General features: G+C 68.3%; 111 protein-coding genes, 1 tRNA gene and 1 pseudogene. 46 read left to right on the forward strand and 67 right to left on the reverse strand.

Features of this window, described 5'->3' with window-relative positions; translation table 11 throughout:
- Positions 1-44: 44 nt before the first annotated feature.
- The 8 genes from ACZ3HL_RS35815 to ACZ3HL_RS35850 all read right to left on the reverse strand — a co-directional run bounded on the left by ACZ3HL_RS35815 (position 45) and on the right by ACZ3HL_RS35850 (position 4,425).
- Positions 45-695, reverse strand: a complete 651-nt coding sequence (locus ACZ3HL_RS35815; RefSeq protein WP_465535749.1) for a phage tail tube protein — start codon at positions 693-695, stop codon at positions 45-47.
- An 11-nt stretch (positions 696-706) separates the two neighbouring features.
- Positions 707-1,129, reverse strand: coding sequence for a hypothetical protein (locus ACZ3HL_RS35820; protein WP_465535751.1), 423 nt, complete (start codon positions 1,127-1,129; stop codon positions 707-709).
- Positions 1,126-1,437, reverse strand: coding sequence for a hypothetical protein (locus ACZ3HL_RS35825; protein ID WP_465535752.1), 312 nt, complete (start codon positions 1,435-1,437; stop codon positions 1,126-1,128). Before ACZ3HL_RS35825 ends, ACZ3HL_RS35820 begins: the two co-directional genes overlap by 4 nt.
- 4 nt (positions 1,438-1,441) lie before the next feature.
- Positions 1,442-1,771, reverse strand: coding sequence for a head-tail adaptor protein (locus ACZ3HL_RS35830; protein ID WP_465535754.1), 330 nt, complete (start codon positions 1,769-1,771; stop codon positions 1,442-1,444).
- Positions 1,772-1,793: 22 nt separating this feature from the next.
- The gene (locus tag ACZ3HL_RS35835) at positions 1,794-2,153 is read right to left on the reverse strand and encodes a hypothetical protein (RefSeq protein WP_465535755.1); all 360 of its coding nucleotides are present in this window, start codon (positions 2,151-2,153) and stop codon (positions 1,794-1,796) included.
- A gap of 394 nt (positions 2,154-2,547) precedes the next feature.
- Positions 2,548-2,736: a hypothetical protein gene (locus ACZ3HL_RS35840; protein WP_465535756.1), complete on the reverse strand. Its 189-nt coding sequence runs from the start codon at positions 2,734-2,736 to the stop codon at positions 2,548-2,550.
- Positions 2,736-3,719 carry an SU10 major capsid protein gene (locus tag ACZ3HL_RS35845; protein WP_465535758.1) on the reverse strand — a complete coding sequence of 328 codons (984 nt, stop codon included), beginning with the start codon at positions 3,717-3,719 and terminating at the stop codon, positions 2,736-2,738. The genes ACZ3HL_RS35840 and ACZ3HL_RS35845 overlap by 1 nt, the downstream gene beginning before the upstream one ends.
- Positions 3,720-3,780: 61 nt before the next feature.
- Complete coding sequence (locus tag ACZ3HL_RS35850) at positions 3,781-4,425, reverse strand: hypothetical protein (protein WP_465535759.1); 645 nt, start codon at positions 4,423-4,425, stop codon at positions 3,781-3,783.
- 60 nt (positions 4,426-4,485) lie between these two features.
- On the opposite strand from ACZ3HL_RS35850, the gene ACZ3HL_RS35855 reads away from it, so the two are divergent.
- Entirely contained in the window at positions 4,486-4,677 is a 192-nt protein-coding gene (locus ACZ3HL_RS35855; protein ID WP_465535760.1) for a hypothetical protein, read from the forward strand.
- Positions 4,678-5,075: 398 nt separating this feature from the next.
- Here ACZ3HL_RS35855 and ACZ3HL_RS35860 read toward each other — a convergent pair whose 3' ends face one another.
- Positions 5,076-6,653, reverse strand: coding sequence for a phage portal protein (locus tag ACZ3HL_RS35860; protein ID WP_465535762.1), 1,578 nt, complete (start codon positions 6,651-6,653; stop codon positions 5,076-5,078).
- 170 nt (positions 6,654-6,823) lie between these two features.
- Here ACZ3HL_RS35860 and ACZ3HL_RS35865 point away from each other — a divergent pair, with 170 nt between their 5' ends.
- The gene (locus tag ACZ3HL_RS35865) at positions 6,824-7,444 is read left to right on the forward strand and encodes a hypothetical protein (RefSeq protein ID WP_465535763.1); all 621 of its coding nucleotides are present in this window, start codon (positions 6,824-6,826) and stop codon (positions 7,442-7,444) included.
- A gap of 42 nt (positions 7,445-7,486) precedes the next feature.
- Positions 7,487-7,870 carry a hypothetical protein gene (locus ACZ3HL_RS35870; protein WP_465535765.1) on the forward strand — a complete coding sequence of 128 codons (384 nt, stop codon included), beginning with the start codon at positions 7,487-7,489 and terminating at the stop codon, positions 7,868-7,870.
- Between the two features lie 14 nt (positions 7,871-7,884).
- On the opposite strand, the gene ACZ3HL_RS35875 is transcribed toward ACZ3HL_RS35870, so the two are convergent.
- The 5 genes from ACZ3HL_RS35875 to ACZ3HL_RS35895 all read right to left on the reverse strand — a co-directional run bounded on the left by ACZ3HL_RS35875 (position 7,885) and on the right by ACZ3HL_RS35895 (position 12,169).
- Positions 7,885-9,420, reverse strand: a complete 1,536-nt coding sequence (locus ACZ3HL_RS35875) for a terminase large subunit (protein ID WP_465535767.1) — start codon at positions 9,418-9,420, stop codon at positions 7,885-7,887.
- Positions 9,421-9,586: 166 nt separating this feature from the next.
- A complete protein-coding gene (locus tag ACZ3HL_RS35880) occupies positions 9,587-10,048 on the reverse strand; it encodes a phage terminase small subunit P27 family (RefSeq protein ID WP_465535769.1) in 462 nt (153 codons plus the stop codon).
- Positions 10,049-10,765: 717 nt separating this feature from the next.
- Entirely contained in the window at positions 10,766-11,179 is a 414-nt protein-coding gene (locus tag ACZ3HL_RS35885) for a hypothetical protein (RefSeq protein ID WP_465535771.1), read from the reverse strand.
- Positions 11,163-11,867, reverse strand: coding sequence for a hypothetical protein (locus ACZ3HL_RS35890; RefSeq protein ID WP_465535773.1), 705 nt, complete (start codon positions 11,865-11,867; stop codon positions 11,163-11,165). The genes ACZ3HL_RS35885 and ACZ3HL_RS35890 overlap by 17 nt, the downstream gene beginning before the upstream one ends.
- 68 nt (positions 11,868-11,935) lie before the next feature.
- On the reverse strand, positions 11,936-12,169 hold the full coding sequence (locus ACZ3HL_RS35895; RefSeq protein WP_465535774.1) for a hypothetical protein: 234 nt from the start codon (positions 12,167-12,169) through the stop codon (positions 11,936-11,938).
- Between the two features lie 689 nt (positions 12,170-12,858).
- On the opposite strand from ACZ3HL_RS35895, the gene ACZ3HL_RS35900 reads away from it, so the two are divergent.
- From ACZ3HL_RS35900 to ACZ3HL_RS35925, 6 genes are all read left to right on the forward strand, one after another.
- Complete coding sequence (locus ACZ3HL_RS35900; protein ID WP_465535776.1) at positions 12,859-13,308, forward strand: hypothetical protein; 450 nt, start codon at positions 12,859-12,861, stop codon at positions 13,306-13,308.
- A 59-nt stretch (positions 13,309-13,367) separates the two neighbouring features.
- Positions 13,368-13,862, forward strand: coding sequence for a hypothetical protein (locus ACZ3HL_RS35905; RefSeq protein ID WP_465535778.1), 495 nt, complete (start codon positions 13,368-13,370; stop codon positions 13,860-13,862).
- Positions 13,863-13,950: 88 nt separating this feature from the next.
- Positions 13,951-14,358 (forward strand): hypothetical protein, encoded by a 408-nt coding sequence (locus ACZ3HL_RS35910; RefSeq protein WP_465535779.1) that lies wholly within the window; start codon positions 13,951-13,953, stop codon positions 14,356-14,358.
- A 119-nt stretch (positions 14,359-14,477) separates the two neighbouring features.
- Positions 14,478-14,747 (forward strand): hypothetical protein, encoded by a 270-nt coding sequence (locus ACZ3HL_RS35915; RefSeq protein WP_465535781.1) that lies wholly within the window; start codon positions 14,478-14,480, stop codon positions 14,745-14,747.
- Positions 14,748-14,962: 215 nt separating this feature from the next.
- Positions 14,963-16,021: a DUF932 domain-containing protein gene (locus tag ACZ3HL_RS35920; RefSeq protein ID WP_465535782.1), complete on the forward strand. Its 1,059-nt coding sequence runs from the start codon at positions 14,963-14,965 to the stop codon at positions 16,019-16,021.
- A 1-nt stretch (position 16,022) separates the two neighbouring features.
- On the forward strand, positions 16,023-16,406 hold the full coding sequence (locus tag ACZ3HL_RS35925) for a hypothetical protein (protein ID WP_465535784.1): 384 nt from the start codon (positions 16,023-16,025) through the stop codon (positions 16,404-16,406).
- A gap of 311 nt (positions 16,407-16,717) precedes the next feature.
- Here the strand turns inward: ACZ3HL_RS35925 and ACZ3HL_RS35930 are convergent, their stop codons facing one another.
- From ACZ3HL_RS35930 to ACZ3HL_RS35950, 5 genes are all read right to left on the reverse strand, one after another.
- A complete protein-coding gene (locus ACZ3HL_RS35930) occupies positions 16,718-17,425 on the reverse strand; it encodes a DUF7341 domain-containing protein (RefSeq protein ID WP_465535786.1) in 708 nt (235 codons plus the stop codon).
- The gene (locus tag ACZ3HL_RS35935) at positions 17,422-17,973 is read right to left on the reverse strand and encodes a hypothetical protein (protein WP_192742113.1); all 552 of its coding nucleotides are present in this window, start codon (positions 17,971-17,973) and stop codon (positions 17,422-17,424) included. Before ACZ3HL_RS35935 ends, ACZ3HL_RS35930 begins: the two co-directional genes overlap by 4 nt.
- Positions 17,970-19,220: a hypothetical protein gene (locus ACZ3HL_RS35940; RefSeq protein WP_465535787.1), complete on the reverse strand. Its 1,251-nt coding sequence runs from the start codon at positions 19,218-19,220 to the stop codon at positions 17,970-17,972. The genes ACZ3HL_RS35935 and ACZ3HL_RS35940 overlap by 4 nt, the downstream gene beginning before the upstream one ends.
- 77 nt (positions 19,221-19,297) lie before the next feature.
- Positions 19,298-19,732 (reverse strand): hypothetical protein, encoded by a 435-nt coding sequence (locus ACZ3HL_RS35945; RefSeq protein WP_192742115.1) that lies wholly within the window; start codon positions 19,730-19,732, stop codon positions 19,298-19,300.
- Complete coding sequence (locus ACZ3HL_RS35950) at positions 19,729-20,064, reverse strand: hypothetical protein (RefSeq protein WP_192742116.1); 336 nt, start codon at positions 20,062-20,064, stop codon at positions 19,729-19,731. Before ACZ3HL_RS35950 ends, ACZ3HL_RS35945 begins: the two co-directional genes overlap by 4 nt.
- A 220-nt stretch (positions 20,065-20,284) precedes the next feature.
- Here ACZ3HL_RS35950 and ACZ3HL_RS35955 point away from each other — a divergent pair, with 220 nt between their 5' ends.
- From ACZ3HL_RS35955 to ACZ3HL_RS35970, 4 genes are read left to right on the forward strand one after another with little or no spacing between them, the layout of a single operon-like run.
- The gene (locus tag ACZ3HL_RS35955) at positions 20,285-20,779 is read left to right on the forward strand and encodes a hypothetical protein (protein WP_465535789.1); all 495 of its coding nucleotides are present in this window, start codon (positions 20,285-20,287) and stop codon (positions 20,777-20,779) included.
- Positions 20,776-21,360: a hypothetical protein gene (locus ACZ3HL_RS35960; protein WP_465535791.1), complete on the forward strand. Its 585-nt coding sequence runs from the start codon at positions 20,776-20,778 to the stop codon at positions 21,358-21,360. Before ACZ3HL_RS35955 ends, ACZ3HL_RS35960 begins: the two co-directional genes overlap by 4 nt.
- A complete protein-coding gene (locus tag ACZ3HL_RS35965) occupies positions 21,361-22,566 on the forward strand; it encodes an MAB_1171c family putative transporter (RefSeq protein ID WP_465535792.1) in 1,206 nt (401 codons plus the stop codon). It abuts the gene before it with no gap.
- The gene (locus ACZ3HL_RS35970; protein ID WP_465535793.1) at positions 22,544-23,182 is read left to right on the forward strand and encodes a hypothetical protein; all 639 of its coding nucleotides are present in this window, start codon (positions 22,544-22,546) and stop codon (positions 23,180-23,182) included. The genes ACZ3HL_RS35965 and ACZ3HL_RS35970 overlap by 23 nt, the downstream gene beginning before the upstream one ends.
- 40 nt (positions 23,183-23,222) lie before the next feature.
- Here the strand turns inward: ACZ3HL_RS35970 and ACZ3HL_RS35975 are convergent, their stop codons facing one another.
- The 4 genes from ACZ3HL_RS35975 to ACZ3HL_RS35990 form a co-directional block, all read right to left on the reverse strand.
- Complete coding sequence (locus ACZ3HL_RS35975) at positions 23,223-23,432, reverse strand: hypothetical protein (protein ID WP_465535794.1); 210 nt, start codon at positions 23,430-23,432, stop codon at positions 23,223-23,225.
- 381 nt (positions 23,433-23,813) lie between these two features.
- Entirely contained in the window at positions 23,814-24,671 is an 858-nt protein-coding gene (locus ACZ3HL_RS35980; RefSeq protein ID WP_465535796.1) for a phosphotransferase family protein, read from the reverse strand.
- A 21-nt stretch (positions 24,672-24,692) separates the two neighbouring features.
- The gene (locus ACZ3HL_RS35985) at positions 24,693-25,169 is read right to left on the reverse strand and encodes a glycine-rich domain-containing protein (protein WP_465535797.1); all 477 of its coding nucleotides are present in this window, start codon (positions 25,167-25,169) and stop codon (positions 24,693-24,695) included.
- Positions 25,170-25,606: 437 nt separating this feature from the next.
- Positions 25,607-25,789: a hypothetical protein gene (locus ACZ3HL_RS35990; protein WP_465535799.1), complete on the reverse strand. Its 183-nt coding sequence runs from the start codon at positions 25,787-25,789 to the stop codon at positions 25,607-25,609.
- A 161-nt stretch (positions 25,790-25,950) separates the two neighbouring features.
- On the opposite strand from ACZ3HL_RS35990, the gene ACZ3HL_RS35995 reads away from it, so the two are divergent.
- The 7 genes from ACZ3HL_RS35995 (at position 25,951) to ACZ3HL_RS36025 (ending at position 35,600) form a co-directional block, all read left to right on the forward strand.
- Positions 25,951-27,063 (forward strand): helix-turn-helix domain-containing protein, encoded by a 1,113-nt coding sequence (locus ACZ3HL_RS35995; RefSeq protein WP_465535801.1) that lies wholly within the window; start codon positions 25,951-25,953, stop codon positions 27,061-27,063.
- Between the two features lie 207 nt (positions 27,064-27,270).
- Complete coding sequence (locus tag ACZ3HL_RS36000) at positions 27,271-28,902, forward strand: thiamine pyrophosphate-binding protein (protein ID WP_465420314.1); 1,632 nt, start codon at positions 27,271-27,273, stop codon at positions 28,900-28,902.
- On the forward strand, positions 28,899-30,959 hold the full coding sequence (locus ACZ3HL_RS36005) for a hydantoinase/oxoprolinase family protein (protein WP_465535802.1): 2,061 nt from the start codon (positions 28,899-28,901) through the stop codon (positions 30,957-30,959). The genes ACZ3HL_RS36000 and ACZ3HL_RS36005 overlap by 4 nt, the downstream gene beginning before the upstream one ends.
- On the forward strand, positions 30,956-32,653 hold the full coding sequence (locus ACZ3HL_RS36010; protein ID WP_465535804.1) for a hydantoinase B/oxoprolinase family protein: 1,698 nt from the start codon (positions 30,956-30,958) through the stop codon (positions 32,651-32,653). Before ACZ3HL_RS36005 ends, ACZ3HL_RS36010 begins: the two co-directional genes overlap by 4 nt.
- Before the next feature lie 2 nt (positions 32,654-32,655).
- Positions 32,656-33,441, forward strand: coding sequence for an SDR family NAD(P)-dependent oxidoreductase (locus tag ACZ3HL_RS36015; RefSeq protein ID WP_465420308.1), 786 nt, complete (start codon positions 32,656-32,658; stop codon positions 33,439-33,441).
- Between the two features lie 4 nt (positions 33,442-33,445).
- The gene (locus ACZ3HL_RS36020) at positions 33,446-34,141 is read left to right on the forward strand and encodes a GntR family transcriptional regulator (protein WP_465535806.1); all 696 of its coding nucleotides are present in this window, start codon (positions 33,446-33,448) and stop codon (positions 34,139-34,141) included.
- A gap of 187 nt (positions 34,142-34,328) precedes the next feature.
- A complete protein-coding gene (locus tag ACZ3HL_RS36025; RefSeq protein ID WP_465535808.1) occupies positions 34,329-35,600 on the forward strand; it encodes an aminotransferase family protein in 1,272 nt (423 codons plus the stop codon).
- 8 nt (positions 35,601-35,608) lie between these two features.
- Here the strand turns inward: ACZ3HL_RS36025 and ACZ3HL_RS36030 are convergent, their stop codons facing one another.
- Entirely contained in the window at positions 35,609-36,613 is a 1,005-nt protein-coding gene (locus tag ACZ3HL_RS36030) for a GlxA family transcriptional regulator (protein WP_465535810.1), read from the reverse strand.
- An 83-nt stretch (positions 36,614-36,696) separates the two neighbouring features.
- On the opposite strand from ACZ3HL_RS36030, the gene ACZ3HL_RS36035 reads away from it, so the two are divergent.
- On the forward strand, positions 36,697-37,572 hold the full coding sequence (locus ACZ3HL_RS36035; protein WP_465535811.1) for an NAD(P)-dependent oxidoreductase: 876 nt from the start codon (positions 36,697-36,699) through the stop codon (positions 37,570-37,572).
- Entirely contained in the window at positions 37,569-38,051 is a 483-nt protein-coding gene (locus ACZ3HL_RS36040; protein WP_465535813.1) for a pyridoxamine 5'-phosphate oxidase family protein, read from the forward strand. The genes ACZ3HL_RS36035 and ACZ3HL_RS36040 overlap by 4 nt, the downstream gene beginning before the upstream one ends.
- A 118-nt stretch (positions 38,052-38,169) precedes the next feature.
- Here the strand turns inward: ACZ3HL_RS36040 and ACZ3HL_RS36045 are convergent.
- From ACZ3HL_RS36045 to ACZ3HL_RS36070, 6 genes and pseudogenes are all read right to left on the reverse strand, one after another.
- Positions 38,170-38,619, reverse strand: a pseudogene (locus tag ACZ3HL_RS36045) (GntR family transcriptional regulator); the annotation flags it as partial.
- Between the two features lie 65 nt (positions 38,620-38,684).
- A complete protein-coding gene (locus ACZ3HL_RS36050; protein ID WP_465535815.1) occupies positions 38,685-39,113 on the reverse strand; it encodes an MmcQ/YjbR family DNA-binding protein in 429 nt (142 codons plus the stop codon).
- 241 nt (positions 39,114-39,354) lie between these two features.
- Positions 39,355-39,777, reverse strand: a complete 423-nt coding sequence (locus ACZ3HL_RS36055; protein ID WP_465420294.1) for a VOC family protein — start codon at positions 39,775-39,777, stop codon at positions 39,355-39,357.
- A complete protein-coding gene (locus ACZ3HL_RS36060) occupies positions 39,756-39,950 on the reverse strand; it encodes a hypothetical protein (protein WP_007028443.1) in 195 nt (64 codons plus the stop codon). The genes ACZ3HL_RS36055 and ACZ3HL_RS36060 overlap by 22 nt, the downstream gene beginning before the upstream one ends.
- Positions 39,951-40,060: 110 nt before the next feature.
- Positions 40,061-40,555, reverse strand: coding sequence for a GNAT family N-acetyltransferase (locus tag ACZ3HL_RS36065; RefSeq protein ID WP_465535816.1), 495 nt, complete (start codon positions 40,553-40,555; stop codon positions 40,061-40,063).
- Positions 40,556-40,649: 94 nt separating this feature from the next.
- Complete coding sequence (locus tag ACZ3HL_RS36070; RefSeq protein ID WP_465420289.1) at positions 40,650-41,429, reverse strand: IclR family transcriptional regulator; 780 nt, start codon at positions 41,427-41,429, stop codon at positions 40,650-40,652.
- Positions 41,430-41,540: 111 nt separating this feature from the next.
- On the opposite strand from ACZ3HL_RS36070, the gene ACZ3HL_RS36075 reads away from it, so the two are divergent.
- Positions 41,541-42,449 (forward strand): SDR family oxidoreductase, encoded by a 909-nt coding sequence (locus tag ACZ3HL_RS36075; protein ID WP_465420287.1) that lies wholly within the window; start codon positions 41,541-41,543, stop codon positions 42,447-42,449.
- Here ACZ3HL_RS36075 and ACZ3HL_RS36080 read toward each other — a convergent pair.
- Together ACZ3HL_RS36080 and ACZ3HL_RS36085 are read right to left on the reverse strand one after the other, a co-directional pair.
- On the reverse strand, positions 42,440-43,957 hold the full coding sequence (locus tag ACZ3HL_RS36080; protein ID WP_465535818.1) for a PH domain-containing protein: 1,518 nt from the start codon (positions 43,955-43,957) through the stop codon (positions 42,440-42,442). The genes ACZ3HL_RS36075 and ACZ3HL_RS36080 overlap by 10 nt on opposite strands.
- Positions 43,954-44,451 carry a PH domain-containing protein gene (locus ACZ3HL_RS36085; protein WP_465420283.1) on the reverse strand — a complete coding sequence of 166 codons (498 nt, stop codon included), beginning with the start codon at positions 44,449-44,451 and terminating at the stop codon, positions 43,954-43,956. The genes ACZ3HL_RS36080 and ACZ3HL_RS36085 overlap by 4 nt, the downstream gene beginning before the upstream one ends.
- Positions 44,452-44,598: 147 nt before the next feature.
- On the opposite strand from ACZ3HL_RS36085, the gene ACZ3HL_RS36090 reads away from it, so the two are divergent.
- A complete protein-coding gene (locus ACZ3HL_RS36090; RefSeq protein ID WP_465420500.1) occupies positions 44,599-45,519 on the forward strand; it encodes a proteasome assembly chaperone family protein in 921 nt (306 codons plus the stop codon).
- 167 nt (positions 45,520-45,686) lie between these two features.
- On the opposite strand, the gene ACZ3HL_RS36095 is transcribed toward ACZ3HL_RS36090, so the two are convergent.
- Positions 45,687-46,340 carry an NAD(P)-dependent oxidoreductase gene (locus tag ACZ3HL_RS36095; protein WP_465535820.1) on the reverse strand — a complete coding sequence of 218 codons (654 nt, stop codon included), beginning with the start codon at positions 46,338-46,340 and terminating at the stop codon, positions 45,687-45,689.
- Between the two features lie 141 nt (positions 46,341-46,481).
- Between ACZ3HL_RS36095 and ACZ3HL_RS36100 the strand changes: the two genes are divergently transcribed.
- The gene (locus ACZ3HL_RS36100; protein WP_465535822.1) at positions 46,482-47,306 is read left to right on the forward strand and encodes a class I SAM-dependent methyltransferase; all 825 of its coding nucleotides are present in this window, start codon (positions 46,482-46,484) and stop codon (positions 47,304-47,306) included.
- Here ACZ3HL_RS36100 and ACZ3HL_RS36105 read toward each other — a convergent pair.
- Entirely contained in the window at positions 47,303-47,629 is a 327-nt protein-coding gene (locus ACZ3HL_RS36105) for a YciI family protein (protein ID WP_465535823.1), read from the reverse strand. The genes ACZ3HL_RS36100 and ACZ3HL_RS36105 overlap by 4 nt on opposite strands.
- An 8-nt stretch (positions 47,630-47,637) precedes the next feature.
- Positions 47,638-48,072: a MarR family transcriptional regulator gene (locus ACZ3HL_RS36110; RefSeq protein ID WP_465535892.1), complete on the reverse strand. Its 435-nt coding sequence runs from the start codon at positions 48,070-48,072 to the stop codon at positions 47,638-47,640.
- A 103-nt stretch (positions 48,073-48,175) separates the two neighbouring features.
- On the opposite strand from ACZ3HL_RS36110, the gene ACZ3HL_RS36115 reads away from it, so the two are divergent.
- Together ACZ3HL_RS36115 and ACZ3HL_RS36120 are read left to right on the forward strand one after the other, a co-directional pair.
- Positions 48,176-48,847: a nitroreductase/quinone reductase family protein gene (locus ACZ3HL_RS36115; RefSeq protein ID WP_465535825.1), complete on the forward strand. Its 672-nt coding sequence runs from the start codon at positions 48,176-48,178 to the stop codon at positions 48,845-48,847.
- Between the two features lie 201 nt (positions 48,848-49,048).
- On the forward strand, positions 49,049-49,906 hold the full coding sequence (locus tag ACZ3HL_RS36120; protein WP_465535827.1) for a hypothetical protein: 858 nt from the start codon (positions 49,049-49,051) through the stop codon (positions 49,904-49,906).
- Between the two features lie 51 nt (positions 49,907-49,957).
- Here the strand turns inward: ACZ3HL_RS36120 and ACZ3HL_RS36125 are convergent, their stop codons facing one another.
- From ACZ3HL_RS36125 to ACZ3HL_RS36160, 8 genes are all read right to left on the reverse strand, one after another.
- On the reverse strand, positions 49,958-51,184 hold the full coding sequence (locus ACZ3HL_RS36125; protein WP_465535829.1) for an RNA polymerase sigma factor: 1,227 nt from the start codon (positions 51,182-51,184) through the stop codon (positions 49,958-49,960).
- Complete coding sequence (locus tag ACZ3HL_RS36130; protein WP_465420496.1) at positions 51,185-51,580, reverse strand: YciI family protein; 396 nt, start codon at positions 51,578-51,580, stop codon at positions 51,185-51,187.
- Positions 51,581-51,684: 104 nt separating this feature from the next.
- Positions 51,685-52,677 (reverse strand): isopenicillin N synthase family dioxygenase, encoded by a 993-nt coding sequence (locus ACZ3HL_RS36135; protein ID WP_465420269.1) that lies wholly within the window; start codon positions 52,675-52,677, stop codon positions 51,685-51,687.
- A complete protein-coding gene (locus ACZ3HL_RS36140) occupies positions 52,631-54,244 on the reverse strand; it encodes a DHA2 family efflux MFS transporter permease subunit (RefSeq protein ID WP_465535830.1) in 1,614 nt (537 codons plus the stop codon). The genes ACZ3HL_RS36135 and ACZ3HL_RS36140 overlap by 47 nt, the downstream gene beginning before the upstream one ends.
- Before the next feature lie 68 nt (positions 54,245-54,312).
- Positions 54,313-55,659 (reverse strand): UDP-glucose dehydrogenase family protein, encoded by a 1,347-nt coding sequence (locus ACZ3HL_RS36145; protein WP_465420264.1) that lies wholly within the window; start codon positions 55,657-55,659, stop codon positions 54,313-54,315.
- Between the two features lie 110 nt (positions 55,660-55,769).
- The gene (locus tag ACZ3HL_RS36150; protein ID WP_465420262.1) at positions 55,770-56,960 is read right to left on the reverse strand and encodes a hypothetical protein; all 1,191 of its coding nucleotides are present in this window, start codon (positions 56,958-56,960) and stop codon (positions 55,770-55,772) included.
- Positions 56,957-58,057: a Gfo/Idh/MocA family oxidoreductase gene (locus ACZ3HL_RS36155; protein WP_465535832.1), complete on the reverse strand. Its 1,101-nt coding sequence runs from the start codon at positions 58,055-58,057 to the stop codon at positions 56,957-56,959. Before ACZ3HL_RS36155 ends, ACZ3HL_RS36150 begins: the two co-directional genes overlap by 4 nt.
- Positions 58,035-59,477 carry an FAD-binding protein gene (locus ACZ3HL_RS36160; protein ID WP_465535834.1) on the reverse strand — a complete coding sequence of 481 codons (1,443 nt, stop codon included), beginning with the start codon at positions 59,475-59,477 and terminating at the stop codon, positions 58,035-58,037. Before ACZ3HL_RS36160 ends, ACZ3HL_RS36155 begins: the two co-directional genes overlap by 23 nt.
- A gap of 555 nt (positions 59,478-60,032) precedes the next feature.
- Between ACZ3HL_RS36160 and ACZ3HL_RS36165 the strand changes: the two genes are divergently transcribed.
- The 7 genes from ACZ3HL_RS36165 to ACZ3HL_RS36195 all read left to right on the forward strand — a co-directional run bounded on the left by ACZ3HL_RS36165 (position 60,033) and on the right by ACZ3HL_RS36195 (position 67,000).
- Positions 60,033-61,034 (forward strand): helix-turn-helix domain-containing protein, encoded by a 1,002-nt coding sequence (locus ACZ3HL_RS36165; RefSeq protein WP_465535835.1) that lies wholly within the window; start codon positions 60,033-60,035, stop codon positions 61,032-61,034.
- Between the two features lie 143 nt (positions 61,035-61,177).
- The gene (locus ACZ3HL_RS36170; protein WP_465535836.1) at positions 61,178-61,918 is read left to right on the forward strand and encodes a class I SAM-dependent methyltransferase; all 741 of its coding nucleotides are present in this window, start codon (positions 61,178-61,180) and stop codon (positions 61,916-61,918) included.
- Positions 61,899-62,993 (forward strand): FecCD family ABC transporter permease, encoded by a 1,095-nt coding sequence (locus ACZ3HL_RS36175; protein WP_465535838.1) that lies wholly within the window; start codon positions 61,899-61,901, stop codon positions 62,991-62,993. The genes ACZ3HL_RS36170 and ACZ3HL_RS36175 overlap by 20 nt, the downstream gene beginning before the upstream one ends.
- Positions 62,993-63,781 (forward strand): ABC transporter ATP-binding protein, encoded by a 789-nt coding sequence (locus ACZ3HL_RS36180; RefSeq protein WP_465535840.1) that lies wholly within the window; start codon positions 62,993-62,995, stop codon positions 63,779-63,781. The genes ACZ3HL_RS36175 and ACZ3HL_RS36180 overlap by 1 nt, the downstream gene beginning before the upstream one ends.
- Positions 63,778-64,761, forward strand: coding sequence for an ABC transporter substrate-binding protein (locus tag ACZ3HL_RS36185; RefSeq protein WP_465420247.1), 984 nt, complete (start codon positions 63,778-63,780; stop codon positions 64,759-64,761). Before ACZ3HL_RS36180 ends, ACZ3HL_RS36185 begins: the two co-directional genes overlap by 4 nt.
- Positions 64,758-65,813 (forward strand): cysteine synthase family protein, encoded by a 1,056-nt coding sequence (locus tag ACZ3HL_RS36190; RefSeq protein WP_465535841.1) that lies wholly within the window; start codon positions 64,758-64,760, stop codon positions 65,811-65,813. Before ACZ3HL_RS36185 ends, ACZ3HL_RS36190 begins: the two co-directional genes overlap by 4 nt.
- Positions 65,810-67,000 (forward strand): ATP-grasp domain-containing protein, encoded by a 1,191-nt coding sequence (locus ACZ3HL_RS36195; RefSeq protein ID WP_465535843.1) that lies wholly within the window; start codon positions 65,810-65,812, stop codon positions 66,998-67,000. The genes ACZ3HL_RS36190 and ACZ3HL_RS36195 overlap by 4 nt, the downstream gene beginning before the upstream one ends.
- Positions 67,001-67,154: 154 nt before the next feature.
- Here the strand turns inward: ACZ3HL_RS36195 and ACZ3HL_RS36200 are convergent, their stop codons facing one another.
- The gene (locus ACZ3HL_RS36200) at positions 67,155-67,727 is read right to left on the reverse strand and encodes a hypothetical protein (protein WP_465535845.1); all 573 of its coding nucleotides are present in this window, start codon (positions 67,725-67,727) and stop codon (positions 67,155-67,157) included.
- Between the two features lie 47 nt (positions 67,728-67,774).
- Positions 67,775-68,392, reverse strand: a complete 618-nt coding sequence (locus ACZ3HL_RS36205; RefSeq protein WP_465420236.1) for a TetR/AcrR family transcriptional regulator — start codon at positions 68,390-68,392, stop codon at positions 67,775-67,777.
- A gap of 84 nt (positions 68,393-68,476) precedes the next feature.
- Between ACZ3HL_RS36205 and ACZ3HL_RS36210 the strand changes: the two genes are divergently transcribed.
- The gene (locus tag ACZ3HL_RS36210; RefSeq protein ID WP_465535847.1) at positions 68,477-69,181 is read left to right on the forward strand and encodes an SDR family NAD(P)-dependent oxidoreductase; all 705 of its coding nucleotides are present in this window, start codon (positions 68,477-68,479) and stop codon (positions 69,179-69,181) included.
- A gap of 99 nt (positions 69,182-69,280) precedes the next feature.
- Positions 69,281-69,856 (forward strand): dihydrofolate reductase family protein, encoded by a 576-nt coding sequence (locus ACZ3HL_RS36215; RefSeq protein ID WP_465535849.1) that lies wholly within the window; start codon positions 69,281-69,283, stop codon positions 69,854-69,856.
- Between the two features lie 164 nt (positions 69,857-70,020).
- Here the strand turns inward: ACZ3HL_RS36215 and ACZ3HL_RS36220 are convergent, their stop codons facing one another.
- The 3 genes from ACZ3HL_RS36220 to ACZ3HL_RS36230 are packed head-to-tail and all read right to left on the reverse strand — an operon-like array spanning position 70,021 to position 72,660.
- Positions 70,021-70,692 carry a response regulator gene (locus tag ACZ3HL_RS36220; RefSeq protein ID WP_465535850.1) on the reverse strand — a complete coding sequence of 224 codons (672 nt, stop codon included), beginning with the start codon at positions 70,690-70,692 and terminating at the stop codon, positions 70,021-70,023.
- Positions 70,692-71,822, reverse strand: coding sequence for a sensor histidine kinase (locus ACZ3HL_RS36225; protein ID WP_465535852.1), 1,131 nt, complete (start codon positions 71,820-71,822; stop codon positions 70,692-70,694). Before ACZ3HL_RS36225 ends, ACZ3HL_RS36220 begins: the two co-directional genes overlap by 1 nt.
- 16 nt (positions 71,823-71,838) lie before the next feature.
- Complete coding sequence (locus tag ACZ3HL_RS36230) at positions 71,839-72,660, reverse strand: hypothetical protein (protein WP_465535854.1); 822 nt, start codon at positions 72,658-72,660, stop codon at positions 71,839-71,841.
- A gap of 153 nt (positions 72,661-72,813) precedes the next feature.
- On the opposite strand from ACZ3HL_RS36230, the gene ACZ3HL_RS36235 reads away from it, so the two are divergent.
- The gene (locus ACZ3HL_RS36235; RefSeq protein WP_465535855.1) at positions 72,814-74,286 is read left to right on the forward strand and encodes a multicopper oxidase family protein; all 1,473 of its coding nucleotides are present in this window, start codon (positions 72,814-72,816) and stop codon (positions 74,284-74,286) included.
- A gap of 1 nt (position 74,287) precedes the next feature.
- On the opposite strand, the gene ACZ3HL_RS36240 is transcribed toward ACZ3HL_RS36235, so the two are convergent.
- The 4 genes from ACZ3HL_RS36240 to ACZ3HL_RS36255 all read right to left on the reverse strand — a co-directional run bounded on the left by ACZ3HL_RS36240 (position 74,288) and on the right by ACZ3HL_RS36255 (position 76,909).
- On the reverse strand, positions 74,288-74,665 hold the full coding sequence (locus ACZ3HL_RS36240) for a RidA family protein (RefSeq protein ID WP_465420222.1): 378 nt from the start codon (positions 74,663-74,665) through the stop codon (positions 74,288-74,290).
- Positions 74,666-74,751: 86 nt separating this feature from the next.
- Positions 74,752-76,011 carry a proline-rich domain-containing protein gene (locus ACZ3HL_RS36245; protein ID WP_465535857.1) on the reverse strand — a complete coding sequence of 420 codons (1,260 nt, stop codon included), beginning with the start codon at positions 76,009-76,011 and terminating at the stop codon, positions 74,752-74,754.
- Positions 76,008-76,340, reverse strand: a complete 333-nt coding sequence (locus ACZ3HL_RS36250; protein ID WP_465535859.1) for a hypothetical protein — start codon at positions 76,338-76,340, stop codon at positions 76,008-76,010. The genes ACZ3HL_RS36245 and ACZ3HL_RS36250 overlap by 4 nt, the downstream gene beginning before the upstream one ends.
- On the reverse strand, positions 76,337-76,909 hold the full coding sequence (locus tag ACZ3HL_RS36255) for a YbaB/EbfC family nucleoid-associated protein (RefSeq protein WP_465535861.1): 573 nt from the start codon (positions 76,907-76,909) through the stop codon (positions 76,337-76,339). The genes ACZ3HL_RS36250 and ACZ3HL_RS36255 overlap by 4 nt, the downstream gene beginning before the upstream one ends.
- Positions 76,910-77,146: 237 nt before the next feature.
- On the opposite strand from ACZ3HL_RS36255, the gene ACZ3HL_RS36260 reads away from it, so the two are divergent.
- On the forward strand, positions 77,147-77,602 hold the full coding sequence (locus tag ACZ3HL_RS36260; RefSeq protein WP_465535863.1) for a GNAT family N-acetyltransferase: 456 nt from the start codon (positions 77,147-77,149) through the stop codon (positions 77,600-77,602).
- Here the strand turns inward: ACZ3HL_RS36260 and ACZ3HL_RS36265 are convergent.
- The 13 genes from ACZ3HL_RS36265 to ACZ3HL_RS36325 all read right to left on the reverse strand — a co-directional run bounded on the left by ACZ3HL_RS36265 (position 77,599) and on the right by ACZ3HL_RS36325 (position 92,964).
- Complete coding sequence (locus ACZ3HL_RS36265; protein WP_465535865.1) at positions 77,599-78,180, reverse strand: P-loop NTPase family protein; 582 nt, start codon at positions 78,178-78,180, stop codon at positions 77,599-77,601. The genes ACZ3HL_RS36260 and ACZ3HL_RS36265 overlap by 4 nt on opposite strands.
- Before the next feature lie 20 nt (positions 78,181-78,200).
- Positions 78,201-78,839: an SRPBCC family protein gene (locus tag ACZ3HL_RS36270; protein ID WP_465420210.1), complete on the reverse strand. Its 639-nt coding sequence runs from the start codon at positions 78,837-78,839 to the stop codon at positions 78,201-78,203.
- 213 nt (positions 78,840-79,052) lie between these two features.
- Positions 79,053-79,631, reverse strand: a complete 579-nt coding sequence (locus tag ACZ3HL_RS36275) for a TIGR03086 family metal-binding protein (protein WP_465535866.1) — start codon at positions 79,629-79,631, stop codon at positions 79,053-79,055.
- 8 nt (positions 79,632-79,639) lie between these two features.
- Positions 79,640-80,623 carry an alpha-ketoacid dehydrogenase subunit beta gene (locus ACZ3HL_RS36280; protein WP_465535868.1) on the reverse strand — a complete coding sequence of 328 codons (984 nt, stop codon included), beginning with the start codon at positions 80,621-80,623 and terminating at the stop codon, positions 79,640-79,642.
- Positions 80,620-81,594 carry a thiamine pyrophosphate-dependent dehydrogenase E1 component subunit alpha gene (locus tag ACZ3HL_RS36285; RefSeq protein WP_465535870.1) on the reverse strand — a complete coding sequence of 325 codons (975 nt, stop codon included), beginning with the start codon at positions 81,592-81,594 and terminating at the stop codon, positions 80,620-80,622. Before ACZ3HL_RS36285 ends, ACZ3HL_RS36280 begins: the two co-directional genes overlap by 4 nt.
- The gene (locus ACZ3HL_RS36290; protein WP_465535872.1) at positions 81,591-85,835 is read right to left on the reverse strand and encodes a non-ribosomal peptide synthetase family protein; all 4,245 of its coding nucleotides are present in this window, start codon (positions 85,833-85,835) and stop codon (positions 81,591-81,593) included. The genes ACZ3HL_RS36285 and ACZ3HL_RS36290 overlap by 4 nt, the downstream gene beginning before the upstream one ends.
- The gene (locus ACZ3HL_RS36295) at positions 85,804-86,352 is read right to left on the reverse strand and encodes a condensation domain-containing protein (protein WP_465535874.1); all 549 of its coding nucleotides are present in this window, start codon (positions 86,350-86,352) and stop codon (positions 85,804-85,806) included. The genes ACZ3HL_RS36290 and ACZ3HL_RS36295 overlap by 32 nt, the downstream gene beginning before the upstream one ends.
- 11 nt (positions 86,353-86,363) lie before the next feature.
- Positions 86,364-88,310 carry an amino acid adenylation domain-containing protein gene (locus ACZ3HL_RS36300; protein WP_465535876.1) on the reverse strand — a complete coding sequence of 649 codons (1,947 nt, stop codon included), beginning with the start codon at positions 88,308-88,310 and terminating at the stop codon, positions 86,364-86,366.
- Positions 88,303-89,514, reverse strand: coding sequence for a cytochrome P450 (locus ACZ3HL_RS36305; protein ID WP_465535878.1), 1,212 nt, complete (start codon positions 89,512-89,514; stop codon positions 88,303-88,305). The genes ACZ3HL_RS36300 and ACZ3HL_RS36305 overlap by 8 nt, the downstream gene beginning before the upstream one ends.
- A complete protein-coding gene (locus ACZ3HL_RS36310) occupies positions 89,511-90,659 on the reverse strand; it encodes an LLM class flavin-dependent oxidoreductase (protein WP_465420193.1) in 1,149 nt (382 codons plus the stop codon). Before ACZ3HL_RS36310 ends, ACZ3HL_RS36305 begins: the two co-directional genes overlap by 4 nt.
- Positions 90,660-90,696: 37 nt before the next feature.
- The gene (locus ACZ3HL_RS36315; protein ID WP_034309004.1) at positions 90,697-90,960 is read right to left on the reverse strand and encodes an acyl carrier protein; all 264 of its coding nucleotides are present in this window, start codon (positions 90,958-90,960) and stop codon (positions 90,697-90,699) included.
- A gap of 319 nt (positions 90,961-91,279) precedes the next feature.
- Positions 91,280-92,266 carry a ParB/RepB/Spo0J family partition protein gene (locus ACZ3HL_RS36320; RefSeq protein WP_465535880.1) on the reverse strand — a complete coding sequence of 329 codons (987 nt, stop codon included), beginning with the start codon at positions 92,264-92,266 and terminating at the stop codon, positions 91,280-91,282.
- A 625-nt stretch (positions 92,267-92,891) separates the two neighbouring features.
- Positions 92,892-92,964, reverse strand: a tRNA-Arg gene (locus ACZ3HL_RS36325).
- A 198-nt stretch (positions 92,965-93,162) separates the two neighbouring features.
- Between ACZ3HL_RS36325 and ACZ3HL_RS36330 the strand changes: the two genes are divergently transcribed.
- Both ACZ3HL_RS36330 and ACZ3HL_RS36335 read left to right on the forward strand, forming a co-directional pair.
- A complete protein-coding gene (locus ACZ3HL_RS36330) occupies positions 93,163-94,287 on the forward strand; it encodes an epoxide hydrolase family protein (protein WP_465535882.1) in 1,125 nt (374 codons plus the stop codon).
- Between the two features lie 151 nt (positions 94,288-94,438).
- Complete coding sequence (locus ACZ3HL_RS36335) at positions 94,439-95,356, forward strand: cation diffusion facilitator family transporter (protein ID WP_465418090.1); 918 nt, start codon at positions 94,439-94,441, stop codon at positions 95,354-95,356.
- Between the two features lie 248 nt (positions 95,357-95,604).
- On the opposite strand, the gene ACZ3HL_RS36340 is transcribed toward ACZ3HL_RS36335, so the two are convergent.
- Positions 95,605-96,297, reverse strand: a complete 693-nt coding sequence (locus ACZ3HL_RS36340) for a DUF305 domain-containing protein (RefSeq protein WP_465418092.1) — start codon at positions 96,295-96,297, stop codon at positions 95,605-95,607.
- 8 nt (positions 96,298-96,305) lie between these two features.
- Positions 96,306-97,106 (reverse strand): DUF3105 domain-containing protein, encoded by an 801-nt coding sequence (locus ACZ3HL_RS36345; protein ID WP_465418581.1) that lies wholly within the window; start codon positions 97,104-97,106, stop codon positions 96,306-96,308.
- 203 nt (positions 97,107-97,309) lie between these two features.
- Between ACZ3HL_RS36345 and argS the strand changes: the two genes are divergently transcribed.
- The 6 genes from argS (at position 97,310) to rho (ending at position 106,033) form a co-directional block, all read left to right on the forward strand.
- Positions 97,310-98,965 carry an arginine--tRNA ligase gene (gene argS / locus ACZ3HL_RS36350; protein WP_465535884.1) on the forward strand — a complete coding sequence of 552 codons (1,656 nt, stop codon included), beginning with the start codon at positions 97,310-97,312 and terminating at the stop codon, positions 98,963-98,965.
- Positions 98,966-98,971: 6 nt separating this feature from the next.
- A complete protein-coding gene (gene lysA, locus ACZ3HL_RS36355; protein ID WP_465418096.1) occupies positions 98,972-100,405 on the forward strand; it encodes a diaminopimelate decarboxylase in 1,434 nt (477 codons plus the stop codon).
- Between the two features lie 3 nt (positions 100,406-100,408).
- Positions 100,409-101,719 carry a homoserine dehydrogenase gene (locus ACZ3HL_RS36360; protein ID WP_378438368.1) on the forward strand — a complete coding sequence of 437 codons (1,311 nt, stop codon included), beginning with the start codon at positions 100,409-100,411 and terminating at the stop codon, positions 101,717-101,719.
- Positions 101,716-102,777: a threonine synthase gene (gene thrC, locus ACZ3HL_RS36365; RefSeq protein ID WP_126732636.1), complete on the forward strand. Its 1,062-nt coding sequence runs from the start codon at positions 101,716-101,718 to the stop codon at positions 102,775-102,777. Before ACZ3HL_RS36360 ends, thrC begins: the two co-directional genes overlap by 4 nt.
- Entirely contained in the window at positions 102,774-103,655 is an 882-nt protein-coding gene (gene thrB, locus ACZ3HL_RS36370) for a homoserine kinase (RefSeq protein ID WP_465535886.1), read from the forward strand. The genes thrC and thrB overlap by 4 nt, the downstream gene beginning before the upstream one ends.
- 419 nt (positions 103,656-104,074) lie before the next feature.
- On the forward strand, positions 104,075-106,033 hold the full coding sequence (gene rho, locus ACZ3HL_RS36375) for a transcription termination factor Rho (RefSeq protein ID WP_465535888.1): 1,959 nt from the start codon (positions 104,075-104,077) through the stop codon (positions 106,031-106,033).
- Positions 106,034-106,184: the final 151 nt, after the last annotated feature.

The following is a 106,184-nucleotide window of genomic DNA, read 5'->3' on the forward strand; positions in this document are numbered from 1 at the left end:
AACTGTCGTTGCAGTGGCTACTGATTAGCCGAGTTGGCGTGGCGTCACTTCACGCGCGGCTGGTCCTCGGTGTTCACGTCGAGCGCTCCCGAGGTGACCGCAGGTGCTCCGAACAGCACAGCGGGATCGTCGGTGAGCCACACGGCGATGTAGGTCTTGCCCTTCGGCGGCGCCAGGGCGGAGAACTTCATGCCCCAGCGCGCTTCCTGGGTGCGACCCCACTGGGCGTCCTCGGTCTCGGACACCTCGGCGCGCGGCAGGTAGAGGCGGTGGTGATAGACCTCGGTGTCGGAGATGTTGTCGATCCAGTCGACGCAGAGCGCGCGGACGTCACCCTTCGGAATGGAGCTGATCTCGGCCCGGTAGACCTTGGGGGTTCCGGTGCCGACGGCGGCGAATTTCATGCCACCGAAGTACGCGCTGAGCACTTCGCCCTTGGTTTCCTGGAACACCGACGCGACGGTGAGTTCCTGGGACTTGTAGATGTAGCGGGCGGGGGTGAGCTGCTGCCAGTGCTCGGTGCCTTCTTTTTCGACTTTGCGGGCCAGGGTGGTGCCGTCCGGGGTGGACAGCCCGAGGCCGACCCACGGGGCGGCGAGTGGTGCGATGGGGTCGGCGGGTTCGGGGGTGTCCGCTGGCGCGAGTGACACCTCACCGGTGCCGGGGACGCGGACGAGCGCGGAATTCATTGCCATGTAGGGAAACCTCAAATGGTGGGGGTGCGCGCGAAGACAGCGGCGGCGCAGGTGGCCAGCGGTGCGGCCGTGTGTGGATCGATCCCCGCGAGCGGCGCGGCGATTGGTTCAGCCCGGATGATCGGACTCGGTGGTGCGGGTGTGCAGAGCAGGCCGAGTGCGAGCGCGGCGAGGGCTTTCGAGGTGTGCGGGCTGTGGTGCCAGACGGTCAGCCGGATGACGGCACGTTGCACGGCGGGCCAGGTCCAGGTGTGGCCGTCCTCGGCTATGAGCAGCCACGGCAGCGATGGCGGTCCGCCGTCCGGCCCCGCGCCGGTCTCGGTCGAGACCTGGACTCGTTCGGCGACCGCGAGGCCCTGGCCGGCGAGCAGACCGCGCAGGCGCCGCACGACCAGCCCGGCGACGTCGACCGGTACCGGTACAGGACCTGTCACGTTCCGCCGTCCTGTTCGCTCTCGACCGACAGGCCCGCGGTTTCCGCCGCGCGTTTGAGCAGCCCGTAGCGTGCTTCCATCCCGACTCCGGCGGGGTGGCGGATGGCGACCGACCAGCCCACACGGTCGGTGTCGGGGTCGGCGTAGACCTCGATCGGCAGCGGCTCACCCGAGGTCACCACGTGCCCGGAGGCGCGGGCGGCTTCGCCGACCTTTTCAGCAACGGCGCGGATCTCGTGCTCGAATTCTGGCGAATGCAGGAGTTCCGCGACGGCGGCGTAGTCGATCGTGACGCGTTCCAGGGCCATCTGTTCAGCCCTCCACGTGGGTCAGGGTGAGTTCGTAGTGGACGTAGCCGAACCGCGGTGACCATCGTGCCGGTTCTCCGGACACCTCGAACGTGCGCCCGTCCCACTCGATTCGCTCCCGTGCGGTGACTGGTGCGGCGGTGAACGCCCGCCAGCCGGTGACCACCACCTGACGGCCAGGCGCGGCCGGTTCGGTCGAACTCCCCGGCTGCATGAATCCGGCCACGGTCCGCCGAAGCGCGTCCGGGCCGTAGGTGAGCTGAGGAACTGGGTTCTCGTACTCGTCGGGCACCGGCACCGGGGTGACGACGATCAGGCGGTGAGGCAGCTGCATGGTGGCTCACCGCCCCATCTTGTTAGACGGTCCAGATGGTGAACGCCGCACGCGGGGCGGGCACGGGCGGGCGAAGCAGGTCTAGTTCGTCGTCGGTGAAGTAGAGCCCGCCCCCGGCGTGGGCGGCGGTGCGGGAATGTCCGCCTACGGTCTCGGAGGCGTTGCCGTCCGGAGGCGACGCCAACGCCCGGAGGACTGCTGTGCAGATGACTCCGGGCGTGGTGTCGGGCGGCGGGTCCGGCAGGTCAGGAACCTGCTGCCGGACCCGCGCCGACGCGTCGGCCAGCAGAACCGCCGCACGGGCTTGCTGAACCGTGGTCAGTTCGTTCTCGGCACGTGCCTGGACGTCAGCAACGGTCGCAAGTGGTGATGGAGCGGTCATGGGCACCAGCTCCTGGTCTCCGGCCCGCTATACTGAGCGGCGAAGGCTGGGTCGGCTGAGCGAGTCGAGCCAGCTTCGGCTGATGTTCGTTCAATTATGGAACAAAATAGTGAAAGCGGCCCGGAATCCGCTCGAACATCAGACATGAAGGTAATTCACAACTGAACAGCACTGACAACCCACAACCCGCCGATACCGGGACCGGCGGGCGGCGATTGGTGAGTTGTTGTGGAGCTGTGGATGTTGTGGCTACTTCTGGTCGGGGCTGGCTGCCGCCTTGTGTTCTGCGTGTGCGTGCTCGCCTTCGCTGGTTTCATCGTCTATTGGACCGGAGAAACCAAAGGGCTTCGAGACCTTGCGATCTTGATCCGTGCGGTTCGCCCATCGTGGCCGGTCAGGTGGTCTCGCCGACGCTGACGTCCTTGGCCGGTCTCCCTCCGGCCGCGCGGACCCCGAGCTCAGGGGGCAGTTTCTTGAGCGCGTCGGCGGTGGCCTTGTCGGTGACTTCGGCCTCGCCGTCGACGAAGGTCACGCCGAGGTCGTGCACGGTCAGCGCCGGGTAGCGGGTGCTGGTGAACTTCATCAGGCACCAGCCACCGTGAGGCCGGTGATCTTGCCGTGGGCGTTCTCCGGCCCGTACTCCAGCCCGATCTCGCCGTAGATCTGGGCCTTGTCCACCGAGCCGGTCTTGGCCAGGGGTTCGGAGAACAGGAAGCCCTTGCCGGGCGTCTCGAGCAGCACCGGCGCGCACTGGTCCAGAGACACCACTTCGACAGCATCGGCGGGCATGTAGCGGTTGAGCATCACGTTCAGCGTGCCGAAGTCGGTTTCGATGGTCGTCAGGGACACTCCGGCGACGTTGCGGGTCTGTTCGCGATAGTTCTTCTTCGTGATGAACTCGTTCGTCAGCTGCCGTTTCTGCCACGCCCCACACATCAGGGTCGCGGTCTCCGACACCTGGATACCGCCGCTCGTCCAGACCTTTTGCAGCAGGTCCAGCACCATCGCTTCCGTCAGCGGCGCGGGGGTGGCGTTGGTGATCACGTTCGTCTTGGTCGCCTCCAGGATCCCGCGCGTCTTGCGAACCTTGGAGTTGTCGGTGGGCTCCTGGAACGTGCCGGTGATGAACCCGGCTTCGACGTCGCGCCCGATCTGGATCAGCGCTTGACGGGTCTGCCAGTCCATTTCGTTCACGACCGGGTTGGTGCCGCCGATCGACGCGGCGTTCGGGTGGGCCGAACCGGTGGCGGCGAACATCTGCTGCGTGGCCTGGCGGGTGTAGGTGACGCCGATGGTTTCCTGGTGGATCTCCAGGACGTTGCGCTCGGTGCCCCGGACGCGGGTGTCCGGATTGGGCGCGTCCGCGCCTTCGGCCCGCTGCCGGTTGGCGTCCGGGGCGCGCAGGTCGTAGACCTGCCAGGTGTGCACGACGGCGTTGGCGCGCTTCCCACCGGTCAGGCCACCGATCGCGGACAGAAACGGGGTGTCGGTCGGAGTGAGGGCGAACAGTTCGCCCACGAAGTTCGGTGCGTTGTAGGTGTTGGCGATCGCGGCCACACCAGGCATAACGGTCTCCTGAAAGGTGTACGGGTGGTGTGCCGCCGACGCGGCCGGGAACTAGCGCGGTTTAGCGCTTCTGAGCTGCCTGTTCGGCGAGGCGCTGGTTTTTCAGTGTGATCGCCGTCGCCCAGTCGCCGCGCTTCTCCGCGTCGGCGATCTGCGAGTCATAGCCCGCCGGACCGGACTGCCGCGCGCCCTGCGACGGGTCAGGCGCGGGCCGGCGAGGACCGGCCGGTTCCCCGGCCCGGGCAAGGTGCGGTCGCGCGAGGAGAACCGCGGCGAGGTCGGCCGCAATGGCGGTGGTGTCGATCTCGCCGTCGGTGCTGACGTAGCGGTCGCGATCGTCGAGATATCGGGGCGCGTCGGTCGGATCCGCCCACCCCGAGGCAGCGGCACGGATCTCCGCGTCCACCGCCCGCCGCCGCAACACGGCCACCTGCTTCTCGGCGGACTCCGCGCGCTGCGCGGTCTTCTCCGCGTCGGTCTGCTGCTCGGCCTCGATCGCGTCGAGCTTCGCAGCCTTGGCCTTGTGGTCCTTGGCGTTCTTCTCGACCTTGCTCAGCTTGGCCTGAGTCTGCTCAAACAGAGCCTTGTAATCCACCTCGGCGGCCTGCCCGGTCTCGGATGGGGTGGGGCCGGCCGCGGTCGTGCTCCGCTCCGGCGGGGTCTGCGAGGTGGGGGCGTTGTCGCCGGGTACGTGGGAATCAGTCACTGTCTGTCCTCATAGGGATGCGCTGAGTGCCGTGATGGGCACGTATGAAAAGCTCGTGGCGTGAACGCCAAGCCGACGCGAACACAGGCCGCCGTGGCTGTCCTTGGCGCGTGCTCGGTCGGCGCTCAAGTCGTCGCCGGTGCCAGCAGCGGAATCACCGCGTGGCAGCTCACCTGGATGCTTGCCGCCATGATCACTTTCGCAGGCGCCGCGATCGCGACCGAAAGCCTTCAAAAAAAGGCTATTACTTGACTCCCGGCAACGCCGGGGTTCAAGTAACTAGCGTGCTTGCAAAGCGTCCGCCAAGATCCATTGCCGATGCGTCGTACCTCCGGCGCCGGGGGTTCCGAGCATGAAGGTGACGAACCCGACCCAGTGGCCGGTGGTCGTTGCGATCCAGGCGTTGAGAGTTCCTGGCACTAGCCCGGTGAGGTCCAGTCCATCGGGGACAGTCTCCTTGGGAGACCCGACAGGGAAGACGCGGCGCAGGTCGACCCACACGGGTTGACCTGGGTCAACCGTGTGCAGGTACGATACGCCTCCACGATCGACATGTGTTCGATTATGCAACGTCCGCCGGCGGCGGGCTATGCGGCCTGAGCTGCGCTGACACGTCTCGCGCCTGGTATGTCCACGATGGCCAACCAGCGTTACGACGTGCTTGCCGGTTCGCGGAACTGCACCGCCAGCGCAGGCCGCAACCGTGATCCGGCAAGCACGCTCGGCCGCTCCTGCTCCTGTTCCTGGCGGTCCGGCAGCTCGGCCGGACCGCGATCCTGTGTCAGGCTGTTCTCGGTCGGCTCGTCTCGGTCGGTGTGCTCGGTGTCGGCCTCGAGGTCCTCGGTCTCCATGTCGCGGATCTGCGCGTCGGAATAGCCGAGTGCCCGGCGGGCGGAGCGGCGCGGCAGGAGCTTGTCCGCCGAGTACAGCTTCACCACGCCGTCGGCCTGTGCGGCGAACGTCGGCGTAGCCGGATCCACCCACTGGGTTTCGACCCGGAGCGCCTCGTCGGGCACCTTGCCGTCGCGCACGTGCAGGATGCGCTGCGCCACCCGGTTCCAGCCGCTGCCGAACGAACGCTGCCGCCGCTCGGCCCGTTTGATGTGACGGGACTCCGACGACCGGATCCCTTCCGCGCTGGCGGGGTTCTCCGTGCTGTAGCCGAGGAAGTGCGGCGGCAGCCCGGACAGGCTGGCGACGAGACGGGCCAGGGTGTTGAGCGTGTTGTGGAAGTTCGACAGGTCGGCTTCGGGGAACTGCCCGACTGTCACCCCGTCATCCTTCGGCGATTTCGAGGACGCCCAGAGAACGCCGGCGACAGCCTCCCATGGAGTGAGCGGGTTTCCCTTGCTGTCAACAAAATCGTCCTTGTCGAAACCGAGCGCGTACCGTCGCGGCATCGCGTGGAACTCCGCGCTCACCATCATGTCGGTGGCGATCTTGCAGGCCGCGTCCGACAGCGGAAGGACGCTTGCCAGCTCCGAGCGTCCAAGCCGCGGGGGCGCGCTGCGGCGCCGCCGCGTGCGGGGCCGGTTCACCAGCGGCACGACGGGAACGACGCCCATGCCGTGCCCGTCGCGGTCGGTCTCTTCCCAGACTCCGCCGCCGTTGTCGGAGGAGTACCAGATGGTTTCGTTCGGCAGGTACAGCGTGGCGTAAGCCTCGGCCTGGTCGCCGTCCTCGGAGAACTGTCGCTTCAACGCGGCCCGGACTTCGCGGGTGCGCGGGTCGATGTCCACATGGACGTCTAGCGGGGACTCGACCGTCACCAGCGGCGTCGAGGGCCGTGCCTCGTTCGTGCCGATGATCGCGAAGGACCGGCCGAGCACCAGGGCGTCGATGTGTGCCTGCTCGGAGTGCAGGCCCAGTTCGTTCGCCGCCCAGATGTTCCACAATTCCCGGTCGGCGGCCTGCTCGCCGCCGAGCCGGAACCCGGTTACGTCGAGACGCTCATCGAGGGAGTCCACGACCAGCTCAGGCCAGTTGATCACGACCTGTCGCACGCGGGTGTCCAAGCGGCGCAGCAGCTCCGGGTGCATATAGGACAGTGACTGTTCACCCTCGTAATACGAATCCAGCAATTCCAAATCCGGGAGTTGCGCGTTGTGGAGGCGCGACAGCCGATCGACCCAGGATTTCGGAGAGATTTGAATCTTATGCACCATGCAATAACTTCCCCGCCTTCCGAAACATCTCATTGCACAAGACTGACCGGTTCGCTTGTTCACTCTGTTGGAGGATGGTTGACGGCCGTTGCCCCAGGCAGTGTGGGCATTGCCGCAGCGAGTGGGGCCTGCGGAAGGGGGCATGAATCAGGTGGCATCACTCGCTGTCCGGCGCCTGTATTTCTGTTGGAATCAGAACCGGAGGCTGCATCGTGCGAAGATGGATTCTGTCCATGTTGACTATTGTTGCCACCATCCTAACGGTGGGCGCATTACAAGTCGGCATGGCCGAGGCGGCAGAAAAACCTGCGAACACTCCACTTGTTGAATCCAAGATTTCGATCAAATTACCGAAGCAGAAGTTCACGGCCAGCATCAAGAACACATCCGCCCCGTCTGCAAAGACTTTGCTGGACTCGCCATGCGACATGACCATGCAGGGAGATATCACAGGGACCGGCTATGGGCCTGAAGGCGGGCCATACACGCTGTCCCACGTAGACGCAAACTGGAGCACCGGAGTCAACTGCTTTCCGACCTACATGGAGTACCTGTCGTCGGACAGCGTCTTATATTTCCAGAACACCACCAAAGCTTGGTCCGTTAAGGATCAATGCCACATCAATGACCCCAGCAAAGTCTGCCAGGCCGTCTTGTCCCCTGGTGGATATAGATGCGTTGACGGCGTCTACTGCGCTGGGGACTATCAGATTGTCGCGAACTATGAAATGATCCTCACGACCGGGACAATCTGGACGTCGTGGCCGTCCAACTGCTGGCTTGGCGATGACACATCACGTTGGCTGGTTTGTGTTTCGCAGTCAAGCGCCGTCAACATTCCTTCAGTGTGGTAGAGTAGATTTCATCTACCTAGATTGAGTCGATGGGCGGATCTCATGAAGGATCACGACGAGCGCTTCAGTCTTGCTGAAGTGGATGTCGAAGTGACGTTCACATTTCTGGTTCCACAACCGATGCCACGCGATCCATTTCGAGCGTTCGCCCATCGCTCAAAATCATCTGCTCTCGTCATTTGGACGGGAGGTTACACTCTGTTTTTGGGTCAATCTTCCGAGTCTCAACTCTCGCCGAGCCGGGAAGAGTGGAACGAAACCGTCTATGACGGCATGGCGCTACTATACCTCGGCCCCGGTGATCCACGCGGCGGACAGGCCGTGGCATGCGAAGTACGCGGTACACATGTCCGTCTCGGGGGAACGAAACCCGTCAAAGAGCTGATGAAGATCGCAACGTCCCTTAAGCCTTACAGCTCGTGGTAAAAGTTCTGACCGTGCTAAAGAACAATCATTCTGTTCGACTTCGTAGGTTTCTGGCCGCGTAGTCGCCAACCCGAGACCGCCATGGCGGCAGTGGGTACCGCGTCGATGCGTTTGCCGGTCTTCCCACGCTGGGGCTTGTCGGGGCGGATGAGGTCAGGCTCTCCGGGAGGATGGCGTACCTCGACCGAGTCGAAGCAGAACGCCGCCACGGGGTTGCCGTGGTGTGACCAGGAGTGAGAGCGGGTGAGCGTCATGAGTTCGGTCATGCCGTGGGTCATTCCGCGGAACGTCTGCGGTACCGGGTACATGGGCACCCGTGTGACGCGTTCCAGGCGCTGGCGGACGGGTTCGCCGCTCCACTCGTCGTAGTTGATATCGGCGACGCGCAGCGCGGCGCAGTCGGCGGCGACGTCGGCTTCGATCACCTCGTAGTCGATGACCTCGCCGGGGGTGGTGGTGATCCATCCCTGGTCGACCCACTGAGAGACGCGGTGGTCGGTGTGCTCGTCAAGGAAGTCCACTCCGGCCTCAGGGAGCCAGAACCGCCACAACGCGGATACGTGCCCGTCGATGCCATCCGGCACGATCAGGCACCAGGCCGTCAGGTCCAGCTTGGACGCGAGGTCCAGGCCGCCCCACGCTGGCCGGCGAGCAACCAGCTCCCGCAGCCGCGCCGGTTCGGCGAACTCGGTTCCGGTGCACGCGGTGTAGAGGTGCATGGGCATCCACCGCGTGGACTGCGACACCCACTGATTCAGCCGGTACTGGCGAAAACTGTTCTCCCGCGCCGGATCGTTGCGCGCTTCCAGCGCCTCTTCCCGCAGCGCGGCCAGAGAGAGGAAGTCACCTAAGGCCGGGTTCGCGTAGTACCAGTTCGCTTCATCCCACGGGTCCGCATCTTGCGGGAGGTTGCGCAGGTAGACGAACCGGTGCGGGGCGCGGGACGGGTCTTCGGCGATCTTCACGCACTCGTCGTGCTCGGACTTGGCGAAGCTGGTGGGGTCGTTGCCCGCCGTCGTGGCCGCGAGCAGCAGCGGCTGCACGCGGGTGCCCATGCCGGTCCGCAGCGCGGCCCACAGGTCACCGTTCGGCTGGGTCAGGACCTCGTCGAAGATCACGCATGACGGGTTCGAGCCGAGGTTGCCCAGCGCGTCGGCCGCGACAACCTGATACACGCTGTTGGTTTTCTCGTCCACGATCCGGGCGGCGTGCTCGACCACCCGCAGCCGCTTGGACAGCACCGGGGACAGCGCGACCATGCGGGCGGCGACGTTGAACACCAGTCGCGCCTGGTCCTTGTCGCGGGCGGCGCCGTAGACCTCGGCGGACTCGACGCCGTCCCCGACGAGCATGTAGAGCGCGACGAAGGCCAGCAGTTCGGACTTGCCGTTCTTGCGGGCGAGTTCGATCCAGCCGGACCGGTAGCGGCGGACGTAGGTCTGCCACTCCGGATCCCACCGGACCTCGCCGAACAGCGGCCGGACAATGTCGTCGCGCTGCCAGTCGGCGAGGATGAACGGTGTCCGTGCCCACCGGTCTTTGGTGTGCACGCAGATCTCTTTGGCGAACGCCTGCGCATGATCGGCGCGCTGGGCACAGAGGTGGTCGCCGCGTTGGCGGCAGGCACGTCCGTCGAAGGACCAGCCGCACACCGGAAGCCGCGGGGACTTCGGCGTGCCGATCTTGGAACTGGGTTTCCGCGTGTGGGAACGGGGTTTAGGAGAGGAGGCGGCCCGCGTCGCCCGAGGTCCCGCCATCGGCGCTCACCTCGGCCTTGATCGCCTGCCGGTCCGACGGCGTCAGCCCAAACCGTGCGGCGAACGTCAGGAACGTGCGCTCGGAATCGGCCTGCACCTTCAGCGCGGGATTCGGCACCAGGCCCCCGCCGCCGGGAACCAGCAGCGCCGAACCGTTCACCAGCGCGGTCGCCACGGCATAGCGAGCCAGCGCCTCACACAGCACACCGAACGCATCGACGTCCCAGGCCGTCAGAACCTTCCGGTTGATCATGCTGGGCGCGAGCCGATCCCAAATCGCCTGCCCCTTCTCCGACAGCCACTCTGGCGCCACGATCTCGACCGCAGGCGGCACCGGCTCAGCGTCGTTGATCCGGTCCTTCCGGTCACCATGCAGGATGCGTAATGACGTTGGTTTGGCCGCAGGGCCACGTTTTCCCATGTCGCACCACCTGCGGTTTCCATGCATGGATAAAAGCAAACCGGTGAACTGAAAATACAGTGGTCGCTACGTTTTCAGTTCACCGGTTTGCCAGCGGTGTAAGTGAATCCCCCCAGTTAGTGGCCGTGAGGGATCGGCTAGTCTTGCGCGCGTCGGGATCAGGAAACTGACTTCCGGTGCGAGAGGTTCTGAGACTTTTCACCGGCATCTCCGGGGCGTAGCCGGAGATGCCGGTGAGCTTGTCCACCACAGACAAGCCCAGTCACAACGATGGGAGAGAAGTCTTGCCCACCTCTCGCAAGGATGAAGAACCCGCTTCCAGGTGCGTCCAGCAGCTGGGAGGGTGTTCCAGCCGGGGCCGGTGCAACGGCCCCGGCTGGAATCGCCTCTTCATCTTGCTCCAGCTAGCTACTCAGCTGGTTGCCTTGACCGTCATCCTGACCAGGTAGTGCGGTCGTAGGCGGGGGTCGGGCGGTCCCTCAGTGGGCCGTCCGACCCGTCAGGTGCTGCATGCAGCAGCGCCAACCTTACCAACCTTACCGACCTTACCAACCTTGCCAGTCTTGGAACTTCCGCGACGTCGCCAGCTGCTCTAGCTGGAGCCGCTGGATGCCTTGCCGCGTCCCTTCGCTTTGGGGGCGGTGGTGGCCTTCTTGCGGGCTGCGCCGCGTCGCTTGGCTGCGGCGGCGGTCTGTCGCTTGCGTGGGGGCATTCAGTTCACCCCCTCTCGGTGTCGTCGGGTTCGGGCATGGTGATGCCGAGCAGTTCCGCGGTGGCGTAGCCGTCGAGGTACTTGTCTCCGATGACGACGAGACCGGCGGCGGCGAGGAAGGCGTCCTTGTCGTCCTGGCTCTTGAAGCAGACGCAGAACCAGTACTCGCTTTCGGTCGCGAGCTGCATCCGTTCCAGCTCGCGGGCGGTGCGTTCGCGGAAGCCGCGGTGCAGCGCGTCGAGCTCGGCGCGCGCGTCGTCCTCTTCGTCGCCCGTGTACTCGACGCCGGCGAGCGGATCGGGGTCTGGCTCGGCCGTGAGCAGGGCCAGCACGTCATCGTTGGACTTCATGCCGGACACGGACGACGACATTTTGAGCTGCGCGAGCAGGGCGGCGTTCGGATCAGCGGGTGAGGTCATGGCGCATTAACTCCAGCTCGGCGAGGGGGAACCAGTCCAGGACGCGGGCGTAGTCCTCGGGTGCGTGACGGCTTAGCGGTTCGATGAACCGGTAGTCCAGGCCGTCGAACGAGCGTCCGTACCACTCGTAGTCGATCGGCAGCGGGCACCTGTGCCGGGTGAGCGCGGCCCGGACGTCTGCGATCTGCCAATCCCAGATGGCCGAGACCTTGCGCGTGTCGTGGCGGATCGGGCCGTGGGTGGACATGGCCATGCGTCGCATCGGGCTGTCGGTGGCCCGGACGCCGTCGACGTTCCACGCGTCGGCGGGCAGGCCGACGTCCTGGCGCAGTGTCGCGGCCACGTCCTCGTAGGTGAACTCCGTCAGCCCGGCCGCGTCGATGATCCGCCACCGCTCGGGCGGGCAGAACACGTAGTTGACCAGCCACCGGTAGAGGCTGGGGTGGGGCAGGTCGTAGATCTTCTGCCCGAAGAAGTCCTCATACATCGTGAGGCTGTCGGCGACGAACCGCAGGCCGGGCACGCTGTAGAGGTGGTAGGGCACGACGGGGATGCCGTGTTCGCGCAGCGCCAGCCACGCGCTGAGTGAGTCCTTGCCTCGGGAGAAGGCGAGCAGAACCGGTTTTCCCTCGGCCTCCATGTCGCCGAGGATCTGTTCCGACGACGGTAAGCCGTCGATGGTGATCACGGGCACCTCCGTAGTCCGTGGTGGGCACCGGGTGCACGAATGTGCACCAGGGCAACGGTTTCTGGGTCTCAGCCGTCCCGGGCGCGGCGGACGATCTTGCCGACGCCGGACGCAGAGAGCCGCGCGGGCACTGCGGTGTCGCGGTAGGACTCGCCCGCCGCTACCAACTCGATGACCAGGCGGTTTCGTTCCGCGTGCCACGCGTCCGCTTGCTCGGCGGCGCGCTCCAGTTCGTGCGCGAGGTCGGCGCGCCGCTGCTCGGCGCGAGCGATCGGGTCGGACGTAGGGGAAGGGGCGCTCAAAACCTGGCACCACCCCTCCGGGGTTCAGGGGCTTGTGCGCCGAGGCGTCGTCCAGGGGGCCTCCCCCTGGGGTCGCAAGTGGACGGCACGCGCCCGACCCGAGACACGGCCGTCGATATCGCGGAACGTTCAGCGCTGGTTCCAGCCGCCGCGCGTCGTGCCGGTGAGGGCGGTGACTCGGCTGTGGCAGCGGGAACACAACCCTCTCCCATGCACCGGGTTGTCAGGGTCAAGGCCAGCAATCACAAGGTCTCTGCGGATCACTGGCCAATGATCGGCCACTGTGGACGGTTCGGTGCATTCGGTTTCGGCATGATGCGGACAAGTTGTGCTGTCACATCGGCAGACGGGGTCACGAGCGAGGACGCCGGGCCTGAACCGGGATCGATGAGCGCCCGAGTACCCCCGCTGAGCGGAGGTTCCGAAGGTCGCTCGGGCTCTCGATTTGCAATCGGGACAACGGCCGCCGGTTCGGGTCGAGTTCGAGCAGCCGACACCGGTACAGGGGCGCCGTGGACGATCTGGCAAGACATACCCCTTCGGGGCGTCGACTAAGCCATTGTCAATACCCTTGACTAGTCCAATCGGGTGAAGTTTTCCGAGATTCTTGATTTAGTTTCAGATTGCCTGACACTCTCAATTTTGTTCGGCAGGGGTTCAGCAAAACCCCGAAAGCGAAAGGTGAACTAATGAACTGCGAAAAGCCAATACGTGAGTATGGAAGCAGATACAACGCGACCGCCAGCCTCGTAGATTTGCCCGTTCTGGCGGAAAGAATTCTCGCCGACCTGAGCGAGGAGATCTGGGCTTTGCGGCGCGAGGCGGCCGCTTCGCTGTGGGCGCGCTCCGATGGTGCCGCGTGCCGAATCGAATCGAGCCTTCACGTCGAGGAAGGTGCATTGCTGCGCCTCTACATCGCGGGCGTCCCGGACTCGAAGATCTTCGCGAGCATCGGGACTGACAGGTACAGCGATTGGGCGAACTCGCTGATCTATCAGCTGTCCGAGATGCTGGAGCTGTACAACTGGCGCAACCTGCAAGACCTGTCCGACCGACGCTTCAAGGCGAGTATTGTCCTCGTCAGCGAAGACGATCACCGCAATCCCGCGTGGACGACTGGGGTTGTGCGGAAGTTCTGAGTTATTTGATTTCCGCTTTGGTGCAGCAACACCGAACCGGAACCCGTGAAAGGTGAACCGTGTCTTCTCTTCTTTTGCCCAGTCATGCCGAGTGGGTGCAAGCAAGGTCGTTTGGTGATCGAGTTTTCGCCACCGGCAACATTCGCCGCTTGACAAAGTTGGCGCGCTGCATCGTGGATGACATGCAGGACGAGTACGCGGAGGCGTTTCCGCTCGTTTCCCGGCAACGTTTCGGAGTGAACGCCTGGGTGTACGACGGCCGCTTCGTTGACTTCGAGGTATCCGGCTTCCGCGACTCGGAGCTGGCGGATCCCGAATTCCTGATAAACGCCCGCGAGGACTTCGCGACCTTCGTGTCCCGTTACAACTGGACCCGCGAAGGCGCCGACGATGACCGCCGGTTCTTCGGAGCCGAGGTCTTCCTGTGCAACGAGGCCGAGCAGGACTTCCGTCGAAAGCGCGGAAAGGTCTGGGTCTACCGGCCGTGGCGGCGACTGCTCAGTCCGCGGTTCCAGCCGTTCCTACCCCTAGCGACGCCTGATCTGACTACGTAACCCATCCCGATGTGACCGTGCCCCCGGTCAAGCGGTGCAGCAACACCTTCCGGGGGCACGGCGCGGAACCCAGAAAGGCAAACCGAAAATGAGTTCCGACGCTCAGTATCTTAACGCAGAACGCCTGATCAAGCGTGTCGCGCTGATCCAGATCGCCCGCCAGTCGCTGGCCGGGGAGATGGCTGTGGCGGTTCACGAGGACCCGGCGCTGCGCGAGGCGCTGTACACGTGGTTCAGCAGGGACTGGCACATGGTGCGCATCCTGTACCTGATCTCCGTGGGCTACTCGGGTACGCCCGCCTTCTATCGGGCGACCACGGCCACCGATCAGCGAGAAGCCAGCTTGTTCGGCATGGTCGAGTTCCACTCCGGCTCAAGGGTCTACGTCTTGACCCCACAAGGGCGCTCGGCCCTTGAACAGTGGACCGAGCCCATGGAATGGCTCAAGGAGCACCCGCGTTTCGCCGACCTCTGGGCGCGGGTGACCGTCGTCTAAGGCGCGAAGCCTGAGGCCGGCGACGGGAGGGCAAGGGGTTTTTCGCCCTCCCGTCGTCGGCCTTTCGCGCGTTCGGGGCATCGACCATCGACGGGAGATGATGAGGGAGGATGGAGCGCATGAACACGCCGTCGCAGCGACTGACCGCCCAGGAACGCAAGGCTCGCCGGGAGCGTCAGTTCGCCCGCGTCGACGAGCTTCGCCGCCAACTCGCGAAGGCGGAAGACGAGCTGCGGGCCATCGTGGTCGACGATCGCCGCGCCGGAGTGCTCACAAAGGACCTGATCGCGGACACCGGCTGGTCACACGACACGATCGCCACCATTCTCAAACGCGCCGGAGTAGTGGGCGGCAAGAACGCGCCCCGGAAGTCTCCCGCCGACTCGTAAGCCCTGACCTGCATGTTTCACCCATTCGGCCTAGTTACTAGTATCAGGTCACCTGAGACTATAGAGGGGTTGGATTCACGGGTCTGACCGGTGCAGCAACACCGGTCAGACCCCGGAGGAAAGGCAACCTGTTCATGTCTAGTGCGGTGAAGGCTGCCCCGGAGGCAGCTAGCAAGGCTTCTGAGACCCCTGTAGCGGCTCCTGTCCTGCCCAAGGTGAAAGATGCCTGGTCGGCCCTGGCCACGGCGGTCAATGGCTCCCGGACCCCTCTGGAGCTTCTGGGCAAGGCTGGCTTGAAAGGCTGGGAGGTCCGGCCGGAACCGGTGTTCGCCTGGGTGCCCACCGGCACGTGCAGCGAGTGCGGGAAGCAGGTGGGGACGAAACACGCGGCGAAGTGTTTCCTTGGCGGGGTCGAGCCTGGCGAGGAGAGTGACGGCCTGGTGGACGCCGACGACACCACAGAGTCGGTGGAGGTCCCCGGCTGGTATGCGCTGGTGCGGAACAATCCTGAGACCGGGGGTATCGAGTCGATCGGCGCGGTGGCGCGTGAGTTCACGCCGGAGTCGTTCGAGCGCCGCGCGGGCGTCCTCGCGGAGATCGCGAAGGAGCTCAAGGCGAAGTGTTCAGCCGCAGGTCCATTGTGGAACAACACCGGGGCGTTCATGTCGCTGCGGATCCCCGAGCCGATCAAGATCGGCAAGGTCGACCAATTGGAGCTGCGGATCGTATGTCTCGCCTCGCTGACTCCCAGTCGTCAATCGGTGATCAAATTCTCTGTTGTGCGCCCGGCCTCGAACACGGTGCAGCCCATTACGTTGCCCGAATCCCAGATGGGTGCCGCCTTCTCGGTGGGCGTAGACAGCTCCCACGTCAAGTCGATCACGGGTTGGGCGGAATCCGTTCCACAGCAGATCGCCGAGGTGGCCAACAAACTCAAGGCCAAGCGCATGACGCTGGCCGAGTTCGAGGCCCTGTGCGAGAAGCTGTGGACGCCTCCGGCCGAGACGGCGAACACATGGCTCAAAGAGCAGCACGAGCGCCGGAAGGCCATGCTGCGGGTGATCTTCAACGGCGACTTGGACATGTTCGCGGGCATCGGCAAGACCCGGTGGGGCGCGCTTCAGGCCATCCTGACGGTTGCGCAGCACTTGCCGCACGTCGAGCTCAAGAACGACGACGACCCCGCCGAGACCGCGCGGGCACGCGCGGAGTCGACCTTGTTCGGACCGGCCGCCAAGCTGTGCGCCTCGGCGTTCGAGAAGTTGGCGGTCTGACATGCCTGAACTCGACCCGCAGACCGTGAAGCTTCCCAGGATCCCTCGTCAGTACGTCGATTCCTATGACGGTCACGAGTGGCGCGAGAAGGCGACGGAGTTCGGCTGGTACGTCCCCGGCTCGTGGGGGCGTGGCGGCTGGAACCTTGGGAAGTGGCCGTATATGCAGATCGCGTTGTGGGACAGCTTCGAGACGATGGTCTACGCCTTCGTGGTGTACATCGAAGGTGATCTGGAAGTCCACGCCTACAACACGCCGATAGAGCGCGATGGCGCGGTGACCGAGATCGCGGCCCGGTGGTGGCGGGCGGGCTGGGCGGACGGGCCGGATGATGTGCCCGAGTCGGGGTACCTGCCTCACCACTACGGCCCTTATCGGCCCTAGCTACACTGAACGGCAACCGCCCCAGGGGGCCGGATTCCCGGCCCCCTGGGGCTTTCCCGGGCCTCAGGGGGCCTCTAGGTGGCCTGGAACAGCCGGAGGATTGAGGGGTTGTGCGGACAGCGGCTCACCGCGTGCGGCCTGCTCAGTGAGGGATGCCGGGGCCAGCGTCCGGTGGCCGCTGTCCGCACATGAAGAAGGCCCCGCGCCGGAGGGGGAGGGAGCGCGGGGCCTTCAAGAAAAGCTGACTGCTTGGTGGGTATAGCTCCGCCAAGCCCTGTCAGTATCGCTGGTTCGTGATCATCGTGTCAAGGCTATTCACAGTCCAGGGCAAGGGTTTCCGCCCGCTGGCTGGCCAGCACCTGGCCGAGATGTGCCCAATGTTCCAGTCCCCAACGCGAATCGCAGGCCGCGCACACCGTCTCCACTCGGTCAGTGTCCACAGAGAGCGCGGGTCGGCGCAGCCATTCCTGTTCGGTGTCGGACCACACGAGAACCGTTGTGTGTTGGCAGGTCGGGCACGCGTGCCCGCGCAGCCGATACGCCGGAGCGGGATTGAGCACCGACCTGCCAGCGGCCACCCACCGCTCTGCCTCCTGGGCCGCGTAGGCGAGGTAATCGACGTCCTCCAGCTGCCAGGACCCCGCGTGCGAGGCCCACAACCTCAGCTGTCCGGCGAGGGACGGTCGCGCGCCGGTTCCGAAGAGATCGTGTCCCAAAGCCGCCAGCGCACCCCGGAGGGTCTGACTGATCTCGGCTACCAACGCGAGCGCGTTCAACGATGCGGGTGGCCGTGATCCTCGCGCGGAACCGCCCGTGCGCTCGGTGCCCGGCTGGGTCGCGGTCACCAGCTGGTCGATCAGGCATGGTGCCAGAGCGCGTTCCACGGCTCCGGAGTCGCGGAGCAGGGTGTGCATGTTCGGCTGGATGAGTTGATCGATCGCGGCGTCGAAGGCCAGCCGCGCGGCCAGCGGGTCGGCTTGATGCTCCTCGGCCGTGTGAGGGGTGAGGGTGCTGGTCATCGGGTGGTCTCCTGTTCGGGGGTGCCGTTGGCGCGCTTGAGTTCGGCTTGGGCGCGGCGGAGGCGGGAGGGGTGCATCCGGTGCACGGGGTCGCGCATCTCCCGGACACCCGCCCGGTTGCGCGAGAGCGGCCCGCACACCGCCCAGGCCCGTGCCTTGCAGAATGGGCAGGCCACGGATCGAGCGAGATCGTGATCCGGGTTGCGTTTCCAGCCCATCGCCGCGTACACCGCTCGGATTCCGAGCATCCCGGCTTGCCGGTAGTAGTCGCGGGTGCTGGCGCGTGGTGAAGCCGCGGACTGAACCGGCGCGGGTTCGCCCGTAGCGCGGTCGCGGGCCGCGTCGCACCGACCGGCGATCTCGGACGGTGTCGCCCGCCGCGCGGCTGGGCCGAACGCGGCGAAGGCACGATGACACTCGGCGAGGCTGTAGCCGGCGAGGCCGGACTCCCAAGCCGAGACGACGTCCTCCGACGCGTGTACGCCGGTGTGCCGGATCAGCAGGCCGCGCACGTCGGAGCGGCTCATCACCGCGTGCAGCGTGCTCACGCGATCGCCTGATCGAGTGCGGCGTCGAGGATCGCGGTCAGCTGGTCGGCGTCCGCGTGCTGCGGCTGAGCCTGCCGCACGAGCAAGCCGACCCCGTGTTGTTCGTCCTCGGCGATCGCGGCTGAGCGCAGGCTCTCGAACCGGTCCACCATCTCCGCGTCCCAAGCACGTTTTTTCGGATCGGTCGCGATACGGGCCGCACGCATCCGCTCCCCGACGAGCATCGGCAGGAAGGTCGGCGGCAGCGCCTTGCCTGACCAGGCCGCCAGGCCGGAGCCGATCACGTTGCTGCCGATGCCTTCTCGAATCAGCGGGATCACCTGCGCCACGAGCTGGGCCCGGACAGGTGCGGGCACCGACGAGCCATAGAAGTCCACCAGCCGCTCGGCCTCGGCCCGTCGACGCCGACGCACCGAGCCCGGCGGGGCAGCGCCCGCGGAATCGCCGGGGCTGTCCTCTTGCACCGCCGGGGTCTCGGCTGCTATCCGCGTCGCGCAGGCGCCGTGCGCGTCACGCGCGGGTAACCCCAGTTTCTCACTACGAGAAGCGAAAGAAGGTTCTCCAGTCTCCCGCTCCCTATTCCCTTCTCCCAGGTCCTTCGCCGAAGGGTTCAGCGAAGGGGTCGCGGAAGGGTTCGCCGAACCCCGTGAGCTGGGCGCGGGACGGTCGATGCCAGGTGTGATCGCCCCGCCGGAGTCCGGTTCGGACGCTCCGTCCTGGCGTGGGGGTCGGCCCGCCGGCGAGGGGCGGCCGGACGGGCGGACCGTCATGGCGGCCTTGACGACCGGTGGCAGCTCAGGCGCTCCGGCCTCCAGTTCGTTCGCCGCGATCGCCGGGGCGGGGCCGGTCACGTGCGCGGGCAACCGCCTCAGTTCGGCGGCGAGCGCGGCCCGCAGGATCGGGGACTCAATGTCGAACGCGACACGTAGCGCGCCGCGCAGCATGTTCGGCTGCTTGTACAGCTCGTCACTGCGGATGAACGACCTGACGAGGAGTTCTTCGGTGTCCTGGTCGATCACCACGAACCGGGCGGCGTCCAGCTCCGAGAGTGCCGCGCGCATCTCCGTCAGGTCCAGGTCTGCGTGCGGCCGGTTCCAGCGCTTCACCGCCAGGTCGAGAACCCCGGCGTAAGAGAGCTTCCGCTGTGAGAAAAGCTGGATATACAAGAGCTTCGCTTCGCGCGAGAGCGCGCGGAAGTCGTCCTTGTCCCAGATGTTCAGATCGAGGCGTGCGTGATCACGCGCCATGAAGAAATCCCCCTACAGGACAAAATGGGCACGGTGAACACCGCCACGCGTCCGCGTGGCGGTGTGAAGCGGGGTGGTCAGGACGCGGTGGCCTGCGCCTGTAGCTCGTGGTCGCGCAGGGCTTCGGCGTCGAAGGCGTAGACAGCTTGGAGTTTGCCGACGTTGCGGCCTGTCGAGTCGGTCGAGCGCACGTAGCGGCCGGTGTGGACCAGCAGCCCGGCGGCGCGAAGGCGGTTCACGGTCGAGCCAATCAGTTGCGGCTGCACCCAGCTCGGCAGCAGCGACCGCCAGCGGTTCGCGGTGGTCTCGCGGAACGGATCAGCAAGGCTGTCGCGGACGATGACGGTGACGATCGCGAGGATCTGGGCCTCATTCCGCGGTTCGGCCGTGAGCAGAGCGGCCACGGTCGCGGCGGTCTCGCCGTCGCCGGGCACACCGGCTGGGCTGGTCGCGCGGGCCTGGGCAACCATGGCCCTGGCCAGCGCGACCAGTTCACCGAACGGAACCGTCATACGCCCAGCAGGCGGAACGTGGCGACCTCCGAAATGTCGGCACACTCCTTCGCGATCTCCGGGTAGCGCTCCTTGAGCAGGTTCTGATCCAGCGCGATTCGCAGAGCATGGGTGAAGCTCACGACTGGGACGCCGTTGACCGTGCCGACCTCGGCTCCGGCCGCCACCAAGGCGGCCTTGATCACTGCCTCGTGCTCTTTGCGTTCCTGGGACAGTTTCGCCTGCTTGCGCTTGATCCGGCGCAGCGAGGCGATCAGGTGAGCGAAGGCGTCGACCGGCCTCGTGGGCTGCTCGGCGTGCTCGTTAGTGCAAGTGGGTGTGTCATGCTTCACGTACAGCGGTCCCCTCAAACTCGTTAACGCAGGGCGTGACACCTGCGATCAACTAAGACACGACTTGATCAACAAAGGGTGTGTGAGTACCGGCGAGCGTTCGTAGGGGAACGAGCGCCGGAAAACTAAAGAATGTTTATGGGCGTAAACACTTTCGAGTCTTGCGTGTGTGCTGGCGAAGCAGCGCGGTAACCCGACCATAGTCGGGTGAGGTGCAAGTTTGTCAACGCGATTCGCGAGAACGCTGGAAAGTGTTGACGACCGTAAACAAAAAGAGGATGCGATGACGCTTGAGGGGGTCGTCTCGATCCAGGAAGCCCTGAGTTTCCTGTACGAGAATCGACGAAGGGAAGACGGGAAACCGCACAGCGACCGGGACGTTGCCGACGCGCTGACGACAGCGGGCGTCGACGTGTCGTACTCGTCGCTGTGGCAGATGCGAACGGGGAAACAGCCACACCCGCGCACCAACATCGTCGTAGGGCTGGCGAGGCTTTTCGATGTGCTAGCGGGGTTTTTTCTCGATCGCGACGTCTACGACGACTGGCGCCGCAAGTTGTCCGGCGAACCTGAGATGCCGCGCCAGCGAGTGAGCTCAGGGGCGACGACGATGCTGCGCAGCTTCGCCATATCGGACCGCAGCGCAAGCCTGATCCAGGAGCTGACCGAGCACGTGCGCGGACTCGAAGCCCGGGACGGTGGGCACGGCACATGACCTGGCCCGCCATCGGGCGGGTACTGCTGAACTGGACACGACGGGGACAGCGACGGACTCAACGCGTCGTGACCGGCAGCGCGCCGGTCACGCAGCTCGATGACGTCCGGGCGCTGGTGAGTGCTCTCGATCTGCCCGCCACCGCCACTCCTGACGAGCTCGCTGCCCGTCTGTCCACAGTGCGCCGCCGCCCCATCCAGATCCAGCCCTACCCGCCGAACGTCGTGGCCGAGGCTCGCCGGACCGGCGAGCCTTTGCCTTACGGTGTCTGGGTTTCTGGTGCCGCTACCGACTTCATCTTCTTCCGAGAAGACACCACGCACAGCCACCGGCGGCACATCGTCCTGCACGAAGTCGGGCACATCGTCTGCCGTCACGTCGGGGACGACGCCGGCGAGGCCGACTCCGGCGAGCCTGATCACGCCATGATCACCCGCGCGGTGAAACGCGCCGGGGGCTTCGCTGCGGATCAGGAGCAGGCCGCCGAAACATTCGCCTACCTGATCGAGCGCCACACCAGGCCCAACCTTTCCGCGACCGGCGAAACGCCCGCCGCGCGTTACCGCCTCTTGGAGGACTGAATGCCCATCCCCGTCGCCCAGGTCCAGCAGCTCCTGACCTGGCTGGCCGTGACCGCCGCACTGCTCTACTGGATCAGATCCTGGCGGCGCTCCCGCACCCCCGGCCTGCTGGCCATGGTCAAGGCGCTCGCCGCGCTCGACGTCGCGTTGATCCTCGGCACCGACTGGGGCGTGCACGACTGGCTGTTCGGCATCCCCACGCTGCCGAACTACATCGTGCACGTACTCACGTTGTCTTCGGCCTACTGGCTCCAGGTCTTCGTGCTCTACCTCGCTCACCCGGTCGACACCATTCCCGCCAAGGTCCGGACCCGGACCCGCATCCTCATCGGGGCGCAGCTCGCACTGTGCGTCCTGTACCTGCTCGGGCCGCTGCCGGGCAACCTGCCTGCTATCACCGCCGAGGCGGGCAACCACACCTTCGTTGTCGCCTACCTCGCCGTATTCGAGCTGTACCTCGGACTGGCCATGTTCGACGTCGTCTACGTCGGCCGCCACGCCAAGGACCTTCCCCGCGGCTACCTCCGCACCGGCCTCCGTCTCCTGCGCTGGGGCGGCATCTGCGGCCTGGCCTTCGTCGCGCACAAAGCGCTGTACTCCCTCGCGGTCCGCTTCAACCTCAATCCGCCATGGGCCGAACTCGGCAACATCGGCGCCAGCCGTGTGCTCACCACGGCCGGAATCCTGCTGCTCATGGCCGGGGTCACCGTGCCCGCCGTCGTCCCTCGCCGACAGCTCCGCCGCCACTACCGCGCACTCGAACCGCTGTGGCGCGACCTGACCACCTTCGCCCCCGAGCTGCGGTACGACGCACCACCAACCCGGCGAGTATTCGGACGGCCCGACGTCACCGATCTTGTCCGCACCCGCCTGACCGAGATCAACGACGTGCTGGTCGGGCCGTTGCAGCCGAACCTGGACCCGGCGGTCTACAGCGCCGCACTCCAGCCGGCCGAGGCTGGTGCTTCCAGCGCGAACCGGGCACACGCGCAGGCCGTGACCATCGCCATGGCCCTGGTCACCGCGGGGCACGGCGCACCCGTGCACGCCGAGCACCCGGTAGCGTTCACGCCGGACGAGGCCACCGATGACTACCGCGAGGAAGCCGCGTGGCTCGCGACGGTCGCCACCGCCTACAGCACGTCCACCACCGTCGCCGAGATCCTGAAGGAGACCAGCACTCATGCCGCCGACCCTGTCCACTGAGACCGCCACCAGTGAGACCCGGCGGCGCGCGGCCCGCATCGCCACCGAAGTTCTCGCCCCGTGGGTCTGGGTCCTCGGCCTGCCGCTCGTCGTGGCCTGGAAAGTCACCGGCTACCACCTCGGCCAGACCCTGCTGTGGGGGCTCATCGTCGGCGTCACCGGCTCGCTGATCCCGATGGCTGTCATCGTGCGCGGGGCAAAACAGGGGAAGTGGGACAGCCACCACGTCACCAACCGCGCCGGACGGCTCGTTCCGTTCGCCGCGTGCATCGGCTCGCTCGCATTCGGGTTCGTCATCCTCATCGTCGGCAACGCGCCGCACCAGATGATCGCTCTCGCGGCCGCCGAACTCGCCTGCCTCGTCCTCGCGCTCGCGATCACCTTCGGCCTGAAGTTCAAGATCTCGATGCACGCCATCGTCGCGGCCGGTGCCACCGTGATGCTCATGCGCGTCTATGGCCCCTGGCTCGCCCTGCTTTTCCTCGGCGTCGCCTGGGTCTGCTGGTCCCGCGTCGAACTAAAGGATCACACCACCGCCGAAGTCAGCTTCGGCGCGGGCGCCGGTCTTCTCGTAGGCGGCGGAACATACATCGCACTCGCCGCCACACTGGCCTAGACGGAGGTGGGGCGCTGTTGGTACCAACGCCCCACTTCAGTCAGGCTGCCTTCTGGCCCTGCTGCTCTTCTTCCGTGCGGGTGTCCTCGAACTCGTCTTCGGTGTTGGGGTTCGTTGACTCAGTCCGCCACCAATCCGTGGGAACCTCCACGAGAGACGAGCTATTCGCCATCTCGATGGGCCTACGGTCCACACGGTCAGTCCACATGAGAGTCGGCAGAGCGGCTACGAACTCTTCGACGGTGATCACTCGTCGTCTCCGTCCGCCGCCTGGGAGCCGTCGGTTTCCTCCGAGCCCTTGATCATGTCATTGACGTTCGTGACCCCAGTCCCGTCGTGACCCCAGTCCCGTCGTGGCCCTCCGCCAGCCAGAACCGTATTTGGACACGATCCAGCACCTGAAACTCCTCACTGTTCGGAATCGTCTTTTACGAAATGCCGACTCATCGAGCCGGGGTCAGGAATTTTCGAGGCTCGGGGGGCGGGTTCACACCGCCCCGGAGCGTCCGCCGTCCCTATAGGTACGGCGGGGTTGGAACTCGGCCGCTGCGGCCGACGGGGGCTTTCACAGACGCAGCGGCCGAGAGCTAATCAACGAGGTTCCGCGTAACCAGTCGCTCAAACGGCGGAGTCAGAGCGGCAGCCGTAGGCGCCAACCGACGTAATCGCGCGCGATCCGCGCAAGTCTGGCGGTGGTGGCCGCCTTGTAGCTCCAGAGTCCGGCGACGTACACCGCGAACGCAGTGATCTCCTCTTCGGTCGCCACCCGCCAGCGGGTGTTCTTCCGTGCCCAGGTCTCAGCCTCGGCCGCGCGGTGCCCCGCGCCGATGAGCCGTAGCACCATAAAAGCGGGGTCGATCCATGCGGCGCCTCGTGCGGGCCAGCCCCAATCGATTACACGGATGTCACCGGTGACCGCGAAAAGGAACTGGTCCGCGTGGAGGTCGGTATGGAGCAGACAGTCTCCGGCTACGTGCGCGGGGGCCTTCTGCTCCCAGGCCATTAGCTCATCGAGGTCCCAGCTGCCGATGACTTCCGGCCGCTCCTGGCCGAGCTTGGACCACCATGCCGACTGCCAGCGCTGCTCCAGCGGCCGCAGGTCAGGAGCTTGGATCTCGCCGATGCGATTGACCGTCTCGGCCACTCGCGCAAGATCGGCGGAACCTGGCTGGAGCCGGGCGTGTCGACCAGCCACATACTCGAAGCCGACTATCAGCCAGTCCTCGATGTCGGCGGAGAAGTACACGGCTGGGGCGATGCCGGACGCGAGGTCACCGAGTTCGGCCTCGTTCCGAAGCCAGCGCATCGGAGGGGAGACGCCCTCGACCCCCTTGACGAACAAGGGCGCTGCTCCGTCGCGGTGCAGAACCGCGGCGAAGTTGCTGCTCTGGCCGACCTCGATTTCTTCACTACCGGCGATGTCACCAGCCCGCTCCCGAACGCCTTCGCGAACGGATTCCGGCAACTCGCCCCAGCTGTACTTCTTCACCTTGTTGTCCTGTTCCCGAAGTTACTTGCCGTTGGTGTCGGTGTTCTCGTTGCCGTCTTTGCCGGATGCCCGGCAACCGTCGTCGCCGTCGTTGCACTTGACTTTGAAAGTCAACCAAAGGTCGTCGTCGACCGCGAAACCGAGCGAGCGAATGGCTTCGGTGGTCCTGGTGATGACCTCCTCCGGGTCCCCGTCGCCCTCGCCGTCGTCATTGGGGACGTGGTGGATGAACTGACCGGCGGAACGTTGGCAGAACTCGGCGTACTCGCGGGTGTAGAGGATGAAGGTGTGCCATCCGATGTCAACAAGCTCCGACGGACCGAGAGGGGCGCGGTGGTTCTCGCCGCACGCGCGGAGGAACGCCAGCGCTTGGTCCATGATCCGAGCCGCAAACTCGCGATTCATGTCGTGTTCTTTGGCGATGCGTTTTACGAGCCGTTCGAACAGCTCTGCGGACACGAGTCCCTGGCCCGTAAGGTCTTCAACGGCGATGGTCATGCCTTCTCCATTTCGGTTGTGTTGGTGCCACCAAGTCCACGCTCATGGCGTGGGGCGTTGGACGAGACCTGTCGGGCGGACCGTGACCCGCCGTCGCGTCTCGATGGGGATTCGGCACAGAGGGGGCGCCTGGAGGAACTGAAATGGCGCGTCGGCCTGGCCCGGGGATCCGATGGTGAGGACGGCGCGGAGGGTCCACTCAGGGTCTCCGTGGTAATGCCAGAAGACAATGTCGGGAGAGAAGACGTCGGTGTCGGGATAGGTGGGCGTGCGATAGGCCGAGGCGTCGTTCTCACTTCGGAGGATGAAGACGTCCGCACACGCTGGCCACCTGTACGTCGCGACGTACAGGTCCGGTCGCTCGTGCGGCCCGAAGAGATAGAGTTCCCACTTCCGGTGCCGTAGCTCGGCCAAGAGGTCGTCAAAGGATAGCGACTTCATCGCCTCGTCACCCGCCTGATGACCTCGCTGATGGGACGTGGTTTTCCGTGGGCTGGTGACCGTCCGTGTTTCCAATCCGACATCCACCGCAGGACTACTCCGATCACGAACGTGCCGAGGAGAATGGCAACGATCTCGGCGACCAGCAGCACGCCGAGCAGGCCGAGGTCCACGTCCATCGCCTTTCTCCTTGTCGATCGTTGCGGGCCGCCCAACCAGGTGCGGTGAGCATCCGGGAGAGGATTCCGTCTGAAGCGGCCCTACAGGTAGCCTCGTCGTTACAAGGCGTGATGTGAACGGGTCAGCCGTTTGCAGAGGTTTGCAGCATGGCGGGGAGCGCATGAGCGAGCTGGGCGCGCGGTTGCGCGCGGCACGGGAAACGGCAGGACTCAGTCTGTCCGCACTGGCCGCGCGAACCCACTACAGCAAGCCATATCTGAGCCAGCTCGAAAGTGGCGCTCGCCCAGCGAAGCCAGACCATGTCGTCGCTTACTCCCGCGCTCTTAACGTCGCGGTCGAAGCGCTCTACGGCCCTCCACTCGATCCGCTCCGCGTGGCTCACGAGTGGCTGGTGGCAGACGATCCCGCGACCACTCACCAGGAAGCTGGCCGTCGCGTCGGCGCGAGCCTCGCCGGCGAACTGGAAGACCGGGTGATCGAACTCCGGCTTCTCGATGACACTGTGGGTGGCGGGGACCTCATCCCACTCGTTCGCCGGGAGCTAGCCAACACGGCCGAGGTTGTGAAGCACGGGAGCTACACCGAGCCGGTCGGTCGAAGGCTTCGCGTCGTTGTCGGCGAGCTGTCCCAGCTCGCCGGATGGGTCGCGAGCGACGCTGGGCATTACGCCGAGGCGCAGCGGGCCTACCTCGAAGGCGTTTCCGCGGCCGACGAGGCAGGAGACAAGGTCCTCGCCGGGCAACTCCTGTCCTCGCTGGCCTACCAGATGGCCAACGTCGGCGATCCCGCCGACGCTGCCCTTCTCGCGAAGAGTGCGATAGTCGGTGCTCGCGGCGCGCCCCCAGTTGCCCGGACGCTTTTGCTTGAGCGTGTCGCCTGGGCCAATGCGAGGTCGCGTGACCGCGACGGCGCCAAGCGGGCGCTTGATGCGGTCGATGACGCCTACGAGGCGCGGTCACCGGATATCGCCGAGCCGCATTGGGTCTACTGGATGTCACGAGACGAGATCAACGTCATGGCTGGTCGGTGTCTTATCGAACTCGGCGACCCGACGGGCGCAGCGCCGCTCCTTACCGAAGCGATTGATGGATACGACGCGGGCCACGCGCGCGAGGTGGCGCTCTACCAGACGTGGCTCGCGGAGTCATACGCTCGCTCAGGGGAGCTGGATGCGGCGCGCGTCGTCATACGAAGGGCACGAACGGCTGCATCGGACGTGAACTCCGCGCGACTCCTGCGTCGCGTCAACGAGATCGAAAGGCTAGTGGAGTAGGTGTGTGCCCCGGTGTGCACACTCCTACTCCACCTCCCTCCGTTGCAACAGGGCTTCTGAGCTGCGGAAATGCCAGTAAGGCTTTCGGTGCCTCAGTTACAACTTGACTTTCCCTACTTTCAGGGTAGGGAAGGAGGCCTTCACGGACCGCTGAAGCCCGACCGTGGTGGTTGCTGGATCGTTGAACGATCTGGCACTATCGGCGAGGTGCCTGCACCCACCGGAGCCCAGCATCTCGCCGACGCGCTGACCGCTCTGGGGACCGAAGTCGTCTTCGGTCTCCCCGGGGTGCACAACCTGCCGTTATGGGAGGCGCTGGCCGATACGGACATCCGGCTCGTCGGGGTCCGGCACGAGCAGACGGCCGGGTACGCGGCCGACGGTTACGCCCGCGCGACGGGCAAGCTCGGCGTCGCGCTGGTGACCACGGGGCCCGGCGCGGCGAACACGCTCGCCGCCGTCGGCGAGGCCATGGCGTCGGCCGCGCCGGTGCTGATCATCGCGACCGACATCCCGTCCACACTGCGGCGGCCGGGCGTGGTCCGCGGCGTGCTGCACGAGACGTCGGACCAGCAGGCGATGTTCGCGCCGGTCACCAAGGCCGGATTCACCGTCACCAGCGCCGACCAGGTCGCCGCCACCCTCCACCGCGCGGCCCGGCTCGCGCTCCAGCCGCAGAGCGGGCCGGTCTACCTCGGCATCCCCGCCGACTTCCTGTCGGAGCGGACGCCCGCGCGCCGCCCGCCGCGGTCGCACGCCCGGCCGGCCGAGATCCCGGATCTCACCGAGGCCGAGGCCTTGCTTGCCGCCGCCGACCGCCCGCTGATCTGGGCAGGCGGCGGCGCGCTGCGGGCCGAGGCGGGCGAGGCGATCGGGAAGCTCGCCGAACGGCTGGCCGCGCCGGTGCTCACCACGTTCGGCGCTCGCGGGCTCCTGTCGGTCGATCATCCTTGTCTCGCCCCGAATCCGGTGCACGCGCCCGAGGTCGGCGCGCTGTGGGACGAGGCCGACGTCGTCCTCGCGATCGGCACCGACTTCGACGGGCTGATGACACAGAACTGGCTGATGCCGAAGCCGAAGAAGCTCATCGCGATCAACGTCGACCCGGACGACGCCGCCAAGAACTACCAGCCGGACATCACGCTGGTCGGGGACGCCCGCGTGCTCGTCGAGGCATTGAAGGTCGAGGAACGGTCCGGTATCGCGGCCCTCGTCGGCAGGCTCGCCAAGGTCTCCGCCCGGGTCCGGCGGCGGATCAAGGAGGAGGAACCGCAGGCCGCGGACCTTTTGTCCACTTTGGACGAGGTGCTGCCGTCCGACGCGGTCGTGGTCGCGGACATGTGCGTCGCCGGGTACTGGATCGGCGGGTTCCATCGCGTCCGCGCGCCGCGCAAGCTCGCGTACCCGATGGGCTGGGGAACGCTCGGCTACGGCTTCCCGGCCGCGCTCGGCGCCGGTGCCGCGGGCGCCGGCCGCGCGATCTGCGTCAGCGGTGACGGCGGTTTCCTGTTCGGCTGCGGCGATCTGCACACGCTGGCGCAGGAACAGCTGCCCGTCACGGTGATCGTCGTCGACGACGGCGGCTACGGCATGCTCCGTTACGACCAGGATCGCGCGGAGCTGCCGCGCCGTGGGGTCGACTGGGACAGCCCCGATTTCGTCGGCCTGGCGCGGTCTTTCGGGGTGCACGCGGACCGGGTTTCCGGGTTCGGACGCGCGTTCCGGCGGCTGCTCGGCGAATTCGTCGAGTCCGACGAGCCCAACGTGCTGGTCGTGCGCGCGAAGATGGCGCCGCCGCTCAACACCTCGCCGCGCTGGTACCGCAAGGAATCCCCGTGAGCGGGTTCCGCGTCGGCGTGGACATCGGGGGCACGTTCACCGATCTCTGCGTGCTCGACGCGACCGGGATCGTGGCCGTCGGCAAGGTGCTGACGACACACGACGAACCCGCCCGCGCGGTCGAGGACGGTCTCAAGAGGACACTCGCGGCCGCCGGGCTGGACGCGGGCGACGTCGAGCAGTTGGTGCACGGCACGACCTTGGTCACGAACGCGCTGATCGAACGTAAGGGATCGCGCACTGCCCTGCTGGCGACGGCCGGTTTCCGTGACGTGCTGGAGATGCGGCGCGAGCACCGGTACGAACTGTACGACCTGCTCATCGAATTGCCGGTCCCGCTGGTGCCACGGCACCTGCGGTTCGACGTCCCCGAGCGGATCCTCGCCGACGGGACAGTCCATAGAGGACTGGACGAGGGGTACGTCGCGCGTCTCGGCCGGGAGCTCGACGCCCGGGGGATCGACGCCGTGGCGATCTGCTTCCTGCACGCCTTCACGAATCCCGCGCACGAAAGACGGGCCGCCGAGGTGCTGCGGGAGGTCGCGCCCCGCCTGCGGGTCGCGCTTTCCAGCGAGGTCGTCCCCGAGATCCGCGAGTTCGAGCGAGCCTCCACCACGGTCGCGAACGTCTATGTCCAGGACCTCACCGAACGCTATCTGCGTGATCTGGAACGGCGCCTGCACGAGGCCGGGGTGCGGCCGTCGCCGCACATCATGCTGTCCAACGGGGGAATCGCGACCGTCGACACCGCCGCGCGCTATCCGATCCGCATCCTCGAATCCGGTCCGGCGGGTGGCGCGCTGGCCGCGTCCGCGATCGGCGCCGCGGCCGGCGTCGAGGATCTGCTGGCCTTCGACATGGGCGGCACGACGGCGAAACTGTGCCTGATCTCCGGCGGTGCGCCGCTGGTGACGCACGAGTTCGAAGTGGACCGGAAGTACCGGCTGCTGCCGGGTTCCGGGCTGCCGGTCAAGGTGCCGGTCACCGACATGATCGAGATCGGGGTCGGCGGCGGCTCGATCGCGCGGATCGACGTGCTCGGCCTGCTCACCGTCGGCCCGGATTCGGCCGGGTCGGATCCCGGGCCGGTCTGTTACGGACGAGGTGGCGCCGAGCCGACCGTGACCGACGCCGACCTCGTGCTCGGCTATCTGGATCCGGACTATTTCCTCGGCGGCGGAATGACTTTGGACGTCGGAGGCGCGCGTGAGGCCATCCGCTCGAAGATCGCCGGACCGCTCGGCGTCAGCGTCGAAAAGGCCGCCTGGGGCATCCACACCAGCGTCAACGAGGACATGGCGAACGCCGCCCGCGTCCACGCCGTCGAACGCGGCAAGGATCCGGCGAAGCTGCCGATGTTCACTTTCGGCGGCGCCGGCCCGGTGCACGGGGCCGGGGTGGCCAGGGCGCTCGGCGCGCCCGAGGTGGTCGCGCCGCCCGCCGCCGGGGTGCTCAGCGCGGCGGGATTCCTCACCGCGCCACCGGCTTTCGACTTCGTGCGTTCGGCACGCTCGGCGGTACTCGACCTTTCCTGGGACCAGGTCGACGCCCTGTTCGCCGAGATGGAGGCCGAGGGCGCGGAGCTCCTGGGGAAGTCCGGTGTGGACGGTGGCGAGGTGACGCACCGCCGGATCGCCGAGATGCGGTATTCCGGGCAGGGTTACGAGATCCGGGTGCCGGTCGAGCGGGGGAACTGGCCGGAGTCGCTGATCGACGCGTTCACCGAGACCTACCGGACGCTGTACCGGCGGACCGGGCCGGACGTCGCGATCGAGGTACTGAACTGGCGCGTCGTCTCCAGCGGTCCGGCGCCGGAGGTGACGCTGAAACTAGCGGGTTCCGAGGCCGAGGGCGGCGCGCGCAAGGGGAGCCGTCCCGCGTACTTCCCCGCCGAAGGTGGCTTTGTCGACACGGCGGTGTTCGACCGGTACCGGCTGAAACCGGGCGACCACGTCGAGGGGCCTGCCATCGTGGAGGAACGTGAGTCCACTGTGGTCGTTCCGCCGGGTGCGCGCTGTGTCGTCGGCGCGGACGCCGGTCTGGTGGTGACGGTATGAGCGTCGACCCGATCCTGGTGGGGGTGCTGGGAAACCGGCTGCACTCCATCCTGGCCGAACAGCAGAACGCGCTCGTCGACACGGCTTTCTCGTCCGTGGTGCGGGAATCACTCGACCTCGCCTGCGCGGTGTTCGACTCCCGCGGCGAGATGATCGGCCAGTCCGTCGGCGGGACACCCGGCCACATCAACGCGATGGCGACCGGGATGCACTACTTCGTCGCCGCGTATCCGCCGGGGACCTTGGCGCCGGGCGACGTCCTGCTCACCAACGACCCGTGGCAGACGGCCGGGCAGATCAACGACATCACCGTCGCTACGCCGGTGTTCCTGCGGGGACGGCTGGTCGCGTGGTTCGCTTCCTGTTGCCACGCCCCGGACATCGGCGGGCGGCTGGTCTCCGCCGAGGCCCACGAGGTCTTCGAAGAGGGCCTGCGCCTGCCGATCATGAAGTTCCTCCGCGCCGGCGAGGTCAACGCGGATCTCGAACTGCTGATCCGCGCCAACGTCCGCACTCCCGAGGAGACCATCGGCGATCTGTACGCCCAGGTCACCGGCAACGAGGTCGGCGCGGCCGGCCTGGTGCGGCTGCTGGAGGAATTCGGGCTCGATTCCCTGGACGACGTCGCCGCGGAGATCATGAACCGTTCCGAGCGGGCGCTGCGGGACGCGCTGGCGAAGCTGCCGGACGGCACCTACACCAGCGAGCTGGTGACCGACGGGTTCGACGACGAAGAGGTCGTCCTCAAGGTCGCCGTGACCATCGACGGCGAGGACATCCATCTCGATTTCGCCGGCTCGTCGCCACAGAGCCGCCGCGGGATCAACGTCGTCCTGAACTACACCCGGGCCTATGCCTCGTTCGCGATCAAGGCGGCCATCTCGCCGGAGGTGCCCCACAACGCGGGTTCGTTCCGGCCGGTGCACGTCACCGCGCCGGAGGGCTCGGTGCTCAACTGCACGCCGCCCGCGCCGGTCGCGTCCCGGCACCTGATCGGGCATTTCCTGCCGTCGCTGCTGATCACCGCCCTGCCCGGCAGCATCCTGGCGCACAGCGCGGACGCGTTGTGGATGACGATCTGGCGTGGCGCCGACGCCGAGGGCCGCGAGTTCATGCTCAACGTCTTCCAGACCGGCGGGATCGGCGCGAGGTCCACAAAGGACGGACTCAGCACCACCGGATTCCCGAGTGGCCTGCGGTCGACGCCGACCGAGGTCATCGAGACGATGGCCCCGCTGATCCAGCGCGAACGCGTGCTGCGCTCGGACTCGGGCGGCGCCGGAAAGTGGCGCGGTGGCCTCGGCCAGTGCACCACCATGGCCGCTCGCGGCGTGATCTCGTGGAGTGTCAACGGGAACGTCGACCGGGTCCGCCGTCCCGCGTCCGGTGTGGACTCCGGGCACGACGGCGCGGTGGGCCGGTTCGAGCTGACCCGTGGTCCACTGCCGTCGAAGAGCCGGGTGAACCTGCGGCCCGACGACGTGGTGAACGTGTTCCTTCCGGGCGGAGGTGGTTACGGCGACCCGTTCGAGCGGGATCCCGAAGCCGTGCTCGCCGACGTCGTGGACAGGTACATATCGCCGAGGGCGGCGCGCGAACTGTACGGCGTCGAAGTCACCTATCACGGGGATCCCGAGGCGCTCGTGCGCCTTCCGGAGGATTACACGGCGGTTTCGCTGAGAGGGAGGAAATGAGCATGGGCCGGCTGGCAGGCAAGGTCGCGGTGGTCTTCGGGGGCGCGAGGGGAATCGGCCTCGCCACGGTGAAGGAGTTCGTCGCCGAGGGCGCGACCGTGTTCACCAGCGACATCCGCGAACCCGCCGAAACCGTCGAAGGTGCCCGTCAGTCCCTTGTGGACGCCACCGACGAACGGCAGGTCGACGAGTTCGTGCGCGGTGTGGTCGCCGAAACCGGGCGGATCGACGTCCTGTTCAACAACGTCGGCATCCACCTCGGGAAACCGCTGGTGGACACCACACTGGCGGAGTTCGACGACATCTTCGCGCTGAACGTGCGCGCGGCCTTCCTCGGCATACGAGCGGTGCTGCCGCACATGATCGCGAACAAGGCGGGCAGCATCGTCACGACGTCGTCCAACGGCGGGGTGATGGGCCGCCCCGGCGACCCGGTGTACAACGCCACCAAGCACGCGCTGGTCGGCATGACGAAGTCGATCGCCGTCGCGCACGCGCACCAGGGCATCCGCGCGAACACGGTCAACCCGGGCGCGATCGACACGGACATGCTGCGCGGCACCCTCTCGTCGCCGGAGGAGTTCGAAGCCAAGCAACACCAGCTGACCGCGAGCACACCGGCGGCCCGGGTCGGCGAGGCGTGGGAGGTCGCGAAGGCGGTCGTCTTCCTGGCCAGCGACGAGTCACGGTTCATCAACGGGGTCGCGCTTCCCATCGACGGAGCCAAGGCCGCCGGTGCCATGCCGGGCAACCGGTACAGCCTCGACTTCGAACTCGGTGTCAGGTAGCGCTATGGCCACATCCGCCGCCGAGGAGACGCTGGCCCGCGACAGACCCTTGCTCGAACGGAGCGGAACCGCGGAACGGGTCGCCGAGATCCTGCGCCAGCGCATCACCGAAGGAGTCTTCCCGCCCGGGTCGAGGCTTTCGGAACCGTCGATCAGTGCCGCGCTGGGCGTCTCGCGCAACACCCTGCGCGAGTCCTTCCAGCTGCTGGCGCACGAACGGCTCGCGGTGCACGAACTCAACCGCGGCGTGTTCGTCCGCGAACTGACCGCGCAGGACATCTCGGATCTCTACGTGATGAGGCGGGTCACCGAATGCGGTGCGCTGCGGCGCGCGGCCGAGCTGTCCACTGTGGACCTCTCGGCGGTCGCGGCGGCGGTCCGGGAAGGCCGTGCCGCGGCCGACGAAGGCGACTGGCAGGCCGTCGGGACGGCGAGTATCGCGTTCCACCAGGCGGTGGGGGACCTGGCGGACAGTGAGCGGGTCAGCACGACGATGCGCCAGGTGCTGGCGGAGACGCGGCTGTTCTTCGTGCTGGCGGAGAACACGCGTGCGTTCTTCGAGCCGTTCCTGGAGCGGCACGAGCGGATCCTGCGGGATCTGGAGCGGGGGCGTTTCGGGCCCGCCGAGACGGCGCTGGAGAAGTACCTGCGGGATGCGGAGAAGCAGCTTCTGGCGGCTTACGACCGTCGGGAGTCGTGAGGCGCTTCGGGCGTGATGCGAAAGCCACTTTCGCAACGTTGAAGGTTGCGAAAGTGGCTTTCGCGACACGAACGGCGGCGGGGCCGACAAGCCGGACAAGTCCGAAGCGCGAACTGTGCACGATGGAGTGTTCGCGTTCCGGCCGGATCCGGGTGAGGATGGGGGCACGAGCACGAGGAGGAAGATCATGGTTTCGTCGGCGTCCGCGCGCAATCCGCTGTGGCACCCGTTCGCGGACATGGGAGCGGTCGACGGCGACCGGCTCGTCATCACCCGCGGTGAGGGTTCCTACGTCTGGGACGACGAGGGCAGGCGATACTTCGACGCGACGGCGTCGCTCTGGTACGCGAACTTCGGGCACGGGCGCGAGGAGATCGCGCGGGCCGTCGCGGACCAGCTGCGGACGCTCGACTCGTACAACCTGTTCGGCTACAACGCCAACGAGCCCGCGCTGAAGCTCGCCGAGCGCGTCTCCGAGCTGGCACCCGAGCCGGGCTCGAAGGTGTTCTTCGGGTCGGGCGGCGGTGACGTCATCGACACCGCGGTCAAGATCGCCCGTTCGTACTTCGCCCACACCGGGCGCCCGGAAAAGGTGCATGTCATCGGCCGGGTGCAGGGTTACCACGGCACGCACGGCTTCGGTACGGCCGTCGGCGGCATCGCGGCCAACGCGGCGGGCTTCGGTCCGCTGCCGGGTGACATCTCGCATGTTCCTTACGACAGCGCGGAGGCGCTCGAAGCGGAGATCCTGCGGGTCGGGCCGGAGCGGGTCGCGGCGTTCTTCTGCGAACCGGTGATCGGCGCGGGCGGCGTCCTCCTGCCCCCGGACGGGTACATCGAGAGGGTCGCCGAGATCTGCCGCAAGCACGACGTGCTGTTCGTCGCGGACTGCGTGATCGCCGCGTTCGGCAGGCTGGGCACCTGGTTCGGGATCGACCGGTGGGCCGTGAAACCGGACATGATCACGACCGCGAAGGGCATCACCGGCGGCACGATCCCGCTGGGCGCGCTGATCGTCGCGCCGAGGGTGGCCGAGCCGTTCTTCACCGGCTCGCCCGGTGCGCCGGTGCTGCGGCACGGCGCGACCTACGCCGGGCATCCGGTCGCCTGCGCCGCGGGGAACGCGACGCTGGACATCTACGAGCGCGACGGGCTGATCCCGCGTGGACGGGAACTGGAGAAACCGCTGGCGGACGCGCTTTCCGGGCTCGCTTCGCATCCGTTGGTGGCGGAGGTCCGGGCCGGGCTCGGCTTCCTCGGCGCGGTCGAGCTGAAGGCCGAAGTCGTCGCGGCGAACCCCGGCGCGGCGAACCGGTTGCAGCGGCTGGCGCGGGACGAAGGCGTCCTCGTGCGGAACCTCGCCAAGGGGATCGCGGTCTCGCCGCCGCTGATCGCGGGCGAGGCCGAGCTCGACCTGCTCACGACGGCTTTGCCGCGTGCGCTGGACAAGCTCGCCTAGGCGAGCTGTCAGCCCGCGGCGGCGGTCAGTGGTGGCTGCCGCGGGAACGCGTTCCGGTAGGCGCCGGGCGAGACACCGACCTGTTTCAGGAAGTGGTGGCGCAGGTTGTTCGCGGTGCCGAGACCGCTGAGCTCCGCGACCCTCTCCACCGGCAGGGCGGTCGATTCCAGCAGGCTCTGTGCCCGCGAAAGCCGCTGGGTCAGCAGCCATTGGAGCGGTGTCGTGCCGGTCGCCTGCTGGAGGCGCCGGTAGAAGGTCCGGCGGCTCATCATGGCGCGCCGGGCGAGATCTTCGATCGTCAACGGCCGGTCGAGATGTGACCTCGCCCAGTCGAGCACCGGTGCCAGCCCCTGATCGTCGGTGGCGGGAACGGAAAGATCGATGAACTGGGCCTGTCCGCCCGGCCGGTGCGCGGGTACGACCATCCGGCGGGCCAGCTGGTTGGCCACGTGTGCCCCGAGATCGCGCCGGACCAGATGCAGGCACAGGTCGAGGCCGGCGGTCATCCCGGCGCTGGTGAGCACGTCACCGTCGTCCACGTAGAGCACGGAGTCGTCGACTTCGACCTCGGGGAACCGCTCGGCCAGCTCCGCGGTGTGCATCCAGTGCGAGGTCGCTCGACGACCGTCGAGCAGCCCGGCCTCGGCGAGCGCGAAGGCGCCGGAGCACAGCGAAACCATCCGCGCGCCCGCGTCGTGGGCCCGCCGTAACGCGCTGATCAGCTCGGGTGAGACCGGCGCGCCGTCGCTGAGGACCTCGTCCGGTACCGACGACACGATGACCGTCTCGGCGCCGACGATGTCGTCGAGCCGGTACGGGGTGCGCAGCGCGAACCCGGGTGCCGCTTCCACGGCCCGGTCACCGGTCCCGCACAGCCGCAGGTCGTACCAGGGATCGGCGAGATCGGGCTGGGGCATCCCGAAAACGGTGGCGGGGATGCTCACCTCGTACAGGTCCCAGAAGGCGATCCCGATCTGTTCGGGGACGACCAGGGCGACCGAACCAGCACTCATGGCCACAGTCTATGGCACGAATTTGGTGCTTCCGGTCATCAGTGTCACTGGCAGCGGGAAGTGTGGGCCACGAGGCTGGTCACATGAGTACGACATCTGAGCGAGTCGCCGTGATCGGCCTCGGCAACCTGGGCCACGCGCTGGCTGAAACCTTTTTGCGCCAAGGGATTCCCACGACAGTGTGGAACCGCGACACCACCAAGGCGGACGCGCTCGTCGCGGCCGGGGCGACGGCGGCGGCCACGGCCGCGGAGGCGATCGCGTCGAGCGACCTCGTGCTCGTCGCGCTGCTCGATGCCACCGTCGCCCGGCAGGTCCTGACGACGGCAGGCGACGCCGTCGCCGGGCGCGCGCTGGTCAACGTCACCTCCGGCGGGCCGGAGGACGCACGGGAACTGGCCACCTGGGCGGCCGGGCACGGCGCGCAGTACCTGCACGGAGCCGTTTACGCGGTGCCGCAGACGATCGGCACCGCCGGATCGTCGATCAGCTACAGCGGCGCCCAGGACGTTCACCGGCGCTGGCAACCGAAGCTGGACCTGTTGGGGAAAGGCACTTTCCTCGGCGCCGACGCCGGTCTCGCGTCGGGCTACGACGTCGCCATCCTGGCCGGGATGTACGGCATGATCGGCGGTTTCCTGCACGCCACGGCGATGGCGTCGGCGGCAGGCGTGCGCGCCACCGAGCTGACGCCGATGCTGCTGTCCTGGCTGGCGGATTCGTTCCCGGCGCTGACCACCTTCGCCGAGGAGATCGACCGCGGCGGCTACAGCGGTGGCGAGTCCAGCCTGGCGATGAACCAGGCGGGGCTGAGCACGATCATCCGGGCCAGCCGGGCGCTGGACGTCCCGCCGGACACCCTGCTCCCGGTCAAGGACCTGATCGACCGGCAGATCGCGGCCGGACACGGCGCGGCCAGCCTCTCACGCGCCGTCGAATCCTTCCGGAGCGCGGCATGAGCACGACGACCCGGGACTTCGGTGAGCTGGAAGCCGAGTTCGACAGCTACGTCGGAGCCATCAACTACGCCACGATGGTGACCGTCGACGCCCAGAATCGCCCGCGAACCCGGGTGCTCATCCCGGTGTGGGAGAAGGTCGACGGCCGACCGCTCGGCTGGCTGGCCACCTACCGGACCCCGGTGAAGGCGGCCCATCTCGAAGGCAACCCGCATACCAATTTCTCTTACTGGGCACCGGGGAACAACTCGGTGGCGGTCGACGCGGTGGCCGTCTGGGACAACGAGCCCTCGGTCAAGGAGCATGTCTGGGACCTGTACCGCAAGACCAGTCCGCGCGGCGCCGGCTACCCCCTCGGCAATTTCTGGCAGGCTCCGTCCGATCCGCGGCTGCATGTGCTGCGCCTGACGCCGTGGCGGATCCAGGTGATCCGCGGTGCGGACCTGCGCAGCCGGATCTGGCGGAACCAGGAGCCCTGATCGGGGAGTATCCGGAAGAGCCGCTCTCCCGCGCGGAATTCCCGGTGATTGGCGATGACGATCTCACCCTGGCGGCCGGCCGGGCTTCCACCATCAGTTGCCGGTGCAGCGTGACCAGCTTCCGGGAACCGGTCAGTGCGACGACGGCCGTATGGCACGCCGAGTCGAGGTGGCTCTGCGACAGGGGGTCGGAGGTGACCACCGAGGATTCGAGCGCCTCGATGCTCCGGTCGAGTGCTTCCCGGTCCTCGGGCGCGGCGGTGGCGAACGCACGGGCCCCGGCCGTTTCGAGATGGAACCGGGCCGTGTGGATCTCCACCAGCTGGGCACGGTCGATCCGGGTGACCGCGAGTGCCACACCGCGGCCTTGCCGTTGGACGACCCCTTCGTTCTCCAGCCGGAGCAGCACCTCGCGGACGGTCGGCCGCGCGATGCCCAGCCACTCACTGACCTGCCCTTCCGGCAGCGGGGTGCCCGGGGCGAGCGAGCCGTCGATGATTTCACCGCGGAGCTGCTCCACGGCCTGGTCCACCAGGCTCTTCGGCTTCAGTTTGTTGGCTGGGCGCATCGGTGCCGATTGGACCGCGTTGTTCGTCGCCTGCTCGGCGTGCCACTCGGCCCAGGCGGCTATCTCTACTGACGCCCTTCGTGGTTCCGGAGCCACGTGGACGCGCGCCGGGCGGAGGCTTGGGCGAGCCAGGCGTCCTGGATGACCTCGGACAGCTCGTCGTGGGTCAGCTCGCCGATGCGGCAGGCGCGCACCAGCACCGATGGATGCCCGTCGAAGTGGGAAGTGGTGAAGAACGGTGATGTTTCGTCCTGCACCATCGCCTGCTTGTCCGCTTCCGACGGGGTCCAGAACACGATCACGTCGTCGTAGCGTTCACCGGTCTCGGAGTCGAAGGCGTCGGGCCGCGGGGTACGGAAGAAGACGAACGACTTCCGGCCCACTTGATAGACGGGGTTTCCCGCGGTCCCCCGCTCCACCGTCACATGCGGCATGCCCAGCGCGAGGAGGTGCACGTCCTCGACCACGGCTGCTCGCCGACCTTCGTCCGACATGGATTCAGCTTATCCGGGTTCGCGTGGGTATCGGCCGAGCTGGGACGACGGTGGACTGCCGGCCATCGCCTGCCACGTGGCCGGACACCTCGGCGAGCACCTACGTGTCAGTGCTCGCCGAGGTGCGGGGCGGCCGGTTGCCGACCACCCACGAGGGCCGCGCGCTCGGTCATGAAGGGCGAAGCCGACGGGACCAGGTCCCTTCATGACACCCCCAGTGGCGGGCCCTCGTGGGCCCGCCTCAGGAGAGGCAGAGTTCGTTGCCCTCCGGGTCCGCGATCGTGATCCACTCGGCGGGCCCTTGTTTGCCGCGGTGCAGGAACGTCGCGCCGCGCGCGGTCAGCCGCTCGAGCTCGGCCTCGATCTTGCCCGCCCCCATCCGGATGTCGAGGTGCAGCCGGTTCTTGACCGTCTTCCCCTCGGGCACCAGCTGGAAGAGGAACCGCTGCCCGGTCTCCGGATGGACGATCGCCGCGCCGTCCTTCCACACCAGGACCCCGTTGTGCGTGGTCGTCGCTTCCTCGGCGGCGTATCCCTTGGCGATCATCTCGCGGATGAACTCCTCGTTGCTCTCCTCGACCCGCCACCCGAGCATCTCGGCCCACCAGCCGGCGAGGTCGTGCGGATGAGCGGAGTCCACGGTCACCTGGAAGTCATACGCCATACCGGCACATTAACGACCCGCCCCGACAATTCCGGGCGCTCATGCCCGCTGACCACGGTGAACCGCCACTTGTCGACCCCGCCACCGATGATCTCGGCGTAGCGCCGGGCGCCGTCCGCGTTGGCGAAGCGCACCTGCTGCCCGTTGGTGAGATGGGTGATCTTGACCGCCATCCGTGCCTCCTGAAGTCCGGTGCCGGCCCGCGGAGCTTCCCCCTCCGGGGCCGGCGCCGACAGTAGAACACATGTTCGACGCCTGTCGCCAACCCAGCCCCCCGGGCGGGTCATCTCCGCATGGTCACCCGCGGCCACGCGTCCAGGCCGCGGGCGATTTCGTGGTCCCGGACGGCCCGCAGGCCGTCGGTGAGGCTCTCCTCGTCGAGTGTCACGAAGCCGAGCCGGGCGTAGTACGGCGCGTTCCACGGCACTTCGGCGTACGTCGTCAGCGTCAGCCCGGCGAGGCTTTCGCGCGAAGCCCACTCCGCGGCGTGTTCGATCAGCTGCCGCCCGAGACCCCGGCGCGCGTGACCGGGATGGACGGACACCTGCTCGATGTGGCCGTGGCCGTCCACGACCTCGGCGAGCAGGTACGCCACCGGGCCGTCGCCGGCGTCCCAGACCCAGGCCCGGCCGTCGCGCTGGAAGGTCGTGAGGTCCGCGATCGACGGCGGGTCGTCGTCGGCGATCGCGGCCATGCCGAGCGCGCGGAACGGTTCGCCCGCGGCGCGTTCGATGTCCTGGAGTACGGGAAGGTCTTCGGGGGTGGCGAGTCGGATCACGGGTCGAGTTCTACCCGCCGTGCCGGGCGGCCGCGCGCGAATTACCGCGTGACTGGATGGACGACACGCGTGACTGGATGGACGACACGCGTGATCAGAGGGCGAACGACGAAACGGCGCGGTGGATCCTGCTCGCGTACGACTGGAGCGCGACGATGGCGGCCCGCTTCGCGTCGTCACCGATCCGGGTGGCGGGGGCGGCCAGGGTCAGCACCGCGGGCCGGTGCCCGGTGCTCGGGATCGGCACGGAACACGACCAGACACCGTCGTCCAGTTCGCCCCAGCTGACCGCGAACCGGTTCACCCCGGCGCGTTTCACCTCTTCCCGCACGCTCGGGCCGCGCCGCTGGACGATCGACGAAAGGCGCCTTTCGCGTTCGCCCTCCGGCAGCATGGCGAGCAGCATCTTGCCCGACGCGCCGGTGCCGAGCGGGACGGAATGCCCCGGCTGGAAGGTGAAACGCATCGCGCGTTCGCATTCGACCCGGTCCGCGCAGACCGCGGATTCACCGAAATGCTGGAACAGCAGCACCGTCTCGCCGAGGTCGCGGGCCGCCTCCTCCATCGCCGGACGGGCCAGCCGGGCCAGGTCGTTGGCCAGTTGCGCGGCCCGCGCGAGCGGCATCACCTGGCTCGTCACGTGATAGCGCCCCGTCCTGCCCTCCTCCAGGAGCTGGAGTTCCTTCAGCAGCGCGACATAGCGATATGTCGTGGCGACCGGGGTGCCGATCCTCGCCGCGAGTTCGGCGACGCTCGCGTCCCAGCGGCGTTCGGAAAAGGAGAGCAGCAACTGCAGTACCTTGCGCGAGCTGCTGGCGCCGGGGGTGCGTTTCGGCGGGGCGGTGGGGTTCAGGGATCGTGCGGCAGGCGTCATCTCGACCTCTCGCCGGGGAATCACGAAGAGTCAAGAAGCTAGCACATTGTGTGAATTGCGGACCAGGGTCTTTGGTCAACGAACAAGCGGACTTCTTGCTAGGTTCGGCCAATGGGAAAGCCATTGGCAGGCAAGATCGCGTTGGTCGCCGGGGCTACTCGCGGGGCCGGGCGGGGAATAGCGGTCCAGCTCGGCGCCGCGGGCGCGACCGTTTACGTGACCGGTCGCAGTACCGGTTCCCGGCGATCGGAAATGAATCGTCCGGAGACGATCGAGGAGACGGCGGCGCTCGTCGGCGAAGCGGGCGGGCGCGGGATCGCGATCGCCGTGGACCATTTGGCGGCGGAGGAGGTCCGCGAACTGGTGGAACGGATCGACGCCGAACAGGGTGCGTTGCACGTGCTGGTCAACGACATCTACGGGGCGCCCATCGAATGGGGCAAGACGGTCTGGGAGTCCACTTTGGACGTCGGGCTGCGGACGCTGCGGCTCGCGATCGACACCCATGCCATCACCAGCCATTTCGCGCTGCCGCTCATGATCAGGAATCCGGGGGCGCTGGTCGTCGAAGTCAACGACGGCACCGCCGCGTACAACGCGGAGAACTACCGGGTTTCGTTCTTCTACGATCTCGCCAAGACCGCGGTGAACCGGATGGCGTTCGCGCTCGGGCACGAATTGGCACCGCATGGCGGTACCGCGGTCGCCGTCACGCCGGGCTGGTTGCGTTCCGAAGCGATGCTCGACGCTTATCGGGTGACCGAAGAGAATTGGCGGGACGCGACGAAGGTGCAACCGCATTTCGCCATTTCTGAAAGCCCGGCGTTCGTCGGCCGGGCGGTCGCGGCGCTGGCCGGTGACGTCGAAGTCGCCCGCTGGAACGGGAAATCGGTGTCCAGCGGCGAATTGGCGAAGGAATACGGATTCACCGACCTCGACGGCAGCCGTCCCGATTGCTGGCGCTATCTCGTCGAGGTCCAGGACCCCGGCCTGCCCGCGGACGTCACCGGCTACCGCTGAGCCTCCCGGCGCAGGAAGGGCGTGAGCAGACCGGGCGCGGCCTGCTCCGCCATCGCCAGTCCGGCCGATTCGCCGACGTCGACCACCCGATAGCCGCCCTTGCCCGCCGCGATCGGGGCCGTCACGGTGATCAATCCGGCGCGGCGCTGGAAGAACGAGCGGCTGACGACGACGCCGGTGAGGCCCTCGCGCCGGATGGCCACCGTCGCCCGCGCGAGCGAACCGGACCGGCTGACCAGGTACCGCCCGACGATCGCGTGGCCGAGGTTGCGGTAGCGGTCCCAGCCCACCAGCGCGGCGAGCGGGACCAGGCCGAGCGCGACCTGCCACATCCACGACGGCAGGAAATCGATCCACGCCAAGCCGGACAAGGCGGCCGCCAGGATCAGCACGCCGCCCACCGCGCGGGTGAGCCGTCTGGTCAGCGCCCGCCGAGGATGCCGGTCGAGCGGGACGGTGGCCGGGTCGAAGTTCTCCCGCAGTACTCCGGCCGCGACTTCGTGGACCCGGCCGACGGGCGCGGGCGGCAGGAGAAGCCCGCCGCCCTTGTCCCCGCCTTTGCCTTCACGAAGCCCGCCCACGATCGCGGTGAGCCGGGCCCCGCCCGCGATCCGCAGCGGCAGCGGCTCCTTCACCTCGACGCCGCGAAGCCGTTCTTCTTCGATGGACACCGATCGTGTGGTGATCAGCCCGCGCCGGACGTGCAGGGTGCCTTCCGTCTCCCGGGTGAGCTTGAAGTTCCAGAACGACAGCACGTAGCCGCCGACGGAAAGCAGGGAGACGACCACGAGCAGGGCGACCGCCGCGACGACCACGATCAGCCACACCGCCGTGTTCGCCAGATCGTCGATGAGATCTCGCAGCGGGCCGACGTTCTCCGGGGCGATGTTCAGCTGGTGCGCGAAATGCCAGACCGCGGCGAAGATCGCGCCCACCACGGCGAGTCCGGACAGCGTGAACGGCGCGTACCGCACCCACTTGCGGTCGACCTCCGCGACGATCTGCTCGGGAGGCGGGGCGGTCTCGGTGATCTCCTTGCGGTGCAACAGAACCGTACGCAGCCGGTCGGCCTCGGTCCGGCTGACGGCGTCGAGTACCAGCTGGTCGCCGTTCGCGCCCTGGGCGGGCGAATGCCGTCCGGTGCCGATGCGCACGGCGCTGAGGGAGAACAACCGGTGCTTGGGTTCCGAGGTGACGTCGACCGTGCGCACCCGGTCCAGCGGGATCGCGCGATGCTTGCGCAGCAACAGGCCCGTGGTCCACTCCACCTGACCGTCCGCGATGCGGTACCGGGAAGTGAGCACGTGCGAGATCCCGACGAGCACGGTCAGCGCGGTGACGCCGAGCCCGAACCATTCCCAGCCGTTGCCCCGGCCGAGGATCACCGTCCCGATCAGCACCGGCAGCGATTTCACGACGTCGAGCACGGGGCGGATCAGCAGCATCCGGCGGTCGAGCCGGTGCCACCGGCCGGCGGCGGCGTCGTCCGGTGGTGCCTCGGTGCTCATGTCGCGTCACCGGGAGTGGACTGCGTGGTCTTCGTGAGCTCCGCGGCCAGCTTCAGCGCTTCGGTGTGGTCGAGACCGGCGATCTTGACCGGGCCCGCGGCCGACGCCGTCGTCACGGTGATCTTCGCCAGCCGGAACAGCTGCTCGACCGGGTCGCGTTCGATGTCGACGGTCTGGATCCGCGAGATCGGCGCGATCCGCCAGTCCTGGCTGAGCCAGCCTTCCTGGGTGTACACGGCCTCGGCGGTGACCTCCCAGCGGTGGATCCGGTAGCGCCACTGCGGCATGACCAGCAGATGCAGCGGCGCGACCACGCAGGAGATCGTCAAGGTCACCGTGAGCCATGTCGGCGCGTCGTCGCTCGTGAGCACGAACACCGTCTGCGCGGCGATGAGGATCACCCAGCCGACCGCGGCCCATACCGTCCAGTAGCCGATGGCGCGCCTGCTCACCCGATTGGCGGGCGGGCGCAGGCCGAGCGTCTCTTCTGTCACCCCTCCAGCCTGCACCACCTCCGTGTGGACCGCCCACGACGGCTGCCACGGACCGATAGGATCGAAGCCACCGTCGGCGGAATGGATACCCCCTATCGGGGCGTTGGCACCTGTGGATGGTCGTACCCACGAAACCTGGAGGATCTGGTGGCGCTGGACCCGGAAGACCTGTACGAGGTGGACTCGGACGTCCCTGACCTCGGCGGGGCCGTGCTCCTGCACTACTTCGACGGCTTCATGGACGCGGGTTCGGCGGGCAGGCTCGTCGCCGAGCAGCTCCTGAACTCCTCTGAGCACCGGGTCATCGCGCGGTTCGACGTCGACCGCCTCATCGACTACCGCTCGCGCCGTCCGGCGATGACCTATTCGATCGACCACTGGGAGGCCTACGACGCCCCCGAACTGGTCGTCCACCTGCTGCACGACGCCGACGGTGTGCCATTCCTGCTGCTCACCGGGCCGGAGCCGGATCACGACTGGGAGCGGTTCTGCGCGGCGGTGCGCGGGCTGGTCGAACGCTGGGACGTCCGGCTCACCACCGGTTTCCACGGCATCCCGATGGGCGCGCCGCACACCCGCCCGCTCGGCGTGACCGCGCACGCGACGCGGAACGAGCTCGTCGGCGAACACCGTCCGCTGCCCAACCGGATGCAGGTGCCGGGCAGTGTCGCCGGGCTGCTGGAGTTCCGCCTCGGCGAGTGGGGGCACGACGCGTCCGGGTTCGCGGCGCACGTGCCGCCCTATCTGGAGGACTCGACGTACCCGAGCGCCGCGCTGAACCTGCTCGGCGCCGTCGCCGCTGCGACCGGGCTGAACCTGCCGGACGGGGAACTGCGGAAGGCCTCGCACGAGGCGGAGGCGGAGATCGCCCGCCAGGTCGCCGGATCGGAGAAGGTCGCCGACATCGTGCGCGCGCTGGAGCAGCAGTACGACACCTTCATGGAGGCGTCCGGCAAGGAAAGCCTGCTCGCGGAGTCGGTCGAGCGCATGCCCACCGCCGACGAACTGGGCAACCAGTTCGAGCGGTTCCTGGCCGAGCAGAACGGCGGCGACGCCCCGGAGCGCTAGAGGTCCTACAGAGGCCAGGGCCGTGGCTGCTGGTAGCTCGCTTGGGTGCCTACTGCCGGTCCGCGGGTGACCGTTTCGCGTGATTGGACGGACATCACACGTGATTGGACGGACGACACGCGTGATTGGACGGACGACACACGCGGCATCGCCACTCACGACACCGGTCAGTGGTCGATCGCGACCATCATCCGTGAATGCTTCGGCCGCTCGATCTCGTCGACCAGCGCGACCGCGAGGTCCGCGTAGGAGAACGGACCCGCGTCCGCCGCGCGCGGCAGCACCCGGTGATCCCCGCTGCGGTACTCGCCCGTGCGCTCGGCGTGCTCGTCGAGCATCACCGGCGGCGGCGCGACGACCACCCAGTCGAGCCCGTCGCCGGACGCACGGAAGACCTCCAGCTCCGCCGTGTGCCCGAGTGAGAACTCGCGGTGCTCGGGCGGCCAGCCCGGCTGGTCGTGGAACGCGACGCCCGGAGCGATCTCCAGCGCCGACCCCACGCCGACGACGACCAGTCTCGCGACACCGGCCCGGCCGAGGCCGTCGATCAGCGCGTGCGCGGCGGCCGGGTAGTACTCGCGCGACGGGAGATCCGCGCGGTAGATGGAACTTATCGCGGCGTCGTGCCCGGCAACGGCCTTCGCGATGTCGTCCGCGACGGTGACGTCGGCGGCGGCCAGGGTGACGTGGTCCCCGGCGAGATCCTTGTGGCGACCGGGATCCCGCACGGCGGCGGTGACCTCGTGCCCGCGGCTCACGGCTTCGGCGACGGCGCGGCGCCCGCCGCGTCCACCCGCTCCGAAGATGACGATCCTGCTCATCGTGCTCCCTTTTTCCGTGCCGGTACCCGAGTGCCGGCGGTGATCACGATGCTAGGAGCGGACCCCTCGGTTACCGCAACGAAACCGGCCTCTCCCATTCCGGCCCCGTTCACCCGGATGGCGCTGGTGTATCGTCCCGGGATGCGTCACCTGGTACCCCATTCAGCCCTGAAAACCCTGGGCCGGTCGGCTCGTGGCACGCTCGGCCGGGGCCTGCACCGGCTCGCCCTTCGATTCCATGATCCTTATACGGAGGAATTGGAACGGGTCGCCGCGGAACTGCGCGAAGAGATCGTCCGGCAAGGGGATCGCTGTTTCGATCGGATCGTCGAGTTCGAAATCCGGAGCCGTCGCGACATCATCTACGCGGGCGATCAGGACGCCGCCAAGGACAGCAATCGTTTCGCCCGTGAGCACCTGACCGGGACCAAGCACTTCGCGAGTCCGGAAGAGACACTCGCGTACGCGCTTTCCCTTGCCCCGTCCGGAGGAATGGCCCTCGAATTCGGCGTCGCGACCGGGAACACGCTGGGTGCGATCGCCAGGGCCCGCGGCGGTGTCGAGACCTACGGATTCGACTGGTTCCAGGGATTGCCGGAGAACTGGCTCAACGGGATGCCCGCCGGGGCGTTCGCGCGCGACGACCTGCCGGACGTCCCCGGCGCCGAACTCGTCGTCGGTCTTTTCGCGGACACGCTTCCCGGCTTTCTCGAGCGGCACGAAGGTGTCGTCGATTTCCTGCACGTGGACGGCGATCTGTACAGCTCCGCGAAAACCGTGCTCGATCTGGTGGGCCCGCGTCTGCGGCCCGGCAGCATCGTGCATTTCGACGAGTTCTTCAATTATCCCGGCTGGCAGCGGCACGAGCACCGGGCGTGGCTGGAGTACGTCGAACGGACCGGCGTCGAATTCGAATACGTGGCCTACACCTACACCGACAACCAGGTCACCGTCCGGATCGCCTAAAGCAGTTCGCGGACCTCGATCGTGCCGATCGCGGCCCACGGATGGGTCTTCGCCGCCTCGATGGCTTGTTCGCGGCTGTCGCATTCGAGGATGTTGATGCCGCCGATCTGTTCCTTCGTCTCGGCGAACGGCCCGTCCGTGAGCAGTGCCTCGCCGCCGCGGACGCGGACGGTCGTCGCCGAGCCGGGTGGACGCAGTCCCATTCCCTTGACACGCAGGCCGCGCCGCGTCATCTCTTCGCTCCAGGCGTGGCAGGGTTCGGTGATGTCGGTGGTGACCGCCGGATCGCCGTCGGTCCCGCAGAGCATGAGCAGGTAACGCACTGTTCCTCCTAGTCGGTCAGTCCGTCTTCGTAGGCGCGCAGGGTATCGATGAACATGCGCCGTTCGGCCGGGGTCAACGGCGTGAGCGCCTTCTGCCAGGCTCGGGCGCCCTGTGCGAGCCAGCCGTCGATCGCGGGCCGCATCCGCTCGGCGATCGCGACGATCCGCCGCCGCCGGTCCGCCTCGTCCTCGCGCCGGTCGAGTACGTCCTTCTTGGTCAGTTCGCCGACCATCAGGCTCACCGTGGTCGGGGCGACCTCGAGCCGTTCGGCCAGTTCGTTCACCGTCATGGGCCCGTCGAAGAGCAGGTACGACAACAAGGACAGATGCCGCGGAGCCAGTGACAACGACTGGAGTTCTTCGGGGATCTTGATCCGCTTCGCGCGTCCGACCATCCGTGGCATGAGCAGCAGCAAAGCCCGCACGGCGTCGTCGACTTCCATGTCCTCGGTTGACACCGGCCGCCCTCCTGGATACCTTTGCAAGCAAAGAGACTTTGTTTGCAAAGCAAAATAGCTTTCACGATGATGCTACCTGGGAGTACCGGTGCTGGTGACCACCGCGGACGCCGAATCGGGGCGTCCCCGCACCACTCGTGTCGACTGCCGCCCGTCCGGAAGCCGGTACCTGGTTTTCGCGCCCGACCGCGATTCCGCTTGGTATCGCGACCTTCTGGTCAGTCCACAAGCGACACTCGAGATCGACGGCGTGCCGCATGCCGCGCGTGCCGTGCCGCTCGAGGGTGAGGAAGCGGGTTTCGCGCTGCATCTCTTGGAGGTCGACGCCGCCCGCGGCCGGGCGATCGCCGATCAGCTGCTCGTCCACCACGGGGAGCTCCGCAAGACACTGGCGGCCGCACGGGCCGAACTCGACGGCGTGCCCGCCGTGGGCCGGCCGGAGCTGAGGCGCGAACTGCTCGGCCATTGCGTGACCTTCTGCAACGACCTGCGCATGCATCATCTCCGGGAGGACGGCGCGTTCACCGCGATCGAGAAGGCCCATCCCGGGCTCGCGCCGGCGCTGAAGCGGCTGCGTCAGGAGCACGAAACTGTTTCCCGCGCACTGCGCGATCTCGATCAACTGCTGCAGGGCGACGGGAAGATCGAACGCGCCGCGTTGCGAGAGGAGTTCGAGCGCGTCGTGAAGGGGCTCGAAGAGCATTTCGCCTACGAGGAGGCGAACCTGATTCCCGCGCTTCGCGGCGACGATGCGGCTTAGGCGAAGGTTTGTCACAGCTTGGGAACGAGCGTGATGATCGAACTGCTGACCGAAGACGGGTGCTGCGCACTGGGAACACGCGGGTGGGCTACTCCGAGCGGGTGAGGGCGGCGGGCCATCCGGCGGGAAACACCGGTAACGAACGCCCGCCACCCGGCGACTGATCGTTGTCCGCACCGACGACCGGGATTGTGAGAACCGATGAAGCTTCGAAGAGCCACACTTCTGTCGCTCGTGGTCGCGGCCGCCACCATCACGGTCGTGTCCCCGGCACCCGCCTTCGCCGAGACTCCCACCAGTTCGGTGGTGGTCGGCCCGACCACTGTCCAGCGTGGACAGACGTTCACCGTCGAGCACTCGCTGTACAACGCGCTCACGGACGCGGCCATCGAGGGAGGGGCGGCGACGCTCTACACCGCCGAGACACCGCTCACGGGGATCGCCGAGGTCGTCTCGTGCCCGGGCGCGCTCAGTTGCAGCTCGCACGTCGTGAGCATCCGCGGCGGGGTCGGGGACGTGGCTCCCGGCGACAGCCGCAAGGTGACGTTCACGCTGCGGATCAAGGACGACGCCCCGCTCGGCCCCGTGACCCTTCGGCACCAGTTCCTGGGTGAGAACTACAGTTTCGAGACGTTCGACGGCCCCGTGCTGACCATCACCGGCGGCACGACCGCCGCCGACCTCGGGGTCACCCTGACCGCGTCCCCGCGCGGGCTCTTGACCTCGTCGATCGACTACACGGTCAAGGTCACGAACGCGGGCCCGGCCGCGGCGTCCGGGATCCGGGTGGCGTCGGCCCTCGGGAACGGGCTGCGTTTCACCGGCTCCTCCGCCTGCTCGAACCCGGGCGGCACGAAGGTCGTGAACTGTGACTTCTCGTCGCTCGCCTCCGGAGCCAGTGCCACGGCCAAGTTCTCGGTCGCGACCGGGCTGCTGACCGTCGGACCGGTCAAGACGACCGCGAAGATCACGCAGAGTTCCGTCGCCGACCCGAACGCGGCCAACGACACCGCGTCGTCGACCTGCACGGCGATCACCGGTCTCCTGGTCAGCTGCTGACACTCCTGGTGGGTCGTGAGTGGTAAGGACGGTTAGAACCGTCCTTACCACTCACGACTCCCGTAGGCGTTCGGCACGGGCGTGGAGATAGCGCTGCTGCGGCAGGCTCGTGGCCCGTCGCGCGGCGTCCACATAGGACTCGACGGCTTCGGCGGTGTCTCCGGCCATCTCAAGCAGGTGCGCGCGGGCGGCGTGGAACCGGTGGTCACCGGAGATCCGGTCGCCGAGCTCTTCCAACGCCGCCAAGCCCTCTCGCGGTCCTCGGGCCATCCCGACGGCGACGGCGTGGTTCAGCGACACCACCGGATTGTCGGAGAGCCGCAGCAGAAGTGCGTACAGCGCCTCGATCTGCGGCCAGTCGGTCTTCTCGGCGCTCGGCGCCTCGTCGTGCAACGCGGCGATGGCCGCCTGGATCTGGTACTGCCCCGTCGGCCCGTGCGGCAGCGCTTCGGACAGCAGCGCGACACCCTCGGTGATGTACCCGGTGTTCCACCGGTCCCGGTCCTGTTCGGACATCGGGATCGGCGCGCCGTCCGGCCCCGTCCTCGCCGGACGGCGCGCGTCGGTGAGCAGCATCAGCGCGAGCAACCCGGTGACCTCGCTGTCGTCCGGCCGCAGCCGGTGGACGATCCTGGTCAGCCGGATGGCTTCGGCGGACAGGTCGCTCCGCACCAGATCGGGGCCGGACGTGCTCGTGTATCCCTCGGTGAAGATCAGGTACAGCACGTGGAGCACCGCGTCGAGCCGTCCCGTTTCCGGCGGCATGCCGAACGGGACACCGCTGGCCTTGACACCGGCCTTCGCGCGGCTGATCCGCCGGGTCATCGTCGCTTCGGGCACCAGGAACGCGCGGGCGATCTCCGCCGTGGTGAGGCCGCCCACCGCCCGCAGGGTCAGCGCGATCTGCGACGCGGGGGACAGGGACGGATGGCAGCACAGGAAGAGCAGGACGAGCGTGTCGTCGGAGTCGGCGGCACGCCGGTCCGCGGCGGGGGCGAGGTGTTCCTCCGGCAAGGTCCGCTGGACGACGTCGTCCTCGCGACGGCGTCGCGCCTGCTCGGCGCGGAGCAGGTCGGTCAGCCGCCGCGAGGCGACGGTGATGAGCCACGCGCGCGGATTTTCGGGCCGCCCCTCGGCGGGCCATTGAGTCGCGGCCGCGAGCAGCGCCTCCTGCGTCGCGTCCTCCGCCAGGTCGAAGTGACCGTAGCGGCGGACGACGGCGCCGAGGACCTGCGGCGACAGCTCGCGCAGCAGGTCTTCGACGCCGGTGTCCCGCATCTAGAGCTCCAGTTCTTCGAAGCTGTCGGCGCACGGCCGGATGTCGACGTACCAGTCGCGGCCGAAGTCGCTGCCCTCCGGATGCGGGGTGGCCGCCAGCTGGGCCGCGATCTCGGTCGCCCGGTCGTAGCTCGCGCAGTCCACGGTCGTGTACCCGACCAGGACCTCCTGCGTCTCGGCATACGGCCCGTCCGTCACCACAGGGGCGCCGTCGCGCAGGGAGATGCGGCGGGCGTGCGCGGGCTGGGAGAGGCCCTGAGCGTCGACGAACTCGCCCGATTCGACCAGATCGTTGTTCCACTTGGTCATGAACTCGTGCAGGGCCTTGACCTCGTCGCTGCTCCAGGCGCCGGCGATGTCGGTGAGGTCCTTCTGCGACCCGAACATCATGATCATGTATTTCACGGTTCTCTCCTCTCGGCGGGCACCGCTCCGGTGCCTTCTGCCGGGGACGTCGGAGCCGCCGGACCGGACCGGACATGGTTCGCCGGAATTCTTTCTCAGCCGCGGCCGGCCGCGGTGTTCATCGCGTCGGCGGGTTCCAGGGTCCGCCCGCCGGTGATCTTGGCGTAGAGGTGCTCGCCGCCCAGTACCGGCGGATATTTCGGCGGGTTGCCGTCGGAATGGCAGGTCGGGAGGCATTCGAACCGTGCGTCGTGGTCGCCGTCGAAGAAGAACGCCACGCTGCGCCGCCGTGACGGCCCCGGCCCGGACGGCGGCACGACCCGGTGCAGGGTGGAGCGCCAGCGGTCGTTGGTCCATTGCGCGGTGAGGTCGCCGAGGTTCACCACCAGCGCGTCTTCAGCGGGGATGACGTCGTGCCAGGCACCGTCGGGGCCGTGGATCTGCAGGCCGGGGACGGGGTCGGCGTAGAGGACGGTGACGATGCCGTAGTCGGTGTGCGCGCCGAGCCGCATCTGGCCCGGCAAGGGCTCGGACGCTCCGGCGCGGCGCTCGAAGTGATTCACCCGCAAGGTGCGTGTCGGATGCCGGGTGTACGCGTCGAGGTAGCCGTCAGGGAGCCCGAGCGCCTTCTCGAAGATCTCCAGCAGCACTCGCGCGACCCGGTGTGCTTCGTCGGCGTACGCGGTGAGCGCGGGACGCAGGTTCTCCGGCAGCTCGGGCCAGATGTTGGGGGCGAAGAAACCATAGGGGTCGTCGCCGTCGATGTGCTCCGCGCCGATGACGAACGATTCCGACAGGTCGGGCGGTGTCGTCTCGCCGAGGCTGTACGCCAGCCCTTCGGTGCCTTCGGCCGCGTACCCGCGATCCGAGGCTCGGTCGGCCGGCGCGGATCGGAGCTTCTCCTCGACAGGGAGCGCGAAGAAGGCAGCGGTCGCTTCGCACATGTCGTCGATCTTCGCCCGGGGGACGCCGTGCCCGACGACCTGAAGGAACCCGACGCGCCTCAATGCCTCGTCGACGGCGTGCGCGAGCTGTGTGCGGTCACCGTCGTGCCAAGCGCTCAGATCGACCGTCGGTACGAGTGTCATGGACCGACGGTAGCCCGGTACGGGTGCCACGCATACTCACCGAGCACGCAAGGCCGAGGATCAGCGCGCCGACGGGAAGCAGGAAGGCGGCCTTGACCGCGTCCGTGAGCGCGGCGCCGGTCACCTGCGCGGCCAGTTCCCGGGCCTGGGCCGCGATCTCCGACGGCAGATCCGCGGCGATCTCCGGAGTGCCGCCGAACTCGCTGGCGGCGGCAGCGGCCCCGGACTCCCCGGCGAACCCGTCGATGAACCGCTGCCGGAACTCGGCGGGCAAGGCCGCCGCCGCTTCGCTCGCCCGTGCCGTCATCGAGGCGCCGGCCCGCGCCTCCACCAGGACACCGACGGCCGCGCCGCCGAGCACCCCGCCGACCTGGCGGGCGGTGTTGAAGATGCCCGACGCGCTGCCGACCAGCGAACGCTCGACGGAGTTGAGGGTCACGTTGTTCATCGGGGAGAAGGTGAACCCGACCCCGAGGCCGCAGAGCAGCAGCCCGGGGAGCAGGGCCTGCGGCGAGCTCGCCGGGATGATCACCAGCGAGACGAGACACAGGCCGCTGCTCAACGAGAGCATTCCGAACGCCAGCAGGTACTTGGGGTTCACCCGGTCCGAGAGCCTGCCCGCGAACGGCGCGACGCCGCCGGACACCAGGGCGAGCGGCGCGATGAGCAGTCCGGCGTCGGCCGGGGACAGGCCGAGCACTGATTGGACGTAGATGACGAACAGCAGAAGCATGCTCGTCATCGTGAAACCGACCGTCACCGCGGACGCGGCACCGAGTGAGAAGTCGCGGTGGCGGAAGATCCGCAGCGGCAGCAGCGGTTCGCGGCGGTTGGCCCGTTGCCACAGGACGAAACCACCCAGTAGCAGCACTCCCGCCCCGACGACCTCGAAGGCCGTGCCCCAGCCGTAGGTCTGTCCATTTTGGATGCCGAACACGACGCAGACGAGACCCGCGCCGAAGAGCAGGATGCCGGGAACGTCGAAGCGGTGCGAATTCCCCGGCCGCCAGTCGGGGACGAGGACGACGGTGAGCGCCAGCGCGGTCAGCCCGACCGGGACGTTCGCGAAGAAGATCCATTCCCAGCCGAGCCGGTCGACGAGCACCCCGCCCACTACCGGCCCGGCGATCATGGCGAGGCCCGCGACACTGCCCCAGGCGCCCATGGCCGGACCGCGTTCGTCCGGCGGGAACAGATGCGTGATGAAGGCCGTGGTCTGCGGGGTCATCAACGCGGCACCGAAACCCTGCACCGCGCGGGCGGCGACGAGTGTCTCCACGTCACCGGCGAGCCCGCACCAGAGCGACGCCGCGGTGAACACCAGCAACCCGGCGACGAAGACGCGTTTCGGCCCGAACCGGTCGCCCAGCCTGCTGGCGGGCAGGATCGGGACGGCGTAGGCGAGCAGGTACACGCTGGTCACCCAGATCACCGCGGTCAGTTCGGTGCCGAGTTCGCGCACCATCGACGGCACCGCGATGTTCACGATGCTGATGTCGAGCATGACCATGAAGAAACCCAGGCACAGTGCGAAAAGCGCTGGCCAGGGCCGGGTTCGCTTCGCCATCGGTCCTCCTGTTCCGGCGCCGGAAGGGAGGGACGACGGGCAGGCACGCCCGCCGTCCGTCCCCGGGGTCAACCTGCTTGCGTGACCATTTCGGCGACGGGCGCCACGGGGGCCCAGACGCTGTCCGGACGGCCGATGCCCTGGTAGACGAGCCCGGTCCGCGCGACGGTGTGCGGATCGAGCAGGTTCCGGGTGTCGATGACGGCCCCGCCGTCGAGCCGGTCGGCGATCCGCCCCCAGTCGAGGGCGCGGAACTCCGGCCATTCGGTCAGCAGTACGACCGCCGCCGCCCCGTTCGCCGCGTGATAGGCGGTCCCGGCGATCCGGACGCCGTCCGTCACGCCCGCCACCGGCGCGTGGACGCTGGGGTCGTAGCCGGTCAGTTCCGCGCCTTCGGCGGCCAGCAGCGCCGCGATCGCCAGCGACGGGGAATCCCGTAGATCGTCCGTCCCGGCCTTGAAAGTCAAGCCGAGCAGGCCGATCCGGACGCCTGCCAGGTCGCCGCCGACGGCCTTGCGCACCTTGTCGACCACGAGCTCCTGCTGCTTCACGTTGGTTTCGATCGCCGCTCGCAGCAAGGCGAAATCGCTGCCCGCCGACTCCGCGGTGCGCAGCAGCGCGAAAGTGTCCTTCGGCAGGCAGGAGCCGCCCCAGCCGGGGCCCGGTCGCAGGAACGCTTTGCCGATCCGCTCGTCGTATCCCATCCCGGTCGTCACGTCGTCGATGCTCGCGTCGAGGTACTCGCACAGCTCCGCGACGGTGTTCACAAAGGACAGACGCGTCGCGAGGTAGCAGTTGGACGCGTACTTGATCATCTCCGCGCTCGCGGAATCGGTCACCAGCACGGAGGTGTCGAGCTTCTCGTACAGCTCGGCGACCCGGCGGGCGGGGACCGGGTCGCGATCGGCCGAACCGACCACGACCCGGTCGGGGTTCAGGAAGTCGTGGACCGCGAACCCCTCGCGCAGGAATTCGGGATTGGACACGACCGCGACATCGGGGCGATCGATCAGGTCCGCGACGCGGGCCGCCGTGCCGACGGGGACCGTCGACTTGTTCACCACGACGCAGCCGGGCGGCAGGAGATCCCGCACCTCGGCCACGACGGCTTCCAAGGTGGTCAGATCCGCCGCGCCGCTCGCGCCCATCGGGGTCGGCACGCAGAGGATCACGATATCCGCCCCGGCCGCCGCCGCGCTCGCGCCGAGGACGAACCGCAGCCGCCCGGACGCCAGCCCGTCCACCACGAGTTCGCAGATACCCGGTTCCCTGATGGTGGCTTCACCGCGCTGCAGCGCGTCGAGCTTTTCCTGGTCGACGTCCGCGCAGACGACGCGGTGTCCCAAGGACGAAAGACACGCGGCCGTGGTCAGCCCGACGTAGCCCGCGCCGATGACGGCGACTTCAGCCCCCATGGTTGCACCCATTTCCCTTACCCTCCAGTTTTCGATGTCGCCGGGCGGCACGGAGCCGCGCTGCCCGGCGACATCGCGAGATACGGATCTTCAGCCGGACGAACGTCGTGTCATTTGGCGTGCGGGATCGCCTTGATCCCCACGTACGGGGTCTCCTTGCCGAGGTAGTCCACCGTTTCGAACAGGCCGATGGCGTCCATCGGATAGCGGGCGCCCGCCTCCGCCGCGAAGACGCACGGCAGGATCTGCTTCCGCTCCGAGGCGGCGGCCTGGCCGCCCTTGCGGATGTGCTTGTGGGTGTGGATCAGGATCGGCATGTAGCCGCCGCCGAGGAACGAACCCGACTGCAGCACCGCCCCGCCGACGCAGTCGATCACGCAGCCCTTGCCGAGGATCGCGTCGCGGCCCTGGTAGTAGTACGAAGGCGTGGCGAGCGTGCCGTGCTCCACATGGAACACCCCCGCCGAAAGGCCGATGATGGAGCGGCCGCAGGTGCGCAGCACCGACCGGTAGAAGTCGACCAGGATCGGCCGCACGGTCGTGTCCGGAAGCGAGAACTCGCCGCACATCAAGGTGATGCGCACCAGTTCCGCGAGCGTGAGGCCGGAGCCGTGCTCCCCGGGGAATTCCTGGTCCCACGGCACGAGGTAGTCCGACGGCGCCACCATGGCCGTCCCGACGTCTTCGAGGATCAGCCGCTCCGCCTCGCCGACCGGTTCCTCCGGCAGGACACCGTTCGCGAGGATCCGCACGGCGAGCATATGCCTGCTCTCCAGCGTTTTCGCCCGGCTGGCCGCGATCAGGAGGTTGAGCCTGCCGGTCACCGTTTCGGGGATGTCGAAGAGGTGGTCGATACCGTCGGTGGGGACGGCGATCTTCGCCTGCAACCCCCGGGCGGGCAGCGGTTCGTAGGAGTCGACGACCTCCTGGAGGGCACCGGCGTACTCGCCCGTCCCGGCCTGTACGAGCCGTTCCGCGGCCAACGCCCGGTAGTCGTAAGGGATCGAGGTCGACGTCGACAGCACGACGTCGGCGAGCAGGGCGCGATACCGGTCGTCGTCCAGCGACGACGCGGCCAGTTCCAGTGACAGGTAAGGGGATTCGTCACCGGGGCCGTGGATCCAGCTCGCGGTGAAGGGTGCCTCGAACCGGCACGCCTTCGCGAACAGCGCCCGGGCGGCGTCGTCGTTCTTGATCTGGCCGGTGACCTCGGCCAGCGCCACGTCGCGGTCCGAGACTTCGGGCAGCATGTCCTTGGCCGGCCGCAACAGTGTCGAAAGATCCTCGATGCTTCGCGTCATGCTTCGCTCCCAATTCGTGCGAACTTCTCGTTTTCCGTTGTCTGCGGGAAGGTTCCGGTGAACATCGCCGAACCCAGCGCGGCGAGGAACCGGTGCTCGGCGGGGCGGACCACCGTGGTGCCCTCACCGAGGTGCTGCAAAAGGTCCAGCTGGGTCAGAAGCGCCTCCTTGAAATGGTTGACGGCGATGCGGAAATGGCGCGCCGGAGCGGCGGTGTCCCGGATGTGGACGGTGTGGATGTTCTTGTGGTCAGGATCCGCGCCGAAGAACGGTTCGAAGACCAAGGTGACGTGCTTCCCGGAGCGGAACTCGACGTCCGCGAACCGGTACCGGAACTCGGATCCGTACGGGATCACCGAAGGGACGATGAAGTCCTTCGAAACCCTCTCCGGGAAAGCGAATCCGGCCAGCTCGGGGAAGGCGATGGCGCCGGTCGACGACGTGTAGAGCTCGACCTCCGGAATGCCGGGAGCCGTGGTCCGCACCCGCATCTCCGGCGTCACCGACGACGGCACCGTGCGCAGATACGTCCGGTACTCCGCGGCGGGGAGGATCGCGCGCAGGATGCTCAGCATGTGGAAGCCCTCGTAGCCGGCCTCGCCGTACCGGGTGTCGACGAACCTGCCGTTCGCGACGTCGAATTCCCGGTTCTTGGTGAATTCGACGGTGATCTTCCTGATCGGGTCGGCCCCGGCGGATTCCCGCACCGACGCCGCGAAGCGCTGCACGGCTTCGCTGTGCGAGTACACGTCGTTGACGATGATCCGGGCACGGGGATGGCGCCGGACCGTGCGGCCGAGATCGGCGAGGTCGTCCGGGTAGCAGGCCGGTTTCTCCAGCAGGACACGGGCGTCGGACCGCTGCCGCAGGATCTCGTCGACGATCGCGAGATGGGTCGCCGTCGGGGTGGCGACCACCCAGGCGTCGACCGCCGAGGGATCCGGCACCTGCGCCACCCGCTCCCAGTCGGCGCCGTCGCCGATGTCCACCGTGCGGATCCGGTGCCCCGCCTGGCCGTAACACGCGGCGTACAGCGAGCCGATCTTGCCGAGCCCGACGATCACGATCGTCTTCTCAGCCAGCGCTGGTGCCGACACGGGCTTCCCCTCCCCGTGACCGGATGGCGTGACGGGCGGCGGACGTGCCCGCCGCCCGCCCCAGCACGGCGCCCGCCATCAGGCCGGTGCCGCCGGGGTAGCCCTGGTCGTAAAGGCCGCCGACGATCACGCCCGCCGCGTAGAGGCCGCTGATCGGCTCGCCGCCGCCGCGCACCTCGGCGTCCGGGGTCACGGACAGCCCGCCGTAGGTGAAGGTCAGCCCGCAGACCACCGGGACGAACAGGAACGGGGGCGTGTCGAGGCGCTTCTCCGCCTGGCCGGAGTGCAGCCGCTGGACTTCGGCGGTCAGGGTCGCCGCGTCGATGCCGAGCCGCCGGGCGCCTTCTTCGAGCGAGGAGACGGACACCGACGCCGGGTCACCGACGTAGCCCTTCGGGAGCGCGCCCGCCGAGACGACCTTGTCGTCGAAGATCTGGAAGGCGATCCTTCCGGGCTGTTCCTGGATCTTCTGGCCCAGCGTGACGTAGGTGAGGTTGCTGTAGCCACCGGATTCGTCGAAGAACCGGCGCCCCTCCCGGTTGACCACGACGCCCAGCGGAAAGGCGTAGCGGGCGAGACCGTGGGATTTGTGCATCTGGCCCGGCAGCATGTGGTCGGGCAGGTTGATGCCCTGCGGCGTGGTGTGGCACTTTTCCCAGTTGCCCGCGGTGTCGGCGCCGAGGTCGACGGCCGCCGCCAGCGGGGCCCCTTCGTTGAACGGGACGCCGCGCAGCTTCACGTCCCGCCACTGCTCGCCGAGGTGGCGTTCACGCAGCCGGTCGTTCGCCTCGAAGCCCGCCGACGCCAGCACCAGCGCGCCGGCGAGCATCGGGAACGCGGGGCCGGAACCGTGGAGCAGATACCGGCCGTCCGCGGTCCGTTCGAAACCGGTGACCGCGCTGTCGTAGAAGACCGAGCCACCGAGCTGTTCGAACCGGTCGAAGTTCCGGTCCTGCAGGCTCTGGCCACCCCCGTCGAGGACGATCGGCACGTCTCCGGGCAGTGGGGTCGGTCGCGGCGCCCAGCGCTGACCGAAGTCGCGCATCCAGGTGATCGTGTCCGTCGAACGGCGGATGATCGATTCGATGAGGGCGACGTCCACCTGATCGCCGGACACCGCCAGCCAATCGCCGAGGTACTGCTCGTCGGTGTATCCCGACCGGCCGGCCAGGATCTCGTCGACCCGGCCCTTGTCCGCCTCCCGCAACAGGGTGGCGATGAATGGGCTTCCCGGCCAGGAGAAACGCATGGTCCTGGTCAGGGAACTGTTCCCGCCGCGTAATTGTTTCGGTGCGGCTTCGAGGACGCTGACCGCCGTCGCGCCCGCCTGTAGTGCGGCAATCCCCGCGCAGAGACCCGCATTACCGGCGCCGATGACGACTACCTGCCTCTCGGCGACGGTATTTCGACCGTTATCCATCAACAACGCTCCACAAATCCGATGTTCGCCATTCAGGGACGACCGAGTTCGAACGAGACCGAGCCGTGTCCCCGGAGGGCATGGCGAAGGGTTATGCCCTCGAACGGGCGTCGAACGGTCGGTTCACTGCGGAAATCGCAGCGTTCACTCCTCGCGTGTGCTCAGATGTGCGGCGCACGAGGGTCTTTCTTCGGATTCAGCGCATCGGCCGCCCCATACGGGCGATGCCGGCGTCATCCGGTGTTCAGTACAGAGATTTCAGTGGACGCCTTCCGAGATGAACCAGGAGTTTCCGCCGGGTTCGCCGTCGCCCTTGACGATGATCGTGCGGATGCCTCTGGTTTGCTCATTTTTTTCCGGCCCGGCTTTCCCGAGCCTCCCCAAGTTCGGTCGGTGTCGAGGCCGACTGTGGCCAGCCTGACTTCCTGACCAGCGCAGGGGCAACCTTCGGCCAGTTCGGCCTTGTTCGAAATCGTTCGAGTGGTCCGAACAGCGGTTTCCGGCGCCGCTGAATGGCGGTATCGCGGCTGAGATCGGCTCAGTCAATCTAGAGCGATGATCGTTGATGAGGGGGGCGACGACGGGGAGTCGCCGGCGACGGTTCAACCGCCGGACTCGACGGCTTCACCGGCTGAGTTCACAGCAGCACTGCGTGTATTGAGAACGTGGTCCGGATTGACTTATCGGCAGTTGGCCGGGCGGGCGAAAGAACTAGGGGGAACACTTCCGGCGAGTACGGTCGCGACCACTCTCGGCCGCACCACATTGCCCCGCGAATCGTTCGTCGAGACGTTCACGCGCGCGTGCGGACTGAACGACGAAGAGATACGGCGGTGGCTCGACTCGCGGACACGGATCGCGATGGGGGCTCCACCGCGGCCCGCCGACGAGACGAAGGTGGAAGCCGTCTCGCCGCCGGAGCCGCAGCCGGAACCGCGAGCCCACCGGCGCTGGCGCGCGCCGCTGATCGTGGCCGCGATCGTGAGCGTCGTCCTCGTCGGGACCTTGGGTTATCTGACGAGGTCGTTCGGCGCGTCCCCGAGGGCCAAGGAAACCGCGGCCGTGGTGCCGGGGCTGGACGTGCGGGAAGTGGGTAGCTGGGCGCAGATCCGGCCCGCCCGGTCTCCCGAGTTCTGCCTGGCCGAAGGCCGGGACCGGACCCGGCTGTATTCCGGTGCCGTCGTCGCCCAGCAGATCTGTGGTGGCGACGCGGCGCCGCGCCTGTTCATCGACCCCGTCGGGGAAGAGAACGCCGTGCAGTTCCAGTGGCACCATCCGGAGACCGGGGTCGGCTGCCTCACGGTCGTGAACGAAGGGCTGGGGCACGACCTGATCGAGTCCCGCGACGACTGCGACGACGATGGTATGGACCAGTTGTTCACCATCGCCTCGGCGGATCCGGCCGAGCCTGGACGGTTCGTCATCCGGCCCGTCGGCACCAGCCAGTGCCTCGGCCTGCGGGACCTGGACACCGTCGCGGGGACGGAGGTCGTGCGGGAGCGTTGTTCCGGAGCTCCCGACCAGACGTTCCTCATCGATCTGATCCCGCCGCCATGAGCGCCCGGCCGGGGTGCTCGTGAGTGGTAAGGACGGTTAGAACCGTCCTTACCACTCACGAGGTTTTTGGCGGAGCCGGGAACCGAAGACGACCTTTCGACGACTTGTGGGGCTGAATCGTGCGGCCCGGCGAGCGGAGAGAGATGCACTGGTACGAGGACGACGACCTGTGGGCCGGCTTCGCGGACGTGATGTTCCCGCCCAGCCGGGCCGAAGAGGCCGAACGCCTGACGGCCACGTCACCGCTGCTCGAAGTCGCCGACGGTGCGAAGGTGCTCGATCTGGCGTGCGGCCCGGCGATCCACGTCGTGCCGCTGGCGAAGAAGGGCGCCGACGTGACCGGCGTCGACCTCAGCCCGGTGATGCTCGAACGCGCCCGCGAAGCCTGTGAAAACGCGGGAGTCGCCGCGAAGCTGATCCAGGCCGACATGCTCGAGTACACCGAGCCCGCCGCGTATGACCTGATCATCAACATGTACACGTCGTTCGGCTACTTCACCGAGCCCGGCGACAACCTCACAGTGCTGCGAAACGCCTACGCCAGCCTCGCGCCCGGCGGCAGGCTGCTGATCGACGTGCTCGGCAAGGAGGTGCTGGCCGGCTGGGTCGGCCGCCCGAAGGCGGTCGACGTCGACGGCGGGACGGTGTTCATGCGCGACACCATCCTCGACGACTGGACCCGGTTCAGGACCGAGTGGACCCTGGTCCGCGACGGCGAGGCGAAGCAGGCCTCGATCCTGTCCTTCCTCTACAGCGCGGCGGAACTGAAGACGCTGTTCGAGACGGCGGGCTTCACCGGCGTCGAGTGCTTCGGTGACTTCGACGGTTCGCCGTACGACAACCACGCGCGCCGCCTGATCGTGCGTGGTGAACGTGCCGGTTGAGCCGCTCCGCCTCTTCGCGGAACCGGATGACGAGACCGCGCGCCCGCTCCGCCTCACCGGCCCGGTGCTCCTGCTGGCGGTCGCGCTCCTGATCTCGCTGATCGCGGGCATCGCGCTCGGCCCGTCCACCGTCGCGCTCACGGATGTCCTGCGCTACCTGGGAAAGGCGATCACCGGCGGCACCATCACCGGCGACGAGGTCACCGGGTACTCGATCGTCTGGCAGGTCCGCACCCCGCGGGTGCTGCTGGCGGCCGTGGTCGGCGCGGGGCTCGCGGTGGTCGGTGTCGCGGTGCAGGCACTGGTCCGCAACGCCCTCGCCGATCCGTTCGTGCTCGGGATCTCGTCGGGCGCCTCGGTCGGCGCCGCCGCCGTCGTGGTGTTCGGCCTGTTCGCCGGGCTCGGCGTGCTGGCGTTGTCGACGGCCGCCTTCCTCGGCGCGCTGGCCGCGACGGCGATCGTCTATCTCGCCGCCCGCGGCAAGCTCGGCCTGACGCCGTTGCGTCTCGTGCTCACCGGGGTGGCGCTCACCTATGCCTTCCAGGCCGTGATGAGCGTGCTCGTCTACCTGTCGCCGAACGGCCAGGCCGCCCAGACCGTGCTGTTCTGGCTGCTCGGCAGCCTCGGCGCGGCGACGTGGGCCTCCCTGCCGCTCGCCGCGCTCGGGGTGGCCGTCGCCGTGGTGGTCCTGCTGCGGTACGGCACCGCGCTCGACGTCCTGTCCATGGGCGACGAGACCGCGATGAGCCTCGGTACCGACGCGGCCGCGCTGCGCCGCTGGCTCTTCCTGCTCACCGCGGTCGTCACCGGCCTGCTGGTGGCGGTTAGCGGCTCGATCGGGTTCGTCGGGCTGGTCCTGCCGCACGTGGTGCGGATGATCGCCGGATCGGGGCACCGCCGGGTGCTGGCGCTCGCTCCGTTGGTGGGCGCGGTTTTCCTGGTGTGGGTGGATCTGCTGGCCCGCACGCTCGTCGCGCCCGAGGAACTGCCGCTCGGCGTGATCACCGCGCTGATCGGTGTTCCGGTGTTCCTCGTCGTGATGCGGCGCCGCGGCTACGCTTTCGGAGACCGCTGATGCTGTCGCTGCGCGAGCTTTCCGTCGAGGTGGCCGGGTCGGCGCTGATCCGTGAGCTTTGCTTGGACGTCGGCGCGGGCGAGGTCGTCGGCCTGCTCGGCCCCAACGGCAGCGGCAAGTCGACGGCGTTGCGCTGTGTCTACCGGGCGCTGTCGCCGTCCGGCGGTGCGGTTCTGCTCGACGGGACCGACCTCGCCGAGCAGGGCCTGCGCGACACCGCCCGCCGGATCGCCGCGCTCACCCAGGACAGCCGGGCAGACCTGGACTTCACCGTCGAGGAGGTCGTCGCGATCGGGCGGTCGCCGCATCAGCGCGGCAACCTCCGGCTGTCGGCCCGCGAACGCGCGTTGTGCCGGGAAGCGTTACGGCGTATGGACATCACGCATCTCGCCCAGCGCAGCGTGCTCACACTTTCCGGTGGCGAACGGCAGCGGGTCCTGGTGGCGAGGGCACTCGTCCAGGAGCCGGAGGTGCTGGTCCTCGACGAGCCGACGAACCATCTCGACGTCCGCCACCAGGTGGAACTGCTGAAGTTCCTGCGCGACTGCGGGCTCACCGTGCTCGTCGCGCTGCACGACCTCAATCTCGCCGCCGCCGTCTGCCACCGGATCGCGTTGCTGCGCGGTGGAACGCTCGCCGCCTGCGGCACTCCGGCCGAAGTGCTCACACCGGAAACGGTCCGCGCCGTGTTCGGTGTCGACGTCACCCCGGTGACCCATCCCGTGACCGGGGCGCTCCAACTGCTCTACGACCTTCCCGCCGATGAAACCGAGGGGATCACACGATGAAGCCGTCCAGGGTGACCGCGCTCTTCGCCGCGGCACTGCTTCTGAGCGCCTGCGGTGCCCAGGTCGAGGCCGGGCCGGCCGCGCCGGCACAGGCCACGGTGACCAACTGCGGCGCGCAGGTCGCGTTCCCGGCGCCGCAACGTCCTGTCGCCTATGACGTTTCCGGTGCCGAGAAGATGTTCGCGCTCGGGCTCGCCGGCCGGATGCGCGGCTACGTGATGAACTCGCTCGGCGACCCGTCGATCGCCGGCTCGCCGTGGAAGGACGACTACGCCAAGGTCGAGCGGCTCGGCACCTCGCGGGTCACCCGCGAAATCCTGGTCAACGCCAAGGCGGACTGGGTGATCGCGGGCTGGAACTCCGGGTTCAGCGAGGAACGCGGGATCACGCCGAAACTGCTGGAACAGGTGGGCATCCGGAGTTACCTGCACACCGAAACCTGCTGGGAGTACCCCACCGCGAAGCAGGAGGTGACGCCGCTCGAGGCGCTCTACACCGACCTGCGCAATCTCGGCGACATCTTCGGCGTCCGCCAGCGGGCCGACGAGCTGGTGACGGAACTCAAGGGGCGATTCGACAAGGTCCGCGCCGGAGCACCGAAGACTCCGCCCGCCAAAGTGTTCGTCTACGACTCCGGCACCGACCAGCCGTTCACGTCCGGGAAACACGCCGCCCCCAACGACATCATCGACGCCGCCGGCGGGACGAACGTCTTCCGCGAGCTGCAGGACGGCTGGGGCAGTGTCGGCTGGGAAGCGGTGGTGAAGGCCGAACCCGAGGTGATCGTCGTGGTGGACTACGCCGACCAGCCGGCGCAGGACAAGATCGCGTTCATCAAATCCGCGCCACAGCTGAAGAACACGCCCGCCGTGCGCGACAACCGGTTCCACGTCATCTCCTACGGTGACCTCGTGAGCGGCCCGCGCAACGCGGCGGGTGCCGAATCGCTGGCCGCGTATCTGCGCTCGATCGGCCGGTGACCGCGATGTCCGCGCTGGTCCACGAGCACGTCACCGATGCGATCAAGACGCCGGCGTTGATCCGGCTCGCGCCGAACATCGTGCTGATCCGCTTCGAGACCCTGAAGGTCTACGCGGCGCTCGGCGCGGTGCGGTCGCTGCTCGCCGACGGGACCGTCCGAAAAGGACAGACGCTGATCGACAGCTCCAGCGGGATCTACGCGCTCGCGCTGGCGATGGCCTGCCACCGCTACGGCCTGCGCTGCCATATCGTCGCGTCCACCACCGTCGACCTCACCATGCGGTCGCAGCTGGAGATCCTGGGCGCGACGGTGGACCAGATGCCGCCGTCGGACGATCTCCGCCTCGACCAGCGGCGCCGGGTCGCCCGCGTACACGAACTGCTGGAACGTGATCCGGACATGCATTGGATGCGCCAGTACCACGATCCCGTGCACTATCTGGGTTACGCCGAGGTCGCCGATCTCGTCGCCCGCGCGCTGCCGTCCGGGCCGCTCACCGTCGTCGGCAGTGTGGGCACCGGCGCGTCGACCGGCGGGATCGCGCGCTCACTGCGCGAACGGGATCCGGACGTCCGCCTGACCGGGGTCCAGCCGTTCGGCAGTGTCACCTTCGGCAGTGAACGGTTCACCGATCCGGACGCGATCATCGCGGGTATCGGCTCCGCCATCCCGTTCGGCAACGTGGACCACGCGCTGTACGACCGGATCCACTGGCTCGACTTCGTGCACGCCATGGCCGCGACCGTCGGCCTGATGCGTGACCACGCCGTGTTCGCCGGGCTTTCCACCGGTGCGGCGTACCTCGTCGCGGGCTGGGAGGCGGCGCGGAATCCGGAGCGGACCCACGTCGTGATCGGCGCGGACACCGGACATCGCTACACGGCAAGGGTTTTCGCCCGGCATCGGGAAGCGGTCGACCCGGCAGGCCTCGCGCCGCGCGAGATCGCCTCCCTGGACGAACTCGCCCTGCCGTGGGCGTCGATGGACTGGAGCCGCCGCCGATTCGGGATTCCCGTACAGCCGCGGTACCGGAAGGAGCGGGTGTCGTGACCGTCGTCCTGTTGGAAGCGCTCACCTTCGGCCTGGGCAGGCTCGCCGACGCGGCGGCGGAGGCCGGGCGGAAGCTGGTGCTGTTCACCGGGAATCGCGACATCTACCGCTACGAACTCGGCACGCTCGCGCCGGGCCGCGTCGAGGTCGTCGACATCGACACCACCGACATCGCGGCCTGCGAAACCGCGCTGCGCGCCATCCCGGACCTCGCCGGGATCGTCAGCTCGACCGACACGTGGGCACTTCCCGGCGCGGAACTCACCGCCCGGCTCGGCCTGCCCGGCCCGGACGCGGCCGCCGTGCGGGTGCTGCGGGACAAGGGCGCGGTGCGCGATCGGCTGTACGAACACGGGCTCACCCGCGGCGGGCCGGCGCCGGTCATGGTCGCCGAAGAACTCGGTTTTCCTTTGGTGGTGAAGGATTCTTCGGGGACGTCGTCGCGGGGAGTGTGGCTCGTCCGCGATCAGGCCGAACTCGACCGGGCCAGGCTGGAGGCTAAGACGACGCCGCTGAAGGGGCATCTGATCGCCGAACCGTATTTCACCGGCCCGCTCTACAGCGCGGAAACCGTGTCCTGGCAAGGAAGGACCCGGCTGCTCGGGATCCTCTCCCGCCAGCTGTCGCCCGAGCCGGTGCGGCGCGAGGAAGCCGCCGCGTTCCCGGTGGCCTTCCCCGCGGCCGAGTACGCGGGCTTGGCGGACTGGATCGGCCGGGTGCTCAAGGCCGCCGGACACGAGCAGGGCTTCGCGCACACCGAATTCGTGCTCACCGCCGACGGGCCCGAGGTCGTCGAGATCAACATCCGGATCGGCGGGGCGATGCTCGGCGAGGCGTTGTGCCGGTCGTTGGGCACCAACGTCTATTCCGCGATGATCGCCATGGCGCTGGGCGAGGAACCCGCCCTGCTCACCGAGGAGATCGGCGGGGGACCGGGGGTCGCGTTCGTCTTGGCGTATCCGGCCACGGAAGGTGTCCTGAAAGGATGGTCGGGGCTGGACCGCCTGCCCGGCCTGCCCGGTTCGCCCGAGTGGTACCCGACGGCGAGCCCCGGCGACGAGATCCGGCATCTCGCGGATCAGCGGTCGTGCACCGGGATCGTCGTGGCCGAGGGGCCGACGGCGGAGCTGGCGCTGCATCGCGCGCTGGCCGCGGCGGGCGGGATCACGCCGGAGATCGCTTCTTGAGAGTTCCCTCAGATGGATGGTCCGCGTTTCCCCGGGCCGCGTGCGCACGTCGCGATCTACCCCCCGCCGACGTGTCGCGAAAGCCACTTTCGCAACCTTCAACGTTGCGAAAGTGGCTTTCGCAACACGCCACCTTCGCCTCACCGCGCCTGAGTCAAGCGGGCACGCACTTCTTGGCCTCCGCGGCGGCCAGCAGCTCCGGCGTCTCGATTTTGAGCGAGGGCAGGAGATCGGGGGTCTCCGTGACGGGTTTCTGCGTGGCGTCCATCGCCTTGATGGCCGCGTCCATGGCGGCGTCGTTCCCGGACTTCTCCAACCGCTGCCTGCCCGCGGTCGCCGCGTCCCTCGCGGCGGTGTACCGGTCCACAAGGGACTTCCGCACCGTGTCGCCGCCGGGAATCGGCGACGGTGGCAGCGCGGCCAGGTCGTCGACGGCCTTGCCCGCGAATCCCGCGCGGATCCCGAGTTCCTCCTTCAGCGCGCCGCGGGTCACCTCGGTTCCCGATCGCTGCTTGGTCGCGTAATCGCTGGAAGCCTTCATGAAGCCGTACACCGCGCCGCACAGCCCGTCGAGCCAGGCGACGGTCTTGGCGTCCGGTCCGGCGGATGGTTTCGGTGCCGAGGACGACGGGGTGACGGTGACCGTCGCGGGTGCCGCTGGTGGCTCCCCGGAACAGGCCGTCGTCGCGAACAGTGCCAGAGCGATGAGCAGAAGTTTCGTATTCATGGTTTCCCTCCCGACGTGACACGCACCGGAGGGCGCGAGGGTTGCCCTCAGCCGCAGCCGCCCATGACGCGGGCCAATTCCCCGGGCAGCAACGGCGGCTCCGGCAACGGATGGGCGGCGGGCGCCCGCATCCCGTCGAACAGCAGCGCGAGATGGCGGCGCCACGCCTCCGGCCGGACGGTCGCGGTCGCCTCCACGGTGCGCGCGATCCCCCAGGTCACGAAGGCCATGTCCTCGAGGGTGAAATCCGCGCGCAGGGCGCCGCTCTCCTTGGCGCGTTCGACGATCCGGGTCATGAGTTCGTAGCCGCGTTCGAGGTCTTCGGCCTGCGGTGGACGCGTCGAGGCGAGTTCGTTGTAGCCGCGATCGGCGGCCTGCAATTCACAGACCCGTTCGACGAAGGAGGTCAATCCGATCCAGGCGTCGTCGAGGGAGAGCGCGTGCTCGGCCAGCTTCGCTACGGTCTCGGTTCGGTCGGCGAACACGGCGTTCACCAGGTCCGCGCGCTGGGGGAAGTGGTTGTACAGCGTGCCGATGCTGACGCCCGCGGTCTTGGCGATCTCTTCGAGCGCGACGTCGAGGCCGCGTTCCGCGTAGAGCCCCCTGGCGGCCTCGACCAGCAGGTCGCGGTTGCGCTGGGCGTCCTTCCGCAGGGGTTTGGTCATGACGGCATCGTAGCCAAGTTGAAGACGGCCTCAAGTTACGGGTATAAGTTGAGGTGGCCCTCAACTTAATTCCCTGGAGGACAGATGACCAAGACATTCGCGATCTTCGGCGCCGGACCGGTGCTGGGACTTTCGCTCGCGCGCCGCTTCGGCCGCGAGGGCTTCCGTATCGCCCTCGTCGCGCGCACCACCGAGAACCTCGACGCGCTCGTCGCCGAACTCGCCCGCGACGGCATCGAAGCGAACGGATTCGCCGCCGACGTCTACGAACCGGATCAGATCGCCGCCGCCGTCACCGCCATCGGCCGGATCGACGCGGTCGCGTTCAACCCCGGCGGCGGGACCATGGGCGAGGGCATCGTGCCGGTGCTCGACGTGGATCCGGAGAACCTCCGGCTCGTTCTCGACCGTTTCCTGGTGTCCGCGGTGGCGCTGGTGCGGGCCGTACTGCCGGCCATGACCGAGCGCGGCGACGGCGCGATCCTGTTCACCGCCGGGCAATCCGGGCTGTACCCGGCGCCCTTCCTCGGCAACGTCGGCATGGCGCAGGCCGCGCTGCGGAACTACCTCCACAACCTGAACGCCGTGCTCGCGGAGAAGGGGGTGTACGCCGGTGCCGTCAACGTCGGCGCGCTGATCGAGGGCAGCGTGCCCCATCGGGCACTCACCGCGAGCCCGATGGACTTCGAGCCCGAGGTGATCCACCCGGACGTCTTCGCCGACGCCTTCTGGAAGCTCTACGCGACGCGTGAAGCCCCCGAAGCACTGGTCGGGTCGTTCGGGAGGTAGCCGTCATCCCCACGGGGTACGTGCGGATGTACCACTGTGGACGGATGTGAGAGCCCGGACCCGCGCCCACAATCGGGGAAACGGACAAGGGAGGCCCCGGTGGGGAAGACGATCGTCGACATCAGCCCGTCGCTGGACGGGTACGTGGCAGGGGAAGGTGTCGGTGTGGACGCGCCGTTCGGGACCGCGGGGCAGCGGCTCACCGCGTGGAGCATGGAGGATCCGGACGACGTCGACAAGGCGGCGGCCAGGGTGATGTTCGAGAACACCGGCGCGTTCGTCATCGGCAGGACGCTGTTCGACGTGGGGATCGGACTGTGGGGTGAGGACGGGACCTGGGGGATGCCGGTCTACGTCGTCACCGGTCGTCCCGGACCCGATCTGGTGAAGGGGCCGACACGGTTCTCGTTCGTCACCGGTGTCGAAGCGGCGCTCCGGCAGGCGAAGGAGACGGCGGCCGGGCGTGACGTCGTGATCGCGGGCGGGGCTTCGGTCGTCCAGCAGGCGCTCGCCGGTGGCTGGGTCGACGAACTGCGGCTGCACGTCGTACCGGAGCTGGTCGGCGGCGGCACCCGCCTGTTCGAGGGCGTGGATCCCGCGTCTCTCGTACAGGTGAGCGCGGCCGCCGGCAGGCACGCGGTCCACGTGACCTACCGCGTCGAGGGGCGCGGCTAGGCCGTGTCCGGCAAGTCTGGTCGCGGTCTTCGCGCCCAGGCGGCGCCTGACAGCACGGGCGGGCTCGGCCGAGTACGACCCGGTACGAGGCCGACCCGCCCGCACCGCCAGGAACCACCTGGATCACGAAGCCCATCGACCAGACCTGCCGGAGACGGCCTGGCTCACCGGCCGGGCTCGGGTGGGGTGACCAAGCCGTGGCGATAGGCCATGGCGACCAGCTGAGCCCGGTCGCGGGCACCCAGTTTGCTCAGCGCGCGGCTGACGTGGGTCTTGGTCGTCGCGACGCTGATGAACAGGCGCGCGGTGATCTCCGCGTTGCTCAGCCCCTCGGCGACGAGGGCGACGACTTCCCGTTCGCGGGCGGTGAGTTCGGCGAACACCGTGTCGTCCACCGTCGGCGACGCGGGCGGCACGAGCCGCGCGATCAGCCTGCGGGTCAGGCCCGGGGCGAGGAGCTCTTCGCCGCCCGCCACCACCCGGATACCGTGCAAAAGCTGGTCGGGCGCGGTGTTCTTGAGCAGGAAGCCGCTCGCGCCCGCGGTGATGCCCGCGACCGCGTAGTCCTCGGTGTCGAAAGTGGTCAGAATGAGGACGCGCACCGCCGAAAGCTCCGGGTTCGCGGTGATGCGCCGGATGCCCTCGATCCCGTCGGTGCCGGGCATCTGCACGTCCATCAGGACCACGTCGGGGCGGAGCCGTTCGGTGAGGGCGGCCGCGGTGGCCCCGTCTCCCGCCTCGCCGACGACCTCCATGTCGTCCTCGGACTCCACGAGCACCCGGAAGCCCGCCCGCACCAGGGACTGGTCGTCGGCGATGAGCACCCGGATCGGCATCAGGGGTTCTCCGCACGCGTGGGAAGCGTGGCGGTGACTTCGAAGGCCTCACCGTTCCGCGTCGCGTGCAGGGTTCCGCCCAAGGCGGTGGCCCGCGAGCGCAGTCCGGTGATCCCGTTGCCACCCGTGGGAGACGGGGAGCTCTCGCCCGCTCCGTCGTTGCGAACCCCGATCTCCAGCACGTCGTCACCATAGAGCAGGCAGACCCGGACCGACGTCGGCCGCGCGTGCTTTCGCGCGTTGGTCAGTGCCTCCTGGACGGTCCGAAAAGCGGCCAGATCCACTCGCGGGGGCAGGGGGCGGCGTTCGCCCTCGACCACCAGGTCCACCGGGACACCGGTCGCCCTGGTCACGTCCAGCAGGGTGTCCAGCCGCGCGAGCCCGCCGCGGTCGGCCGTGGTCCCGTCGACGCGAAGCAGGCCCAGCAATGCCTGGACTTCGGCCAGCCCCTCGTCGCTGATCGTCTTGATGGTGCGCAGCGCGGCCGCGCCCTGCTCCGGATTCCGTGCCATGACGTGGGTCGCGACGCCCGCCTGCACACTGATCGCGACCATGGTGTGGCCCACCACGTCGTGCAGTTCGCGGGCGATCTCCAGCCGTTGCTCGGTTTCCCGCAACCGGGCCTGCTCGGCCAGCCGGAGCGCCCGTTCCCGTGCGCCCGCGGCATACGCGCGGTGGTAGTGGACGGCGGAACCGAGCGCCACCGCGGCCAGTTCCAGCGAAAGCGCGTTCACCGCCCGGTCGTCGAACCAGGTCACGCCCAGGGTTCCGTGCACCACGACCGTGGACACCGTGGCCGTGACCGTCCAGGCCGCGGCGCCGAGCCGCCAGCCGCGCTCGGCGGCGACGGTGTAGCAGGCGATCAGCGCCGCCACGGTGATCAGCCTGCCCGGGCAGTCCAGGACGAACCACACCGCGACGACCGCGTTGACGGCCACCAGCACACCGAACGGGAAGATCCGGCGCGCGGTGAGCAGCACGGCCAGCAGGACGAGCAGGACGGCACCGGACGGGCCGAGCGTCCCTTCCGGTCCGCTCGGCCCGATCCGTGTCACCGCCGAGACGGCCACGAGCGCCGCGACGCCGGTCCCGGCCGCGATCTCGGCCGCTGTGGGACGTCTCAGGCTCATCAGGACCTCTGTGATGTCAGGCAACGCGCACCAGGGCTCGTGCGCCGCGCAGCGCCAGCGGTTCCCCGGTGCGCAGGTCGCGCACCCAGGTGACCAGCGCGTACTCGCCGGGAGGGAGCGCCGTGGTGAGTATCGCCGAACGCCACGGTGACAGCGGCACGACCCCCGTCGGGCGGCCGGTGAACGGACTCGGCCCCGTGCGGGCGAAGAAGGCGTCGAGGTCGGCGAGTGCCGTCCCCGGCCGGACCGGCATCAGCATGGCCTCGGTGAACTGGCCCGACGCGTTGAGCACGAACACCGGCGCGCCGGACGTGAGGGAACGCGGCGCGAGGAACCCGCTGTCGGTCGCGATGATCGCCGCCGACGCCGTGGGTGCCTTCGCCGACGGCCCGTGGCCGATCCGCAGCGGGCGGATCCGGGACAGGAAATCCGGTTCGGCGACGTCGCGGAAATCCACCAGGTGGTAGTCGCCGGGAGACACGGCGATCCCGGCCGCCGCCGGAACGGCCGCGACGGCGACGCCGCCGAACATCTCCGCGTCGCCGGTGACCGCCCGGCCACCCGCCATCGCCTCCGCGGGATCGTCCGACATGGCCTGTTTCAGGTGCCGCGCATAGGTTTCGAGCGCGATCCCCGGACGCAGCCGCACGAGGCCGATCCACGCGCCCGCGGGATCTTCCGACCGCACCTTCAGGGTGAGGACGCCCGCACGGGCGGTGGACGGTGCGGTGAAGCCCGACGGCGTCACGGTGAGGTCGAGTCCGGCCGGCTCGGCCAGCGCGGGCGAACCGGACAGGAAGGCGGCGACGGCGATCGCCGTCGTGACGAGTTTTCTCATGATGGCGACTCTGTCCGAGCCCGCCCCGCGGCGCGTCCGCCCGTGACGGGCAACCGCCTACCGCGGCGGGATGACCTACCGCTCCGGTCGGATTTCCCGGATTACCGTTCCCGGCCGACGTGCCGGATGCCTCCTCGCCGCGATCATCGCGTCATGGACCGACGTTCCTTCTTGAAACTCGCCGCACTCGCGGCCGCCGGGGCCGGCGTCGCGGGCTGCGCGGCGGATACGGCCCATCCGCCGGGAGCGTTCGCCAACCGCCTGCGGGTGCCGCCGCTGCTGGCGCCGGACGTGGACGCCTCCGGGGTCCGCCGGTTCGAGCTCACCCTCCGCCAGGGAGAGACCGAACTGATCCCTGGCAAGCGGGTGAGCACGTGGGGGATCAACGGGGACCACCTGGGCCCGACGCTGCGGATGCACCGCGGCGACCGGGTGGCGATGGCCGTCACCAACCGGATCGGCGAGCCGACCACCCTGCACTGGCATGGGATGCGCCTGCCGGCCCGGATGGACGGCGGGCCGCATCAGACGATCCGGCCGGACGCCACGTGGAGTCCGGAGTGGACGGTCGACCAGCCCGCCGCCACCGGCTGGTACCACCCGCATCCGCACGAACAGACGGCAAGGCACGTCTACCGGGGCCTGGCGGGGATGATCCAGATCGTGGACCCCGAGCCGGCCGCGTCCGGTCTGCCGTCGGACTACGGCGTGGACGACATCCCCCTGATCATCCAGGACAAACGGCTCGACTCCGACGGGCGGCTCGTGGAGGAGTTCGACGGCACGTTCGGCTTGATCGGGGAGACGATCCTGGTCAACGGGACGTTCGATCCGTTCGTCGAGGTACCCGCGGGCCGGACCCGCTTCCGGGTGCTGAACGGGTCGAACGCCCGGATCTACTTCCTCGAATTCGCCGATGGGCGCGAGTTCCACGTGATCGCCACCGACGGTGGCCTCCTGCCCGGCCCGGTCGCCGTCCGGCGGGTGCCCCTCAGCCCCGGCGAACGGCTGGAGTTCGTCACCTCCTTCGCCCCCGGAGAACAGGTGATCCTCCGGAGCGTCGGCGAGCGGACCGAGGCGGCGACGGATATCGAGGAGGGTGACTTCGACCTGCTCAAGATCATCGCGACGGGGCCGACGCGAGACGTTTCACCGCTGCCGGCCCGCCTTTCCACGGCGCCGCTGCCGGAAGCGCCGCCGGGCGCCCTCGTGCGCCGCATGACGCTGACCGGTTCGGAGATCAACGGCAAGGACATGGACATGGCGCGGATCGACGAGGTCGTCCCGGCGGGCGCGCGCGAGATCTGGGAGATCCACAACACGACCTACACGCACAACTTCCACATCCACGAAGTCGCGTTCCGCGTGCTCGAGATCAACGGCGCGCCGCCGCCCGCCTACCTCGGCGGCCCCAAGGACACCGTCTACGTACCGAAACAGGCCACGGTGAAACTCGCCGTCGAATTCGGCCGCCACGCGGATCCGGCGGCGCCGTACATGTACCACTGCCACATCCTGCGCCACGAGGACAAAGGGATGATGGGGCAGTTCGTCATCGTCGCCCCCGGCACCGAAGACCGCGTGTCACGGCTGCTTCCGATGCCGGGCCACGACCACGGCGGTTGAGCTACTTCTCGATGGCGTAGGCCTCGATCTCGACCTTCATCTTCGGGTCGAGCAACGCCGACACCTCGACCATGGTGGCCGCGGGCAGCACGTCACCGAAGGCTTCCCGGTGCGCCCGCGCCACCAGGTCGGCGTCCTTGATGTCGGTCACGTAGGTGACCGTGCGGACCACCGCGACCAGGCTGGAACCGGCTTCGCGTAGCGCGGTCTCGATGATCGAAAGCACGGCCACGGCCTGCTCGTACGCGTCACCCGAGCGGGCGGGTTCGCGCGCCGTGGTCCCGGAAACGTGGATGTGCTCGCCGACGCGCACCGCCCGGCTGTAGCCGAACACCGACTCGTAGTCGCCGCCGGAGGAGATGTTCACCCGTTCAGTCATGACCCGAACGTAAGCACACCCGACAGCTGCGGGAAAACCAGCGGCGCCCCGCACCGGTTCCGGTACGGGGCGCCACTGGTCCGTGCTTACTTCTTTTCTTCGTCCTTCGGCGGCTCTTCCTTCGCGGCAGGTGGGATGGCCTTCGTCATCTCGACGATGGTCTTCCCCGCCATGCCCGACGCGCCGTACGTCGGGTCGCTGAGGATCTTGAGCCCCTTCTCGATCTTGTCGAGCGCGTCCGCCGCTTTGGGGAACCGCGTTTTCAGGTCACCGATCGGGAAGCTGGTCCAGTAGTCGTACCTTTCCAAGATCTTCTTGGCGTCGGGGTGCCCCTCGAGCTCCTTCGCCAGCTTCTCGCGCACCACCCTGGGGGGCATGTCGCCGAGCTTCTCCGGTTTGGGCTTCGGAGCGTCGGGCGTCGCGTCCGGGGTGCTGTCGCCCGGCTTGGGGGGCGGACCCTCGATCGGCTTCTTGCCGCCGGGCATCGGTGTACCGCCGGCGGGTTTGGGCTTGGGCAGCGTGACCTTGCCGCCGCCGAGCGTCAGCTTGACGACGTCGTCGGCCGCGCCGCGTGTCTTCGCCAGGATCTTGAGCATCTCGGCGAGCTTCTTGGCGACGTCGGCGATCTGCTTGGCGATCTTGGCGATCGCCACCCCGACCGTGGTCATGATGGAGGTGATCGCCGCGATGATCGAACCGCCGAAGGTGACGGGCGCCAGTGCCACCGCCACGATCGCGGCCTTGAGGATGCCGGCCAGCGTCATGGCGATGATGTCGCGGACGATGCCGCGGACGGCGCCGATCATGGCACCGGCGATCCCCATCTGCTTGCCCGCGAAGTTGATGTACTCGGCGAGCGCGTCGATCTGGGCGGCGACACCCTCCATGTCGGCACGGAACGTGTCGGCGGCCTCGCCGTCCCACTTCTCCAGGAACTTGCCGGTGGCGGCCGCGTGGTCCTTCGACCACTCGGCCACTTCCTTGCCTTCGTTGTAGATCGCGGTCTTGGCCGCTTCGATGCCCTTCGGGTCGCCCAGCAGGAAGTCCAGCGGCCAGCGGAAGATGACGATGTGCTCGATCAGCCAGCCGATCCCGGCGGTGAGCAGCGACCCGATCGGATCGGCGATCATGCCGAGGATCTCGATCGCCATCCCCGCCGAGGCCAGCCCGATGCTGAGGCTGTCGCCCTCGTTGACGGCTTGCTTCAGTGAGAACGCGGAGTCGAAGAAACCCGCGCCCGCGGTGTCGCCACTGCCCGCGAGGAAGCTGCGCTTGTCGTCCTTGAAGTCGTCGGCCTTGGTGCCACTGCCGTTCCCGAAGTCGTTCGGGCGGTACTCGTCGCTCACTTGACCTTCACCTCGTCGATACCCTTGCCCGCCTCGGTGATCAGCCTCTCCGACTCCTGCTCGTTGGTGGCGTACATCTTCGCGGCCTCGCGCACCCTGCCCGAGAACTCCTGCACGTTCTCGGAGTACTTGTTCAGGTGGTCCCGAGCCTTCCCGCAGTGCATGCTCGCGCCGGCGCCGTAGATCTGGCCGCCGAAAATGCCGAAGATGCCGGGGTCCGCCACGCAGCTGCCGACCATGTCGGCGCTCTTCCGCAGCGCGTCCTCGAGCTGGTCGAGGTGCCCGGCGAACTCGTTCATGGTTTCCGTCTTGACACCGAATCCGTTCACCACGGGCTCATTTCATCGTCGTCGGGGGTGGCAGGACGCCGGGGCCGCGGCGCCGGGGGGTTCGCCGGCCGCACCGGACGGCCCGGCTGCGGCGGCATCGGGGGACCGGCCTGCGGTGGCGGCGGCGGCCGGTACCCCGCCTGCGGACGCGGATCCTCGTGGTGCGCCTCGGGGGCCCACTTGTCCTGCTCCGGGGAGGAGTCCTGCTCGTCCTCCTCCACCTTCGGCATGAACGTACGGACCAGCCGCGCGGCCTCGTCTTCACCGTTGATCTCGGTGTAGGACTCCGTGACCTTCTCCACGGTCTTGCGCTGTGCCTCGCGCACCGTCTGCATGACCAAGGAGGAGAGCCGGGCAGCTCCCAGCGCGGTGGCCCGGTTGCCGAACTCGATCGCGCTCAGCGATCCGTTGGCCTCGACCGTCACCGTCACCGAGCCGTCGGGAGAGCTCACCGTGGAGGCCGACGCGGTGAACGCGGCCGTCAGGGCATTGGCTTTTTCCTCGAGTTTCTTGGCCTCTCGCTCCAAAAGGAGCGCGAAGTCCTCACCTGCGTCGAAATTGGGTTGCATGCGTCGCCTTGGCCTGGTTGGGATGGGATCACGATCGGCGGAAATACGAGCGGTCGACGAGGCGGAACACCCCCGCTTCCCAGCACGGAGGGTAGACCGGCCGTCCCGGCCCCGCGGTGGACCGGTAGGTCACAAGCTGATTCGCCCGTATCGTTACCACCGGGCACACACCGGGACAACCCCGGTGATCAAGGACTGCCCGAAAGGTCGTCGCGAGTTGCGGATCGGGGCAGGACGATGATCGTGCGGAACGCCGGTCGAGACGACGTCATGGCCATCTGCCACTTCGGCGAAGAGCACGTCCGAGCACATTACGCGCGGCTGATCGGTGAAGAGGCCGCGGCGAGGCAAGTGCGGATGTGGTGGCACGAGACGAATATCGCCGGCGCCGTGGCCCGCGGTTCGGTCGTGGTCGCCCACGAAGGCGGGTGTCTCGCCGGTGTCGGGCAGCGCGGCCGCGACGGCGACGAGTACATGATCGAGAAGCTGTACGTGCGTTCCCGGCATCGCGGTGGCGGGCTGGGGGCGCGGCTGCTCGATGTCCTCATCGGACAGTTGCCGCCGGACGCCGAGCGCGTGTACGCCGAGCATTTCGTGGCGAACGAACGCGCGGGAGTCTTCTGCGAGCGCGAGGGTTTCACGGTGGAGCGGAGCGAACACGGCGTCGTGCGGCGCGTGCGGGATCTTCGCTAGCGGAGGTTCCGGGCGAGGGGACCGTCGAGCCAGCGGTCGACCTGGCGCTGACCACGCAGGCGGACGACGACGAGGCCCGGGTACCGGTTCTCGGCGACGACCTTGTGCACGCGGGCCCGGATGAGCGGGTGGTAGCGCCAGGCGAGCTTGACGATGTGGTCGCGATCGGTGAAGAAGGTGCGCAGTGGGCCTTCGACGTTGCCACCGGCGATCTTCGAGCCGCGCCCCACGCGACGTTTCAGCGTCCGGACGACCGTGCGCGCCACGGTCATGGCACGCGGATGATCGAGCCAGACCAGGACGTCCAGCCGCTCGGTCATCCGCTCCCGGACCTCTTCGCCCTGCCACTCGATGGCCCATTCGTCGCCGCTGAGGAATTCCAGGACGTCGGCCTGCCAGGTCTCCCGCACCGTCCAGCCGGGTGCGTGGAAGAAGGACTCGAACTCGACGAACGGAAATCCCATGCGCTCGCACAGGGTTCGCGCCAGCGTCGACTTGCCGGATCCCGCGGGCCCGGCCACCGCGACCCGCCGGATCCGGCGTGCGGGAAGGGCGTCGTCCGGCCCGATGATCTCCATACGGGGGAGCTTAAGGTGGGCTACCGGCTTTCGGCGGCCTTCTTCAGATCCTTCAGCCAGATTTCGAGGCCCTGCCCGAGCATCTCGGTGGAGCCGGGCACGTCCTTGTCGACCTGCGGCCCGGTGTGGCTCTCCTCGGTGCGGACGATGACGCCGCCGGGGACCTTGACGAAGTTCCAGACGTGGACGCCGTCGATGTGCATGCCGCCGGGACCGTCGAGGGGCCCGGTCCAGCGGATGCACTTGCCGGGCTGGAGCTGCCGGACGGTGGAAACGATGGTCACGTCACCGGGCGGGTAGGGCAGGCCGGGCGGGACGGGAATGGTCCACTGGAAGCGGGAATGCTTGCGCAGCGGACCGGGGTCCAGACGTTTCATGGTGACGGGGATGGCGGGGTTCTGCCAGGACGGCCAGGCCTCCACGTCGGTCTGCAGGTTCCAGATGGTGCGCAGCGGCGCCTTGATGAAGGCTTCGGTCCGGTAGTGCACCTTGGCGGCGCGGTCGATGCCTTTGCCTTGGCAGGTAAGCGAAGTCGGCTTGTGGTGGTGGGCTGGAGTCGCCTGGGCGGGCGCCGTGGCGCCGAGGACGCCGGCCACGGCCAGCGGGACCGTGAGCAGGGCGGCGCGTGTGCTGATCCGGTGGCGTGCGGTGCGGAACATGCCTCTTCTCCTTCGCTCGGTTAGTGCTTATCGCGATAGTTAGAGGCTATAGCGAGTGCGCCGCTAGCGTCAAGGGGGAGTTCGGCTCGAGGTGGAGGTCGCCACTGTCCATAAAGGACCCCTGATGGTGTTGTGAAAGCCACTTTCGCAACCTTCAACGTTGCGAAAGTGGCTTTCACAACCCGTCCGGTACCTGGGGCACGCGGGCGAGGCTCAGGCCGAGCGGCCGAGGAAGGCCAGGAACCGCGCCTGCGGGTCGGCGTCCGCGGGCGGTTTCACCCGCGGCCCGAAGGTGCCCGGCGTGCGGCTGATGATCAGCCGGGCGAGGGAGAACGACGGCGCGACGATGTCCGGATCCATGCGCACGTCCTGCCCGAGCGCGGAACCGATGTCCCAGGTGTGCACCAGCGTGTCGAACGTCAGCAGCGCCAGGTAGTCCGTGACCGTCGCGTCCGGGCGGTTGGCGACGTACCACGCGGGAGCGGGACGGCCGAGCAGCTCGCCGGTGACGACGGCATCGGCCGCTTCCCTGGCCGTGCGCCACGCGGCCTGCGGGTCTTCACCGGCCAGCTCGCCGGGCTTCTCCGAACCCGCGGGCCCGTTCTCCACCGTGAATTCCCGGCCGGCCGCGTGGTGGCGCAGCACCTCCAGCCCCCAGATGACGTGACCTGTCACGTCGCGCACCGTCCAGTGTTCGCACGCCGACGCCGCGTCCCACCGGTCCGGTGGCACGGTGGCGAGCACGGCGTCGAAGGCGTCTTGTGTCCGCCGGTAGCGATCCAAGGTTTCCATGGGTTCTCCTACCGCAGCACCGCGTTGACGGCGGCCGTCAGTTCCGCCGCCCCGGGCACCAGGGCCTTGTCGAGCGCGAGGGCGTACGGGATGACGGTGCCGTCCGGACGGCAGACCCGCCTCGGGGGTGCCACCAGATCGAATTCCTCGGCCGCCGTCGCGACGATTTCCGCGCCGAGCCCGCACATGCGGTTCGAGTCGTCGATCACGATCAGCCGCCCGGTCTTGTCGACCGATTTGCGCAGGCACTCCCAATCGAAGGGATAGACCGTGCGCGGGTCGACGATCTCGATGTCGACCCGGTCCGCGAGGTTCTCGGCGACCTCGATCGCCGTGCCGACGTGCTGGCCCACCGCCACGACCGTCAGGTCGCCGCCTTCCCGGACGACGTTCGCCTGCCCCAGCGGCACGATGTCCTCTTCGCCCGCGTACGCGACGTCCGTCGCGCCCAGCAGCGGAGAAGGAGCGAACACGGCTACCGGATCCGGGTCCTGGATCGCGGCCCGCAGCAGCCCGTACGCGTCGGCGGCCAGACCCGGGACGACGGTCTTGATCCCCGCGTGCGCGAGCAGGCTGTACGGGTTGTCCGAATGCTGGCCCGCCCAGCCGAAGCGCGAACCCGATCCGGACACGAGATATGTGACCGGGATCCGGATCTGTCCACCGGTCATCAGGGAGAACTTGTGGGCCTGGTTCACGATCTGTTCGAAGACCAGGTAGATCAGCGAGGAGATCTGGAATTCGATCACCGGTTTCTTGCCCGCCATCGCCGCGCCGGTCCCGAAACTGGTGAAAGCCTGTTCGGACAGCGGGGTGTCCAGCACGCGTTCCGGGCCGAACCGGGGCAGCAGCCCAGAAGTGACTCCACTCGCCCCGACACCGACGTCCTCCCCGAGCAGGAAGACGTCCTCGTCGGCGGCCATCTCGTCGTGCAGGGCGCGGTTCATCGCGTGCATGTAGCCGAAGTTCTCCGGCGAAGGCAGCCCGCTCACAGGATCACCCCCGGCCGGACGGCGGTGGCTCCCGCGTACAGATACATGAGTGCGTCCTTCGGATCGGGCGACGGGGCGTTCTTCGCGAACTCGACCGCCTCGTCGATGGTTTCCTTGACCGCCGCGTCGATCCCGGCGACGACGTCTTCGCCGAGCTGATCGCCCAGTAACGGGATCGGGTCCTTCGTGCGCCAAAGAGCGACCTCGTCGGGATCGCGGAACTCGACACCGAGGAGTTCGAGCACGGAATGGTGCCCGAAGAACCGGTACGTCCGGCATTCCAGGAACGCCGGGCCCCGCCCCGCGCGAACCCCTTCGAGCAGTTCCGCCGCGGCACTCTCCACCGCTTCGACGTCCATGCCGTCGACACTGCGCGAAACCAGTCCGAAGCCCTCGGCGCGCCTGGTCGCGCCTCCCGCCAGCCCCGCTTCGAGCTTGAGGCTCGTCGCGTACTGGTTGTTCTCGCAGACGAACAACACCGGCAACGACCAGATCGCGGCCAGGTTGAAGGCTTCCAGCAGGACACCCTGGCTCATCGCCCCGTCGCCGAAGAAGCTGACGACGACCTCGGAATCGCCACGGGCTTTGGCCGCCCACGCGGCACCGGAGGCGATCGCGCCGCCCGCGCCGACGATTCCGTTGGCGCCCAGGATGCCCAGCTTCATGTCCGCCGCGTGCATCGATCCGCCGCGGCCCTTGTTGAACCCTTCGAGGGTGCCGAGGAGTTCGGCGAGCAGGCGGCGCGGTTCCGCGCCCTTCGCCAGCACGTGACCGTGTCCCCGGTGGGTGCTGGTGATGCCGTCGCGCTCGGTCAGGTTCGCGCAGATGCCCACGGCGACGGCTTCCTGCCCGATGTACGGGTGGATCCCGCCGTCGATCTCCCCGGCGATGGCCATCGCCAGGCAGCGTTCTTCGAACTCCCGGATCAGCTTCATGGACCGGTACAGGTCCGGCCGGTTCTCACGGGTCATTGGCGTGACAGCCCTTCTGTGGATGTCCGGACGAGCATTCGGTCGACGTAGCGGAGCAGCGCGCCGTCGTCGGGGCTCGGCACGACGACGGGCTCGAATTCACTGCTCGGGCGGCCGCTCGACGAAGTGGAGCCGAAGAGCAGCTTCAGGATGGCGTGTTCCTCGGGGGAATGGGCTTCGAGAGCGGAGAGCCAGTCGGCCACGGGCAGGATGCCGATCTCGGTACCGGTGCTTCGCAGGAGCTCGACCAGGTACGTCAGCCGCATCGGCCGTTCGCCCGCCAGCACGAACCGGCCGCCATCCGGCCGCCGGTCCAGGCCGAGCCGGGCGAGCGCGCCCGCCGTCTCGTCGACCGCGATCCACGGTTCCTCGATCTCGGTGTCGGGTGCGGCGCCGAGTTCGAGGATGTTCCGGAGGACCCGCAGCATGATGTCCCGCGTGTTCCCTTGCCCGGTCCTCGAATCCCCGACGATCCGGGGCAGACGGCAGATCTCCGCCGGTATCCCGCGCTCGTACGCGGTGATGATCAGCTGCTCCGCGTGTGCCTTGGTCTCCGCGTATCCGCTGCGGGAACCGTTCTCCTCGCCGGCGGAAATGGTCGACACGAACTGCAGCCGCTTGAGCCGGGTGGTGGCCGCCAGCCGGATCAGCTCGCGGGTGCCGCCCACGTTGGCGCCTTCGAGTTGTTCGTAGCTGGAGAGCGCGTCGACCCAGGCGCCGTTGTGGCAGATCAGGTCGATTTCGCCCGCGAGCCGCGCGAACACCGCGTCGGTCAGCCCGAGTCCGGGTGCCGCGAGATCGCCGGGGACGACGCTGATCCGCTTCTCGCCGACGTCGTCCCACAGGCCGTAGCGGTCCAGGTTCTCCCGCAGCCTCCGCCATCCCGACCGTTCGTCGGCGGCACGGACGAGGCAGTGCACCCGCACGTTCTCGCGCGCCAGCAACTCGCGGACCAGGTACGCCCCGACGAATCCGGTGGCTCCGGTCAGCAGTACTTCCGACACGGCACCGGATCCATGCGGTGGCAACGACTCCGGGAGGACACCACGCAACCAGGCCCGCGGATCGAACGAACGCACGGCGGTCCGCCGCTCTCCGTTGATCTCCTCGGCCAGCTTCGCGATCGTGGGCCGCTCGAAAAGCGTCCGCAGTGGCAGGTCGATCCGCAGGGTCTCCCCGATCCGGACGGCGAGTTGCGCGGCCTTCAGGGAATGCCCGCCGACGTCGAAGAAGCTTTCGTCCCTGCCGACGGTTTCGCGGCCGAGTACCTGCGCCCAGATCGCCGCCAGCTTCTCCTCGGTCGGGTTGCGCGCCGGGGCGGTCTCGTCCTTCCGGGTGCCGTCTTCGGGTTCCGGCAACGCCCGGACGTCCAGCTTTCCGTTGATGGTCAACGGGAGTTCGGGCAGCGACACGAATGCCGCGGGCACCAGGTACTCCGGCAGTTCCCGGCGCAGCTCCGCACGCAGAGCGGTTTCGTCGACAGCGCCTTTGAGATAGGCGACGAGCCGCTTCTGACCCGAGCCGTCCTCACGGGCGACGACGGCGGCCTGGGTGATCTCCGGCCGGGCCAGCAGTGCGGCTTCGATCTCGCGGGGTTCGACCCGGAAGCCGCGGATCTTGACCTGGTCGTCGACGCGTCCGAGATACTCCAGATCGCCGTCGGCGTTGTACCGCACGATGTCCCCGGTCCGGTAGAGCCGCTCACCGGTCGTTCCGTGGTGGAGAACGAACTGTTCCCCGGTGAGTTCCGGCTGTCCCCGATAGCCCCGCGCGACGCCGGGGCCGGCCACGTGGAGTTCGCCGGGTACCCCGGTCGGCGTGAGCCCGCCGCGTTCGTCGAGGACGTACACCCGGGTGTTCCCGAGTGGACGGCCGATGGGGATCCCCTTGGCGTCCTCGGGAACAGGGGCGGCGATCGGGTGGCACGTGGCGAACGTCGTGCATTCGGTGGGGCCGTACCCGTTGAAGAACTTCGTGCCGGGCAGCGCGGCGACGGCGCGGCGGACATGGGTGACGGACAGCGCTTCACCGCCGACGAGCAGGTTCCGGAGCCCGGTCAGCGCAGCGGCGTCCTCGTCGACGATGTGATTGAACAACGACGAGGTCAGCCACGCCGTGCCGATCCGGTGCCGGGTGATCGCGTCCGCGAGCGGCCGGGCGGTCAGCACTCGTTCGGTGGAGACGACGCAGGTCGCTCCGGTGAGCAAAGCGCCCCAGATCTCGAAGGTGGCCGCGTCGAAGGAGATCGCCGACGCGTGCAGCACCACCTCGTCCGGGCCGAGGATGCCGTCCGGCAGCCCGGTGACCAGCCGGATGATCGACCGGTGCTCGATCTCGACGCCTTTGGGGCGGCCGGTCGAGCCGGAGGTGTAGATGACATAGGCCAGGTCGCGCGGCCCCACCTCGGTTCCGAGCGCGGTCGATGGTTCCTGGTCGAGGGTGGGATCGGCGATCAGATCGGTCGTGATCGCCAGCCGCGCCTGGCCGTCGGCGAGCAGGAGCCGTTGGCGCTCCTCGGGGTACCCGGGGTCGATCGGCAGATACGCGGCGCCGGTCTTGAGGATCGCGAGCAACGCGGTGATCAGGCCGATGGAGCGCGGCAGGCAGACACCGACGACCGTCCCCGGCCCGGCGCCCAGCGCGCGCAACCGGTGCGCGAGCCGGTTGGACCGGACGTCGAGTTCCTCGTACGTCACGGAATCGTCGCCGCGGACCAGCGCTGTCGCTTGTGGACGGTCGCGCACCTGTGCGGCGAACACCGCGGGCACCGTCGCCGGGGAGGGCAGCTCCGTGGTCGTGTCGTTCCAGTCCTCCGTCAGCCGCCGGAGCTCGGCATCGCTCATCATCGACCAAGCGGAAAGCGGCCGGTCGGGCTCGGCCACGACGGACGTGAGCAGCCGCTGGAAATGCCGGGTGAAACGTTCGATCGTGATCCGGTCGAACACCTCGGCGTTGTAGTCGATCCGCGCTTCCAGGAGGCCCTCGCGGTCCGCCACCAGGAATTCGAGATCGAAAGGTTCCGAGCGGGTGCCGACCGATGCGACGGCCGACAACGGCTCGTCCACCACCCGGAGCACGACCTGGGCGAGCGGATTGCGGCTGAAGTCCCGCCGCGGCGCCAATTCCTCGACGAGACGCTCGAACGGGACGTCCTGGTTCGCGTACGCGCCGAGCGTGGTCTCCCGCACGCGGCCGAGCAGCTCCGCGAAGGTGGGATCGCCGGAAAGATCGGTGCGCAGCACCAGCATTTTCGCCTCGGGCGCGGGGACGCCGACCGCGACGTCGGTGGTGCGGGCGTAGCGGGAGAGTACGACGTCGAAGGCCGCCAGCAGCGTCATGAAGAGGGTGGCGTCGTGACGACGGCCCGTTTCACGGACACTCGGATCCACGGTGAAGGAGAACGAGTCACCGCGATAGGACGCCACCGGCGGGCGAGCGCGATCCGACGGCAGCTCCAGCGCCGCGGGCAGGTCGTCGAGTTGTTTGCGCCAGTAGTCGAGCTGCCCGCGCAGTGCTTCGAAAAGCGGCTCGTCGGGGTGTTCCAGCATGTTTTCGACCAGCCGGACGAGCCTGCCGACGAGCCGGGTGGCGGTCGAGCGGTCGAACAGGCTGGTGCGGAAAACCAGGGAGCCGTGCAACCTGCCGTCCTGCACGTGGGTGACCAGTTCCAGGTCGAACCGGGTCGCCACCCCGGCCCAGGGCACGCTGGAGATCTCGTCTTCGCCGTCGGCGGGGATCTCGCCGTTGTGCACGACCACGACGTCGAAGATCGCGTTGCGCCCGGCGTCCCGTTCCGGCCGGACCTCCGCGACCACCTGGTCGAACGGCGCCTGCTGATGGGCGTAGGCGTCGACCATCTTGGTGCGCGTCACCTTCAGCAGCTCGCGGAACGACATCGACGGCGTGATGTGGGCGCGCAGCACCACGGTGTTCACGAAGAAGCCGAGGACGTCGGCGAACCTGCGGTCGTCGCGACCGGCCAGTACCGTGCCGATCGTGATGTCCTCTTGTCCCGAATGGAGGGACAACAATGCCTGGAACACCGCGGCCACGGCACTGGACAGCGCGCATCGGTTCCGCAGGGCGAAGGAACTGAAGGCCTTCGTGAGTTCGGCGGGGAGTTCGAAATCGACGTGGTCGCCCGCGAAGCCGGGGTTGCCCGAGCGCGGCCGGTCCGCCGGCAGCCGAAGCGGCTCGAAGCCGTCGAGCTCACGCCGCCAGTAGTCGATGTGCTCCGCCACCGAATCGGCGGCCGCGCGCTGCGACGCGACGTACTCCTTCGTAAGTCACCTCCAGTGGCGCTGGAGTCTCCGAGCGGTACAGCTTGACGACGTCCTCGGTCATGATCTGGATGGACCGCCCGTCGGTGATGATGTGGTGGTTCACCACGCACAACACCGCCGACCCGTCGGCGCACTCGACCACCATCGCGCGGATGGGCGGCGCCGCCGCGAGGTCGAACGGCTCGCTGACCAGATCGGCCGTGTGCTTCCGCCAGTCGTCGTCGGCCGCGGTGCGCCGGGCCACCGGGATGCGGAAACCCGGCGTCGGCACGGCGGCCGGCGTCCCTGACTCGTCGACGACGAACCGCCATCGCAGCACCGGATGCCGTTCGACGAGCGCGCCGAGCGCCCGGTCGAGCACGGCGAAGTCGACGCCGTCGTGGAACCGGAAGACGATCGGGATGTTGTACGCGGCGCTGGTCCGGTCGAGTTGCTGCACCAGCCACAGCCGCTCCTGCCCGAGCGACAACCTCATCGATTTCTCCTTCATCGGGCGTTCGCGATCAGGGCCTGTTCGTCGACTTTCCCGTTGCGGGTCAGCGGGATCTCGTCGACCACCACCCAGAGGGCGGGTAACGCGTAGCTCGGGAGCAGCCGCGACAGGAACGCCCGCAAGGCACGGGGTTCCGTGTCCTCGCCGGGCCGCACGACGATGGCCGCCACGAGCTGAGGACTCTGGTTCTCCTGCCGGGACACAACGATCACGGCGTCGCGGATACCGGGGTGACCGGCGAGGATGGTGGCGATCTCCTCGGTTTCGATGCGATGCCCGTCGAGTTTGACCTGCTTGTCCGCGCGGCCGAGGAAAACCACGTTCCCATCCGGGGCGAGCCGGACCAGATCTCCCGTGCGGTACAGGCGTTCGTCCACGTCGGGGGAGAAGTGGCCGAAGCGCCGCTTCGTTTCGGTCTCGTCGTCCAGGTACCCGTCGGCCAGGCCCGCTCCGGCCGCGTACAGCTCGCCGACGCCGCCGGGCGGGACGAGACGGGCGTTCCGGTCGAGCACGAACACCTTCGTGCCGGCGATCGGCCTCCCGATGGGCAGGGGGCCGTCGATCTCCGCGCTGCCGCGCACGGTGTGCGTGGTGGTGAACGTGGTGTTCTCGGTGGGCCCGTAGCCGTTCGTGAGCACCAGCCCCGGGTAGGACTCGAGTACCCGCGCCGCCGCGTCGTGCGGCACGACCTCGCCTCCGCTCAGAAGCCAGCGGAGTCCGGCGAGCGCCCGCGGCCGGGAGTTCGCGACCAGCCGGAACAGGCTGGCGGTCAGCCAGGCGACGGAGACCTTCCGCTCGGTGAAGAACTTCTCGAGCGCCCTGACCGTCGGAAGCCGTCCGGGAAAGGCCTCCAGCGTCGCGCCGTTGAGCAAGGTCACCCAGATCTCGTACGTCGACGCGTCGAAGGCCAGCGGCGCCATCCGCAGGACCCGGTCACCCGGGCGCGGCTGGAGCCCCGTCGTCCGCGCGAGCCGCGTGACCGCGCGATGCGGGACGACGACGCCCTTCGGTTCACCGGTGGATCCCGAGGTGAACGCGACGTACGCCGTCCTTTGTGGATCGTCGTGGGCGGGAACCGGCTCGGGATCCGCGTCGGTTTCCTCACCGGGGACCCAGGAATCGACCAGGGTGAGCCCGCGCAGAACGGGATGGCCGGTCGTGGCGGCGTCGACCACCGCGGCCGCGGGCGCCAGCTTGCCGATGATCCGCGCCAACCGGGCTTCCGGCGCGTCGTCGTCGAACCCCGCGTACGCGGCTCCGGCACGGAGGATCGCGAGCAGCGCCACGATCTCGCCGACCGATCGCCTGGTCGCGACGAGCACCGTGTCGCCGGGCCGGACCCCGGCGCGCCGCAGGACGACGGCGTACCGATCGGCCGCCCGCGCGAGGAGCCCGTAGGTCAGCTCGGCGCTCGCGTCACGGACCGCGACCTGCTCCGGGTGAAGGCGCACCTGCTCCAGAAACAGGGTTTCGATGCTCGCCGGTGGAATGTCGGCACCGGCCAGCGCGTCGAGGATCCGGCGGCGTTCCGGCGCGATGCAGCGCACGTCCTCCAGCGAACCGTCGAGAAAGGCCAGCTCGCCCACCGCGGTGGCGACGTCGGCGAAGAAACCGTGCTCGACGTCGGGCACCTCGGTGACGAAGCGGGCCTCCCCGGACCGCAGATCCGTGTGCAGGGAGGCGAGCACGACGTCCACCGGCCCGTCTTCGGCGACGCCGACCGGGTGGACCGAGCCCAGGAAGTCCTCGACGCGTGCCTTGTCGTCGACCTGGACCCGGATCACCCGCCCGGCGACCGAGATCGCGACCTCGCTCGCCGCCGTCCACCGGCTCAAGGTCACCGCGAACGCGGCGAGCACCACCTTCGCGCGCTGGTAGGCGGAGGGTTCGGCCGCGAGTTCGGTCGTCAGATCGTAGGGAACGGTGAGCGCGTCAGGCATCGCGTTTGCGCTCCAGCCGGACATGGAGGTGATCGGGCCGCCGGAAGATGTGGCCGCGTTCCCGCAGCCGCCAGAACCCCTGCCGGACGCCGTCGAGCGAGCCGCCGAGCCGGACGCCGCCGAACCGGTGCGACAACCGCTCGAACAGCGTGTCGAACTCCGCCAGCGCCAGCTGGATGCCCAGGCAGGTGTGCGGCCCGGACGAGAACGCCAGCAGCCGCTGGTCGGTCCGCTCGGGGCGCCAGGAGTCCGGGTCCTCGAACGCGTTCTCGTCGCGGCTGGCGCTGCCCAGCGACAGCAGGAGCGCGGACCGGCGCGGGACGTCCACCCCGTGCAGGTTCAGGTCCCTGGTCGCGTACCGGAGGATGGTGTGGCTCGGCGGTTCCCAGCGCAGCGTCTCGCGCACCACCTGGGTCCGGTACTCCTGGTCCGCCAGGGTCGACAGGTCGACATCGTGCGCCAGCACGGCGTACATGATCTTGCCGATGGTCGCGACGCTCGTCTCGGTTCCGGCGAGCAGGAAGAGCGTGGCGGTGCCCAGCATGGATTCGTCGAGTGGTTCGCCGGGCGGGAAGACGAGGTCGAGGAACGGCATCCGGCCGCCCTCGCGGCGGTCGGCGAGTTTGCCCTTCAGATAGTCGATCAGCTCCGCCTTGGCCGCGAGCGCCGAGTCCAGCGAGGTCGCCGGGAACTCGATCGCACCGGCCAGCGGCAGCACCCGGGGACGCAGCCACGCCGCGTCCTCCGGCGGCAACCCGAACAGCCGGGTGACCATCGCGTAGGGCACCCCGACCGCGACCCGCTCCATGAACTCGACGTCGACCTCGTCCCTGGCACCCATTTCGGCCTCGATCGAGTCGAGGACCTGGTCCACGGCGGGGATGAGGATCTCGGTGCGCAGCCGTTTCACCGACGCGCCGGCGAACAGCGGCATGAACAGCTTCCGCAGATCGCGATGGCGGGGTCCGTCCGTGTCCAGCAACGTCCGGCCGAACAGGCGGCGGCTGCTGCGCATCGGGAACCCGCTGCCGACCTCGCGGTCCGCCAGCAGGGCCTGGACGTCTTCGAACCTGGTGACCAGGAAGGCGTTGAACGCCGCCGACCAGTGCACCGGATCCGACCGCCGGAGCTCCTTGTAGATGGCCCAAGGATCGGCGAGGAACTCGTCGGAGCTGAAGTCCAGTTTCACCGGCGCGGTGCTCATTTGTCACCTCCGTTGCCGACCAGCTCGGTCCGGGATTTCAGCTGGCGGGCGGCCTCTTCCGACGTGAGCCGGAGCGATTCGGTGGTGCCGTCGTATCCGCCGGCGAGGGCGGGCACGACCTCGTGCGCGAGCGCGGTCAGCTGGTCGAGGGTCGCGCGGTGCGAAATCCACCTGGGGACGAAGAAGTTCAGCGACACCGGGTCGCCGATCCGGTCGATCAGGTCGCGGATCCTGGCCGCGCAGGTCGCGGCGTCGCCCACGATGAACCCGCCCGTGTCGACGAGGTTCTGCAACGTCTTGCGGTGCGCGACCGGCGAATCCGGGATGGGCATGCCCAGCGTGCCCCGGTACAGGCCACGGCGGAGCGCGGAAAAGCCTTCCAGCAGTTCTTCGACACCTTCGGCGGGAGAGTCCGCGATGTGGACGAAGACGTTGCAGCGGATCCGTGTCCCGCCCGCGGATTTGTTCCGGTAGGCGTCGATACGCTCGATCAGCGCGCCGACCGGGTCCGGGTCCATTCCGGGCCGGATGGCGCCCCACGGCGGTGCCACGTGGACGGTCGGGGTCGTCGCCGTGTCGGTCAGGAGCTCGATTCCGGCCGGGCTCAGCGAAGACGCGACGACGGTCTCGATGGTGCCGGGCCCCCTCAGCGGCTGGAGCTGGAGCACGGCCTTCTTCACGGTGAACCACGGCGTCGAGGTGTTGACCGTCTCGCCGTTGAGAAGAGCTTGCACCGTCCCCAATGCCGCACGGAAATGGTCGCGAACCGACGCCGGGTCCACCCCGACCATCTCCATGTCGTGGACGTAGGTTCCCGTGCCGACACCCAGGATCGCCCGGCCGGCGGTGAGGTGATCGAGCAGCGTGATCCGTTCCGCGACATGCAAAGGGTGGTGGTAGGGCAGCGGGATCACTCCCGTGGCGAACCGGATCCGGCGCGTTTCGCGGGCCAGCGCCGCCATCAGCATTTCGGGCGAACTGAGTGTGCTCCAGCCGCTGGAATGGTGCTCACCGAGCCAGATCTCGTCGAAACCCAGGTCGTCGACGAGGCCGCACAGTTCGATGTCGCGCTTCAGTGACGCGTGCGGGCTGACCGAAGGGTCGTGAAAGGGAGGCAGGAAGCAGCCGAATGCCTTTGCGTTCATCTCAATCCTTTGTCCGGAGGTGGAAGATCGTGCTGCTTCAGGCCGACGGCACCTGTTCGAGCAGGTAGTCGCAGAACTTGTCCACAGTGGTCAGGTCCTCGTTCTCTTCGAGGTCGATGAACACGTCGAGCTTCGTCTCGATCTTCTCGATGAGCGCCAGGTACTCGATGGAGCTCATACCCGTCTCGGGGAACTCCGTGTCCGCTTCGATGGTCTGGTTCTCCAGAACACCGCCCGCGACCTCGGTCAGCAGCGAGAAAATCTGCTGACGCAATTCCGCCCGCGCGTCTTCCGCGTTCATTTGGCCCCTTTGCTGAATCCGCGCACAAGCGCACGGAAGGATGAGTTCTTGATGGCGATTTCACCGCATGCGAAAAGCTGCGATCGATTCGGTGGGCACGACAGCGAAAATCACCCCAGTGTGCTCGCTGTCGTTTCCTCCCAGTACGCCCGGACATCCGTCCTTGCGGGCGATGAGAACCATTGTTGCCCGAAGCGTCCGCGGTCCGCAACGGTTCGCGACTCCGGTTCGCGGTCAAACCGCGAAAAGATCATCGTGGAATGACGTGAAGGGGGCTTTCCGCGCATCGCGTGCGCGGAAAGCCCCCTTCGTCGTCAAGTCAGCGCTTGCGCTTCTGCAGCAGTTCCGCGAACTGTCGCCAGTCCTCCGCCCGTGCCCTGGCGAGTTCGGAGATCAATTCCAGCCGGTGTTCGGGGATGTTCCTGGCGACCTGGTCCCATTCTTCCCGGTCGTTCAGATGCCCGTCCAGCAACCGCACCAGGGTGCGGCCGGACTCGGTGTACCGGATGGTGGGGTCCGAGCGGAGCCGTTCCACGGCCGCCTGGGTGTCCGTTCCCATCGGATCACCACCTTCGGCCTGGCGGGTGCGCGGCCTGGCCGCGGTGCGTGCCGGGCTCTTCTCGCCCTGGCGGTGTCGATGCCGTACGTCGTGTGCGGTCGCGAGGGAAACCCCCGCGCCACGCGCGATTTCGCGGATCGAAGCGGAGGGATTGCTCGTGAGCAGCTCGTGGGCACGACGGCGGCCCTGTGCCGGATCGAGCGCGCGGACGCGGCCGTCGCGGCCGACGTGGGCGTTCGACTGGGGAACTTCCCCACTCGAACGCCGGCGCAACTTGCCGACCGTCTTGTGCGAAAGGCCGGTGACCGCCGCGATCGCCCGGTCGGACCAGTGGGGGCGGGTGCCGAGAATCCGGCAGGCGGCGGCCTTGCGGTCGGCGAGGGAAAGCGGCAGGCCGTGCGCGATATTCGTCTTCACCGCGAGGATGAAGGCCGCCTGTTCGTCCCCGTCGAAGAACTGGACGTTGATCGCGGTGGCGTTCTTCAGCTTCGCCGCCTGAAGCCGATGCATTCCGTCGATCACCCGCATCGTGGAACGATGGACGAGAATCGGCGGAAGCGGGGCATCGGTCTCCGCGAGTACCAGCGCGTACGCGGGATCCACGCCGTCCGCCCGCGGGGAGTCTTGCACCGACAGCGCGTCGAGCGGGACCTCGACGACCTCGCCGAGCGGCGGGTCGGAGCCGACCGCGACCCACTCGTCTTCCCTTCTGGCCACGGGGATCTGCGTGCCGTCGGCAGCTTTCACCTTATGCCAGTTTAACATCTTCCAGCCCCCAGAACACTTGGTGAATATCAAACCTTTTCAATATTCGAGCTGGGGTGAGTGGATGTCAAGGTCCGTGGGTCGCAATCGTGGCGTCGCCTGGGTGTTCGACCCGCGCGGGGTGCATGGTGACTTTTGTTTGGTGCCGTCGTGTTCGCGGCTACCCTCCGTCGTCGCGCCACCGAACTTGACGGGGGCCCGAGATCCACGCAACCTGGTCTGGGGCCGTCGGACGGAAGGAAGCGCATAAACCTGTCGTGAAATGCCTTGAGGGAATTCCTGGTGGGCAGTGCGGAGAATACGCTGCCATTCTTTCGCGAAACCCAATTTCGAAGCATGGGATGATCCTTGCTTCTTCGGGAGGCGCATTTCGCGTGTCCAGACGGGAGCACGGGTATTCCGGTGAATGCCGTCCTGCCTGGCGAGGCGCCTGGTCGGCAGAAGGCGCTGAGCGCTGTCAATAGGTCCACATAGGACAAGTGTCGCGCGGGGTGTCGGAGAGGTCCGGTGGCGTTCTCGGCGCAGTGACCGATCGGGCGGTGCTGCCGGCGCTTCGAAAACGCGGTGTACCGGCTGTGCCGTAGTCCCGCGTCTCCCGGCCTTTGTGTGCCCTCGGCAGGATTCGAACCTGCGACACCTGCCTCCGGAGGGCAGTGCTCTATCCCCTGAGCTACGAGGGCGTTGCCGCCTGGGCGACGTTGAAAGCTTAGCGCATGTCTCCGCGGGCTCTCCCGAGTGGTGGCCATTAGGCGTCGTGGTGCTTGAGGAAGGTGTCTTGCATGGCTCTGACCAGGTCTTTCAGGTCTCGCGTCCGTCGTCGGCCAGGTCGGCCGAAAGGGGCGTAGCGTCGGTGTCGCCGACGAACCGGGGGAGGCCCGATGATCGAACCGTTCGAAGTCCGGATCGCCGAATCCGCCATCGCCGACCTGCGCACCCGGCTGCGCGCCACGCGCTGGCCCGAGCCTGCCACCGTGGACGACTGGGAGCAGGGAGTTCCGTTGGAGTTCGCGCGGGAGCTGTGCCGGTACTGGGCGGAGGACTACGACTTCGGTTTGGCCGACCGCGTCAACGCTTTCCCGGGTTTCAAGACCACTGTGGACGGTCTGGGGATCCACTTCCTGCACGTTCGCTCGCCGGAGCCGGCCGCGACGCCGCTCGTGCTCACGCACGGCTGGCCTGGATCGGTCGTGGAGTTCCTCGACGTACTCGGGCCGCTGACCGACCCGGCCGCGCACGGGGGTGATCCGGCCGACGCGTTCCATGTCGTGGCGCCGTCACTGCCGGGGTTCGGCTGGAGTGACAAGCCGTCGTCGGCGGGGTGGAACGTCGAGCGCATCGCGCGGGCCTGGGACGAGCTGATGGGGCGGCTCGGCTACGAGCGTTACGCCGCGCAGGGCGGCGACTGGGGTGCCGGCGTGACGAACATGCTCGCCAAGCTCGTACCGGAGCGGCTGGCCGGCGTCCACGTGAACATGGCGGGCGTCCAGTACGACGAGGCCGTGCTGGGTGAGCCGACGGCGGAGGAGAAGGCGGCGATCAGCGATCTGGCCAGATTCCGCGCGGTCGGGTCGGCGTACGCGCAGCAGCAGGCCACGCGTCCGCAGACGCTCGGTTACGGGCTCACCGACTCGCCGGCGGCGCAGGCGGCGTGGATCGCGGAGAAGTTCCGGGAGTGGACCGACAACGACGGCTCGCCGGAGACCGCGCTGTCCTGGCGTCAGATGCTCGACGCGATCTCCGTCTACTGGTTCACCGGGACGGCGGCCTCGTCGGCGCGGATCTACTGGGAGAACAAGAAGCAGGACGTCTCGGCCGTTGAAGTTCCTTCGGGTATCTCGATCTTCCCGCGCGAGATCATCCGGCCGTCGCGGCGCTGGGCGGAGCTGCGCTACACCGATCTTCGCTGGTACGAGGTGCTGCCCGCGGGCGGCCACTTCGCCGCCTTCGAGCAGCCCGACGTCTTCGTCGGCCAGCTGCGGGGGTTCTTCCGGTCGCTTCGGTAGCGGTGCGTGGCGAGTCCAGGTTTCGGGAAGGCCCTCCTGGGGGATGGCTTCCGTGTGTGGCTTAGGACATGGTGAACTTAGGCTCACCTGTATTGCACATATGCGCATGTGACAATATATTCAGCCTGTCGACTTCACGAGAGGCGGAGCAATGGGTCACGGGCACGGGCATGGAACGGCCTCGCCGTCGAGCGCGTCAGGCCGCTACCTCAAGAGCCTGACGATCGCGCTGGTCATCGGCGCCGGCTTCATGGTCATGGAGTTCATCGTCGGGTTCGCCACCGGCTCGCTCGCGCTGATCTCCGACGCCGCGCACATGTTCACCGACGTCCTCGGTGTCGGCATGGCGCTGGCGGCCATCCTGCTCGCCCGGCGCAGCGGCCCGACACTGACCCGGACGTTCGGGTTCTACCGCGCCGAGGTGCTCGCGGCCCTGGCCAACGCCATCCTGTTGTTCGGCGTCGCGGGCTACGTCCTGGTCGAGGCCATCGGCCGGATCAGCGACCCGCCCGCGGTGCCCGGCCTGCCTGTCCTGCTGGCGGCCGCGGCGGGCCTCGTCGCCAACATCGTCTCCTTCATGATCCTGCGCAAGGGCGCGGAGGAGAGCATCAACGTCCGGGGCGCGTATCTCGAAGTCCTCGCCGACCTGATCGGCTCCGTCGGCGTCCTGCTGAGCGGCGCGATCACGCTGCTGACCGGCTGGCGCTACGCCGACCCGATCATCGGTGTCGCGATCGGCCTGTTCGTCCTGCCCCGCACCTACGCCCTCGCCCGGCGCGCGCTGCGGATCCTGTTCCAGCACGCGCCCAAGGGCGTCGACGTCGCCGGGATCCAGGCCGAGCTCGGCGGGCTGAAGGGTGTCGAGGACGTCCACGACCTCCACGTCTGGACGCTGACTTCGGGCATGGAGGTCGCTTCGGCGCACCTCACCATCGCGCCGACCGTCGAGCAGGCCGAGGTGCTGACCGAGGCGCAGAACCTCCTGGCGAACCGCTACTCGATCGAGCACGCGACCCTGCAGATAGAAGTGCCCCAATGCGCGCAACGCTGCCGGGAACTCTCCTGGTGACCCCCTCCTGACGCATTTCGTCCTCTGAATGCGGTAGTTCGCGACACGAACTACCGCAACCAGAGGACGAAATGCATCGAGAGGTTCCCCTCGCCAGCCGAACCCGCTCACTCTGCGTATGGGGTGTGTGGAAATAGGGACACTCAACGTCCCTATTTCCACACACCCCACCTCGGCCATACGCGTTTCGTCCTCTGAATGCGGTAGTTGGCAAAGCGAACTACCGCATTCAGAGGACGAAACGCGGGTCAGAAGGGGAGGGGGGACGCGCCGCGCTCCTGAAGGAGCCCCTTCATCAGGGTGACCTCGGCGCCCTGCGAGACCAGCATGCTCTGCGTCAGCGACTTCACGTCCGCGATCGACGTGTGATCGTGCCCGTACTGCGCCATCGCCGTCCCGCCCTCGTGGTGCCGCAGCATCAGCTGGAGGAAGAAGACGTCCATCTCCTTGCCGGTCAGCGACCGCAGTTTGGCCAGTTCGGCCGACGTCGCCATCCCCGGCATCGGAGCGCCGTTCGACGGCTTCATGTCGCCGCCGTGCCCGCCGTGGCCGGACGGCTCGGTCATCCAGGTCATGTAGGCACCGGTCGTCTGCTCGGGCTGGCCCCACAGGCCGAGCCAGCCCTTCATCCGGCCGACCTGCCCGGTCTGCGTGCGCTCGATGTCGAACGCGAGGGTCTTGATCGCCGGATCGGTCGTGTGGTCCCGCGCCCAGCCCGCCATGGTGACGGCCTGGAGGTGGTGCACCGACATGTCCTGCGCGAAGCCGACCTCGACCGAGCCCGCGCCCGGCGTCGTCTGCTCGGGTTCGGCGTCGATCAGCCTGGTCGTCAGCGCGCCGAGGCCGAAGCCGAGGATCAGCATGACGACCAGGGCGGCCCCGATCACCAGCCATCGGCTCTTGGCCGACCGGGAGACTTGTTCCTGGGGATCGGGGTCCACTTGGCTCACTACTTGCTCGCGGGCGCCGAGGGCTGGGTGGCGGGTGCGGACGGCATACCGCTCTGGCCGGCACCGGGCTGGTCCTGCTGCGTGCCCGCGGTGCCCTTGTAGTCCATCGGCTTCGCGTCCGGCCCCGGCGGGGTCGGGTCGAAGTCGCCCGGCTCGATCTGCGCGTCGCAGGTGGCGTCACGCTCGGGGTACGCGCCGTACGGGTTGGTGCGCAGCGCGGCGATGAACTGGTCGATCCGCTCGTCGGAGGCGGAGTCCAGCTTCAGCTGGTGGCCCCAGGACTGCAGCGAGATCGGCTTGTCCAGGTTCGGGTACGGCGACATCACGGTGTACGGCTTGCCCTCGACACGCACCTTCAGCAGGTCGAGCGCCTCGCCGGTGATCTGCGCCGGGTTGTAGGCGATCCAGACCGCGCCGTGCTCGAGACCGTGGACCATGTTCTCGTTGCGGACGGCCTTCTCGTAGACGACGCCGTTGCACGCGGCCCAGGCCTGGTCGTGCGGGCCGCCGAACGGCGGGGTCTTGTCGTAGGCGACCCGCTCGGCGGCGGTGACGTGCACGGAGCCTTCGTAGGTGGCCGTGGTCACGCCCGCGATCCGCTTGGACGGGTCCGGGTCCTGCTGCGAGGGCGCGAAGGCGGCCGCGGCCTCTTCGCGGGTCTTCTGGTCGCGCTTCGGCGCGGAAGCGACCATGTAATAGGTGACCACCGAGGCCGCCAGGGCGACGATCGCGACGACGGCGATGATCGTGCCCCAGGGCGTGCCCTTCTTGGACACGACGGAACTACGGGCGGCCTTCATGGCGTTCTTCGACGACGCGCCCTTTTTTCTGGTTGTCCCGTTAGCCATGGCTCCTGCGTTCTCCAAAGGGGGTGGTCCCTGCGCGGGCCAGTGTAGAGACCGCGCGTCTGATCACCGTGAACAGCTGGAAGATCACCGGCTTGGCTCACACCTTCCGGCGGTCGCTGCGAAGCCCGGACCAGGTCACACCTAGAATTCCGCGAGTGACTCCCGCAGCTCTCGCCGACCTGGTCCGTAACTCCGCCGTGCAGGTTCTCACCGCGCGCGGCCTCGACGATTCCGTGCTGCCGGAGAAGGTGACGATCGAACGTCCCCGCAACCCCGAGCACGGCGATTACGCGACCAACCTGGCGCTGCAGGTGGCCAAGAAGGCCGGGATGAAGCCCCGCGACTTCGCCGACGCGCTGGCCGAGGCGCTCTCGGCCACCGACGGCATCGACTCGGCCGAGGTCGCCGGGCCGGGCTTCCTCAACCTGCGGCTCGCCGCGGACGCGCAGGGCCAGATCGTCCAGCAGGTGCTCGACGCCGGCGAGAAGTACGGCCTCGGCGACGCGCTGGCGGGCGTCAAGATCAACCTCGAGTTCGTCTCGGCGAACCCGACCGGCCCGATCCACCTCGGCGGCACCCGCTGGGCCGCGGTCGGCGACGCGCTGGGCCGCGTGCTGTCCGCGCAGGGCGGCCTGGTCACCCGCGAGTACTACTTCAACGACCACGGCGCGCAGATCGACCGCTTCGTCCGGTCCCTGATCGCCGCCGCCAAGGGCGAGCCCGCCCCCGAAGACGGCTACGCGGGCGGCTACATCAACGACATCGCCGCCGAGGTCATCCGCCAGGAGCCGAGCGCGCTCTCGCTGCCCGACGACGAGCGGGCCGAGACCTTCCGCCGGGTCGGCATCGAGCTGATGTTCACCGAGATCAAGCAGAGCCTGCACGATTTCGGCACCGATTTCGACGTCTACTTCCACGAGAACTCGCTGCACGACTCCGGCGCCGTCGCGTCCTCGGTCCAGCAGCTGAAGGACTCCGGGAACCTGTACTTCGAGGACGGCGCCTGGTGGCTCAAGTCCAAGGAGCACGGCGACGACAAGGACCGCGTCGTCATCAAGAAGGACGGCAACCCGGCCTACATCGCCGGTGACCTCGCCTACTTCCAGGACAAGCGCAAACGCGGCTTCGACCTCTGCATCTACATGCTCGGCGCGGACCACCACGGCTACATCGCCCGCCTGAAGGCCGCCGCGGCCGCCTTCGGTGACGACCCGGCCGTGGTCGAGGTGCTGATCGGCCAGATGGTCAACCTCGTCTCCGAGGGCAAACCCGTCCGGATGAGCAAGCGGGCAGGCACCGTGATCACCATGGAGGACCTGGTCGGCACCGTCGGCGTCGACGCGGCCCGCTACGAGCTGATCCGCTACTCGGTCGATTCCACTTTGGACATCGACCTCGACCTGCTGCGCAAGCATTCCAACGACAACCCGGTCTACTACGTCCAGTACGCCCACGCGCGGCTGGCATCGTTGCAGCGCAACGCCGCCGACCTCGGGCTGAAATCGGATGGCGAAGTCGACTTCGGACTGCTTACGCTGCCCGCCGAGGGCGATCTGATCCGCACGATCGGCGAATTCCCGACCGTCCTCCGCCGGGCCGCACAACTGCGCGAACCGCACCGCGTCGCCCGGTACCTCGAAGAACTCGCCGGCGCGTACCACAAGTTCTACACCGTGGGCCGTGTTCTTCCCCAGGGCGACGAGGAGGCCACCCCCCTCACGTTCGCCCGGCTCGCGCTGTGCCAGGCCGCCCGCCAGGTGCTGGCGAACGGCCTCAACGTGCTCGGTGTCTCTGCTCCGGAACGGATGTAACGAAGAATGGCTCACCCCGCGGGCCCCCGCCACGCCGACGTCTACCCCCACGCCGACGCCTCCGGTTTCCCGCCGTCGAGTCCCGAAGAACTCGACAGGCTGTACCCGAAAGTCTGGCCCCGCAACACTTTCCGCGGCGGTGACGGTGTCGTCCGCATCGCCGGTGTCGACGTCCGCGAACTCGCCGAGACCTACGGCACGCCGCTGTTCGTCGTCGACGAGGCCGACTTCAAATCCCGGTGCGCCGACTACGCCGAGGCGTTCGACGACCCGGCGCTCGTGCACTACGCGTCCAAGGCGTTCCTGTCCATCGAGATCGCCCGCTGGGTGGCCGAGCAGGGACTGAGCCTGGACGTCTGCAGCGGCGGCGAGCTCGCCGTCGCGCAGCGCGCGAACTTCCCGGCCGAGCGGATCACCTTCCACGGCAACAACAAGTCGCTGCCAGAGCTGGAAGCCGCCGTCGAAGCGGGCGTCGGCACGGTCGTGGTCGACTCCTACTACGAGATCGCGCGGCTGGCCGACGTCGCGGCCCGGCACGACGTCGTGCAGAACGTCCTCATCCGGGTGACCGTCGGCGTCGAGGCGCACACCCACGAGTTCATCGCGACCGCGCACGAGGACCAGAAGTTCGGTTTCTCGCTGGCCTCCGGCGACGCGGCCGAGGCCGTGCGCCGCGTCCTCAACGCGCCGTCGCTCAAGCTGATCGGCCTGCACAGCCACATCGGTTCGCAGATCTTCGACGCCGACGGGTTCGAGGTCGCCGCCCGCCGCGTGGTCGGCCTGCTGGCCGAACTCGCCAAGGAGCACGGCACCGAGCTGCTCGACCAGCTGTCGATCGTCGACCTCGGCGGTGGTTTCGGTATCGCCTACACCGACAAGGACAACCCGCCGCCGCCCGCGCAGATGATCACGCAGATCCGCGAGATCGTCCGCAAGGAATGCGAGTACGCGGGCCTTCCGGTGCCGAAGATCGCCGGTGAGCCGGGCCGCGCCATCGCCGGCCCCGGCACGATCACGCTGTACGAGGTCGGCACCATCAAGGACGTCTCGCTCGGCGACAAGGCCGCCCGCCGCTACGTCAGCGTCGACGGCGGCATGAGCGACAACATCCGTACCGCGCTCTACGACGCCGTGTACGACTGCCGTCTCGTATCCCGGTCCGCGGACGACGACGGGGACGGCCAGGCCGCCGCCGCGCTGTCCCGGGTCGTGGGAAAACACTGTGAGTCCGGCGACATCGTCGTCCGTGACTGCTGGCTCCCGGACACCCTTGCTCCCGGCGACCTGCTCGCCGTGGCGGCCACCGGGGCGTACTGCTACTCGATGGCCAGCGGGTACAACCGGCAGCCGCGGCCCGCGGTGGTGGCCGTGCGCAACGGCAGCGCCCGCGTGCTGCTGCGGCGGGAGACGACGGACGACATGCTGCGCCTGGAGGTCTAGCAAGTGTCTACTGTGGACGAACGCGTGATCAGGGTCGCCCTGCTCGGCTGCGGGACGGTCGGCGGCGAGGTGGTCCGGTTGCTCACCGAGCAGGCCGGGGAGCTCGCCGCGAGGGCGGGCGCCAGGGTGGAGCTGGCGGGTATCGCGGTGCGGCGCCCCGACAAGCACCCCGAGCTGCCGCCGGAACTGGTCACCTCCGACGTGACGAAGCTCGTCACCTCCCCGGACGTCGACGTCGTCGTCGAGCTGGTCGGCGGTATCGAGCCGGTGCGGGAGTGGCTGCTCGACGCGCTCAAGGCCGGGAAATCCGTTGTCACGGCGAACAAAGCGCTGCTGGCCGAGCATTCCGCGGAGCTGTTCGAGGCCGCCGACGCGGCGGGCGTGGACCTGTACTTCGAGGCGGCCGTGGCCGGGGCGATCCCGTTGCTGCGCCCGCTGCGCGAATCGCTGGCCGGTGACCGCATCACCCGCGTGATGGGCATCGTCAACGGCACCACGAACTACATTCTCTCCGCGATGGACTCCACCGGCGCCGGTTACGCGGAAACGCTGGAAGAGGCCAGCAGGCTCGGCTACGCGGAGGCGGACCCGACGGCCGACGTCGACGGTTACGACGCGGCGTCCAAGGCCGCGATCCTCGCCTCGCTCGCGTTCCACACCCGGGTGACCGCGTCCGACGTGCACCGCGAGGGCATCGCCGACGTCACCGCCTCGGATCTCGCCGCGGCGAACGTACTGGGCCGCACGGTGAAACTGCTCGCCATCTGCGAACGCGTCACCGCCGACGACGGCACCGAATCCGTTTCGGCGCGCGTGCATCCGGTGATGATCCCGCGCAACCACCAGCTCGCCGGCGTCGGCGGCGCGTACAACGCCGTCTACGTCGAGGCCGACGCGGCCGGTGAGCTCATGTTCTACGGTCAGGGCGCCGGTGGCGCGCCGACCGCGAGTGCCGTGCTCGGCGACCTCGTCGCGGTGGCTCGGAACCGGGTCGTCGGCGGACGTGGCCCGCGCGAATCCGCGCACGCCGCGCTCCCGGTCAGGCCGATGGGCCAGACGCCGACGCGGTACCACGTCAGTCTCGACGTGGCCGATCGAGCGGGCGTCCTCGCCCAGGTGGCCCAGGCGTTCGCCGGGCACGGCGTCAGCATCGCCGCCGTGCGCCAGCGCGACGCGAACGACACGGCCAGCCTGGTCGTGGTCACCCACCTGGCGCCGGACGCGGCATTGCGGTCCACTGTGGACGACATTGCCGAACTCGATGTGGTGAACCAGGTCGTCAGTGTGATGCGGGTGGAAGGCGAAGACCAGTGATTTCCCAACCGTGGCCGGGGATCATCCAGGCTTATCCGGACCGGATCCCGGTCCCCTCCGGCGCGAAGGTGATCACGCTCGGCGAAGGCAACACGCCGCTGCTGCCCGCCCCGCACCTCTCGGAACTGACCGGCTGCGAGGTTCATCTCAAGGTAGAGGGCGCGAACCCGACCGGGTCGTTCAAGGACCGCGGGATGACCGTGGCCATCACGCACGCGCTCGCCAGCGGGCTCCAGGCCGTCATCTGCGCCTCCACCGGCAACACTTCGGCGTCGGCCGCGGCCTACGCCGCCCGCGCCGGGCTCACCTGCGCGGTGCTCGTCCCGCAGGGCAAGATCGCGATGGGCAAACTCGCCCAGGCCGTCCTGCACGGCGCCCGGATCCTGCAGGTGGACGGCAACTTCGACGACTGCCTCGAACTGGCGCAGAAGACCGCGATCGACTATCCGGTGACCCTGGTCAACTCGGTCAACCCGGTGCGCATCGCCGGCCAGAAGTCGGCCGCGTTCGAGATCTGCGACGTCCTCGGCCGGGCCCCGGACATCCACTGCCTGCCGGTCGGCAACGCGGGCAACATCACCGCCTACTGGGCCGGGTATTCCGAGTACGCGGGCGACGGTGTGGTGAAGAACACCCCGCGGATGTTCGGTTTCCAGGCGGCCGGTGCAGCGCCGCTGGTGCACGGCGAGCCGGTGGCCGATCCGGACACCATCGCGACCGCGATCCGCATCGGCAGCCCCGCGTCCTGGGACGGCGCGATGAAGGCGAAGAACGCGTCGGCGGGCCTGTTCGAGGCGATCACCGACGAGAAGATCCTCGAGGCGTACCGGCTGCTCGCCCGCAAGGAGGGCGTGTTCGTCGAGCCCGCTTCGGCGACCAGCGTCGCGGGCCTGCTCGCCACGGCCGCCGACGGGCGCCTGCCCAAGGGCTCGACCGTTGTGTGCACCGTCACCGGGCACGGTCTGAAGGACCCGGCCACGGCCCTGGAAGGCAACGTCGAGGTCGAGCCGCTCGCGGTCGACCCGACCGCCGTCGCCGCCGCGCTGGACCTGCGATGACGCTGATCGAGGTCAAGGTCCCGGCGTCGTCGGCGAACCTCGGCCCGGGATTCGACTCGCTCGGCCTGGCGCTCGCGCTCTACGACCGGGTCGAGCTCCGGATCACCGACGCCGGGCTCAAGATCGAGGTGATCGACGCCGGCGCGGGCGGTCTCGACGACGTCCCGGCCGACGAGTCGCACCTGGTCGTCCGTGCTTTCCGGCGCGGTTGCGAGCACCTCGGCCTCCGGCCACCCGGCGTGGCACTGCGTTGCTTCAACGCCATCCCGCACGCCCGCGGCCTCGGGTCGTCCGCGTCCGCCGTCGTGACCGGTGTCGCGGCGGCGTACGCGCTGGCCGAGAAGGCCCTGGACGACGACGCGCTGCAGCTGGCCGCCGAGTTCGAGGGACACGCCGACAACGCCGCGGCGAGCCTGCTGGGCGGCTTCGTGGTGGCCTGGACCGAGGGCGAGCGGTTCCGCGCCGAACGGCTCCAGCCGCATCACGACATCAGGCCCGTGGTCGCCGTGCCGGCGCTGCGGTCCTCGACCGACGCCACGCGAGGGCTGCTCCCCGCCCAGGTCCCGCACGCCGACGCGGCGTTCACGGCGGGCCGCGCGGCGCTCGCGGTCCACGCGCTCACCTCGCGCCCGGACCTGTTGCTCTCCGCGACCGAAGATCGGCTTCATCAGCACTACCGGGCGCCCGCGTACCCGGCGAGCAGCGAACTGGTGCGCGCGCTCAGGGCCGAAGGAGTGGCCGCGGCCATCTCCGGAGCCGGTCCGACCGTGCTCGCGCTGACCACCGGGGGAATACTCCCGGCGGGCGTCGACGTTACGTCTTTCGACGTCACCGAGCTGCCGATCGATCCGGGCGGCGTTCAGGTTGCGGCTCAGTAAAGCCTCGGTCACATGCCGGAGCCCCATCCCGCCACGCGGGGGGTGGTTGTTGCACCGGGCCGTGGTGCGGTCTACCCTCGGGGGCGTTCGATCACCGTGCGTTTCCGCACCCGGTGCCGGTCCAGGTGACCAGTGTCATCCTTGGCCCGCATCCTTCGTTGATCCGCCAGTTCCGTGCACCGCCTGGCAAGCGGGGAGTAGCGGATGGACGCAGGCGGGTTCCCGGTTCCGGCGGTGCCGAATTCCGCTTCCTCCGTTTGGAGGACGCAAATCCCTGTGCTGGAGGCCTTCTAGCTGTGTTCAACACGGCCGAGGAGCTGATCGCCCGTATCGGGGGCCAATTACGCCGTTTCGCAATCGGACGCGAGCGGCGGTCCGCTGATCCACCTGGAGGCGTGGATCGGTCAGGAAGGACATTTGTGAGCAACACCGATCTTTTGAGCGACGTCGAAGGTGGCGCCGCCGAGTCGAACGGCGCCGTCGCTCCCAAGCGCACGGTCGGCGGATTGACCGGCAAGACCGTCGCCGAGCTGCGCTCGATCGCTGGGGACCTTGGCATCGGCGAGACCACGGGTATGCGCAAGGGCGATCTGATCGCGGCCATCCGCGAGCGCCAGGGCAAGACCAAGCGCAAGACCCCCGCCGCGGCGAGCGAAACGCTTCCGCTCGAGGGGATCGATGCACCGCGTAAGGCCCCCAAGGCCGAAGCGCCCAAGCAGGAGGCCCCGAAGCAGGAGGCCCCGAAGGCCGAAACCACTCCGGCCGAGGCACCTCGCGCCGAGAAGGCCGAGAAGGTCTCGGAGAACGGCTCCGCGCCCGCCGCCGAGCGGCCGGCGCAGCAGGAGAACGCCCAGCAGGACGGCCAGCCGCAGCAGGAAGAGGGCGGCCGCAACCGTCGTCGCCGCGGCTCCAACCGTGCCGCGGGTTCGCCCGAGCAGGGCGGTCAGCAGCGTGAGCGCGGCGAGCGTGGTGACCAGCGTGAGCGTGGTGACCGTGGTGACCGCAACGATGGCGGCAACCGTCAGGGTAACCGCGATGGCCGTGGCCAGGACAACCGCCAGCGCAACCAGCAGGGCGGCGGCCAGGACAACAGCCAGCGTCAGGGCCAGGGCCCGCAGGGTGACGACGACGAGGAAGGCGGCCGTCGCGGCCGTCGCTTCCGCGACCGTCGCCGTCGTGGTTCCGGCGGCGGCCGTGAACAGGGCGGTTCGCCCGACACCGAGATCCGCGAGGACGACGTCCTGCTGCCCGTCGCGGGCATCCTGGACGTGCTCGACAACTACGCGTTCGTGCGTACCTCGGGCTACCTCGCCGGGCCGAACGACGTGTACGTCTCGCTTTCGCTGGTCCGCAAGTACGGCCTGCGCCGCGGTGACGCCATCACCGGTGTCGTGCGCCAGCCGCGTGACGGCGAGCAGCAGCGGCAGAAGTTCAACCCGCTGGTGCGCGTCGACTCGATCAACGGCCTGGAGCCGGACGAGTCCAAGCGCCGTCCGGAGTTCACCAAGCTGACGCCGCTGTACCCGAACGAGCGGCTGCGTCTCGAGACCGAGCCGCACAAGCTCACCACCCGCGTCATCGACCTGGTGATGCCGGTGGGCAAGGGGCAGCGTGCCCTGATCGTGTCGCCGCCGAAGGCGGGCAAGACGACGATCATGCAGGACATCGCGAACGCGATCTCGACGAACAACCCCGAGTGCCACCTGATGGTCGTGCTCGTGGACGAGCGTCCGGAAGAGGTCACCGACATGCAGCGGTCGGTGAAGGGTGAGGTCATCGCCTCGACCTTCGACCGCCCGCCGTCCGACCACACCTCGGTCGCGGAGCTGGCCATCGAGCGGGCGAAGCGCCTGGTCGAGATGGGCCACGACGTCGTCGTGCTGCTCGACTCGATCACCCGTCTGGGCCGTGCGTACAACCTCGCGGCCCCGGCGTCCGGCCGGATCCTCTCCGGTGGTGTCGACTCGACGGCGCTGTTCCCGCCGAAGCGGTTCCTCGGCGCGGCGCGCAACATCGAGAACGGCGGTTCGCTGACGATCTTCGCCACGACGATGGTCGAAACCGGGTCCACCGGTGACACGGTCATCTTCGAAGAGTTCAAGGGCACCGCGAACGCGGACCTCAAGCTCGACCGGAAGATCGCCGAGCGGCGCGTGTTCCCCGCGGTGGACATCAACCCGTCCGGTACCCGCAAGGAAGACCTGCTGCTTTCGCCGGACGAGCTCGCGGTCACCCACAAGCTGCACCGGGTGCTGCACGCGCTGGACTCGCAGCAGGCCATCGACCTGCTGATCTCGCGACTGCGCAAGACGAAGACCAACATCGAGTTCCTCATGCAGGTCTCGAAGACGGCCCTCGGCTCGAACGACGACGACTGATCTTCGGTCCGTAAGTACATGAAGGCCCCCTTCCTTGCGCCAGGCGCAAGGAAGGGGGCCTTCATGTACTTCAGGCGGTGGGCCTCGTGAGTGCCCCGCGTGTTGCGAAAGCCACTTTCGCAACGTTGTAGGTTGCGAAAGTGGCTTTCGC

The sequence above is a fragment of the Amycolatopsis sp. NPDC000009 genome, from assembly GCF_055563465.1.

Excerpts from the sequence above, each read along its gene's own strand:
- ACZ3HL_RS36050 (WP_465535815.1), bottom strand. The coding sequence starts at position 39,113 with ATGTCGGACGAAGGTCGGCGAGCAGCCGTGGTCGAGGACGTGCACCTC.
- ACZ3HL_RS35970 (WP_465535793.1), top strand. The coding sequence starts at position 22,544 with ATGCCGCCGACCCTGTCCACTGAGACCGCCACCAGTGAGACCCGGCGG.
- ACZ3HL_RS35940 (WP_465535787.1), bottom strand. The coding sequence starts at position 19,220 with ATGGCGCGTGATCACGCACGCCTCGATCTGAACATCTGGGACAAGGAC.
- ACZ3HL_RS36025 (WP_465535808.1), top strand. The coding sequence starts at position 34,329 with ATGGTTTCGTCGGCGTCCGCGCGCAATCCGCTGTGGCACCCGTTCGCG.
- ACZ3HL_RS36205 (WP_465420236.1), bottom strand. The coding sequence starts at position 68,392 with ATGACCAAACCCCTGCGGAAGGACGCCCAGCGCAACCGCGACCTGCTG.
- ACZ3HL_RS36040 (WP_465535813.1), top strand. The coding sequence starts at position 37,569 with ATGAGCACGACGACCCGGGACTTCGGTGAGCTGGAAGCCGAGTTCGAC.
- ACZ3HL_RS36060 (WP_007028443.1), bottom strand. The coding sequence starts at position 39,950 with ATGGCGGTCAAGATCACCCATCTCACCAACGGGCAGCAGGTGCGCTTC.
- ACZ3HL_RS36130 (WP_465420496.1), bottom strand. The coding sequence starts at position 51,580 with ATGATCATGATGTTCGGGTCGCAGAAGGACCTCACCGACATCGCCGGC.
- ACZ3HL_RS35815 (WP_465535749.1), bottom strand. The coding sequence starts at position 695 with ATGGCAATGAATTCCGCGCTCGTCCGCGTCCCCGGCACCGGTGAGGTG.
- ACZ3HL_RS35825 (WP_465535752.1), bottom strand. The coding sequence starts at position 1,437 with ATGGCCCTGGAACGCGTCACGATCGACTACGCCGCCGTCGCGGAACTC.
- ACZ3HL_RS35915 (WP_465535781.1), top strand. The coding sequence starts at position 14,478 with ATGAACACGCCGTCGCAGCGACTGACCGCCCAGGAACGCAAGGCTCGC.
- ACZ3HL_RS35880 (WP_465535769.1), bottom strand. The coding sequence starts at position 10,048 with ATGGGAAAACGTGGCCCTGCGGCCAAACCAACGTCATTACGCATCCTG.
- ACZ3HL_RS36255 (WP_465535861.1), bottom strand. The coding sequence starts at position 76,909 with ATGCAACCCAATTTCGACGCAGGTGAGGACTTCGCGCTCCTTTTGGAG.
- ACZ3HL_RS35965 (WP_465535792.1), top strand. The coding sequence starts at position 21,361 with ATGCCCATCCCCGTCGCCCAGGTCCAGCAGCTCCTGACCTGGCTGGCC.
- ACZ3HL_RS36150 (WP_465420262.1), bottom strand. The coding sequence starts at position 56,960 with ATGACGCGAAGCATCGAGGATCTTTCGACACTGTTGCGGCCGGCCAAG.
- ACZ3HL_RS36310 (WP_465420193.1), bottom strand. The coding sequence starts at position 90,659 with ATGAACGCAAAGGCATTCGGCTGCTTCCTGCCTCCCTTTCACGACCCT.
- ACZ3HL_RS36220 (WP_465535850.1), bottom strand. The coding sequence starts at position 70,692 with ATGCCGATCCGGGTGCTCATCGCCGACGACCAGTCCCTGGTGCGGGCG.
- ACZ3HL_RS36080 (WP_465535818.1), bottom strand. The coding sequence starts at position 43,957 with ATGAGCACCGAGGCACCACCGGACGACGCCGCCGCCGGCCGGTGGCAC.
- ACZ3HL_RS36140 (WP_465535830.1), bottom strand. The coding sequence starts at position 54,244 with ATGGCGAAGCGAACCCGGCCCTGGCCAGCGCTTTTCGCACTGTGCCTG.
- ACZ3HL_RS35885 (WP_465535771.1), bottom strand. The coding sequence starts at position 11,179 with ATGACCTCACCCGCTGATCCGAACGCCGCCCTGCTCGCGCAGCTCAAA.
- ACZ3HL_RS36210 (WP_465535847.1), top strand. The coding sequence starts at position 68,477 with ATGACCAAGACATTCGCGATCTTCGGCGCCGGACCGGTGCTGGGACTT.
- ACZ3HL_RS36055 (WP_465420294.1), bottom strand. The coding sequence starts at position 39,777 with ATGGCGTATGACTTCCAGGTGACCGTGGACTCCGCTCATCCGCACGAC.
- ACZ3HL_RS36330 (WP_465535882.1), top strand. The coding sequence starts at position 93,163 with ATGATCGAACCGTTCGAAGTCCGGATCGCCGAATCCGCCATCGCCGAC.
- ACZ3HL_RS36075 (WP_465420287.1), top strand. The coding sequence starts at position 41,541 with ATGGGAAAGCCATTGGCAGGCAAGATCGCGTTGGTCGCCGGGGCTACT.
- ACZ3HL_RS35845 (WP_465535758.1), bottom strand. The coding sequence starts at position 3,719 with ATGCCTGGTGTGGCCGCGATCGCCAACACCTACAACGCACCGAACTTC.
- thrB (WP_465535886.1), top strand. The coding sequence starts at position 102,774 with ATGACGCTGATCGAGGTCAAGGTCCCGGCGTCGTCGGCGAACCTCGGC.
- ACZ3HL_RS36185 (WP_465420247.1), top strand. The coding sequence starts at position 63,778 with ATGAAGCCGTCCAGGGTGACCGCGCTCTTCGCCGCGGCACTGCTTCTG.
- ACZ3HL_RS35925 (WP_465535784.1), top strand. The coding sequence starts at position 16,023 with ATGCCTGAACTCGACCCGCAGACCGTGAAGCTTCCCAGGATCCCTCGT.
- ACZ3HL_RS36145 (WP_465420264.1), bottom strand. The coding sequence starts at position 55,659 with ATGGGGGCTGAAGTCGCCGTCATCGGCGCGGGCTACGTCGGGCTGACC.
- ACZ3HL_RS36030 (WP_465535810.1), bottom strand. The coding sequence starts at position 36,613 with ATGAGTGCTGGTTCGGTCGCCCTGGTCGTCCCCGAACAGATCGGGATC.
- ACZ3HL_RS36240 (WP_465420222.1), bottom strand. The coding sequence starts at position 74,665 with ATGACTGAACGGGTGAACATCTCCTCCGGCGGCGACTACGAGTCGGTG.
- ACZ3HL_RS36265 (WP_465535865.1), bottom strand. The coding sequence starts at position 78,180 with ATGGAGATCATCGGGCCGGACGACGCCCTTCCCGCACGCCGGATCCGG.
- ACZ3HL_RS36225 (WP_465535852.1), bottom strand. The coding sequence starts at position 71,822 with ATGAGCCTGAGACGTCCCACAGCGGCCGAGATCGCGGCCGGGACCGGC.
- ACZ3HL_RS35830 (WP_465535754.1), bottom strand. The coding sequence starts at position 1,771 with ATGCAGCTGCCTCACCGCCTGATCGTCGTCACCCCGGTGCCGGTGCCC.
- ACZ3HL_RS36315 (WP_034309004.1), bottom strand. The coding sequence starts at position 90,960 with ATGAACGCGGAAGACGCGCGGGCGGAATTGCGTCAGCAGATTTTCTCG.
- ACZ3HL_RS35910 (WP_465535779.1), top strand. The coding sequence starts at position 13,951 with ATGAGTTCCGACGCTCAGTATCTTAACGCAGAACGCCTGATCAAGCGT.
- ACZ3HL_RS36295 (WP_465535874.1), bottom strand. The coding sequence starts at position 86,352 with ATGAGGTTGTCGCTCGGGCAGGAGCGGCTGTGGCTGGTGCAGCAACTC.
- ACZ3HL_RS36010 (WP_465535804.1), top strand. The coding sequence starts at position 30,956 with ATGAGCGTCGACCCGATCCTGGTGGGGGTGCTGGGAAACCGGCTGCAC.
- ACZ3HL_RS36160 (WP_465535834.1), bottom strand. The coding sequence starts at position 59,477 with ATGGATAACGGTCGAAATACCGTCGCCGAGAGGCAGGTAGTCGTCATC.
- ACZ3HL_RS35960 (WP_465535791.1), top strand. The coding sequence starts at position 20,776 with ATGACCTGGCCCGCCATCGGGCGGGTACTGCTGAACTGGACACGACGG.
- ACZ3HL_RS35870 (WP_465535765.1), top strand. The coding sequence starts at position 7,487 with ATGAAGGATCACGACGAGCGCTTCAGTCTTGCTGAAGTGGATGTCGAA.
- ACZ3HL_RS36180 (WP_465535840.1), top strand. The coding sequence starts at position 62,993 with ATGCTGTCGCTGCGCGAGCTTTCCGTCGAGGTGGCCGGGTCGGCGCTG.
- ACZ3HL_RS36020 (WP_465535806.1), top strand. The coding sequence starts at position 33,446 with ATGGCCACATCCGCCGCCGAGGAGACGCTGGCCCGCGACAGACCCTTG.
- ACZ3HL_RS36170 (WP_465535836.1), top strand. The coding sequence starts at position 61,178 with ATGCACTGGTACGAGGACGACGACCTGTGGGCCGGCTTCGCGGACGTG.
- ACZ3HL_RS36285 (WP_465535870.1), bottom strand. The coding sequence starts at position 81,594 with ATGACCCGTGAGAACCGGCCGGACCTGTACCGGTCCATGAAGCTGATC.
- ACZ3HL_RS36260 (WP_465535863.1), top strand. The coding sequence starts at position 77,147 with ATGATCGTGCGGAACGCCGGTCGAGACGACGTCATGGCCATCTGCCAC.
- ACZ3HL_RS36275 (WP_465535866.1), bottom strand. The coding sequence starts at position 79,631 with ATGGAAACCTTGGATCGCTACCGGCGGACACAAGACGCCTTCGACGCC.
- ACZ3HL_RS35840 (WP_465535756.1), bottom strand. The coding sequence starts at position 2,736 with ATGAAGTTCACCAGCACCCGCTACCCGGCGCTGACCGTGCACGACCTC.
- ACZ3HL_RS36300 (WP_465535876.1), bottom strand. The coding sequence starts at position 88,310 with ATGCCTGACGCGCTCACCGTTCCCTACGATCTGACGACCGAACTCGCG.
- ACZ3HL_RS35945 (WP_192742115.1), bottom strand. The coding sequence starts at position 19,732 with ATGACGGTTCCGTTCGGTGAACTGGTCGCGCTGGCCAGGGCCATGGTT.
- ACZ3HL_RS36070 (WP_465420289.1), bottom strand. The coding sequence starts at position 41,429 with ATGACGCCTGCCGCACGATCCCTGAACCCCACCGCCCCGCCGAAACGC.
- ACZ3HL_RS35995 (WP_465535801.1), top strand. The coding sequence starts at position 25,951 with ATGAGCGAGCTGGGCGCGCGGTTGCGCGCGGCACGGGAAACGGCAGGA.
- ACZ3HL_RS35835 (WP_465535755.1), bottom strand. The coding sequence starts at position 2,153 with ATGACCGCTCCATCACCACTTGCGACCGTTGCTGACGTCCAGGCACGT.
- ACZ3HL_RS36230 (WP_465535854.1), bottom strand. The coding sequence starts at position 72,660 with ATGAGAAAACTCGTCACGACGGCGATCGCCGTCGCCGCCTTCCTGTCC.
- ACZ3HL_RS35990 (WP_465535799.1), bottom strand. The coding sequence starts at position 25,789 with ATGGACGTGGACCTCGGCCTGCTCGGCGTGCTGCTGGTCGCCGAGATC.
- ACZ3HL_RS36125 (WP_465535829.1), bottom strand. The coding sequence starts at position 51,184 with ATGCGGGACACCGGCGTCGAAGACCTGCTGCGCGAGCTGTCGCCGCAG.
- ACZ3HL_RS36100 (WP_465535822.1), top strand. The coding sequence starts at position 46,482 with ATGCGTCACCTGGTACCCCATTCAGCCCTGAAAACCCTGGGCCGGTCG.
- ACZ3HL_RS36165 (WP_465535835.1), top strand. The coding sequence starts at position 60,033 with ATGATCGTTGATGAGGGGGGCGACGACGGGGAGTCGCCGGCGACGGTT.
- ACZ3HL_RS35985 (WP_465535797.1), bottom strand. The coding sequence starts at position 25,169 with ATGACCATCGCCGTTGAAGACCTTACGGGCCAGGGACTCGTGTCCGCA.
- lysA (WP_465418096.1), top strand. The coding sequence starts at position 98,972 with ATGGCTCACCCCGCGGGCCCCCGCCACGCCGACGTCTACCCCCACGCC.
- ACZ3HL_RS36015 (WP_465420308.1), top strand. The coding sequence starts at position 32,656 with ATGGGCCGGCTGGCAGGCAAGGTCGCGGTGGTCTTCGGGGGCGCGAGG.
- ACZ3HL_RS36235 (WP_465535855.1), top strand. The coding sequence starts at position 72,814 with ATGGACCGACGTTCCTTCTTGAAACTCGCCGCACTCGCGGCCGCCGGG.
- ACZ3HL_RS35865 (WP_465535763.1), top strand. The coding sequence starts at position 6,824 with ATGTTGACTATTGTTGCCACCATCCTAACGGTGGGCGCATTACAAGTC.
- ACZ3HL_RS36120 (WP_465535827.1), top strand. The coding sequence starts at position 49,049 with ATGAAGCTTCGAAGAGCCACACTTCTGTCGCTCGTGGTCGCGGCCGCC.
- ACZ3HL_RS36270 (WP_465420210.1), bottom strand. The coding sequence starts at position 78,839 with ATGTTCCGCACCGCACGCCACCGGATCAGCACACGCGCCGCCCTGCTC.
- ACZ3HL_RS36335 (WP_465418090.1), top strand. The coding sequence starts at position 94,439 with ATGGGTCACGGGCACGGGCATGGAACGGCCTCGCCGTCGAGCGCGTCA.
- ACZ3HL_RS36035 (WP_465535811.1), top strand. The coding sequence starts at position 36,697 with ATGAGTACGACATCTGAGCGAGTCGCCGTGATCGGCCTCGGCAACCTG.
- ACZ3HL_RS36305 (WP_465535878.1), bottom strand. The coding sequence starts at position 89,514 with ATGAGCACCGCGCCGGTGAAACTGGACTTCAGCTCCGACGAGTTCCTC.
- ACZ3HL_RS36200 (WP_465535845.1), bottom strand. The coding sequence starts at position 67,727 with ATGAATACGAAACTTCTGCTCATCGCTCTGGCACTGTTCGCGACGACG.
- ACZ3HL_RS35900 (WP_465535776.1), top strand. The coding sequence starts at position 12,859 with ATGAACTGCGAAAAGCCAATACGTGAGTATGGAAGCAGATACAACGCG.
- ACZ3HL_RS36345 (WP_465418581.1), bottom strand. The coding sequence starts at position 97,106 with ATGAAGGCCGCCCGTAGTTCCGTCGTGTCCAAGAAGGGCACGCCCTGG.
- ACZ3HL_RS36135 (WP_465420269.1), bottom strand. The coding sequence starts at position 52,677 with ATGACACTCGTACCGACGGTCGATCTGAGCGCTTGGCACGACGGTGAC.
- ACZ3HL_RS36095 (WP_465535820.1), bottom strand. The coding sequence starts at position 46,340 with ATGAGCAGGATCGTCATCTTCGGAGCGGGTGGACGCGGCGGGCGCCGC.
- ACZ3HL_RS35930 (WP_465535786.1), bottom strand. The coding sequence starts at position 17,425 with ATGACCAGCACCCTCACCCCTCACACGGCCGAGGAGCATCAAGCCGAC.
- ACZ3HL_RS36110 (WP_465535892.1), bottom strand. The coding sequence starts at position 48,072 with ATGGAAGTCGACGACGCCGTGCGGGCTTTGCTGCTGCTCATGCCACGG.